98 protein-coding genes and 1 tRNA gene (2 of these 99 only partly in view) are annotated in these 112,807 nt (G+C 68.9%); 40 read left to right on the top strand and 59 right to left on the bottom strand.

The window, feature by feature from the left end; all coding sequences use genetic code 11:
* From ACIGHN_RS06385 to ACIGHN_RS06405, 5 genes are all read right to left on the bottom strand, one after another.
* On the bottom strand, positions 1-294 hold the 5' portion of the coding sequence (locus tag ACIGHN_RS06385; RefSeq protein ID WP_056416178.1) for a BMP family ABC transporter substrate-binding protein. Its footprint begins 873 nt before the window's first position; the window shows 294 of its 1,167 coding nt (coding positions 1-294); the start codon lies at positions 292-294; its stop codon lies off the left edge, out of view.
* 200 nt (positions 295-494) lie between these two features.
* Positions 495-1,415 (bottom strand): ABC transporter permease, encoded by a 921-nt coding sequence (locus tag ACIGHN_RS06390; RefSeq protein WP_056416175.1) that lies wholly within the window; start codon positions 1,413-1,415, stop codon positions 495-497.
* Positions 1,415-2,488, bottom strand: coding sequence for an ABC transporter permease (locus ACIGHN_RS06395; RefSeq protein WP_056167796.1), 1,074 nt, complete (start codon positions 2,486-2,488; stop codon positions 1,415-1,417). Before ACIGHN_RS06395 ends, ACIGHN_RS06390 begins: the two co-directional genes overlap by 1 nt.
* Entirely contained in the window at positions 2,481-4,094 is a 1,614-nt protein-coding gene (locus ACIGHN_RS06400) for an ABC transporter ATP-binding protein (RefSeq protein ID WP_056167794.1), read from the bottom strand. The genes ACIGHN_RS06395 and ACIGHN_RS06400 overlap by 8 nt, the downstream gene beginning before the upstream one ends.
* A gap of 79 nt (positions 4,095-4,173) precedes the next feature.
* Complete coding sequence (locus tag ACIGHN_RS06405; protein ID WP_396503687.1) at positions 4,174-5,106, bottom strand: LysR family transcriptional regulator; 933 nt, start codon at positions 5,104-5,106, stop codon at positions 4,174-4,176.
* Between the two features lie 441 nt (positions 5,107-5,547).
* Between ACIGHN_RS06405 and cobG the strand changes: the two genes are divergently transcribed.
* Genes cobG through cobJ form a run of 4 tightly spaced genes read left to right on the top strand, consistent with a single transcriptional unit; the run spans position 5,548 to position 9,119 of the window.
* Positions 5,548-6,984: a precorrin-3B synthase gene (cobG, locus tag ACIGHN_RS06410; RefSeq protein WP_396503689.1), complete on the top strand. Its 1,437-nt coding sequence runs from the start codon at positions 5,548-5,550 to the stop codon at positions 6,982-6,984.
* Positions 6,906-7,535, top strand: a complete 630-nt coding sequence (locus ACIGHN_RS06415; RefSeq protein WP_056167792.1) for a precorrin-8X methylmutase — start codon at positions 6,906-6,908, stop codon at positions 7,533-7,535. The genes cobG and ACIGHN_RS06415 overlap by 79 nt, the downstream gene beginning before the upstream one ends.
* Before the next feature lie 4 nt (positions 7,536-7,539).
* On the top strand, positions 7,540-8,295 hold the full coding sequence (gene cobI / locus ACIGHN_RS06420; protein WP_396503691.1) for a precorrin-2 C(20)-methyltransferase: 756 nt from the start codon (positions 7,540-7,542) through the stop codon (positions 8,293-8,295).
* Positions 8,289-9,119 carry a precorrin-3B C(17)-methyltransferase gene (gene cobJ, locus ACIGHN_RS06425; RefSeq protein WP_396503692.1) on the top strand — a complete coding sequence of 277 codons (831 nt, stop codon included), beginning with the start codon at positions 8,289-8,291 and terminating at the stop codon, positions 9,117-9,119. Before cobI ends, cobJ begins: the two co-directional genes overlap by 7 nt.
* Here the strand turns inward: cobJ and ACIGHN_RS06430 are convergent.
* On the bottom strand, positions 9,074-9,853 hold the full coding sequence (locus ACIGHN_RS06430; protein ID WP_396503694.1) for a cobalt-precorrin-6A reductase: 780 nt from the start codon (positions 9,851-9,853) through the stop codon (positions 9,074-9,076). The two genes, cobJ and ACIGHN_RS06430, sit on opposite strands and share 46 nt — an antisense overlap.
* On the opposite strand from ACIGHN_RS06430, the gene cbiE reads away from it, so the two are divergent.
* The 6 genes from cbiE (at position 9,852) to xdhB (ending at position 17,551) form a co-directional block, all read left to right on the top strand.
* Positions 9,852-11,045, top strand: a complete 1,194-nt coding sequence (cbiE, locus tag ACIGHN_RS06435) for a precorrin-6y C5,15-methyltransferase (decarboxylating) subunit CbiE (RefSeq protein WP_396503696.1) — start codon at positions 9,852-9,854, stop codon at positions 11,043-11,045. The genes ACIGHN_RS06430 and cbiE overlap by 2 nt on opposite strands.
* Positions 11,046-11,062: 17 nt before the next feature.
* A complete protein-coding gene (locus ACIGHN_RS06440) occupies positions 11,063-11,599 on the top strand; it encodes a cobalamin biosynthesis protein (protein WP_396503698.1) in 537 nt (178 codons plus the stop codon).
* Positions 11,596-12,438: a precorrin-4 C(11)-methyltransferase gene (gene cobM / locus ACIGHN_RS06445; RefSeq protein ID WP_396503700.1), complete on the top strand. Its 843-nt coding sequence runs from the start codon at positions 11,596-11,598 to the stop codon at positions 12,436-12,438. The genes ACIGHN_RS06440 and cobM overlap by 4 nt, the downstream gene beginning before the upstream one ends.
* Positions 12,435-13,280, top strand: a complete 846-nt coding sequence (gene cobF, locus ACIGHN_RS06450; RefSeq protein ID WP_396503702.1) for a precorrin-6A synthase (deacetylating) — start codon at positions 12,435-12,437, stop codon at positions 13,278-13,280. The genes cobM and cobF overlap by 4 nt, the downstream gene beginning before the upstream one ends.
* Before the next feature lie 279 nt (positions 13,281-13,559).
* Positions 13,560-15,101 (top strand): xanthine dehydrogenase small subunit, encoded by a 1,542-nt coding sequence (gene xdhA / locus ACIGHN_RS06455; RefSeq protein ID WP_396503704.1) that lies wholly within the window; start codon positions 13,560-13,562, stop codon positions 15,099-15,101.
* Entirely contained in the window at positions 15,098-17,551 is a 2,454-nt protein-coding gene (gene xdhB / locus ACIGHN_RS06460; RefSeq protein ID WP_396503706.1) for a xanthine dehydrogenase molybdopterin binding subunit, read from the top strand. Before xdhA ends, xdhB begins: the two co-directional genes overlap by 4 nt.
* Before the next feature lie 77 nt (positions 17,552-17,628).
* Here xdhB and lolD read toward each other — a convergent pair whose 3' ends face one another.
* Positions 17,629-18,357, bottom strand: a complete 729-nt coding sequence (gene lolD, locus ACIGHN_RS06465; RefSeq protein WP_396503707.1) for a lipoprotein-releasing ABC transporter ATP-binding protein LolD — start codon at positions 18,355-18,357, stop codon at positions 17,629-17,631.
* Complete coding sequence (locus tag ACIGHN_RS06470; protein ID WP_056420665.1) at positions 18,350-19,603, bottom strand: lipoprotein-releasing ABC transporter permease subunit; 1,254 nt, start codon at positions 19,601-19,603, stop codon at positions 18,350-18,352. The genes lolD and ACIGHN_RS06470 overlap by 8 nt, the downstream gene beginning before the upstream one ends.
* An 80-nt stretch (positions 19,604-19,683) precedes the next feature.
* Between ACIGHN_RS06470 and ACIGHN_RS06475 the strand changes: the two genes are divergently transcribed.
* Both ACIGHN_RS06475 and recJ read left to right on the top strand, forming a co-directional pair.
* Positions 19,684-20,658: a phosphoglycerate mutase gene (locus ACIGHN_RS06475; protein ID WP_396503709.1), complete on the top strand. Its 975-nt coding sequence runs from the start codon at positions 19,684-19,686 to the stop codon at positions 20,656-20,658.
* Entirely contained in the window at positions 20,655-22,382 is a 1,728-nt protein-coding gene (gene recJ, locus ACIGHN_RS06480) for a single-stranded-DNA-specific exonuclease RecJ (RefSeq protein ID WP_396503711.1), read from the top strand. The genes ACIGHN_RS06475 and recJ overlap by 4 nt, the downstream gene beginning before the upstream one ends.
* Before the next feature lie 197 nt (positions 22,383-22,579).
* Here the strand turns inward: recJ and ACIGHN_RS06485 are convergent, their stop codons facing one another.
* From ACIGHN_RS06485 to ACIGHN_RS06495, 3 genes are all read right to left on the bottom strand, one after another.
* The gene (locus ACIGHN_RS06485) at positions 22,580-22,804 is read right to left on the bottom strand and encodes a 4-oxalocrotonate tautomerase family protein (RefSeq protein WP_396503713.1); all 225 of its coding nucleotides are present in this window, start codon (positions 22,802-22,804) and stop codon (positions 22,580-22,582) included.
* Positions 22,805-22,915: 111 nt separating this feature from the next.
* Entirely contained in the window at positions 22,916-24,724 is a 1,809-nt protein-coding gene (locus ACIGHN_RS06490) for a methyl-accepting chemotaxis protein (protein ID WP_396503715.1), read from the bottom strand.
* 327 nt (positions 24,725-25,051) lie between these two features.
* Positions 25,052-26,887 (bottom strand): methyl-accepting chemotaxis protein, encoded by a 1,836-nt coding sequence (locus tag ACIGHN_RS06495; RefSeq protein ID WP_396503716.1) that lies wholly within the window; start codon positions 26,885-26,887, stop codon positions 25,052-25,054.
* A 146-nt stretch (positions 26,888-27,033) separates the two neighbouring features.
* On the opposite strand from ACIGHN_RS06495, the gene ACIGHN_RS06500 reads away from it, so the two are divergent.
* Both ACIGHN_RS06500 and ACIGHN_RS06505 read left to right on the top strand, forming a co-directional pair.
* Entirely contained in the window at positions 27,034-27,891 is an 858-nt protein-coding gene (locus ACIGHN_RS06500; protein ID WP_056161763.1) for a 3',5'-nucleoside bisphosphate phosphatase, read from the top strand.
* Positions 27,892-28,084: 193 nt separating this feature from the next.
* Positions 28,085-28,720: an L-threonylcarbamoyladenylate synthase gene (locus ACIGHN_RS06505; RefSeq protein WP_056416419.1), complete on the top strand. Its 636-nt coding sequence runs from the start codon at positions 28,085-28,087 to the stop codon at positions 28,718-28,720.
* 178 nt (positions 28,721-28,898) lie between these two features.
* On the opposite strand, the gene ACIGHN_RS06510 is transcribed toward ACIGHN_RS06505, so the two are convergent.
* Positions 28,899-30,077, bottom strand: a complete 1,179-nt coding sequence (locus tag ACIGHN_RS06510; RefSeq protein WP_396503719.1) for a methyl-accepting chemotaxis protein — start codon at positions 30,075-30,077, stop codon at positions 28,899-28,901.
* A gap of 220 nt (positions 30,078-30,297) precedes the next feature.
* Between ACIGHN_RS06510 and ACIGHN_RS06515 the strand changes: the two genes are divergently transcribed.
* Both ACIGHN_RS06515 and ACIGHN_RS06520 read left to right on the top strand, forming a co-directional pair.
* Positions 30,298-30,966, top strand: a complete 669-nt coding sequence (locus ACIGHN_RS06515) for a site-2 protease family protein (RefSeq protein WP_056416426.1) — start codon at positions 30,298-30,300, stop codon at positions 30,964-30,966.
* A 31-nt stretch (positions 30,967-30,997) separates the two neighbouring features.
* Entirely contained in the window at positions 30,998-32,290 is a 1,293-nt protein-coding gene (locus ACIGHN_RS06520; protein WP_396503721.1) for a tryptophan--tRNA ligase, read from the top strand.
* Positions 32,291-32,379: 89 nt separating this feature from the next.
* Here ACIGHN_RS06520 and ACIGHN_RS06525 read toward each other — a convergent pair whose 3' ends face one another.
* Both ACIGHN_RS06525 and ACIGHN_RS06530 read right to left on the bottom strand, forming a co-directional pair.
* Positions 32,380-35,778, bottom strand: coding sequence for a FecR domain-containing protein (locus tag ACIGHN_RS06525; RefSeq protein ID WP_396503723.1), 3,399 nt, complete (start codon positions 35,776-35,778; stop codon positions 32,380-32,382).
* A gap of 34 nt (positions 35,779-35,812) precedes the next feature.
* Positions 35,813-37,855, bottom strand: coding sequence for a CHASE2 domain-containing protein (locus ACIGHN_RS06530; RefSeq protein WP_396503724.1), 2,043 nt, complete (start codon positions 37,853-37,855; stop codon positions 35,813-35,815).
* A 194-nt stretch (positions 37,856-38,049) separates the two neighbouring features.
* On the opposite strand from ACIGHN_RS06530, the gene ACIGHN_RS06535 reads away from it, so the two are divergent.
* The 5 genes from ACIGHN_RS06535 to ACIGHN_RS06555 all read left to right on the top strand — a co-directional run bounded on the left by ACIGHN_RS06535 (position 38,050) and on the right by ACIGHN_RS06555 (position 44,594).
* Complete coding sequence (locus tag ACIGHN_RS06535) at positions 38,050-38,310, top strand: hypothetical protein (protein ID WP_396503726.1); 261 nt, start codon at positions 38,050-38,052, stop codon at positions 38,308-38,310.
* Entirely contained in the window at positions 38,307-39,368 is a 1,062-nt protein-coding gene (locus ACIGHN_RS06540; protein WP_396503728.1) for a formylglycine-generating enzyme family protein, read from the top strand. The genes ACIGHN_RS06535 and ACIGHN_RS06540 overlap by 4 nt, the downstream gene beginning before the upstream one ends.
* Positions 39,369-39,585: 217 nt before the next feature.
* Complete coding sequence (locus tag ACIGHN_RS06545; RefSeq protein WP_056416444.1) at positions 39,586-40,284, top strand: response regulator transcription factor; 699 nt, start codon at positions 39,586-39,588, stop codon at positions 40,282-40,284.
* A gap of 108 nt (positions 40,285-40,392) precedes the next feature.
* Positions 40,393-42,180: a FecR domain-containing protein gene (locus ACIGHN_RS06550; protein WP_396503731.1), complete on the top strand. Its 1,788-nt coding sequence runs from the start codon at positions 40,393-40,395 to the stop codon at positions 42,178-42,180.
* An 83-nt stretch (positions 42,181-42,263) separates the two neighbouring features.
* Positions 42,264-44,594, top strand: a complete 2,331-nt coding sequence (locus tag ACIGHN_RS06555; RefSeq protein ID WP_396503733.1) for a CHASE2 domain-containing protein — start codon at positions 42,264-42,266, stop codon at positions 44,592-44,594.
* A 148-nt stretch (positions 44,595-44,742) separates the two neighbouring features.
* On the opposite strand, the gene ACIGHN_RS06560 is transcribed toward ACIGHN_RS06555, so the two are convergent.
* From ACIGHN_RS06560 to ACIGHN_RS06585, 6 genes are all read right to left on the bottom strand, one after another.
* On the bottom strand, positions 44,743-45,318 hold the full coding sequence (locus tag ACIGHN_RS06560) for a VOC family protein (protein WP_396503735.1): 576 nt from the start codon (positions 45,316-45,318) through the stop codon (positions 44,743-44,745).
* A gap of 20 nt (positions 45,319-45,338) precedes the next feature.
* The gene (locus ACIGHN_RS06565) at positions 45,339-46,343 is read right to left on the bottom strand and encodes a zinc-dependent alcohol dehydrogenase family protein (RefSeq protein WP_396503737.1); all 1,005 of its coding nucleotides are present in this window, start codon (positions 46,341-46,343) and stop codon (positions 45,339-45,341) included.
* Positions 46,344-46,360: 17 nt separating this feature from the next.
* On the bottom strand, positions 46,361-46,939 hold the full coding sequence (locus tag ACIGHN_RS06570; protein WP_396503739.1) for an amino acid synthesis family protein: 579 nt from the start codon (positions 46,937-46,939) through the stop codon (positions 46,361-46,363).
* 30 nt (positions 46,940-46,969) lie between these two features.
* Positions 46,970-47,941: a Bug family tripartite tricarboxylate transporter substrate binding protein gene (locus tag ACIGHN_RS06575; protein WP_396503741.1), complete on the bottom strand. Its 972-nt coding sequence runs from the start codon at positions 47,939-47,941 to the stop codon at positions 46,970-46,972.
* An 89-nt stretch (positions 47,942-48,030) separates the two neighbouring features.
* Complete coding sequence (locus ACIGHN_RS06580) at positions 48,031-48,891, bottom strand: fumarylacetoacetate hydrolase family protein (RefSeq protein ID WP_056416459.1); 861 nt, start codon at positions 48,889-48,891, stop codon at positions 48,031-48,033.
* A gap of 365 nt (positions 48,892-49,256) precedes the next feature.
* Positions 49,257-49,979 carry a GntR family transcriptional regulator gene (locus tag ACIGHN_RS06585; RefSeq protein ID WP_056416462.1) on the bottom strand — a complete coding sequence of 241 codons (723 nt, stop codon included), beginning with the start codon at positions 49,977-49,979 and terminating at the stop codon, positions 49,257-49,259.
* A 34-nt stretch (positions 49,980-50,013) separates the two neighbouring features.
* Here ACIGHN_RS06585 and ACIGHN_RS06590 point away from each other — a divergent pair, with 34 nt between their 5' ends.
* Positions 50,014-50,601: an NADPH-dependent FMN reductase gene (locus ACIGHN_RS06590; RefSeq protein ID WP_396503743.1), complete on the top strand. Its 588-nt coding sequence runs from the start codon at positions 50,014-50,016 to the stop codon at positions 50,599-50,601.
* Between the two features lie 82 nt (positions 50,602-50,683).
* On the opposite strand, the gene ACIGHN_RS06595 is transcribed toward ACIGHN_RS06590, so the two are convergent.
* The gene (locus ACIGHN_RS06595) at positions 50,684-51,451 is read right to left on the bottom strand and encodes a coniferyl-alcohol dehydrogenase (protein ID WP_396503744.1); all 768 of its coding nucleotides are present in this window, start codon (positions 51,449-51,451) and stop codon (positions 50,684-50,686) included.
* A gap of 78 nt (positions 51,452-51,529) precedes the next feature.
* Positions 51,530-53,005 (bottom strand): benzaldehyde dehydrogenase, encoded by a 1,476-nt coding sequence (locus ACIGHN_RS06600; RefSeq protein ID WP_396503746.1) that lies wholly within the window; start codon positions 53,003-53,005, stop codon positions 51,530-51,532.
* A 255-nt stretch (positions 53,006-53,260) separates the two neighbouring features.
* Between ACIGHN_RS06600 and ACIGHN_RS06605 the strand changes: the two genes are divergently transcribed.
* Positions 53,261-55,186: a sigma 54-interacting transcriptional regulator gene (locus ACIGHN_RS06605; protein WP_396503748.1), complete on the top strand. Its 1,926-nt coding sequence runs from the start codon at positions 53,261-53,263 to the stop codon at positions 55,184-55,186.
* Between the two features lie 44 nt (positions 55,187-55,230).
* Here the strand turns inward: ACIGHN_RS06605 and ACIGHN_RS06610 are convergent, their stop codons facing one another.
* The 3 genes from ACIGHN_RS06610 to ACIGHN_RS06620 form a co-directional block, all read right to left on the bottom strand.
* Positions 55,231-55,914, bottom strand: a complete 684-nt coding sequence (locus ACIGHN_RS06610) for a response regulator transcription factor (protein WP_056416473.1) — start codon at positions 55,912-55,914, stop codon at positions 55,231-55,233.
* A 4-nt stretch (positions 55,915-55,918) separates the two neighbouring features.
* Positions 55,919-57,547, bottom strand: coding sequence for an ATP-binding protein (locus tag ACIGHN_RS06615; protein ID WP_396503915.1), 1,629 nt, complete (start codon positions 57,545-57,547; stop codon positions 55,919-55,921).
* Between the two features lie 102 nt (positions 57,548-57,649).
* Positions 57,650-58,930: an HD-GYP domain-containing protein gene (locus tag ACIGHN_RS06620; RefSeq protein ID WP_056416476.1), complete on the bottom strand. Its 1,281-nt coding sequence runs from the start codon at positions 58,928-58,930 to the stop codon at positions 57,650-57,652.
* A 377-nt stretch (positions 58,931-59,307) separates the two neighbouring features.
* Here ACIGHN_RS06620 and ACIGHN_RS06625 point away from each other — a divergent pair, with 377 nt between their 5' ends.
* The 4 genes from ACIGHN_RS06625 to ACIGHN_RS06640 all read left to right on the top strand — a co-directional run bounded on the left by ACIGHN_RS06625 (position 59,308) and on the right by ACIGHN_RS06640 (position 63,378).
* Complete coding sequence (locus ACIGHN_RS06625) at positions 59,308-59,688, top strand: RidA family protein (RefSeq protein ID WP_056416479.1); 381 nt, start codon at positions 59,308-59,310, stop codon at positions 59,686-59,688.
* Between the two features lie 3 nt (positions 59,689-59,691).
* A complete protein-coding gene (locus ACIGHN_RS06630; protein WP_396503749.1) occupies positions 59,692-60,156 on the top strand; it encodes a (2Fe-2S)-binding protein in 465 nt (154 codons plus the stop codon).
* Positions 60,157-60,239: 83 nt separating this feature from the next.
* Positions 60,240-62,402, top strand: coding sequence for a molybdopterin cofactor-binding domain-containing protein (locus ACIGHN_RS06635; protein ID WP_396503750.1), 2,163 nt, complete (start codon positions 60,240-60,242; stop codon positions 62,400-62,402).
* Positions 62,403-62,457: 55 nt separating this feature from the next.
* Complete coding sequence (locus tag ACIGHN_RS06640) at positions 62,458-63,378, top strand: LysR substrate-binding domain-containing protein (protein ID WP_056416491.1); 921 nt, start codon at positions 62,458-62,460, stop codon at positions 63,376-63,378.
* A gap of 119 nt (positions 63,379-63,497) precedes the next feature.
* Here the strand turns inward: ACIGHN_RS06640 and ACIGHN_RS06645 are convergent, their stop codons facing one another.
* Complete coding sequence (locus ACIGHN_RS06645; protein WP_396503751.1) at positions 63,498-63,899, bottom strand: hypothetical protein; 402 nt, start codon at positions 63,897-63,899, stop codon at positions 63,498-63,500.
* Positions 63,900-64,197: 298 nt separating this feature from the next.
* Here ACIGHN_RS06645 and ACIGHN_RS06650 point away from each other — a divergent pair, with 298 nt between their 5' ends.
* The 7 genes from ACIGHN_RS06650 to ACIGHN_RS06680 all read left to right on the top strand — a co-directional run bounded on the left by ACIGHN_RS06650 (position 64,198) and on the right by ACIGHN_RS06680 (position 73,817).
* Complete coding sequence (locus tag ACIGHN_RS06650; RefSeq protein ID WP_056416498.1) at positions 64,198-64,818, top strand: hypothetical protein; 621 nt, start codon at positions 64,198-64,200, stop codon at positions 64,816-64,818.
* A gap of 112 nt (positions 64,819-64,930) precedes the next feature.
* Positions 64,931-65,548, top strand: coding sequence for a hypothetical protein (locus ACIGHN_RS06655; RefSeq protein ID WP_056416501.1), 618 nt, complete (start codon positions 64,931-64,933; stop codon positions 65,546-65,548).
* 89 nt (positions 65,549-65,637) lie between these two features.
* Complete coding sequence (locus tag ACIGHN_RS06660; protein WP_396503916.1) at positions 65,638-68,610, top strand: hypothetical protein; 2,973 nt, start codon at positions 65,638-65,640, stop codon at positions 68,608-68,610.
* Complete coding sequence (locus ACIGHN_RS06665; RefSeq protein ID WP_396503752.1) at positions 68,607-69,239, top strand: tail fiber protein; 633 nt, start codon at positions 68,607-68,609, stop codon at positions 69,237-69,239. Before ACIGHN_RS06660 ends, ACIGHN_RS06665 begins: the two co-directional genes overlap by 4 nt.
* Before the next feature lie 47 nt (positions 69,240-69,286).
* The gene (locus ACIGHN_RS06670; RefSeq protein WP_396503753.1) at positions 69,287-70,663 is read left to right on the top strand and encodes a hypothetical protein; all 1,377 of its coding nucleotides are present in this window, start codon (positions 69,287-69,289) and stop codon (positions 70,661-70,663) included.
* Positions 70,664-70,691: 28 nt separating this feature from the next.
* Positions 70,692-71,528, top strand: coding sequence for an FkbM family methyltransferase (locus ACIGHN_RS06675; protein ID WP_396503754.1), 837 nt, complete (start codon positions 70,692-70,694; stop codon positions 71,526-71,528).
* Positions 71,529-73,817: a glycosyltransferase family 2 protein gene (locus ACIGHN_RS06680; protein WP_396503756.1), complete on the top strand. Its 2,289-nt coding sequence runs from the start codon at positions 71,529-71,531 to the stop codon at positions 73,815-73,817.
* A gap of 91 nt (positions 73,818-73,908) precedes the next feature.
* Here ACIGHN_RS06680 and ACIGHN_RS06685 read toward each other — a convergent pair whose 3' ends face one another.
* On the bottom strand, positions 73,909-75,414 hold the full coding sequence (locus tag ACIGHN_RS06685; RefSeq protein ID WP_396503757.1) for a protein kinase: 1,506 nt from the start codon (positions 75,412-75,414) through the stop codon (positions 73,909-73,911).
* A gap of 18 nt (positions 75,415-75,432) precedes the next feature.
* Positions 75,433-76,431, bottom strand: coding sequence for an FHA domain-containing protein (locus tag ACIGHN_RS06690; RefSeq protein WP_396503758.1), 999 nt, complete (start codon positions 76,429-76,431; stop codon positions 75,433-75,435).
* A gap of 447 nt (positions 76,432-76,878) precedes the next feature.
* On the opposite strand from ACIGHN_RS06690, the gene ACIGHN_RS06695 reads away from it, so the two are divergent.
* Positions 76,879-77,517: a glycoside hydrolase family 25 protein gene (locus tag ACIGHN_RS06695; protein ID WP_396503759.1), complete on the top strand. Its 639-nt coding sequence runs from the start codon at positions 76,879-76,881 to the stop codon at positions 77,515-77,517.
* Between the two features lie 135 nt (positions 77,518-77,652).
* Here the strand turns inward: ACIGHN_RS06695 and ACIGHN_RS06700 are convergent, their stop codons facing one another.
* Positions 77,653-78,153, bottom strand: coding sequence for a hypothetical protein (locus ACIGHN_RS06700; protein ID WP_396503760.1), 501 nt, complete (start codon positions 78,151-78,153; stop codon positions 77,653-77,655).
* Positions 78,154-78,296: 143 nt separating this feature from the next.
* Positions 78,297-78,386, bottom strand: a tRNA-Ser gene (locus ACIGHN_RS06705).
* Positions 78,387-78,636: 250 nt separating this feature from the next.
* Here ACIGHN_RS06705 and azu point away from each other — a divergent pair.
* Positions 78,637-79,086: an azurin gene (azu, locus tag ACIGHN_RS06710; RefSeq protein WP_396503761.1), complete on the top strand. Its 450-nt coding sequence runs from the start codon at positions 78,637-78,639 to the stop codon at positions 79,084-79,086.
* Between the two features lie 188 nt (positions 79,087-79,274).
* Here azu and serS read toward each other — a convergent pair whose 3' ends face one another.
* Positions 79,275-80,597, bottom strand: a complete 1,323-nt coding sequence (gene serS / locus ACIGHN_RS06715; RefSeq protein WP_396503762.1) for a serine--tRNA ligase — start codon at positions 80,595-80,597, stop codon at positions 79,275-79,277.
* Positions 80,598-80,743: 146 nt separating this feature from the next.
* Complete coding sequence (locus tag ACIGHN_RS06720; RefSeq protein ID WP_396503763.1) at positions 80,744-81,688, bottom strand: threonine/serine dehydratase; 945 nt, start codon at positions 81,686-81,688, stop codon at positions 80,744-80,746.
* A 207-nt stretch (positions 81,689-81,895) separates the two neighbouring features.
* On the opposite strand from ACIGHN_RS06720, the gene ACIGHN_RS06725 reads away from it, so the two are divergent.
* A complete protein-coding gene (locus tag ACIGHN_RS06725; protein ID WP_396503764.1) occupies positions 81,896-82,591 on the top strand; it encodes an HPP family protein in 696 nt (231 codons plus the stop codon).
* A gap of 283 nt (positions 82,592-82,874) precedes the next feature.
* Here ACIGHN_RS06725 and ispH read toward each other — a convergent pair whose 3' ends face one another.
* Complete coding sequence (gene ispH, locus ACIGHN_RS06730; RefSeq protein ID WP_056161721.1) at positions 82,875-83,870, bottom strand: 4-hydroxy-3-methylbut-2-enyl diphosphate reductase; 996 nt, start codon at positions 83,868-83,870, stop codon at positions 82,875-82,877.
* Positions 83,870-84,334, bottom strand: a complete 465-nt coding sequence (locus ACIGHN_RS06735) for a peptidylprolyl isomerase (protein ID WP_056418195.1) — start codon at positions 84,332-84,334, stop codon at positions 83,870-83,872. The genes ispH and ACIGHN_RS06735 overlap by 1 nt, the downstream gene beginning before the upstream one ends.
* 89 nt (positions 84,335-84,423) lie before the next feature.
* Here ACIGHN_RS06735 and radC point away from each other — a divergent pair, with 89 nt between their 5' ends.
* Positions 84,424-85,137, top strand: a complete 714-nt coding sequence (gene radC / locus ACIGHN_RS06740; protein WP_396503765.1) for a DNA repair protein RadC — start codon at positions 84,424-84,426, stop codon at positions 85,135-85,137.
* Positions 85,138-85,475: 338 nt separating this feature from the next.
* Positions 85,476-86,120 (top strand): Smr/MutS family protein, encoded by a 645-nt coding sequence (locus ACIGHN_RS06745; RefSeq protein WP_056423096.1) that lies wholly within the window; start codon positions 85,476-85,478, stop codon positions 86,118-86,120.
* Between the two features lie 53 nt (positions 86,121-86,173).
* Here ACIGHN_RS06745 and ACIGHN_RS06750 read toward each other — a convergent pair whose 3' ends face one another.
* The 3 genes from ACIGHN_RS06750 to ACIGHN_RS06760 are packed head-to-tail and all read right to left on the bottom strand — an operon-like array spanning position 86,174 to position 89,120.
* On the bottom strand, positions 86,174-87,712 hold the full coding sequence (locus ACIGHN_RS06750; protein WP_396503766.1) for a sensor histidine kinase: 1,539 nt from the start codon (positions 87,710-87,712) through the stop codon (positions 86,174-86,176).
* Entirely contained in the window at positions 87,712-88,386 is a 675-nt protein-coding gene (locus ACIGHN_RS06755) for a response regulator transcription factor (RefSeq protein WP_056161715.1), read from the bottom strand. The genes ACIGHN_RS06750 and ACIGHN_RS06755 overlap by 1 nt, the downstream gene beginning before the upstream one ends.
* Positions 88,386-89,120, bottom strand: a complete 735-nt coding sequence (locus tag ACIGHN_RS06760; protein ID WP_396503767.1) for a PepSY domain-containing protein — start codon at positions 89,118-89,120, stop codon at positions 88,386-88,388. The genes ACIGHN_RS06755 and ACIGHN_RS06760 overlap by 1 nt, the downstream gene beginning before the upstream one ends.
* 123 nt (positions 89,121-89,243) lie before the next feature.
* Between ACIGHN_RS06760 and ACIGHN_RS06765 the strand changes: the two genes are divergently transcribed.
* Positions 89,244-89,891, top strand: coding sequence for a PepSY domain-containing protein (locus ACIGHN_RS06765; protein WP_056161712.1), 648 nt, complete (start codon positions 89,244-89,246; stop codon positions 89,889-89,891).
* Between the two features lie 183 nt (positions 89,892-90,074).
* On the opposite strand, the gene ACIGHN_RS06770 is transcribed toward ACIGHN_RS06765, so the two are convergent.
* The 22 genes from ACIGHN_RS06770 to ACIGHN_RS06875 all read right to left on the bottom strand — a co-directional run.
* Positions 90,075-92,150, bottom strand: coding sequence for a bifunctional 2',3'-cyclic-nucleotide 2'-phosphodiesterase/3'-nucleotidase (locus tag ACIGHN_RS06770; protein WP_396503768.1), 2,076 nt, complete (start codon positions 92,148-92,150; stop codon positions 90,075-90,077).
* Positions 92,151-92,245: 95 nt separating this feature from the next.
* Entirely contained in the window at positions 92,246-92,473 is a 228-nt protein-coding gene (locus ACIGHN_RS06775) for a hypothetical protein (RefSeq protein ID WP_056418182.1), read from the bottom strand.
* A 13-nt stretch (positions 92,474-92,486) separates the two neighbouring features.
* Entirely contained in the window at positions 92,487-92,975 is a 489-nt protein-coding gene (locus tag ACIGHN_RS06780; protein WP_396503769.1) for a RidA family protein, read from the bottom strand.
* 175 nt (positions 92,976-93,150) lie between these two features.
* Entirely contained in the window at positions 93,151-94,242 is a 1,092-nt protein-coding gene (locus tag ACIGHN_RS06785; protein WP_396503770.1) for a M48 family metalloprotease, read from the bottom strand.
* A 166-nt stretch (positions 94,243-94,408) separates the two neighbouring features.
* Positions 94,409-95,005 carry a LemA family protein gene (locus tag ACIGHN_RS06790; RefSeq protein ID WP_396503771.1) on the bottom strand — a complete coding sequence of 199 codons (597 nt, stop codon included), beginning with the start codon at positions 95,003-95,005 and terminating at the stop codon, positions 94,409-94,411.
* Positions 95,006-95,342: 337 nt separating this feature from the next.
* Positions 95,343-95,792: a group II truncated hemoglobin gene (locus ACIGHN_RS06795; RefSeq protein ID WP_396503772.1), complete on the bottom strand. Its 450-nt coding sequence runs from the start codon at positions 95,790-95,792 to the stop codon at positions 95,343-95,345.
* A gap of 109 nt (positions 95,793-95,901) precedes the next feature.
* Positions 95,902-98,421 carry an ABC transporter permease gene (locus ACIGHN_RS06800; RefSeq protein WP_396503773.1) on the bottom strand — a complete coding sequence of 840 codons (2,520 nt, stop codon included), beginning with the start codon at positions 98,419-98,421 and terminating at the stop codon, positions 95,902-95,904.
* 97 nt (positions 98,422-98,518) lie between these two features.
* On the bottom strand, positions 98,519-100,123 hold the full coding sequence (locus tag ACIGHN_RS06805; protein ID WP_396503775.1) for a C13 family peptidase: 1,605 nt from the start codon (positions 100,121-100,123) through the stop codon (positions 98,519-98,521).
* Between the two features lie 132 nt (positions 100,124-100,255).
* Positions 100,256-101,212, bottom strand: coding sequence for a formate dehydrogenase accessory sulfurtransferase FdhD (locus tag ACIGHN_RS06810; protein ID WP_396503776.1), 957 nt, complete (start codon positions 101,210-101,212; stop codon positions 100,256-100,258).
* A gap of 168 nt (positions 101,213-101,380) precedes the next feature.
* Positions 101,381-101,773: a hypothetical protein gene (locus ACIGHN_RS06815; protein WP_156371833.1), complete on the bottom strand. Its 393-nt coding sequence runs from the start codon at positions 101,771-101,773 to the stop codon at positions 101,381-101,383.
* Between the two features lie 20 nt (positions 101,774-101,793).
* The gene (locus ACIGHN_RS06820) at positions 101,794-103,011 is read right to left on the bottom strand and encodes a formate dehydrogenase subunit gamma (protein WP_396503777.1); all 1,218 of its coding nucleotides are present in this window, start codon (positions 103,009-103,011) and stop codon (positions 101,794-101,796) included.
* Between the two features lie 8 nt (positions 103,012-103,019).
* Positions 103,020-103,265: a hypothetical protein gene (locus tag ACIGHN_RS06825; protein ID WP_396503778.1), complete on the bottom strand. Its 246-nt coding sequence runs from the start codon at positions 103,263-103,265 to the stop codon at positions 103,020-103,022.
* Complete coding sequence (gene fdh3B / locus ACIGHN_RS06830; protein ID WP_056161698.1) at positions 103,262-103,879, bottom strand: formate dehydrogenase FDH3 subunit beta; 618 nt, start codon at positions 103,877-103,879, stop codon at positions 103,262-103,264. The genes ACIGHN_RS06825 and fdh3B overlap by 4 nt, the downstream gene beginning before the upstream one ends.
* Positions 103,880-103,904: 25 nt before the next feature.
* Positions 103,905-106,871 carry a formate dehydrogenase subunit alpha gene (locus ACIGHN_RS06835; protein WP_396503779.1) on the bottom strand — a complete coding sequence of 989 codons (2,967 nt, stop codon included), beginning with the start codon at positions 106,869-106,871 and terminating at the stop codon, positions 103,905-103,907.
* A gap of 12 nt (positions 106,872-106,883) precedes the next feature.
* Positions 106,884-107,096: a formate dehydrogenase gene (locus ACIGHN_RS06840; RefSeq protein ID WP_396503781.1), complete on the bottom strand. Its 213-nt coding sequence runs from the start codon at positions 107,094-107,096 to the stop codon at positions 106,884-106,886.
* A 148-nt stretch (positions 107,097-107,244) separates the two neighbouring features.
* Entirely contained in the window at positions 107,245-107,859 is a 615-nt protein-coding gene (locus tag ACIGHN_RS06845; protein WP_396503782.1) for a molecular chaperone, read from the bottom strand.
* Positions 107,860-107,873: 14 nt separating this feature from the next.
* Positions 107,874-109,949: a 4Fe-4S binding protein gene (locus tag ACIGHN_RS06850; protein WP_396503917.1), complete on the bottom strand. Its 2,076-nt coding sequence runs from the start codon at positions 109,947-109,949 to the stop codon at positions 107,874-107,876.
* A complete protein-coding gene (locus ACIGHN_RS06855) occupies positions 109,909-110,613 on the bottom strand; it encodes a DUF3306 domain-containing protein (protein WP_396503783.1) in 705 nt (234 codons plus the stop codon). Before ACIGHN_RS06855 ends, ACIGHN_RS06850 begins: the two co-directional genes overlap by 41 nt.
* On the bottom strand, positions 110,606-111,154 hold the full coding sequence (locus tag ACIGHN_RS06860; protein ID WP_396503784.1) for a DUF3305 domain-containing protein: 549 nt from the start codon (positions 111,152-111,154) through the stop codon (positions 110,606-110,608). Before ACIGHN_RS06860 ends, ACIGHN_RS06855 begins: the two co-directional genes overlap by 8 nt.
* A 51-nt stretch (positions 111,155-111,205) precedes the next feature.
* A complete protein-coding gene (gene fdhD / locus ACIGHN_RS06865) occupies positions 111,206-112,135 on the bottom strand; it encodes a formate dehydrogenase accessory sulfurtransferase FdhD (RefSeq protein ID WP_396503918.1) in 930 nt (309 codons plus the stop codon).
* A gap of 11 nt (positions 112,136-112,146) precedes the next feature.
* On the bottom strand, positions 112,147-112,443 hold the full coding sequence (locus ACIGHN_RS06870) for a hypothetical protein (RefSeq protein WP_396503785.1): 297 nt from the start codon (positions 112,441-112,443) through the stop codon (positions 112,147-112,149).
* Between the two features lie 16 nt (positions 112,444-112,459).
* A protein-coding gene (locus tag ACIGHN_RS06875) for an FdhF/YdeP family oxidoreductase (protein WP_396503786.1) crosses the window boundary here: on the bottom strand, positions 112,460-112,807 show its 3' end. 1,989 nt of this gene lie beyond the right edge of the window; 348 of the gene's 2,337 nt are visible here — the last part of the coding sequence; its start codon lies off the right edge, out of view; it ends in the stop codon at positions 112,460-112,462.

Genomic DNA, 112,807 nt, shown 5'->3' on the forward strand with positions numbered 1-112,807 from the left:
CTCGGGCACGCTTTCGACGAAGCTCGTCACGACCTTGTCGCCGAATTCCTTCTCGATGGCCTTGCGGCCGTTGTCGTGGGCGAACGACCAGCCGCCGTCACCGACAGGGCCGACGTACGCGAACGCGATCTTCAGAGGCTCGGCCTTGGGCGCAGGGGCCTCTGCCGCAGGAGCCGGTGCGGGCGCGGGGGCCGGTGCCGGTTCTTCCTTCTTGCCACAGCCCACGAGCGCGGCGGCGGCCACGGCGGAGAGCGCTGCCACCTTGAGCAGGGAGCGTTTCTGCAGATCAGTCATGTCGGTTCCTTATGGATAGATGAAGATGAAGAAGAGAAGGGAAGAAGAGAGTTTTACAAGGCAGACGCACGAAAACGGTGATTATGGTCCGATCTACCGGGCAGTAACCAAAGGTTTTTCACCTCCCGCGGTCCCGATGCAAGACACGGGCCATGGAGCCACCCGCAGGCCCCGCGCCGGGGCGGGGCCGCGGACGTGGGTCAGGAGCCCGGGTAGAACGGCTTGCCCAGTGATGCCGGCATGTTGATGCGGATCCACGTCGGGTTGCGCGATATCAGCGCCAGCACCACGATGGTCGCCACGTACGGCAGCATCGACAGCAACTGGCTGGCCACCTGCACGCCCGTGGCCTGCAGGTGGAACTGCAGCATCGTCACGCCGCCGAACAGGTAGGCCCCGAGCAGCACCCGCGCAGGCCGCCAGGTGGCAAAGGTGGTCAGCGCCAGCGCGATCCAGCCGCGGCCAGCCACCATGCCCTCGACCCACAGCGGCGTGTAGACGGTGGAGATGTACGCGCCCGACAGCCCGCACAGCGCGCCGCCGGCCACCACCGCGGCCAGCCGGATGCGGCGCACCGGGTAGCCCAGCGCATGGGCGGACTCGGGCGACTCGCCCACCGAGCGCAGCACCAGGCCCGCGCGCGAGCGGTACAAAAACCAGATGAGCGCCGCCACCAACACCATGGTCAGGTACACCAGCGGGTGCTGCTGGAACAGCGCGGGCCCGAGCAGCGGCACGTCGGACAGCACCGGGATGGCGTACTTGGGCAGCTCGGGCAGCTTGGCCTGCACGAAGCTGATGCCCGCAAAGGCCGAGAACCCCACCCCGAACAGCGACAGCGCGAGCCCGGTGGCGTACTGGTTGGTGTTGAGCCAGATCACCAGCACACCGAAGATGGCCGCCAGCAGCGCCCCGGCAGCCATGCCCGCGGCAAAGCCCAGCCAGGTGTTGCCCGTGTGCACCACGGTGGCAAACCCGGCGATGGCGGCGCAGAGCATCATGCCCTCGGCCCCCAGGTTCACGATGCCGGCCTTCTCGTTGATGAGCAGGCCCAGGGCCGCGATGGCCAGGACAGTGCCGGCGCTCAAGGTGGCGCCGATGAGGAGTGCGTAGGATTCCATCAGGCCACCACTTTCTTGGCGCCCACCCAGCGAACGCGGTAGGCAATGAGTGTGTCGCAGGCCAGCAGCGTAAACAGCAGCAAGCCCTGGAACACGCCGGTGAGCGACTTGGGCAGCCCCAGGCGCGACTGCGCCAGCTCGCCGCCGATGTAGAACATGCTCATCAGGATGGCCGACAGGATCATGCCCACCGGGTGCAGCCGCCCCACGAAGGCCACGATGATGGCCGCAAAGCCGTAGCCCGCCGGCACGTACGGCGTGAGCTGGCCGATGGGGCCGGCCACCTCCAGCGCGCCCGCCAGGCCCGCTGCGCCGCCCGAAATGAGCAGCGCCGTCCAGAGCGCCCGGCGCGACGAGAAGCCCGCGTACCGCGCAGCCGCTGGCGCCAGCCCGCCCACCTGCTGGGCAAAGCCCGCGCGCGTGCGGAACAAAAACACCCACAGCGCGGCCGCCCCGGCCAGCGCCAGCAGCAGCCCGATGGACATGCGCGAGCCCTGCATCAGCCGCGGGATCTGCGTGACCTTTTCGAACGTCTTGGTCTGCGGGAAGTTGTAGCCCATGGGGTCCTTCCACGGACCGTAGACCAGGTAGCCCAGCACCAGCGTGGCCACGTACACCAGCATCAGGCTGACGAGGATTTCGTTGGCGTTGAACTTGTCGCGCAGCAGGGCCGTGAGCCCCGCCCACGCCATGCCGCCCAGCACGCCCGCCACCAGGATGGCGGGCACGATCCACGGCCCGGTGGTCTTGTCGGCCAGCAGCGCCACGCCGCCGGCCACCACGGCACCGATGACGAATTGGCCCTCGGCACCGATGTTCCACACGTTGGAGCGAAAGCACACCGCCAGACCGAGCGCGATGAGCAACAGCGGCGTGGCCTTGACCATGAGTTCGCCGATGGCGTACTGCGTCTTGATGGGCTCCCAGAAGAACACCTGCAGCCCGCGCACCGGGTCCTTGCCCAGCGCGGCGAACAGCGCGATGCCGATCAGCACCGTGAAGGCCAGCGCCAGCAGCGGCGAGCCGTAGGTCCAGAGTTTGGACGCCTGGGGGCGCGGTTCGAGCTTAAGCATGCTGCACCTCCCCCACCTTGGCGCTGTGGGCGCTGTGAACGTTCTGGGCCAGATGGGCCTGCACGTCGGCATGCCACAGGCCACTCATCCATTCGCCGATCTGCTCCACCGTGGCATCGGCGCGCGGTACCGAGGGCGACAGGTGCCCCTTGGCCACCACATGCAGCCGGTCGCAGATTTCGAACAGTTCATCCAGCTCTTCACTGACCACCAGCACCGCGCAGCCGGCATCGCGCAGCGCCAGGATGGAGCCGCGGATCTGCGCCGCCGCACCCACGTCCACGCCCCAGGTGGGCTGCGAGACGATGAGCAGCTTGGGGTTGGCGTCGATCTCACGCCCCACGATGAACTTTTGCAGATTGCCGCCCGACAGCGATTTGGCCGCCGCGTGCGGGCCGCCCGCCTTCACGTTGAAGCGCTCGATCAGCGCCTTGGCATGCGCCTCCAGCGCACCCACCTTGATCCAGCCGCTGCCCGCCACCGAGTTGGTGCGCGTGAGCAGCAGGTTGTGCGCCAGGCCCATGGTGGGCACGGCGCCCCGGCCCAGGCGCTCCTCGGGCACGAAGTGCAGGCCCAGCGCACGGCGCTGCCCGGGGCGCATGCGGCCCGCGTTCTGCCCGGCCACCTGGATGGCGGCGGGCTCCGCCCGCGTGTCCTCGCCCGACAATGCGTACAGCAGCTCCTTCTGGCCGTTGCCGGACACTCCGGCAATGCCCACCACCTCGCCCGCCTTGACCTCGAACTGCAGGTCGACCAGGTCCACGCCGAACTGGTCCGCGCGCGGCAGCGACAGGCCCTGCACACGCAGCACCGTGGCGCCGGTCTGCACCGCGCGGTGCTCCAGCGCCGGCGGCTCGGCGCCGATCATCAGGCGCGAGAGCGACGCGTTCGATTCCTCGGCCGGGTTGCACACGCCCGTGACCTTGCCACCGCGCAGCACGGTGCAGGCGGTGCACAGCGCACGGATCTCGTGCAGCTTGTGGCTGATGTAGAGGATGCTGCAGCCCTCGCTGGCCAGCTGGCGCAGCACGACGAAGAGTTTTTCGACCGCCTGGGGCGTGAGCACCGAGGTGGGCTCGTCCAGGATCAGCACCTTGGGGTTGGTGAGCAGCGCACGGATGATCTCCACCCGCTGCATCTCACCCACGCTCAGGGTGTGCACCGGGCGCAGGGGGTCGATGTCGAGGCCGTACTCGGCCGCCTTGGCAGTGATGCGCTGCGTGACCTCGGGCAGCGACAGGCTCTTGTCCAGGCCCAGCCAGACGTTCTCGGCCACCGTGAGCGTGTCGAACAAACTGAAGTGCTGGAACACCATGGCGATGCCCAGCGCGCGCGCCTCCTGCGGGTTGCGCACCTGCACGGCCTGGCCGTTGAAGTGCACGCTGCCCTCGTCGGGCTTGACCGAGCCGTAGATGATCTTCATCAGCGTGGACTTGCCCGCGCCGTTCTCGCCCAGCACGGCGTGGATCTCGCCGGGCAGCACCGTCAGCGACACGCCGCTGTTGGCCACCACGGCCGGGTAGCGCTTGGTGATGCCCGCGAGCTGCAGCCGGGGCGGCGGTGCGCCCGGACCACCCGGGGCGCTGGAGGTAGGAGGTGAACTCATGCGGGGATTGTCTCTCAGTTTTATGACTTGTTTTTGGAATGAAAATACCGCCTTGCGCTTGCTCCGTATGCGCTAGCAGCTATTCTTTTCGTAGCGACGCAGCCACGGTCTTCACGCAGTCGCGCAGCCAGATGGCCGCCGCCGAATGGTGGGTGCGCGCATGCCACAGCTGGTAATACATCAGGCGCGGGAAGGGCACGGGGCTGGGCAGTATGGCCAGCGGCAGCTGGTCAACGTAGCGTTCGCAGTACTGGCGGCCGGTGGTCAGCACCAGCAGGCTCGACGCCACGATGGGCGGTATGGCGCTGAAGTGCGCGCAGCGTGCGGTGATGTTGCGGGCCATGCCCAGGCTGTCCAGGTGCGCGTCGATCACGCCGCGCGCGCCCGGGTGGGTGGGGGTGGGCGCGATGTGCTCGGCGGCCAGCCAGCTCTCGGCGTCCCAGCCCCGGCGCACGGCCGGGTGCTCGCGGCTGACCAGGCACACCACCTCGTCGCCGAACAGGCGGCCCATGTGCAGGTCTTCGGGCGGCTGCGGCCAGTTGCCGATGACCACGTCGACCTCGCCCTGCGCCAGGTGCGCGTGGTAGTGGGCGTCGGCCGACAGCGGCAGAATTTCGATGGGGCACAGCGGTGCCTCGACCTTCAGGCGCGCGACCAGTTGGGGCAGGAACAGCGGGTCCAGGTAGTCGCTGGCCGCCACGCGGAAGGTACGGGTGGACGTGCGCGGATCGAACCCCCGCGCATCGGAGAACAAGGCCTCGGCCGATCGCAGGATGGCGCCCGCGGGCTCCACCATGCGCAGCGCGGCGTCGGTGGGCATCATGCTGGCGCCCGAGCGCACCAGCAGCGGGTCGCCCGCCAGGTCCCGCAGGCGCTTGAGCGCGGCAGACACGGCCGGCTGGTGCATGCCCAGCCGGACGGCGGCCCTCGATACGCTGCGTTCTGTGAGCACGGTGTGCAAGACCCTTATGAGATGGAGGTCTATCTTGTCGAAAAGGGCGTGGTCTCTCATACGGGGGCCTGCATTCCTGTCATACGGCATCGTGTATGCCGTGCGGCGCGGGGCTGCGCAACGCACCGCAAGGGGTCGAGGAGGCTGCGCGGCAGAAGGAGCAACGGCTGCAACGCTCGACAAACCGGTCTCGCCAAGCACTGCTTCCTGCGCCCAGGGGCCCGCCCTGGGCTTGTCAGTAGCACTTAGCGATCCTCGGTTTTCGAACTTTTCGCTTCGATGCCTTATGCCGCGCAGCCTCCTGGCCATCTTCACATAGAAGTCCGCGCCGGTGCCAGCGCGCAGGGCAAAAGTCCTGCGACCTGGCTGCAGGCGCCGTGCGGTTACCTGCCTCGACGTGGCGCAGTGGCAGCGCGGCAGGCCCCAAGTACATTTGGCGATCCAGGTGCCGCCAGATTCCACCACGGGCTTGGCACGTCGACGTCATATTCCTCACCCTGCATGAACCCCACCCCGCAGATCCAAGGCTGGTGCCCCGGCGCCTGGCAGCCCATGGCCTCGGGCGACGGGCTGGTGGTGCGCGTGCGCCCGCCGCTGGGCCGGCTGACCCTGCACCAGGCGCTGCGGCTGTCGCGCCTGGCGCAGGTGCACGGTGCGGGCACGCTGGAGCTGTCGAGCCGCGCCAACGTGCAGCTGCGCGGCGTGCCGCCCGAGCGCCATGCCGCGTTGCTGCGATCCCTGGCGGCCTGCGGGCTGCTGGATGCGGATGCGCGCAGCGAGCGCCTGCGCAATGTGGTGGTCGACCCGCTGCACCGGCCCGGCGACGGCGTGCAGGCGCTGGCCCTGGCACTGCACCAGGCGCTGGCCCGGTCGCCGGACCTGGACGCCCTGCCCGCCAAATTCGGCTGGGCCATCGACGGCGGATATTCGACTTGGCTGCATGGCGTATCAGCAGACATCCGCCTGCTGCGCGCACCGGGCCCGGGCACCACCGCATGGCGCGTGCAGCCCGATGGACTGCGCTGGGCGCTGACGGCAAACAACCAGCAAGACGCTGTGGCTGCAGGCCTGGCACTGGCACGCTGGTTTGCACAACGTTGCGTGCACCAGAAAACCCTGGGGCAACGGCCTGGGCGGATGGCCGCCGGTGTAAAAGAACTGGAAAGCGCGCTTCACCACCCTACCGACGAAAATTCCACGGCCACATCCACGTCCGTGGCATGGCTGGCGGACCTGCCTGCGGGCGTGGCATGGGTGCCCGCCGATGCGGTGGTCTCTGCACAGGCGCCAGAGCACATCCGCGGGGACGATGCCCTGCCCAGCTGGGTGCCCGGCGTCGGCACGCTGGTGGCGGCCCCGCTGGGCCGCGTGCCTGCCCGAGCGTGGGCCGACATGGTTCGCGCAGCGCGCCGTAGCGGCGCCACGGGCCTGCGCATCACGCCGTGGCGCATGGTGTTGCTGGAATGCGTTGCCGACTCTGCTGGCGGCACCCCGGATGCACCCGACCAGGCTTCCAGCCTGGCACCCGGCCCGCACTGGATCACACACCCCGACGACCCGCGCCTGCGCGTGTCCGCGTGCACCGGTGCCCCGGGCTGCCCGCAGGCCCACGCGCCCACCCTGGCCCTGGCGCTGGCCTGCGCGCCCCACGTGCCGCCGGGCGCGCACCTGCATGTGTCGGGCTGCGCCAAAGGCTGCGCGCGCCAGGCGCCGGCCACCGTCACTCTGCGGGCGGAAGCGACCGAACGCGGACCGATTTGGGCGGTGATTCGCCAAGGGACTGCCAGCCAGGTCAACGGCGAGCGCATGGAGGAGGCCATCCTGCAAGACAATCCCGGGTTGTTGTTTGCAAAGAATTCATGCTCCACCGCTACGAAACCCAGGGCGCCGAGATCTACCGGCAGTCCTTTGCCACCATCCGGCGCGAAGCCGAGCTGAGCCGCTTCACCCCCGTCGAAGAGCGCGTCGTGGTGCGCATGATCCACGCCGCCGGCATGGTCGAGCTGGCCCCACTCGTGATGTTCTCCCCCGGCATGGCCGAGGCCGCGCGCCAGGCGCTGCAGGACGGCGCCCCCGTGCTGTGCGATGTGCGCATGGTGAGCGAGGGCATCACCCGCACCCGCCTGCCCGCCACCAACCCCATCATCTGCACGCTGCAGGACGAGCGGATACCCGCTCTCGCCCAGCAACTGGGCACCACGCGCAGCGCCGCGGCGGTGGAGCTGTGGCGCCCGCAACTGCAGGGCGCCGTAGTGGCCATCGGCAACGCGCCGACCGCGCTGTTCCACCTGCTCAACATGCTGCAGGAGCCCGGCTGCCCGCGCCCTGCGGCCATCATCGGCTGCCCGGTGGGCTTCATCGGCGCGGCCGAGTCCAAGGACGCCCTGATGCACGACCTGCCCGTGCCCGCGATGATCGTGCGCGGCCGCCTGGGCGGCTCTGCGATGACGGTGGCCGCCATCAACGCACTGGCCAGCGATGTCGAGTAGCGCCATGGCATCCGCGCAGGCCCGGCCCGGCATCGTCTGCGTGGGCCTGGGCCCCGGCGACCCCGACCTGATGAGCGTGAAGGCCGACCGCCTGGTGCGTGGCGCGCTCCACGTGGCCTTCTTCCGCAAGAAGGGCCGCCCCGGCAAGGCGCGCCAGCTGGTGCAGGGCCTGCTCGCACCCGGCGTGACGGAATACCCCATGGAATACCCCGTGACCACCGAACTGCCGGTGGACAGCGCGGACTACGTGGCCCAGCTCTCGGCCTTCTACGACGACTGGTGCACGCGCCTGGCCCTGCTAGCGCAGACCCAGCAGGTGGTGGTGCTGTGCGAGGGCGACCCGTTTCTGTACGGCTCGTTCATGCACCTGTACACCCGCCTGCGCGAGCGCACCGGCACCGCGCCCGACGTGGTGCCCGGCATCCCCGGCATGGTGGGCTGCTGGCACGCCACGGGCAAACCCATCACCTGGGGCGACGACGTGCTGAGCGTGATGACCGGCACCCTGCCCGAGGACGAACTGGTGCGCCGCATGCAGACCGCCGACGCGCTGGTGGTGATGAAGGTGGGGCGCAACCTGCCCCGCATCCGCCGCGCGCTCACCCGCACCGGGCGGCTCGACGCCGCGTGGCTGGTGCAAAACGGCACCACGGCCACGCAGCAGGTCGCCCTCCTGGCCGATGTGGCGGACGACGCCTGCCCGTACTTCGCCATCGTGCTGGTGCACGGCCAGGGGCGGCGGCCGGAGGCGGCATGGTGAACGGCTCTGCCAACCCCGCCGCAGGCCGCCTGACCATCGCGGGCCTGGGCCCCGGCGCCCTGGCGCAGGTCACGCCCGAAGTGGCCGCGGCCCTGCAGCACGCCACCGATGTGGTCGGCTACTTGCCGTACGTCGCGCGGGCGCAGGCCCTGTGGCAGCAAGCCGCCGCACCGCATCCTGTGGCCTGGCACGCGTCCGACAACCGCGTGGAGCTGGACCGCGCGCAGCAGGCGCTGGCCCTGGCCGCACAGGGCCGGCAGGTCGTGGTGGTGTCGTCGGGCGACCCGGGCGTGTTTGCCATGGCGTCCGCGGTGTTCGAGGCCATGGAGCACGCGGCGCCCGCCACATCGGCAGCCTGGCAGGCCCTGGACGTGCAGGTGCTGCCCGGCATCACCGCCATGCTGGCGGCAGCGGCGCGCGCCGGGGCCCCGCTGGGCCACGACTTTTGCTGCATCAACCTCTCGGACAACCTCAAGCCCTGGCCGGTGATCTCCCAGCGTGTGCGGCTGGCGGCCGAGGCCGACTTCGCGATGGCCTTCTACAACCCCCGCTCGCGCAGCCGGCCCGAGGGCTTCGTGCGGCTGCTCGAATTGCTGCGCGCCCACTGCGAGCCCGGGCGCCTGCTGGTGTTTGCGCGGGCCGTGTCCACGCCCGACGAGCAGCTCACCGTCTGCACCCTGGCCGAGGCAGCGCCCGAGATGGCCGACATGCGCACCGTGGTGCTGGTGGGCAACAGCACCACGCGGCGCGTGGGCCGGTTCACCTACACGCCGCGCTTTTATGGCATGCCAGCCGACGCGTCTTCACCAGGCAATGCGCCATGACGCAGCCAGTGCATCACCGCGCCCACGTCTTCGGTGCGCGCACGCTGCGGCAGGGCTGGCCGCTGCACCATCACCACGGGCAGGCCCAGCGCGCGCGCCGCGTCGAGCTTGCCGCGCGTGGCCTCGCCGCCCGCGTTCTTGGCCACCAGCCACTGCACGCGGTGCGCCTGCAGCAGGGCCAGGTCGTGCTCCGCGCTGAAGGGGCCACGCCCGATCTCCACGTCCACCGCGGCATCGGGCCAGGGCAGGCTGCCGGGCGCGGGGGCATCCACCAGCCGCAGCAGGTAGCGGTGCTGCCCCAGGCCTGCAAAGGCATGCAACTGCTTGCGCCCCACGGCCAGGAACACCCGCGCCGGTGTCTCTGGCAAAGCCAAGGCAGCGGTCGCCATGTCGGGCACGTCGATCCACCGGTCGCCCGGCCCGGGTTGCCACGGGGCACGCTCCAGCGCCAGCAGCGGCACACCGGCCATGGCACAGGCCTCGCAAACATGGCGGCTCATCTGCGCGGCAAAGGGGTGCGTGGCATCCACGACGTGCGTGATGCCATGGTCCACGAGGTACTGCACCAGCCCCGGCACCCCGCCAAAGCCGCCGACGCGCACAGGCAAGGGCTGCGCCAGCGGGGCCTGCGTGACGCCCGCATACGAAAAAACGGCTGGCACGCCCGCCTGGTGCAGGGCCTGGGCCAACTGGCTGGCGCCGGTGGTACCGCCCAGCAGGAGAACATGCGTCATGACTGATCCGTGGTTGACATTGGTCGGCTTGAATGAAGATGGGCTGGAAGGACTGGCCCCCGCCGCCCGCCGCGCACTCGATGCCGCCCAGGTGGTGTTCGGCGGCCCGCGCCATCTGGCGCTGGCCGAGGTGGGAGACCGCGGCCGGCCCTGGCCTGTGCCCTTCAACGTCGCCCCCGTGCTGGCCCTGCGCGGGCAGCGCGTGGTGGTGCTGGCATCGGGCGACCCGTTCTGGTTCGGCGCGGGCGGCAGCCTGGCGGCGCACCTGGCGACCCACGAGTGGCGCTGCCACGCGCAACCCTCGACATTCTCGCTGGTCGCGGCGCGCCTGGGCTGGCGGCTGGAGGCAGTCGATTGCCTGGGCCTGCACGCCAGCCCGCTGCAGCAACTGCTGCCCCGCCTGGCACCAGGGCGCCAGTTCATCGTGCTGCTGCGTGATGGCGCGGCCGTGGCGCAGCTGGCGCAGTGGCTGGTGCATGAAGGCTGGGGCGACAGCAGCCTGTGGGTGATGGAGGCCGTGGGCGGCCCGCGCGAGCGCTGCCGCAGGCTGGCGGCGCACGAGGCGATCACCGCGCTGCCGGCAGACCCCGCACTGGCCCCCGTGGCCGTGGCCCTGCAGGCCCAGGGCGGCGTGGGCATGCCCCAGGTGCCGGGCCTTGCCGACGATTTTTATGCGCACGACGGGCAGATCACCAAGGCCCCGGCCCGCGCACTCACGCTGGCCGCCCTGGCCCCACGCCGCGGCGAGCGGCTGTGGGACATCGGCAGCGGCTCCGGCTCCATCGCGGTGGAGTGGTGCTTGGCCGGGGGCACGGCGCACTGCGTGGAGCAGCATGCGGCCCGCGCAGACAACATCCGCCGCAACGCCGAGCGCGTGGGCCTGCAGGCCGCGCTGCAGGTGGTGCACGGCCTCGCGCCCGCAGCCTTGCACGGGTTGCCACCGCCCGAGGCGGTGTTTGTCGGCGGCGGTTTCGATGCCACGCTGTTCGCCGAACTGCAGGCGTTGATGCCCGCCGGTTGCCGCCTGGTGGTCAACGCCGTCACGCTGGAGACGCAGGCGCTGCTGGTGCAGCTGCATGGCGTGCACGGCGGGCAACTGCTGCGGCTGGAGCTGTCCAGCGCCCAGCCACTCGGGCGCATGCACAGCTGGCAGGCGGCCCGCCCGCTGGTGCAGTGGAGCTGGCAGCGATGAAGGGTGATGCCCGCCTGATGCCCCCTGACTCCGCCGCGGGCCAGGGCCACGTCTGCACGGTGGTGGGCGTGGGCCTGCGCGCCCATGCACAGCCCGCCGCGTTGCACGCGCTGTGGGCCCAGGCGCAGGCCTTGTTGCAGGGCCATGTGGTGTGGGCTGCGGACGACCTGCGCCCTTGCGCCGTGGCCGTGCTCGACACCAAGGCGGCGCATCCCGCGCTCGCAGCCTGGCTGTCGGGCATCGCCGGCAGCGCACCGCCCGTACCGGTACGGGCAATCCCCACCGCAGACCTGGCCGGCCAACCGGTGGCCACCCAATCGCCGCGCCTGCAGGCGCGCTACGGCACCGGCAGCGTGGTCGAAGCCGCGGCCCTGTCGGCCGCCGGACCGGGCGCCGCCTTGGCCGTGCCGCGCCTCGTGGCCGCCGATGGCAGCGCCACACTGGCCGTGGCCGTGGCAATCCGGCGCACTGGCGACCCGGCCTGTGACATCGCAGCGGTCGCCCTGGCGCATGCCACGGGCCCATCCCAAGAACGACAAGGAGCATCGGCATGACCGTGCATTTCATCGGCGCCGGCCCTGGCGCCGCCGACCTGATCACCGTGCGCGGCCGCGACCTGATGGCCGCGTGCCCGGTCTGCCTGTACGCCGGCTCGCTGATCCCGCGCGACCTGCTGGCGCACTGCCCGCCGGGCGCCCGCATCGTCAACACGGCCGCGATGAGCCTGGACGACATCGTGGCCGAGATCGAGGCCGCCCATGCGCAGGGCCAGGACGTGGCGCGCCTGCATTCGGGCGACCTGTCGGTGTGGTCCGCCATGGGCGAGCAACTGCGCCGGCTGCGCGTGCTGGGCATTCCGTACACCGTGACGCCCGGCGTCCCCTCATTCGCTGCCGCTGCGGCCACGCTGGGCGCGGAGCTCACGCTGCCCGGGCTGTGCCAGTCGGTGGTGCTCACGCGCACGTCGGGCCGCGCCACGTCCATGCCCGAGGCCGAGAACCTGGCGGCGTTTGCCGCCACCGGCGCGGTGCTGGCGATCCACCTGTCGATCCACGTGGCCGACAAGGTGCAGGCCGAGCTGCTGCCGCACTACGGCGCCGACTGCCCCGCCGCCATCGTGTGGCGCGCCAGCTGGCCCGACGAGACCGTGGTGCGCACCACCGTGGGCGCGCTGGCGCAGGCCGTGGCCACCAGCATGGAGCGCACCGCCCTGATCCTGGTGGGCCGCAGCCTGCAGGCCGAGGACTTTGCCGAAAGCCGCCTCTACGCCGCCGACTACGACCGCCGCTACCGTCCCCTGGGCAACGCGCCGCGCTTTCCGGCCACCGATGTGAACGGCGGCACGGCGCTGGACACCGCCCGCGACGAGCCGCTGGACGCGCCCTCCGCATGAGCGACGAACAGGCCCTTCCCCCCATCGCGCTGACCCTCATCGGCATCGGCACCGGCAACCCCGACCACCTCACGCGCCAGGCCATCGCGGCGATGAACGCGGCCGACCTGATCCTGCTGCCGCACAAGGGCGAGGACAAGGCCGAGCTGGCGGCACTGCGGCAGTCGCTGTGCGATGCGGTGCTGACGGGCCCTGCGGTGCCGTGCATCGCCGGCTTCGACATGCCGGGGCGCCGCAGCGACGGCGACGACTACCTGGCCCAGGTGGACGAGTGGCATGCCGCGATCACGCAGCGGTGGCAGGCGGCCATCGCCGATGCATTGGCGCAGGCCCGCCTGCCTGTGCCCGCCGATGGCGCAGCGCTGCGCGTGGCGCTGCTGGTGTGGGGCGACCCGTCGCTGTACGACAGCACGCTGCGCATCGCGGCCCGCCTGCAGCCTGCGCCGGCACAGGTGCAGGTGGTGGCGGGCATCACCTCGGTGCAGGCGCTGGCGGCGGCGCACGCCATCGCACTCAACGACATCGGCCAGCCCTTCGTGGTGACCACCGGCCGCCAGCTGCGCGACCACGGGTGGCCCGCCGGGGTGGACACGGCCGTGGTCATGCTCGACGGGCAGTGCAGCTTCACCACCCTGCCGCCTCAGGACTTGCACATCTGGTGGGGCGCCTACCTGGGCATGCCGCAGCAACTGCTGGACGGCGGCCCGCTGTCCGAGGCCGGCCCGCGCATCGAAACGGCCCGTGCCCGGGCCCGCGAGCGCCATGGCTGGATCATGGACATCTACCTGCTGCGCCGGCAGAGTGCCGCCGGGGCCGAAAGGGCGGTTCCCGAGGCCGTCTGAAAAGACCGCTCCTATTCGGTTCGACATCCATCAACTTCAACCGTTCACGCTGGGCTTGCCGAAGCGCCGCGCAGGGCGTCGACAAGCCTGCCCTGAGCCTGTCGAAGGGCTCAAGCGGAACGGTTTGGTTCAATGTCAAAGATGCCGACGCCATAAAAACCCATAGCGCGCCGGGCATCCTCGTTATACGCTCGCGCTTATGTGGGCGCTGCGCGGTGCGCATACGCTCTGGAACTATCCTTCTGACGATTACCTGCCCGGACCCCGGGCCGCCCACGCATGACGACGCCCCACCGCCCCCTTCGCTTCATCCGCCGCGGCCAGCCCGTGGTGCTGAACCACATACCGCCCGACCGCACCTTGCTGGAGGTGCTGCGCGAAGACCTGGGCTGCACGGGCACCAAGGAAGGCTGCGGCGAGGGCGACTGCGGCGCCTGCACGGTGGTACTGGGCGAGCCGCGCGACGGCCAGGTGCACTACAGCGCGGTGAACAGCTGCATACGCCTGGCGCATTCGGTGGACGGCATGGCGCTGTGGACGGTGGAAGACCTGGCGGAAGACCCGCTGATTCAGCCGGCGGATGAACCGGCACCCCGCGTCACATCGACAACCAGCCTGCATCCCGCGCAAGAGGCCATGGTGCAGTGCCATGGTTCTCAGTGCGGCTTCTGCACCCCCGGCTTTGTGATGAGCCTGTTCGGCATGTACCAGCGGCACGTGGTGCCCATCCAGGCGGCAGGCTGCGCCACCCACCAGCCGATTACCCGCGAGATGGCGCAGGAAGACCTCTCGGGCAACCTGTGCCGCTGCACCGGCTACCGCCCCATCCTCGATGCGGCGCAACAGATGGCGACCCTGCCCGCCGTCGCAGTCAACGAACCGCTATTGCTACAAAAATTGCAGCAAATGAATGAATCAGGGCCAGCGGCAGCGCCTGATTCTTCTTACATCGCCCCCACGACACTGCCTGAACTGCTGGCAGCCCGCGCAGCCCACCCCGGCGCGCAGGTGGTGGCCGGCTGCACCGATGTCGGCCTGTGGGTGACCAAGCAGCACAAGCAGTACGAAAGCATCCTCGATGTGACCCGCGCGGCCGAGCTGCGCCAGGTGCAACGGGATGCGCACCACATCGCCATCGGCGCCGCCGTATCGCTGACCGAGGCGTTCGCGGTGCTCAAGGCCCAGTGGCCCCAGCTGCACAGCTTTGCCGCGCGTTTTGCGGGCCTGCCGGTGCGCAACTCGGGCACGCTGGGTGGCAATGTGGCCAACGGCTCGCCGATTGGCGACTCCATGCCGCTGCTGATCGCGCTGCGCGCCCAGGTGGTACTGGCCAGCACTGCGCGCGGCGAGCGCATGCTGCCGCTGGAAGACCTGTACACCGGCTACCGCCAGAACGTGATGGCGGCCGATGAGCTGCTGGTGCGCATCGTCGTGCCGCGCCCCGGCGTGACCGAGGCGCTGCGCGCGTACAAAATTTCCAAACGGTTCGACGACGATATCTCGGCCGTTTGCCTGGTCATCAACCTCGACATCGACGCCGGCATGGTGCGCCATGCCAGCATCGGCGCCGGCGGCGTGGCGGCCACACCCGCACGTGCGCGCCAGACCGAAGCCGCCCTCACAGGCCAGCCTTGGAATGCCGACACTGTGCACAACGCGGTGCAGGCGCTGCAGGCAGAGTTCAACCCCATCTCCGACATGCGCGCGAGCGGCGCCTACCGCCGCACTGTGCTCGCCAGCCTGCTGCAGCGCTTTTGGCTGGAGAGCCAAGGCGAAGACGCGGTGAGCGTGGAGAACTTCCGCCTGGAGGCCACCGTATGAACCAGCGCGACAACGGCCCCACCAGCCTGCCCGTGAGCCGCGACGCCGGCGACGACCCCATGGTGGCAGCGGCCGACGCCCACGCCGCCGACCCGCAGCCCCCGACGGCTGCCGGCGCACCCTCCGCCCCGGTTCCCGCCCCCAGCCTGCGCGCCATGGGCCAATCCCACATCCATGAAAGCGCGCGCGCCCAGGTGGCCGGGGCCGCCCACTACATCGACGACCTGCCCGAGGTGAAGGGCACGCTGTACGCCGCGCCCATCCTCTCCACCGTGGCCCACGGCACGCTGAACGGCGTGGATGCCGCCGCCGCCCTCGCCCTGCCCGGCGTGCGCGGCGTGGTGCTGTCGGCCGACGTGCCGGGTGACAAGCTGCTCGCAGCCTTCGCGCACGACGAGCCCGTGTTTGCCATCGACACCGTGCAGCACATCGGCCAGGTCATCGGCCTCGTCGTGGCAGATTCGGTGATGCAGGCGCGCCGCGCGGTGCGGGCCGTGAAGCTCGACATCACCCCCCTGCCCGCAGTGCTCACCGTGCAGGACGCACTGGCGGCCCAAAGCTATGTGCTGCCGCCGGTGTTCGTGCGCCGGGGCGACGCGGCCGCAGGCCTGGCCTCGTCCGAACACCGCCTGAGCGGCCAGTTCGAAGTCGGCGGGCAAGAGCACTTCTACCTCGAAGGCCAGATCGCCTACGCCCTGCCGCTGGAGCAAAGGCAGTGGTGGATCTACTCCAGCACCCAGCACCCGGGCGAAGTGCAGCACTGGGTGGCGCACGCGCTGGGCATCGACAACCACGCGGTCAAGGTCGAATGCCGCCGCATGGGTGGCGGCTTCGGCGGCAAAGAGACGCAGGCCGGCCACCTGGCCGTGTGGGCGGCCGTGGCCGCGAACAAATTCGGCCGCCCCATCAAGCTGCGCCTGGACCGCGACGAAGATTTCATGGTCACCGGCAAGCGCCACCCGTTCGCGTACGACTACGACGTGGGCTTTGACGCCACCGGCCGCATCACGGGCCTGAAGCTGCAGATGGCGGCCAACTGCGGCTTTTCCGCCGACCTGTCGGGCCCCGTGGCCGACCGCGCCGTGTTCCACAGCGACAACGCGTACTACCTGAGCGATGTGGAGATCGCCTCGTACCGCTGCAAGACGAACACCCAAAGCCACACGGCGTTTCGCGGCTTCGGCGGCCCGCAGGGCGTGATCGTGATCGAGGCCATCCTGGGCGACATCGCGCGGGCGCTGGGCCGGGATGCGCAGGACGTGCGCATGGTCAACCTGTACGGCAAGGACGCATCCGAAGGCCGCAACGTCACCCACTACCAGATGACGGTGGAGGACAACATCCTGCACGCGCTTTTGCCCCAGCTCGAGCGCGACGCCGACTACCGCCAGCGCCAGGCGTCGATCGCGGCGTGGAACGCCACCAGCCCTGTGCTCAAGCGCGGCCTCGCGATCACGCCGGTCAAGTTCGGCATCAGCTTCACCGCCACCCTGTTCAACCAGGCCGGCGCGCTGGTGCACGTCTACACCGACGGCAGCGTGCAGGTGAACCACGGCGGCACCGAAATGGGCCAGGGCCTGCACACCAAGGTTGCGCAGATCGCGGCCGACGAGCTGGGCGTGCCGCTGGCCCGCGTGCTGGTCACCGCCAGCGACACCAGCAAGGTGCCCAACGCCAGCGCCACCGCCGCCAGCAGCGGCACCGACCTGAACGGCCGCGCCGCCCAGTTCGCAGCACGCAACGTGCGCGACAACCTCGCAGCCTTCGTGTCGGGGCTGGACACCTGCGGCGCGGGTGCGATCCGCTTCGAAGGCGGGCAGGTGATCTCGCCGAAAAATGTGCGCCAGTTCGACGACGTGGTCAAAGAAGCGTACGCCAACCGCATCCAGCTGTGGAGCGACGGCTTCTACCGCACGCCCAAGATCCACTACGACAAGGCCACGCTCACGGGCCGGCCGTTCTACTACTTCGCCTACGGCGCGGCATGCTCCGAAGTCGTCATCGACACCCTCACCGGCGAGAGCCGTGTGACGCGCGTGGACATCCTGCACGACGTGGGCCACAGCATCAACCCGGCCATCGACATCGGCCAGATCGAAGGCGGCTTCGTGCAGGGCATGGGCTGGCTCACCACCGAGCAGCTGGTGTGGAACGACAAGGGGTATCTCGCCACCCACGCCCCCAGCACGTACAAGATCCCGGCCACGGGCGACATCCCTGCCCACTTCCGCGTGAACCTGTGGCCCGAGGCCAACCGCGAAGACAACGTGGGCGGCAGCAAGGCCGTGGGCGAGCCGCCGTTCATGCTGGCGATCAGCGTGTACGAGGCGCTGCGCAACGCGGTGGCTGCCGGGCGCGCTGGCGATGCAGCAGCGCAAGAAGCGCCGGTGGTGTTGACGGCACCTGCGACGGCGGAGAATGTGCTCAAGGCGTTGGGGCGGTTGTTGTGATGACTTTTGCCTAGCGCTTTGTTCCCGCGGTGCCTGAATTAAAGCGCTGGAGTCTCACAGTCTCCGCCGAGCCAGGGTCACCCCAAAACCCCCGACACCAGCCGCACCACCCGCCCGCACCTCGCGGCCAGCGACTCGTCGTGGGTGACCATGACGAACGCGGTGCCATGGTCGCGCGCCAGCTGCAGCATCAGCTCGAACACGCCATCGGCGGTCGACCTGTCGAGGTTGCCCGTGGGCTCGTCGGCCAGCACGCAGGCGGGCCGGGTGACCAGGGCCCGAGCGATGGCGACCCGCTGGCGCTCGCCGCCGGAGAGTTCGGCGGGGCGGTGGTGCACGCGCTCCCTGAGGCCCACCGACGCGAGCACCTGGGCGGCCTGCTCGTGGGCCTGGGCGTCGGGCATGCGGCGGATGCGCAGGGGCATGGCCACGTTGTCCAGCGCGCTGAACTCGGGCAAGAGGTGGTGGAACTGGTAGATGAAGCCCAGGTGCTGGTTGCGCAGCTGGCCCTGGCGCTCGGCCGACAGTGACGACATCGCCTCGCCTTTCAGGCGCACGCTGCCCGCGGTGGGCGCGTCCAGGCCGCCCAGAAGGTGCAGCATGGTGCTCTTGCCCGAGCCCGATGCGCCGACGATGGCCACGGTCTCGCCCGCGCGGATCTGCAGATCCACGCCCTTGAGCACGGTCACGTCGAGCCGGCCTTCGGTGAAGCGCTTGGTCAGGCCCTTGGCTTCCAGGACCACGGCGCCCGCAGCAGGGGCGGCGTGGCCGGTGTCGTTGTTGTAGTTGTTGTTCTTGTCACTCATAGCGCAGCGCCTCGGCAGGGTTCACACGGCTGGCGCGCCAGCTGGGGTACAGGGTGGCCACGAAGGCCAGCACCAGGGAGATGAGCCCGATGGGCACGATGTCGCTGCTTTGCGGCTCGCTGGGCATCTTGCTGATGAGGTAGATGTCCTTGGGCAGGAAGCTCGCGTTCAGGGCCTTTTCGATGGCCGGGACGATCACGTCGATGTTGAAGGCGATACCCAGGCCGAGCAGCAGGCCCACCGCGGTGCCGATCACGCCGACCATGGCGCCTTGCACCACGAAGATGCCCATGATGCTTTTGGGGCTGGCGCCCAGGGTGCGCAGGATGGCGATGTCGGCGCGCTTGTCGGTCACTGTCATCACCAGGGTAGAGACCAGGTTGAACGCAGCCACCGCCACGATGAGCGTGAGGATGATGAACATCATGCGCTTTTCAAGCTGCACGGCGGCGAACCAGGTGCGGTTTTGCTGTGTCCAGTCGCGCACCAGCAGCATGCCGCTCAGGCTGTTGGCCAGTTGCTGCGCCACTTCGCGGGCCTGGTGCAGGTCCTTGAGCTTCAGGCGCACGCCGGTGGGGCCTTCCAGCCGGAAGATGCGTTGTGCGTCCTCATGGTGCAGCAGCACCAGGGCCGAGTCGTATTCGTAGTGGCCGGAGTCGAAGGTGCCCGCCACCGTCATCTGCTTGAGGCGCGGCACCACGCCCGCCGGGGTGACCTGCCCTGCGGGGGCGATCAGCGTGACCACATCGCCAGCGCGCACACCCAGGGCACGGGCCAGCTCGCCGCCCAGCACCACCCGGAATTCTCCGGGCACGAGCAGGTTGAGCGTCTTTTCATTGGTGGCCGCCAGGTCGGTCACCGCGCCTTCCAGCGCCGGGTCGATGCCCCGCACCAGCGCGCCCTTCATGTCCTCGCCGCGCGCCAGCAGCGCCTGGGCCGAGACGAACGGCGCGGCGCCCACCACATTGGGGTTCTTCTTGGCCTCGGCCAGCGTGAGCGCCGGGTCGGGCAGCGCGGCACCCTGGGGCGCAAAGATCTCGATGTGCGAGACCACGCTGAGCATGCGGTCGCGCACTTCCTTCTGAAAGCCGTTCATCACCGACAGCACGATGATGAGGGCGGCCACCCCGAGCGCGATGCCCAGCATGGACACGCCCGAGATGAACGAGATGAAGCCGTTGCGCCGGGTGGCGCGGCCGGCGCGGGTGTAGCGCCAGCCCAGGGCCAGTTCGTAGGGGATTTTCATGGATCAAAAAGAAGAGGCCCCGGCAGCGCGGAATGTCTGGTCGGGGCGGGGCAGATTGTGGCATCCCGGACAATAGGGGGATGTCGGACACCACCCATTTGCTCATTCCCTATGCCGCAAGCGCTTCCGAGGGATGCCAGCAAGCCCTGCAGGACCTGGCCCTGCCCCACCTGGACAGGCTCCTGGCCCGGCTCAGCCCCCTGCCCGCATTGAGCGACAACGGCGAAGACACCAGCTTCTCCACGCCCCATGAACGCGCCCTGGCGCGCAACCTGGGCCTGCCCGCGCAGGACGGGCGCATCCCCTGGGCCGCCTGGTACCGCCACCAGCAGGGCCTGGCCGCCGTCGGACAGGCATGGGCGTTCTTCACGCCCTGCCAGTGGCAAGTCACCACCGACCACGTCACCCTGCGCGACCCTGAAACGCTGGGCCTGGACGAGGCGGCGTCGCGCGCGCTGCTGGCCATCGTCTCGCCCTGGTTTGCCGAAGACGGCATCACGCTGCATTACGACCAGCCCACACGCTGGCTGGCCAGCGGCGCGCTGTTTGCGCAGCTCGCCACCGCATCGCTTGAGCGTGTGCTGCTGCGCGATGTGCGCGCCTGGATGCCCGACGCCCGTGCCGAGCCCGCTGCCCGCACCCTGCACCGACTGCACAGCGAGATGCAGATGCTGCTCTACACCCATGCCTTCAACGACGAGCGATCGGCGCGCGGGCTGCCGGTGGTCAACTCGTTCTGGGTCCATGGCGCGGGTGTGCTGCCAGAGGCTTTGCCTCCAGCCGCATCCAAGGCCGTGAACCCCATCCTGCCCACCACCTTGCGTGACGCCGCACTGCGCGACGATTGGCGCGCCTGGCGCACGGCGTGGGCCGCGCTCGACGCAGGCCCCGTAGCCGACCTGTTGCGCCAGGCCGAGGCCGGCACCCCCGTGCAACTCACGCTGTGCGGCGAGCGCAGCGCCCTGGCCTTTCATTCCGCCCCGCGCACGCTCACCCAGCGCATTCAAGGCTTTTTCAAGCCCTCCCGCTTTATGGACCTGCGCCACCAGCTATGAAAATAATAGCAAGAGACATTCCCCCCCGTGCCGCCTGGGCGCTGGAGCAGGCCGGCGTGCACCCGCTGCTGGCACGCTTGTACGCAGCGCGTGGCGTGCGGGCCAAGGACGAGCTGGACGACGGCCTGGCCCGGCTGCTGCCGCCCAGCGGCGACCAGGGCCTCAAGGGCATTGGCGACGCCGCCCGCTTGCTGGCCGACGCCATGGCGCAGAACCAGCGCCTGGTGATCGTGGCCGACTACGACTGCGACGGCGCCACCGCCTGCGCCGTGGGCGTGCGCGGCCTGCGCATGCTGGGCGCGCAGCAGGTGGACTACCTGGTGCCTGACCGCGTGACGGACGGCTATGGCCTCACGCCCAGCATTGCGCGCCGCGTGAAGGAGCGCGGGGCCGATGTGCTGATCACCGTGGACAACGGCATCGCCAGCGTGGACGGCGTGGCCGAAGCCAAGGCGCTGGGCCTGACCGTGGTCGTCACCGACCACCACCTGCCGGGCCCCGCGCTGCCGGCGGCCGACGCCATCGTCAACCCCAACCAGCCCGGCTGCACGTTCGAGAGCAAGTCCATGGCCGGCGTGGGCGTGATGTTCTACGTGCTGCTGGCGCTGCGGGCCGAGTTGCGGGCGCGGGGTGTTTTTGATGCGGCCACCCAACCCAAGCTGGACCCGTTGTTGACTCTCGTGGCGCTGGGCACCGTGGCCGATGTGGTCCGGCTCGACGCCAACAACCGCCGCCTGGTCGCCCAGGGCCTCAAGCGCATCCGCGCGGGCCAGATGCCCGCCGGCGTGGCGGCGCTGTTCCACGCCGCGGGCCGCAAGGCGCCCGTGGCCACCACGTTCGACTTCGGCTTTGCGTTGGGCCCGCGCATCAACGCCGCAGGCCGCCTGGCCGACATGACACTGGGCATCGAATGCCTGCTGACCGATGATGCGGGCCGCGCCGCCGAGCTGGCCGCCACACTCGACGGCATCAACCGCGAGCGCCGCGAGATCGAGGGCGGCATGCGCGAGCAGGCGATGCTGATGGCCGAGAGCCTGTTCGACGACAGCGAGGAGCCGCCACCCGCGATCAGCGTGTTCGACCCCGATTTTCACGAAGGCGTGGTGGGCATCGTGGCCAGCCGCATCAAGGACAAACTGCACCGCCCCACGTTCGTGTTTGCCGCCAGCAGCGCGCCGGGCAAATCGCACGAGCTCAAGGGCTCGGGCCGCTCCATCCCCGGCTTTCATCTGCGGGATGCGCTGGACCTGGTGGCCAAGCGCCACCCGGGCGTGCTGCTGAAGTTCGGGGGGCACGCCATGGCGGCGGGCTGCACGGTGGATGCGGACTCGTTCGACACCTTCGAGCAGGCACTGGCCCAGGTGGCGCAGGAGTGGCTCGATGCCTCCACCCTCACCCGCCGCATCGAGACGGACGGCCCGCTGTCGGCGGAGTACTGCCGCGCCGACATCGTGGACACCCTGCACCGCGAGGTCTGGGGCCAGGGCTTCTTGCCCCCAACGTTCAGCGAGGAAGTGCAGATCGTGAGCCAGCGCCTCGTGGGCGAGGCGAAGAACCATTTGTCGATCAAGCTCATGCACCAGGGCCACCCCGTGGACGCGATCTGGTTCGGCCACACCGAGCAGTTGCCGGCGCGGGTGCTGCTGGCGTTTCGGCTGGATGTGAACGAGTGGAAGGGTGAGCGCAAGGTGCAGTTTTTGGTGGAGGGCGCTGAGGTTCAGTGACAACCCCCTGAGGCGCTTCGCGCCATCCCCCTTCTCTCGAATCGCTGCGCGATTCGGGAAGTGGGACGCAGCCAGCGCGGCGGGGCGGCCCTTGCGCGGCTGCCGCTGGCTTGCGCTGCGACAGTTGCGGAGTTCTATCGGCCACGCCGGCATCCGCAGGGGCCGAACGTCGGTCGAAAAGGTCGATAAGTGCAAGTTCAGGCCTGCAACGGACCTCGGCTTCGCTGGCGCACTACGGTGACCTGCTCGCCGCCCACGCCCCAGTTGTCAGGGTCGATCTCGTCGATGATGACAGTCACGGTCTCGGGTTTTTTGTCCAGCACTTCCTGCAGAAGGCGGGTGACGCCCGCGATCAGGGCGGCCTTCTGGGCGGACGTGGTGGGGATGTCGCGTCGGGCGAGGCGGATGTTGACCAGGGGCATGCGCAGATCCTTTTTTTCAGTGACACACCAAAGCAAAAGGCAGCCGAGGCTGCCTTTTTTTTCGTTTTTTTGTTCTTGAAGCTCGCGTAAACATTCGGAGCTTCGGACGTCTTAGAAGCTTTCCCAGTCGTCATCGCCGCCCTGGGCCGTAGCACGGGGTGCGGGCGACGGGGCTGGCGCGTGCGGGGCTGTGGGGCGGGCTGCCGGGGCGGCAGATGATGCGATCCGGGGCGCGGCTGGCGCCTTGGCGTTTGCGCTGGCAGGCTTGGACGGTGCGGCGACGCGTGCGGCAGGCGCGGCGGCCTTGACCGCGGCGGCAGGCCTGGGCGCGGCGGGTGCGGGGCGTGGTGCCGGGGCTGGTGCGCTCACAGCCATAGCGCCGACGTTGAATACCGACACCACTTCGGCCAGGCGTTGCGCCTGGTCGCGCATTGAGGTGGCTGCGGCTGTCGATTCCTCCACCAGCGCCGCGTTCTGCTGGGTCATCTGATCGAGGTGCGTGACCGCCTGGTTCACCTGCGCAATGCCGTCGCGTTGCTCCGTCGACGATGCCGTGATCTCGCCGATCAGGTCGCTCACGCGCTGCACGCTCGCCACGATCTCCTGCATGGTCTGCCCGGCCTGAGCGACCTGGGCCGAGCCCGATTCGACGTTCTGCACCGAGGCACCGATCAGCGCCTTGATCTCCTTGGCGGCCTCTGCACTGCGCCCGGCCAGGCTGCGCACTTCGCTGGCCACCACCGCAAAGCCCCGGCCTTGCTCGCCGGCGCGGGCTGCTTCCACCGCGGCGTTCAGTGCCAGGATGTTGGTCTGGAAAGCGATGCCGTCGATCACGCCGATGATGTCGTTGATCTTTTTGCTGCTGTCGGTGATCTGCTGCATGCTGGTCACCACTTGGCCCACCACTTCGCCGCCGCGCGCTGCTGCCTGGGCTGCAGTGCTGGCCAGTTGGTTGGCCTGGCGGGCGGTGTCGGCCGACTGGCTCACGGTGGCCGTCAACTGCTCCATGCTGGCCGCGGTCTCTTCCAGGTTGGAGGCCGTCTGCTCGGTGCGGGCCGACAGGTCGTGGTTGCCGTTGGCGATCTCCACCGATGCGGATGACACGGAATTGACGCCCGTGCGCACCTCGCCCACCACGCCGCGCAAGCGCTCGGACATGGACGACAGCGCGCGCAGCATGTGGCCGAACTCGTCCTTGCGGGTGGACTGGATCTCGCGCGTGAGGTCGCCTGCGGCGATGGCGTCGATGTTCTCGACCGCCTGGTTCAGCGGCACGGTGATGGAGTGCACCAGCTTCCACGCCAGGAACAAGCCCACCGCCATCAGCACGAGCGAGGTGACGATGCCCCAGATGGCGTACTCCACGCGGCGCGCGGTGGCGTCGGCGCGGATGGCATCGCGGCGCTTTTCCAGCGTGGCCACGAAGTCGTCCTGGGCCTTGAGGTACTTGGTGACCAGGGGCGCGAACTCGTCGTCCGCAAACCGCTGGGTGGCCACAGCATCGCCTGCGCCCTTGAGCTCCCAGGTCTTGGCGGTGGCGGCCAGCACGGCCTTGCGCGCGTCCAGCACCTTGTCGAGCGACGCCTTTTCTTCCGGCGCGGTGGCCGTGGCGACGATGCTTTCCTGCACCTTGTTGATGGAGCCGATGATTTCCTTGACCTTGGCGCCGTACTGCTCGGCCAGCACCGCGTCGGTGGTGACCGCGCCGCCCATGACCATGGTGACCGCGGTTTCAGTGGAGCCCCGCCAGCGCACGGCCGACGAGATGCGTGCCTCGATCTCCACCACCGCATCAATGGCGGCAGACATGGACGTGTTGGCCCGGTTCTGCGCAAAGCCCGAGAGCAGCAGCATGCCGATCATCAGGCCCAGAAATGCGCCCCACAGCTTGCGGGAGACGCGGATATTGTCGAATTGCATGGTTTTTCCCTGGTGGATCTGTTGTGTGTTCATGCAAGGCGCGGCTCGCCCGGAAACATTCGATTACATCAGCAACAACCCATAGCCTACGCCAGCCAGGCACCCTCTTGCGCCAGCCATTCACCGGGAGAAACCCGCATTCAGAAACCCCGGGAACGGCAGACAGACGCTGGCCGCGCGCCCGAGTCGCAGGCGGCCTACCGAGCCTGCCGATGACAGCGCACGGGCTGGGTTTCGCTAAAAATTGCCGCTACCGCACGGCTGATCCGCGCCAGCAGCTATCAATTCGGTAGCGGCCAGGGCCGCCATCCGGGATCGGGCGCCCTGTCAGAAGCTTTCCCAGTCATCGTCGTTGCCTCCTGCTGTCGCACGGGGTGCCGGTGCGTTGGATGGGGCCGTTGCGGTCCCTGCGGCCTTGGATGCCGCGGCGGGCTTGGAAGACGCCAGCCGCGGGGCTGCCGGGGCTTTGGTGGCGGGGGGCCGGGCGGTAGAGGCGGACGCGGCAGGTTTGGCTCCTGTGCCGCCTATGCGGGGCGTGGCTGAAGATGCCGGCCGGGGTGCTGCCGCAGGGGCGGGCCGGGAGGCCTGGCGTGACGGGGCGGGTGCATGCACCGCCATCGCACCCACGTTGAACACCGCCACCACTTCGGCCAGGCGCTGTGCCTGGTCGCGCATCGAGGTCGCTGCGGCTGTGGACTCCTCCACCAACGCTGCGTTCTGCTGCGTCATCTGATCGAGGTGCGTCACGGCCTGGTTGACTTGCGCAATGCCGTCGCGTTGCTCGGTCGACGATGCGGTGATCTCGCCGATCAGGTCGCTCACGCGCTGCACGCTCGCCACGATCTCCTGCATGGTCTGCCCGGCCTGTGCCACCTGGGCCGAGCCGGATTCCACGTTCTGCACCGAGGCACCGATGAGCGCCTTGATCTCCTTGGCGGCTTCGGCGCTGCGCCCGGCCAGGCTTCGCACTTCGCTGGCCACCACGGCAAAGCCGCGGCCTTGCTCGCCGGCGCGGGCTGCTTCCACCGCCGCGTTCAGCGCCAGGATGTTGGTCTGGAAAGCGATGCCGTCGATCACGCCGATGATGTCGTTGATCTTTTTGCTGCTGTCGGTGATCTGCTGCATGCTGGTCACCACCTGGCCCACCACTTCGCCGCCGCGCGCTGCGGCCTGGGCTGCGGTGCTGGCCAGCTGGTTGGCCTGGCGGGCGGTGTCGGCCGACTGGCTCACGGTGGCCGTCAGTTGCTCCATGCTGGCCGCGGTCTCTTCCAGGTTGGAGGCCGTCTGCTCGGTGCGGGCCGACAGGTCGTGGTTGCCGTTGGCGATCTCCACCGATGCGGATGACACGGAATTGACGCCCGTGCGCACCTCGCCCACCACGCCGCGCAGGCGCTCGGACATGGACGACAGCGCGCGGGTGAGCGTGCCGAGCTCGTCCTTGCGGTCGTCGTGGATGTTCTGGGTCAGATCGCCCGCCGAGATCGCCTCGGCCAGCAGCACGGCACGGTCCAGCGGCCGCGTGACGGAGCGCACCAGGAGCGATGCCATCAGCATGCCCAGCAGCACCACGCCCACCGCCGCCGTGAGGCCGATCACCACCAGATTGCCCCGTGTGTCGCGGGCGGCCTTCACGGCCTCGTCGCGCTGCAGTTGCTGCGCGGCCACGAATTTGTCGATGGACGCCAGGTACGCCACGGCCTTGGGCCGGTAGGTACTGGCCAGGTACGCCTGTTTGACGGCGGCATCGCCCGCGTCGGTCAGCTCCTTGAGCTTGTCGGTTTGGCCCCGGATGTCCGCGCGCGCGGCGGCCACGTTGGCCAGTGCGGCCTTGTCCGCTGCGGACACCGAGGTCTTGCCAATCTGCTCCTGCACTGGCGTGATGCGCGCCGTCAGCGCCGCCACGCGGGCATCGAAATCGGCTTTGAGGGCCTGGTCGGTGGTGACGAAGCTGGCCATCGACATGGTCACCGCCACCTCGGCCAGGCCCCGCCAGGTCACGGCGGTGGTGATCGCTTCCTCGTATTTGTCGACCGACTGCTCGGTGGCGGCGGAGACCTGTCGGCCGTACCACTGGGTCCACAGGGTGGTCACCAGCATCAGTGCCAGCAGACCGAGAACAACGCTCCACATCTTGTGGGCCACGCGCAGGTCGTTGAATTTCATGCTCACTCCTTGGCGCAGCGCGGATCACCGCGCTGCCGCTGCGGCGACGCCGAAGGCACCGGTGCGCAGCATGGGCCCATGCCCCTACTGGCAGTGTTGCTGGGTTCGGCAGCGCGCGTTATCGGTACAAGCCCTAAAATGAACCGGTGACAACCATTCTCAACGCCGACCTGCATTGCCATTCCGTCGTATCCGATGGCACCCTCACGCCCGAAGACCTGGCCGCGCGCGCCAAGGCCAACGGGGTCGAGCTGTGGGCGTTGACCGACCATGACGAGATCGGCGGCCAGCACCGCGCCCTGGCCGCAGCGCGCGCCCAGGGCATGCCCTACCTCACGGGCGTCGAGATTTCCGTCACCTTTGCCGACACCACGGTGCACATCGTGGGCCTGGGGTTCGACCCCGACAACGCCCAGCTCGTCGACGGCCTGGCCGCTACGCGCGGCGGGCGCGGCGAACGCGCCAAGGACATGGCGGCCCAGCTGGCGCAGGTGGGCATCCACAACGCCTACGAGGGCGCCCTGCAGTTCGTGGGCAACCCCGCGCTGATCTCGCGCACGCACTTTGCCCGCTTTCTCGTGGAAACCGGCGTCTGCCGCGACACGCCCGAGGTCTTTCGCAAGTACCTGACCGAAGGCAAGCCCGGCTATGTGCCGCACCGCTGGGCAGCGCTGGGCGACGCCGTGCGCTGGATCACCGAGGCCGGCGGCATGGCGGTGATCGCCCACCCGGCCCGCTACAAGTTCAGCGCCAATGAAGAGTTCGCGCTGTTTTCCGAATTCAAGCAGCACGGCGGGCGCGGCGTGGAGGTGGTCACCGGCAGCCACAGCGCGCCCGAATACGTGACCTACGCCGCGATGGCCGAGGAGTTCGGCCTGGCCGCCTCGCGCGGCAGCGACTTCCACAGCCCCGACGAATCGCACACCGACCTGGGCACGCTGCCGATGTTGCCGGGCCAGCTGACACCCGTGTGGGAGTTGCTGGCCGACAAAATCCAGCGATAGAACCCGCCCTGGCGCAGCCAGCCGCTGCGCGGCGCAGCGTGCACCACCGGCCGTCTGCAGCGTGGGGTGCGCCCCGGTCGGCGGACCGAAGGGCCGAGACCGCACTGTGCGGTGCACGGGCCTCGACTGCAGCGGGTCGGCCGTTACGCGCCGTGCACTTCGTATTTTTGTGAACCCTTGAGACCGCCCCACCATGGCCCAGTATTTTGAAGCCCACCCCGACAATCCCCAGCCCCGCCTGCTCAAGCAGGCCGCCTTGCTGCTGCAAAAGGGCGGCATCGTGGCCGTGCCCACGGACTCGAGCTACGCACTCGTCTGCCACCTGGACGACAAGGACGCGGTGGACCGCCTGCGCCGCATCCGCCAGGTGGACGACAAGCACCACCTCACGCTGCTGTGCCGCGACCTGTCCGAGCTGGCCAACTACGCCCGCGTGGACAACCGGCAGTACCGCCTGCTCAAGCTGGGCACGCCCGGCCCCTACACCTTCATCCTGGAAGCCACCAAGGAAGTGCCCCGCCGCGTGAGCCACCCCTCGCGCAAGACCATCGGCCTGCGCGTGCCCGACCGCAAGGGCCTGCAACTGCTGCTGGAGCTGCACGGCGCCCCGCTGCTGGCCACCACGCTGATCCCCGCGGGCGAAACCGAGCCCCTGAACGACCCCCAGGACATCCGCGCGCGCTACGAAAAACTGCTCGATGCCATCGTGGACGCCGGCGCCTGCCCCCTGGAGCCCACCACCGTGATCGACCTGACCCCGATGGGCACCGGCGGAGACCCCGAAGTCATCCGCGAAGGCCGCGGAAGTTTGCAGGCGCTGGGGTTGTAGAACCAAAGTCTCGGCCCCTCCTCTGCGCCTGTGCAGAAAGTGCTGAGCCTCAGAGTCCTTTTTTGGATTGCAGCGCCCAAAACTGGCGCGGCCCAAGGCCAGTGCCACCGTGGATCTGGCTCCGCCAGTCCAGGGGTAGCGTCCCCCTGAGGGGGAAGCCGCGCAGCGGCTCAGGGGGCTACAACTTAAACGCGCCGACCGCCTGCTCCAGATCGCTGGCCTGTGCCGACAGCGCCGAGGCCGTGGCCACCGCGTTCTGCACCAGGGCCGCCGTCTCCTGCGTGGCGCCGTCCATGTGCGATACGGCGGCGTTCACATGGCTGATGGCCTCGCTCTGCTCGCGCAGGGCCACCGAAATCTCGCCCAGCAGGGTGCTGACCTGGCCGACGGCAACCACGATCTCCTCCATGGTCTTGCCGGCCTTGCCCACCTGGCCCGCACCGCTTTCCACCTGCTCGACCGATGCGCTGATCAGCGCCTTGATCTCGCGCGCGGCCACCGCGCTGCGCTGCGCCAGGCTCCGCACTTCGCTGGCCACCACCGCAAAGCCGCGGCCCTGCTCGCCGGCGCGGGCGGCTTCCACCGCGGCATTCAGCGCCAGGATGTTGGTCTGGAAGGCGATGCCTTCGATCACCTGGATGATGTCCACGATCTTGCGCGAGCTGCCGCTGATGGCCTGCATGGTCTGCACCACCTCGCCCACCACGGAGCCGCCCTGCTCGGCGATGGCCGATGCCTTGACGGCCAAGCCGCTGGCCGAATGTGCGCGCTCGGCGTTCTGGCGCACGGTGGCGGTCAGCTCTTCCATGCTGGCGGCGGTTTCGGTCAGGGACGAGACCTGGTCTTCGGCGCGGCGCGACAAATTGCTGTTGCCACGGTCGATGTCGGCGGCCGATGCGGTGATGGAGTCGGTGCTTTGCTTGATGCGCGAGACCAGCTCGGTCAGGGTGTCCTCCATCGTGCCCATGCCGTCGAGCAGCCGCCCGAAGTCACCTTCGAGGTCGGAGCTGAACTCCTGGCTCAGGTCGCCCGACGCCACGGTCTCGGCGATCAGGATGGCCTGGTTGAGCGGGCTCACGATGCCGCTGCGCAGGGTCAGGAAGGCCACGAGCGACAGTGCGAACACCGCGATGCCGCCGCCCACGATCCACGAGCGTGCACCGGACAGGTGCTCGCGCGCCTGCGTGGACTTGGCGGCGCGCTCGCCGTCCGCGGCGGTGGACACCGCACTGCGGTAAGCGTCTTCAGCGCGGCTGATGCGCGACAAACCCATGCCCATGATCAACGCCATCAGCAGCGCTATGCCGCCAAAGGCCAGTACGAGGCGGGTTCCGATTTTGAGGTGATCCAGGGGCACGGGATGTCTCCGAAAGGGTGTTTTGTATGAGTATGGTCCGCAGCGCAACGAGAAACAGCACCCCAAACCTGCGATGCATTTTGTTACTCCGTGCCACATGCTATCAACGAATGGGCGCGGAGGGTGTAACGCTGTCGCACAACCGCATCACCCTTCCTGCACGGCCTGGGCTTTCCCCTGGCCGCGTGGGCGTGTTGCGTGCGTCTGAGACAATCGACGGGTGGACATCTCCAATCTCATCCAAACCGTTCTGATCTACGCCCTGCCGGTGCTGTTTGCCATCACGGTGCACGAGGCAGCCCATGGCTACGCCGCGCGCCACTTCGGCGACAACACCGCGTACATGATGGGGCGCATCACGCTCAACCCGCTCAAGCACATCGATCCGGTCGGCACCATCCTGATGCCGCTGCTCCTGTACTTCGCGACCTCGGGCGCGTTCCTGTTCGGGTACGCCAAGCCGGTGCCGGTCAACTTCGGCAACCTGCGCAACCCCAAGCGGCACATGATCTGGGTGGCGCTGGCCGGGCCGGCGTCCAATTTCATCCAGGCCATCGGCTGGGCCGTGCTGCTGGTGGCGCTGGTGGGCTCGGGTGTGGACGAACGCTTCTTCATCGAGATGGCGCGCGCCGGCGTGCTGGTCAACCTGGTGATGTGGGCCTTCAACCTGTTTCCGCTGCCGCCGCTCGACGGCGGGCGCATCCTGGTGGGCCTGTTGCCCTGGAAGCAGGCGCACATGGTCTCGCGCATCGAGCCCTACGGCTTCTTCATCGTGCTGGCCCTGGTGGTGGCGGGTGTGGTGGGCGCGCTGTGGCTGCGCCCGCTGATGTCGGTGGGCTATACCGTCATCCAGTTTCTGCTCACCCCGCTGACAGCCCTGTTGCGTTGATTCTTCTCTCCTTTTTGCTGACACCGTCCCCATGAGCACCACGCGTTTTCTCACCGGCATCACCACCACGGGCACGCCCCACCTGGGCAACTTCGTGGGCTCGATCCGCCCCTCGGTGGCGGCCAGCCTGTCGCCCAACGTGCAGAGCTTTTACTTCCTGGCCGACTACCATGCGCTGATCAAGTGCGAGGACCCGGTGCGCATCCAGCGTTCCACGCTGGAGATCGCGGCCAGCTGGCTGGCGGCGGGCCTCAACCCCGACCACGTCACCTTCTACCGCCAGTCCGACATCCCCGAGATTCCCGAACTGAACTGGCTGCTGTCGTGCGTGACCGGCAAGGGGGTGCTCAACCGCGCCCATGCCTACAAGGCATCGCAGGACAAGAACCTCGCTGCCGGGCGCGAGGCCGACGACGGCGTGACGGCGGGCCTGTTCATGTACCCGGTGCTCATGGGCGCCGACATCCTGATGTTCAAGGCGCACAAGGTGCCCGTGGGCCGCGACCAGATCCAGCACATCGAGATGGCGCGCGACATGGCCGCGAGCTTCAACCACCTGTACGGCGAGCACTTCGTGCTGCCCGAAGCCGCCATCGACGACCATGTGGCCACGCTCCCCGGCCTGGACGGGCGCAAGATGAGCAAGAGCTACGACAACACCATCCCGCTGTTCAGCTCGCGCGACCAGCTCAAGAAGCTGATCGGCGGCATCCTGACCGACTCGCGCGCGCCCGGCGAGCCCAAGGAGGTGGACGGCTCGGCCCTGTTCCAGATCTACCAGGCCTTTGCCACGCCCGAAGAGACCGAGGCGCTGCGCAAGGCCTATGCCGACGGCATTGCCTGGGGCGACGCGAAGAGCACGCTGCTCGAACGCGTGGACCAGGTGATCGCACCCATGCGCGCGCAGTACGAGGAGCTGATCCACAACCCCGCCCGCATCGAAGCCACGCTGCTGGCCGGCGCCGAGCGGGCCCGCGCCCTGGCCACGCCGTTCATCCGCGAGTTGCGCTCGGCCGTGGGCCTGCGCAGCCTGGCGCAGGCCACCACCGCAGCCAAGCCCGCCAAGGCAGCGAAGGCCGCCCTGCCCTCGTTCAAGCAGTACCGCGAATCCGACGGCAGGTTCTACTTCAAGCTGGTGGATGCCGATGGCCGCCTGCTGCTGCAGAGCACCGGTTTCGATGCGCCCAAGGAGGCTGGCCAGGCCATCGCGCGGCTGCAGCGCGAAGGCCTGGGCGCGCTCGCGGGCCACATCGCGCCCGTGGAGGGCGTGGCCGATGCGCAGGTGTCCGCGGCGCTGGCCGCGCTGGCCGAAGCGGCGGCGTGAAGCCTCCGGCCTGCGCGGCCGGAACGCTCACTTTTTGATAGCTGCTGGCGCTCGATGGACAAGCGCCAGCGGCCAAAAACATCCGACATCTAGTCCCGATACCGCACGCGCATCCACAGCGTAGGCTTGTCCCGCCCGTCGAGCGGCGCCTGCACCGAGCCGATCAGCGACCACCGCCGGTCCGAAAGGTCCATGGAATGGGCCAGCGCCAGGCTCCAGCCCGGCGCCTCGCTGCGACCATTGAGCACGGTGGTGAAGCGGGTGCTGCGGTACACCAGCGAGCCATAGGTGTAGTCGCGCCCGCCGTGCCGCCACACGTTGACCAGCACCAGCGTGTGCCGCGGGAACCCCGGCAGCGCGTTGCCCGGCACCCAGTCGCCCGTGTTGCGCGCCTGCGCCCAGGTGTAGCCCGCCAGCAGGCTCCAGCGCGGGGTCAAGATGCGATTGAGCGCCGCGCCCGCCTGCCGCAGCCGGCCCTTGTCGAACAGGGGGGTGCCGTTGTAGGCGTCCACGGCGGTCTCGGCGGTCTGGATCAGCGGGCCCAGCGACTCCACCCGCTCGCCCACCAGCACGTTGGGCATGTACAGCAGGCTGCCGTCCGTGTACATGGCGTTGGCGATGGTCTGCTGCGACAGGCTGGCATAGCCGAAGGTGCGCGCGTCGATCTCCCAGTCCAGTTGCACGGCGCTCTTGCGCACCAGGCTTCCCGGCATCTGGTACTGGTGGTCGATGGGAATGGCGCCTACCGACACGGGTGCCAGCGTGTTGGCCGCCGGGGCATGCATGCTCTCGATGTAGGCCGCGTGCAGCGCGCGTCCGGGGCCGAAGCGGTACGACACGCCCAGGCGCGGCAACCAACGCCGGGGGTGGCCGCCCTGGTCCAGCACGGGCGCGCGCAGGTCTTCGCCGGAGGCTCCCGCCAACACGCGGGCGCGGTAGTGCATGTCAAAGCGCGGCCACGACGCCTGCGCATGCCAGGTCCACGGGCCGTGGGTGGTCTCGAGCGCGAGCCAAGGCATGTCGAAGCGCAGGTCGGAGTCCTCGCTGCGCGTGACCAGCGAGTACGCACGGTGGAAACCCAGGCGCACACGGCTGCGCTCCCAGCCCCCGCTCCAGCGCTGGGCGCCATGCTGCACCGTGTGGCGCAGCATGAGGCTGTCGGCCGTGTCGGCACTGCGCTCGTCGTATGCACCGACCAGGGATTGCTGCAGCGCCTTGCTGTCGCCGTAGCTGGCGCGCCCGGCCTTGAGCCAGGTCTGCTCGTCGGCCGACCAGCGCCACGCGCCGCCCACGTCCGAGCGCCGCGTGGGGCTGCGCGCCTGGGTGTTGAAGACGACGCCGTCGCTGTCGACCAGCCCGCCCGGCACGGAGTAGCGCGTGCGGTCCTCGAAGTGCAGCAGCAGCAGGCTGAGCCGGTCCGTGGGCTTGATGCCCACACCGATGCGCACGCCCGAGGACAGCAGCCGGTAGCTGCCAGTGCCGTCGCGCGGGTCCTGCTGCTGGCCTTCGACACCGACGCGCCAGGCCACCGGCACGGGCGCTGCGGCCAGGCCCCGGTGGCCCAGGTCGGCCACGCCCGCATCGTGCACCGGGCCGCGCTGTGCGCTGGCGCCGGCCAGCCATTCGCTGCCCGTGGTGCGCAGCAAAGGGGGCTGCTTTTCGCTCGCGCCAAAGGCCAATGGGTCGGCCAGGTAGCCCTGGTAGAGCTCGGAGCTGCGGCTGAAGCTGCTCTCGTACCGGTTGGCCATGAAGAAGTGGCTGCCCGCCCAGAGCGGGTAGTACGACTGCTGCGCATAGGCCCGTGCCCAGTGCTCCAGCCCGAAATCACCCAGCGCCTTGCCCAGGTTGGCCGAGCCCTGGCTGTCCGATGCCAGCGGGTTCAGCGACTTGAGGTACGGCAGCAGCACCAGCGCCTGGCGCGCGGCGGCAATCGCGGCCTCGGGCTGGCCGCTGTCGTTGCGCAGGATGGATTCGATCTGCCAGGGCAGCGGGTCGTGGGGGTCGGCCCGCCGCGCCCGGTCCAGCGAGTCGAAGGCCGCGGCCAGCTCGCCCAGCCGGTACTCGGCCACGGCCAGCCACACCTGGGCGCGGGCATAGCGGGGCTCGATCACCAGCGCCTTGAGCAGTTGCGTGCGCGCGGCGTCGGCATCGCCCTGCTGCAGCGCCAGCAGGCCGGCACCGGCCAGGCTGGTGTAGTCGTCGCCCGCCAAGGCCAGGGCGGCATCAAAGCCGGTGCGCGCGTCGGCCAGCCGCATCGCCTCGGTGTCCGCCGTGGCCTGCTCCGCGCGGTAGACCGGGTGGTCGGGTGCCAGCGCCACGGCCCGCGCCAGGGTGGTGCGGGCGACATGTAGGTCGCCCCGCTCCTGCTGTGCACGACCCAGGCCCCACAGCGCCGCCGCTTGCTGCGCGTCGCCCTGCGCGCGGTCTGCCGCCTGCCGGTACAGGGCCAGGGCGGCATCACCCTGGCCGTCCAGGCGGTGCCAGTCGGCATCGGCCAGCAGCAGCTCCACCGCGTCGGGTGCGGTGGCCCGGGTCTCGGCGATCCAGGCGCGGGCCACCTCGCCCCGGTCCAGCGCCATGAGCAACTCGGCCCGGCGTGCCGCGGTGCGCGGGTCGCGCAGGCGCTGCCACGCGGCGGCGAGCCGCGCCTGGGCGGCATGCAGTTCGCCGTCAAACACCTCCAGGTCGGCCAGGACCAGTTCGACCACCGCGCCCCCTTCGCCGCGCGCCGACAGCGCCAGCAACCGGTCGCGGGCACGCGACCACTGGCCGCCGCGCAGGTCGGTGCGCACGGCCTGCAGGGGCCCAGCGAGGCCGGGTGCCGCGAACTCGGCCCAGCGCGTGGCATCGCCCGGGTACGCCGCCACCCACTGCACCCGTTCACGCGGCTGTACCAGCAGCCGCTTGACGGGGGCCTGGCCAGGCTCCACGTAGCCCTGCTCGGCGGGGCCCAGCTGCACGCTGCCCTGCGCGTTGCTCAGCTCCACCAGGCCCGAGAGCACGGTGAGCGTGGTACGGCCCTGGGCATCCACCTGCACATCCCAGTCGGTGCCGCGCACCACGGCCAGGGCTGCAGGGGTCTGCAGCTGCAGCGATGCCGGGGTCTTCTTGGTGCGGGCCCACAGGCGGCCCGCGGCCAGCTCCAGCACCGTGCGCGCGGGCTGCGATTCGCACAGGCGCACCTGCGCCTGGGCCGCCATGCGGATCTGCGTGCGGTCGGCCAGCAGCAGCGCGGCCGATGACAGCGCCAGCGTGCGCACGTCGGCCCCGCTGCCCAGTTGCTGCGCCAGCACGGCGGGCGACCAGGGCTCCACGCCCGGGGCACGCGTCTGCCCCTGCCCGGCCAGGGCGACGATCTGCGCGGCGGCAACACCGGGCACCGCGGCCACGCCAGCGCACTGGGCCCAGGCAGAGGGGCCTGCGAGGCATGCCAGTGCGGCGACGGCCAGGCCCAAAGGGGTCATCGAGACGCGGCGGTTTGTTCGCATGGGACGGGCCTTTCTTGACACGGAGCTTCAGGACTCAGGACTTGTCGAGCGCGCGGGCCCCCGCCCCCCATGTCGGAGACGGGGGCGGGGGCAGGCCGGCGTCGCCCGCCTGAACGCCGCCGCCCTGGGCCCGCGCCGGCGGCGGGTCCTGCACCCCCATCGCGATCCGCTCGCGCCACTGCGCGGCGTGCGCAACCCACTGCGGCGCGTGCTGCTTGGCCTGCGCCTGCCACTGCGCGCAGCACTCCAGCGCACCGGCCCCATCGCCGGCCAGCACCTGGCGGTGCAGCGACAGGCTGATCTGCGCCAGCGCGGCGTCGTCGCACGGGGTGTAGACATCGATGCCCGCGCTGCGCCCGGCCAGCACCACGGTGTCCAGCCACAGCAGGTGCCGCAGCGCGGCGCTGTCCGGGGGAAGTGCCGCGCGCGTGGCAGCCGACAGCAGGATGCCGGTGCCAAAGGCCTTGTTCGCGCCTTCCAGCCGCGCGGCGGTGTTCACCGCGTCGCCCACCGCGGTGTAGGTGAAACGTTGGTGCGAGCCCAGGTGCCCCACTGCCGCCTCGCCCGTGTGCAGGCCGATGCGCAACCGCACCTCGCCGAACGGCGTGCCCTGCCACGCGGCACGCAGCGCCAGCATCTCGGCCTGCATGGCCTGCGCGCACGCCAGCGCGCGCTCGGCGTGGTCGGGCTCGGGCAAGGGTGCATTCCAGAACGCCATGACGGCATCGCCGATGAACTTGTCGAGCGTGCCGCCATGCTGGTGCACGCAGTGCGTCATGCGCGAGAAATAGGCATTGAGCGCATGCGCCACGGACTCGGGCGGCAGGTGCTCGCTGGCAGCGGTGAAGCCCGCCAAATCCGAGAACAGCAGCGTGAGCACGCGGCGCTCGCCCTGCACGGCCACGCTGGCCGCGCCCGCAGCGGCCAGCGCGTCCACCACCGCAGGCGGCACATAGCGTGCAAAGTCGCCGCGCAACTGCTCGCGGCGGCGGTGCTCGCGCCAGTAGCTGCCGGCCGCCCCCACGTTCAGGTGCAGCAGCAGGCCGGCCAGCGTGGGCAGCGCGCTCCACCACACACCCACCAGGTACGCCCAGAAGGTGCCGATCAACGCCAGCAGCGACAGCGCCACGGTGAGCCAGCTTGCGCGCCAGCCGCTCCAGCGGCGTGTGCCCCACGCGGCGAATGCCACGGCCAGCAGCGCCTGCAGCGCAGGCCCCCCCGGGTGCGCGGGCACGATCCAGTCGCCCGTGAGGCCGTTGATGAGGGCCGTGGCATGCACGAACACACCGGACTGCGTGCCCCCGCCCAGCACCCGCTGCGGTGTCGTGAACTGGTCCACCCCGCCCACCGGCGTGTTCTGGCCGAGCAGCACCAGCCGGCCCTGCAGCGCGCCGGCCGGCAAGCGGCTGCCAGGCGCCAGGGCCTGGCTGTAGTGGGCGTAGGGCAGCGCCACTTCGGGCGCGTAGTGGCGCATCAGCGCACCCGGCGGCGGCGCAATGACAGGGCGCCCGGCAGCGTGCGCCAGCACGCGCCAGAACGCATCGCTGCCCAGGGGGGCGCGGCGCAGCACGCCATCGTCGTCCACCGCCACCCCCACGCTGCCGTGCGGCGCCTGGGTGAAGATGGGTTGCAGGGTCTGCCGGTACTGCGCCACCTGCGAGCTTTGTACCGCCACCTCGGCGCTGGCCAGCACCACGGGCATCCGGCCCTGCAGCGCGCGGGCCAGGGCGGCGTCGTCCGCGGGGGACTGCGGCTCTGCCAGCAGCAGGTCCACCCCGACCGCGGCCACGCCTGCGGCGGCCAGCGCGTCCAGCAACTGGGCGTGCAGGCGGCGCGGCAACGGCGGCGACTGCTGCAATTCGGCCAGGCTGGGCTCGTCGATCCCCACCACCAGCACGCCAGCGTCCGGGCGCACCGGCGCGGTCAGGCTGTTGAGCAGGTCGTACTCGAGCCGCTCCAGGGGCGTCCACACGGGCAGCAGGTGCAGCAGTGCCAGCAACACCAGCGCAGCCAGCACCCGCAGCGCCCAGGACTGCCACGCATCCTTCGACCCGTCCGGTATCCGACTGGTTGCCATCCCCTGCCCCTCTTCACGCGATGGAATGCGATGCTTTTGTGCCCGATTGCGTGTAACACACTGTATCTCCCATCACCCGTTCTGCACACGGTAGACACCCTGAGAGGCGCACCGCATGCGGCGCGCTTGCCATGGCGTGGGGCCCCGTGTTGTGCTTAAACTGGCTCCATCTGTCCGCTGGACCTGGAGATGCCATGAAGCTTTTGACCGCCTCGCTCTGCGTAGTCGCCCTGCTGGCGGGTTGCAACGCCGCCACCACCCGCCCCTCCTCGGCCATGGCCTCGGGCCGGGACCGCACCTTCAGCGTGCCGGTGTACGGCACGGACACTGCGCCCGCCTACGGTGCCGCCACGCGCGAGTGCCAAAAGCTCATGCTGTTTCCCAAGCTGCTGCGCAACGACGGCTCGCGCCTGGTCTTTGAATGCGTGAGCGAATCCCCCAACGGCCAGCCATGAGACGGTCCGTCCGGGCTGCCGGGTCCGTGGCGCTGGCCGCGGCACTGGCGGGCTGCGCTGCATATCCGGGTCCGAAGGCCAGCGCGGGCAACACCACCACCGCTGCAGCACCCGCCAACACATGGACCAACAGCCTGGGCATGGTGTTCGTGCAGGTGCCCGCAGGCAGCTTCACGATGGGGGGCGTCGAACCGCCCGAAACCCTGGCCCGCGCCTACCCCACGCTGGAGGCGAAGCGCTTCACCGACCTGGCCGACGAGCAACCCGCGCACACGGTGCGCATCCGCCGCGCGTTCTACATGGGGCAGCACGAGGTCACGGTGGGCCAGTTCCGGCGCTTCCTCGAGGCCTCGGGCTACGTGCCTGAGTCGGTGGCGGACGGCACCGGCGGGTACGGCTACAACGCGCAGTACGACCCGGCCACCACGCGCCGGGGCGACGCCTTCGAGGGACGCGACCCGCGCTATTCCTGGCGCAACCCCGGCTTTGCGCAGGGCGACGACCACCCGGTCGTCAACGTCACCTGGAACGACGCCCAGGCCCTGGCCGCCTGGCTGAGCCGCACCGAGGGCCACCGCTACCGCCTGCCCACCGAGGCCGAGTGGGAATACGCCTGCCGTGCGGGCACCCGCACCCGCTACCCGCACGGCGACGACCCCGAGGGCCTGGTGCGGTCGGCCAACGTCTTCGACCAGGCCGCCGCGCCCCTGTGGCCCCGCTGGCAGCAGCACGCCCTGGCAGGCAACGACGGCCACGCATTCACCGCACCGGTGGGCAGCTACCAGCCCAACGCCTTCGGCCTGCACGACATGCTGGGCAATGCCTGGGAATGGGTGTCGGACTGGCATGGCGATGACTACTACGCGCAGTCGCCGGCCGACGACCCGCAGGGCCCGGCGGAAGGCTCGGTGCGCGTGCGTCGGGGGGGCTCGTGGCACACATGGTCGTTCTATGCGCGCTGCGGCTACCGCAACTGGAACAGTCCGGAGACACGCTACACCCTGGTGGGCATGCGGCTGGTGCGCGAGATCGGTGCGCCCGCTGCGGCCGGCCGCTGACCGGCCCCGCATCCTGGCCGCTGCGGCAGGCCTTGGCGGACCGCACGCAGGGCACTCCCCGTGCTGCGTGGTGCAGGCGCGATCGTGCCGGTCCGGCGGTGCCTCCATCACAAGGTCAACAAATGTCAACCGGCGCAAGCCCCGTCGGGCACGGTCCGCGTGCATTCCCCGTTCTCGCAAATAATCCGAGGTTGGATATTTTGGACAGGGGGACACCATGCGAATTGCCGCACTGGACGACGACGCGCTGCAACTGGACCTGATCAAGCAGGCCACCGAAGCGATGGGGCACGTGTGCCACACGCACCTCAATGGCGCGGAATTCCTGCGCGAACTGCGCCGAGAAACCTTCGACCTGCTGATCGTGGACTGGCATCTGCCCGACACCACCGGGCCCGAAGTCGTGCGCTGGGTGCGCAAGAACGTGGGGACCCAGCTGCCCATCCTGTTCGTGACCCACCGCCAGGAAGAACGCGACATCGTCGAAGGCCTGGGCAGCGGGGCGGACGATTTCATGGTCAAGCCGGTGCGCATCGGCGAGCTCACGGCACGCGTGGCCGCACTGCTGCGGCGCGCCTACCCCGACAATGCGGGCGGCGTCATGGAGTTCGGCCGCTACCGCTTTCTGCCCGAAACCCGCTCCATCGAGGTCGATGGCGTGGCCGTCGAGCTCAAGAACCGCGAGTACGACCTGGCGCTGTTCCTGTTTCAGAACATGGGCCGGCTGCTGTCGCGCGATCACCTCAAGGACATCATCTGGGGCCAGGTGGCCGACGTCATGTCCCGCTCGCTGGACACCCACATCTCGCGCCTGCGCACCCTGCTGGACCTGCGCCCCGCCAACGGCTTCATCGTCTCGGCGGTGTACGGCGTGGGCTACCGCTTCGAAGCCGTCGAGGCCCAGAAAAGAGCCTGAAGCGGGCCCGCAAGACGCCTGACATGGGCATGACCATTGCCGTTGGCGTCCCGATACCCCCAGGCCGCCAGCGCACCGCCGACCCGGCGCACAACAGGAGATTCTCAATTGGCCAGCATTCACCGCCCGACCCGGCGAGCCTTCCATCCGCTGTCGGCCCTGGGCCTTGCCGTGTGCATCGCAGGCGTGGCCGCACCTGGTGCGCGCGCCGACACCCCCAGCCCGCAGGACGACGAGATCGCCCACACCGTGCAGGACGGCGACACGCTGGAGGGCCTGGCCCGCGCCTACCTGGATGCTCCCCGGCAATGGCCGCTGCTGCAGGCCCGCAACAAGGTCGCCAACCCACGGCGGCTGCAACCCGGCTCGGTGGTGTGGATCCCCGTGCGCCTGCAGCCCGCGGAGTCGGCCACGGTGGAGTTCGTCCACGGCACGGTCACCGCGCAGGGCCGCGCGGGTGGGCTGCGCGCGCCGGTGGCCCAGGGCGGCAAGCTCGAGGAAGGCACCGCGCTGCAGGTGGGCCCCGACGCCTTCGTGGCCGTCAGGCTCGCTGACGGCACCGTGGTGCGCGTGCAGGCCCACTCCGAGCTGCAGTTGCGGCAGCTGCGCCGGCGCGGCCGCGCAGGCAGCGTGCAGTCGGTGCTGGAGATGCGCAGCGGCGCGGTGGAATCGTCGGTGCCGCCCAGTGCTGAGCCGTTTCGCCGCTTCGAGCTGCGCACGCCACTGGCCGTCACCAGCGTGCGCGGCACCCACTTCAGTGTGGCGATGACGGACACCGGTACGACCACGGCTTCGGTGCTGAATGGATCGGTGGCGGTGCAGGCGCGCCAGGGCGACAGCACCACGGCGCAACCGGCGTCTTCCGCACCCACCGCCCTGCTCGCACCCGGGCACGGCCTGGCCGTGGCCGCCGATGGCACGGTGGGAGCGCCCCGCCCTTTGCTGCCGGCACCCGACACTTCCGCCATACCCGCCACGCTGGGTGACGCGGGTTTGCTGGCCATCGATGTGCCGGCCCTGGCCGGTGCCGCCAGGTATGAGGCCCAGATTGCGCAGGACGCAGACTTCACGCAGGTGCTGCGCCACGGCCGCTTTGCCGACGGACAGCTGCGGTGGAAGGCGCTGGAGGATGGGCGCTACTACCTCTCGGTGCGGGGGCTGGATGACGCAGGCATCCCCGGCGTGCCCGCGGTGCTGCCCATCGCCGTGAAGACACGGCCCGTGCCCCCGCTGTACCAGGCGCCCTCGCCCGGCGCGGTGGTGGCGCGGGGCGCCGGGGAACTGCGGTGCACGCAGGTGCCGGGCGTGCGGTGGTACCGCGTGCAGGTGGCCGCCAGCGAGGCCGGCAAGACCGGCGAGGCGCTATGGGCCCAGCCCGTGCTGGACGAGCAGCGCCTGACCGACTGCCGCCTGGCCATCCCCAGCCTGCCGCCGGGCGAGTACGTCTGGCGCGCTGCCAGCCTGCGCGAGCTGCCCCGCGTCCAGGGCGCCCAGGCCGATCAGGCTGACCAGGGGCCGTTTGCGCCACCGCAGCCCTTCACGGTGGCCGACCGGCCCGCCGCGCTGTCTGCGCAGTCCCTGCAAGCCCAGGACGGCGATACCTCCGTGCACCTCCACTGGCCCGCCCGGCCCGGCCAGAGGTTTCGCCTGCAACTGGCGGCCGCCTCCGACCCTGGTTTCGAGAACGTGACCCTGGACACCGTGCTCGACACACCGCAGTGGACCGGCAGCGCGCTCACGCCCGGCGAGTACCTGGTGCGCATCCAGGTGCTGGACCCCACGGGCCTGGACAGCGATTTTTCTCCTGCGCGCCAGATCCGCGTGGGCTCAGGCATCCGCACCGGCGCGGGCCTGCCCGTGTCCACATCCAGCGGCCAGCCGCTGGGGCGTCCTTGAGCCCGGCGCGGCCAGGCGGCATCGCGCCGCGCGGCGGCCCGGGTCAGTGCCTCTACCTGTACGCAGTACGGCGCTTCTGACCCATGTGGACCCTCGCACGCAGCCGCGGCCGACAGCGGCGCCTTGAATGGAGCCTGCTGGCCATCGTTCTGCTGACGCTGGTGGCGTGGCTCAGCCCGCCCGCCAGCCTGGGCCGGATGAACCACCTGGTCCAGGACGCGGGCCTGCGCCTGCTGTCGCGCCCCGCGCACCCCGACATCGTGATCGTCGCCATCGACGACCGCAGCATCGCCACCATCGGCCGGTGGCCCTGGCGCCGCGCGCTGCATGCGGAACTGGTCTCGCGCATCTCGGCGCAGGCCCCGCGCGCCATTGGCATGGACGTACTCTTCAGCGAGCAAGACCAGGACTATCCCGAAGACGATGCGCTGCTGGCCGACGCCGTGGCGCGCAGCGGCCGCGTGGTGCTGCCCATGCTGCGGCGCGGCCATGGCCCCGCGGCCAGCCAGGCCGAACTGCCGTGGCCGCCCCTGGCCGAGGCGGCGGCCCGGCTGGGGCATGTGCATGTGGATCCCGACACCGACGGCGTGGTGCGCAGCTTCTATCTGGCCGAAGGCCCCGGCGCAGCGTCCTGGCCCCACTTCAGCACGGCTCTGTACTGCGTGGGCCAGCCCGAGGCCCCCGGCTGCGCCCTGCCTGCGACGCCCCCGGCCGCAGCCAGCACCGGCGCGTGGCAGCGGCAGGACCGCACGCTGATCGCCTATGCCGGCGGGCCGGGGCATTTCGCCACCTATTCCTACATCGACGTTCTGCGCGGCCAGGTGCCGGCAGACGCATTTCGCGGCAAGTACGTGCTGGTCGGCGCTGCGGCATCGGGGCTTGGCGACATGTTTGCCACGCCCGTGAGCCAGCAATCGCGGCTGATGCCGGGCGTGGAGGTGGTGGCCCATGTGCTCGACAGCCGGCTTTCGGGCGTCGGCATACGGCCCGCCGGGCCTGTGGCCAACACCCTCTTCAACCTGGTGCCCGTGGCATGCGCCCTGCTCGCACTGCTGCTGGCCGGCCCGTTCGTCGCGCTGCTCACCAGCGCCCTGCTGGCTGTGGGCACCCTGCTGCTGGGCGTGGCCCTGCCCTGGTGGCTGGGCGTGCACGTGGCCCCTGCAGCGGCCCTGGTGGGCCTGGTGCTCGCCTACCCGCTGTGGAGCTGGCGGCGCCTGAGCGCCGCCGCACAGTTTCTGCGGCAGGAGATGGAGCGGTTGCAGCGCGACGGGCTGTCACTGCGGCTGGCAGGCAGCGCCGGGGATGGCGGCGACTTCCTGGAAAAGCGCATCAACGCCGTGGAGCGGGCGTCGCGCCAGCTGCGCGACCTGCACCACTTCGTGAGCGAGAGCCTGCAGCAACTGCCCTCGCCCACCATCGTTTGCGACCCCGAAGGCCGCATCCTGCTCACCAACATGGCCGCCCGCAGGCACGTGGGCGGAGATGCCGCTCTGCCGCTGCAAGGGCAGTCAGTGGCGGACCTGCTGCACGACCTGGTGCACACGCGCACCGGCCAGACCCTGGTCACCGCCGAGAGCCTGCGCCGAGGGGATATGCCCGAGCAAAGCGAAGGCCACGACGCACGCGGGCGCAGCCTGCTGGTGCAGTGCAAGCGCTTCACCGACCTGGCCAAGGCGGGCTGGCTGATCACGCTGGTGGACCTGACCGAAATGCGGCACGCGCAGCAGCAGCGCGACCAGGCGATGAACTTCATCTCGCACGACATCCGTGCACCCAACGCGTCGATCCTCACCCTGCTGGAGATGCAACGCGCCTACCCCGGCCGCATGGCGGACGAAGAGATGTTGCGGCGCATCGAGCGCTATGCGCGCACCTCGCTGGGCATGGCGGAGAACTTCGTGCACCTGGCCAGCGCGCAGTCGCAGGAGTACCGCATGGCGCCGCTGGACCTGGTGGCGATGCTGGCAGAGACGGTGGACGACACCTGGGCCCTGGCGCGCGACGGCGGTGTGGACGTGCTCGTCACGACCACACCCGACACAGCGCCCACGCTCGGGGACCGGTCGCTGCTGGGCCGCGCCCTCACCAACGTGCTGCACAACGCCATCAAGTTCAGCCCTGCGGGCAGCGCCGTGCAATGCGCCATCACGCCGCGGGGCACCCGGTGGGTGGTATCGGTACGGGACCAGGGGCCGGGCATCGCGCCGCAGATGCAAGGCCAGCTGTTCGCCCCTTTCCAACGCCTGCACGACCGCAGCCATCCTGCGGTGAGCGGCGTGGGCCTGGGCCTGGCGCTGGTGCACACCGTGGTGCAGCGCCACGGCGGTACGCTGGAGGTGGACAGCGACGTGGGTCGCGGCGCCGAGTTTCGGCTGGTGCTGGCGGGCCTTGCGGAGTCTCCCGCCACCGATTGACGCGCGGAACCCAAAATGCTATTTAATTTATAGCAAATAAACCTTCACTGGAAAGCGGTAGCGGCATATTTGACGCCATCCTGCGTGCCGCCACCCCACCCGTTGCGCACCGTGTCCATGCTGGCCCCGGAGGACGGCCACCCGACACTCAGGGCCCCGGGGCTGTCTGTGGCGATGTCTTGAGTGCCTGGCTGCGCAGTGCGAACCGCGCGGCCCATTCAGACACCGGCATGAAGCTCGGATCGGTGCGCACCACGCGCTCGGTCTGCGCCCAGATGGCCTCGTCGTCCTGGTCCAGGTCCAGCGGGTCGCCATGGGGCTGGCTCACGTACCACGGGGTATCGAGGTACACCTCCACCGTGTTGTCTTCGGGGTCCATGCAGTAGATGGAGATGGCGTTGCCGTGGTTGAGCCCCCGCATCCTGGTCGCGCCCAGCGCCAGGGCCCGGCGGCGCGCCTCGCGCAGGTGGTCCAGGGTCTGGACCTTGAAGGACAGCTGCATCACCGTGCTGGGCGCATCGGCGCCGCGCCCGCCGGCCAGCACCAGCTGGTGGTGCTGGTCGTCGCGGCCGCTCAGGAACACGATCTCGAAGCGGAAGGTCACGCCCTCGCCCCGGTCGGTCTCCTGCATGTCGAACACGCCGGTGTAGAAGCGTTTCATGACCTCCAGGTCGCGGCAGAAGATGCCACAGTGCGAGAGGTTCGCGGTGTAGGGGGTGCTCATGGTGACGGGCTCCACACAGTTCAGGGAACGAGGACCAGCTTGCCCAGCGTGCCACCGCTGTCCAGCAGCTCATGGGCCTGGCGGGCCTGCGCCAGCGGCAGGCGCATGGCGCGCGGTGCGCGCACCTGGCCGCTGGCCATGAGCGCAATGGCCTGCTCCATGAGCCCGCGGCGCTGCGCGACGTCGGCATCCACCGCGTGAATGGAGAAAGTCCGGATGGCCAGGCTCCTGGCCAGCAGCTTGCGCAGTTCGTCGAACACGTCGGCAGACGGCGGACCCGCAAGGATGTTGTACGACACCGCCATGCCCGACGGGGCAAGCGATCGCAGGCAGGCGATGAACAGCGCCGCGCCCACATGGTCGAACGCCAGGTCCACGCCCCGGCCGCCGGTGAGCTCCATCACGCGCTGCGGCAAGGCCTGTACATCGCCGTCGACCAGGTCGGTGACGCCGTTCTCCAGGGCAAAGGCCTGCTTTTGCGGCGTGGACGCGGTACCGATCACCCGCAGCCCGCGCGACCGCGCCACCTGCGACAGCGCGGTGGCCACACCGCCGGCCGCGCCCGGCACGAGGATGGCCTGCGCCGGCAGGTTGCCGTTGCTGGCCAGCAGCGCCAGAGCCAGCTGGAAGTTGCCCAGGCTCACTGCGTCGTCGAACGCAATGCTCTGCGGCAGCACGAAAGGCACGGCCTCGGCCACGCAGATCGCCTGCACGTAGCAGCCGCCGCGCTGGGGCAGCTCGCGCGCGCTCACCAGCACGCGGTCGCCCACGGCCAGGCGCGCCACGCCCGGGCCCACGGCGTCCACCACGCCTGCCAGCTCATTGCCGGGCACGGCTGGCAGCGGCGGCATCCACTTGTAGGTGCCGTTGCGGATCAGCACGTCCGGGCCGCCCGCGCCGATGGCGTGCGCCCGCACGCGCACTTCGCCCGGGCCCGGCCGGGGCTCGGGCAGGTCGACCAGCGACAGGACCTCGGGCCCGCCGGTGACCTGCAACTGCACGGCCTTCATCGTCGTGTTCGCCATGGTGGTGTCTGCCATGTTCAGCGCTGCCCGTCGTGCACGGAGACTTGCTCGCGCGTGAGGCCGCCCAGGCGGGAGTGGATCCGGCCACCGTCGGCCATCACCAGCGCGAACAGGATTTCATCGGGGCGCGGCGCGTCCTGGATGCCGACCTCCGCGCTGTTGTAGTGGCTGCGCACATAGGCGGCGTGGATGTAGTGCAGCGGCACCATCAGCCGGTACCCGGTGGCAGCCACCGCCTTGGCCGAGGGCACGATGGCCTTGGGCTCGCCCAGCACCTGGCGCATGGCCCAGCCGCCGGCTTCGTGCCACACCGCCCCGTGTTCCAGCTCGCCATTGACGCCGACGATGGCGGCCTTGCTGTAGGCCTGCACGTTCTCCTTGCCCAGGGTGTCCACCAGCTCCTGCGCGAGCACGGTGCCCAGGCCGCGCAGCTCGGCCATGAAGGGGAGCAGGTCGGGCTCGTAGCGGCCGGCGTAGGGGTTGCGGATCACCGCGCAGGCCGACGCCACGCGCAGCGGCGTGTCCGCTGGCGGGCCGCCCTCGTGGTGGATGGTCTCGATGGTGAGGCTGCGTTTGCGGATGGCGATCAGTGTCATGCGGACGGTCTTTCAGTGAATGCGTTCAGTTCATTGTTTCGGAATCTTGGCATCGGCCACCACCTGCTGCCATTTCTCGAGCTCGTGGCTGACCATGGCCTTCATTTCCTCGGGGGTGCTGCCGCGCGCCTCGCCGCCCATGTCCTCCAGGCGCTGGCGCACGGCAGGTGCCTGCAGGGCGCGCAGGGTTTCGGCATGGAGCCGGTCCACCACGGGCCGGGGCGTGCCGGCGGGCGCCATCAGGCCCGCCCACGAGCGGACGTCGTAGCCCGCCACGCCCTGCTCCATCACGGTGGGGACATGGGCCAGGCCCGGCCAACGCTGGGGCCCGGTGGTCGCAATGGCGCGCAGCTTGCCCGCCTGGATGTTGGACAGCACCGCCGTGGGCGGCGCGATGATGAAGGGCACGTCCCCCGCCAGCAAAGCGGTGAGGGCCGCTGCGTCGCCCCGGTAGGGCACATGCAGCAGCTGGACCCGCGCCAGCCTGGCCAGCAGCTCGCCCGCCAGGTGGTGGGTGGAGCCCACCCCCGCCGTGCCGTAGGCCACCGTGCCCGGTGCCGCCTGGGCGGCGGCCAGCACCTCGCGCAGGCCCTGCACCTTGGAGCTGGCGTTGACGACGATCAGGAACGGGAAGTAGGTGACGGTGGAGACCATCTCGAAGTCGGCCACCGACTTGTAGGGCAGCGTGTTGTACAGCGCCCCCGCCACCGCATGGCCGCCGGTGGCCAGCAGCAGGGTGTAGCCGTCCGGCCTGGCGCGTGCGACGGTGGTGGCGGCGATGGTGCCGCCCGCCCCCGACTGGGCCTCCACCACCACGGGCTGGCCCAGTGCCTTGGACATCTCCATGCCCACGGCGCGCGCAATCGCATCGGCATTGCCGCCGGGCGCAAAGCCCTGGTAGAGCTTGATGGCGCGTTCGGGATACGCCTGCGCCAGGACCGGCCGTACCGGCCAGGACAGGGCCGCCGCGCCACAGGCGGCCAGGATGTGTCTTCTGTGCATGTTGCTTGTCTCCGATGGGCGGCGGCCGCGTGGGACCTGGCTCTGCCCGGGTGGTGGTATGGATGGACGGGATCGGGTGGCGAGGCGACTCAGGCCTGTGCAACCACCGGGTTGCGCAGCAGGCCGACGGCCTCGATCTCCACCTCCACCACGTCGCCGGGCTTCATGAACAGCGGTGGCTTCTTGCTCCAGCCCACGCCCGCAGGCGTGCCGGTGATGATCACGTCGCCAGGCACCAGGGTGAAGATGGTTGAGGCGTAGGCGATGAGGCGCGGGATGGAGAAGATCATGTGGCCCGTGTGGCTGGACTGCACCACAGCCCCGTTCAGCCGAGTCTCCAGCTTGAGCTCGCGGCCCGGCGCGATCTCATCGGCCGTCACCATCCAGGGGCCGAAGGCGCCGGTGGACTCGAAGTTCTTGCCCGACGCGATCTGCTTGGCGTGGAACTGCCACTCGCGCACGCTCGCATCGTTGTAGCAGCTGTAGCCCGCGACGTGGTTCCACGCATCGGCTTCGGCGATGTCCCGCCCCTGCTTGCCGATGACCACGGCCAGCTCGCCTTCCCAGTCCAGCGATTCCGACACGTGCGGACGCACGATGGGCCCCTGGTGCGGCGTCTGCGAGCGCCACACGCGCAGAAAGATCGGCGGCTGCTCGGACAGCTCGCGCTGCATGCCCGCGGCCAGCACCTCCTGGTGGTGGTCCATGTAGTTGCGCACTGCGCAAACGATTTTTTCCGGGCGGGGAATCACGGGCAGGAAGGCCACGTCGGCCAGCCTGGCGTCGGGCTTGAGACCCGCCACCAGCGCATCGCGCCGCGCGAAGTCGGGGCTGGCGATGAAGTCGGCCAGCGTCGCATGGCCGGTGCGCGTGGCCAGTTCGGCCACGCCATCGGCGATGACGACACCCCAGGTGTCACGGCCGGCCAGCGAGTAGGACATCAGTTTCATGGTTTTCCTTGAGCGTTTGTGAGAGACAGAAAGAGAAGGCGGCCAACGCGGCGTGCCAGACCCATCACCTTGTCCGCGTTTGGTGCGTGAAGTAATTTTTATGCACAAAACAAAATTAATGCATAGTGGTTTACACCAAGCACAAAATGGAACGCAAGGTCAGAAGTGGTTTTCAACGCTGTGGTGGCGAGGTGCGGCGGATCGTCTCCGCCAGCTTGGGGGTGCGGCTCGCGCAAGCCAACGCACCATCGGCGGACGGCCAGAAACGACAAAGCCCCGCAGGGCGGGGCTTTGTCGTCGCGAGGGCGCTGCACCGGCAGCGCACCCCGCAGGGCGTGGGGAGGGCAGGAAGCCGAGGCTCGGTCTCAGGCCCCCTGCTGGTGCTGGACCACCTGGTCGAGCACCGCCAGAACGTTGCGCTCGGTGCTCAGGATGTGCTCTTCGAGCAGCGCGCAGGCGGTATCCGCATCGCGCCGCAGGGTGGCGTCCATGAGCTTGCGGTGCTCGTTGGACTTGCGCCGCGAGGTCTTGCGAAAGCGCGCGGAATAGCGGCGGTAGCGCTCGGCCTGGTCGAACAGGCTGGCGCTCCAGTTGCGCAGGCGCTCCGACGGGCAGGCGCTGATCAAGGCCCTGTGGTAGGCCGTGTGCAGATCGGTCCAGCCGTCGTCGAGCACCACGGGGCCGTCGCCCAGCCGGGATTCCACCTTCTCGAGCCGATGGTAGGCGCCGACTACCGCAGCCTCCCAGGCGTCGTCGCCGTGGTCGATGGATTCGCGCAGGGCCTGCACGTCCAGCATCACGCGCATGCGGGTGATGTCGGCCAGGTCGGCCGCCGAGATTGCCGCCACCCGAAAGCCGCGCCGCTCGTCCGCACGGATCAGCCCCTCCTGGGCCAGACGGCTCAGCGCCTCGCGCAGCGGGCTGCTGGAAAAACCGTAGGCCGTCTGCAGCTCGTCGAGCTTGAGCTTGGCGCCCGCACCGTAGGTGCCGCTCAGCACATCGCGGCGCAGTTGCAGGAAAGCCTGGTCGACCAAAGGCGGCGTGCGCGTGGGTTGTTCTTTTTCATACATGATTTGAATTTTATGCATAAACTCGCGCCTTTCGAACAAGGAGCAAACCCTAGTGACTGCCGCCATCGACACCCCCATTCGCCTGGTCGCCATCTCCGGCAGCATCCGCCGCGCATCGCACTGCACGGCCGTGCTGCGCAGCCTATCGCCACTGCTGCCGGCCACGGCCACACTGGATCTGGCTGCGCTGGATGACATCCCTCTGTACAACGCCGACCTGGACGGCGACTCGCCGCCGGCCTCCGTCGCGCAGCTCAAAGCCGCCATCGCGGGTGCCGACGGGCTCGTGATCTGTTCCCCCGAATACAACTACGGCATCCCCGGCGTGCTCAAGAACGCCATCGATTGGGCCTCGCGCCCGGGCTTCGCCTCGCCGCTCAAGGGCAAGCCGGCGCTGATCATGACGGCATCGCCCGGCACGGCCGGTGGCGTGCGCGCCCAGGCCCAGATCCGCGACGCCCTGGCTGCCACGCTGGCCCGGCCGCTGGTGCGCCAGCACATCGCCATCGCCGGCGTGGCCTCGCGCATCCAGGACGGGCGCCTGAACGATGCCCCCACGCTGGATTTCATCCGTGCCGGACTGGCGGACCTGATCGAGGAGATCCGCTGGCTCAGGACTGCCAGGCCGCAGCAGGCCTGAACTGAACGTTCGCCGGCGCCGCAGGGGCCGAAGCAACGGGCAAGAGGGCCTGCCGTTGCCGTGCACACAGGGGCGCCCTGGCTCAGAGGTAGGTGGAGGCCAGTCCCCCATCCACCGGGATGTTGGCGCCGCTCACCCAGCGCGCCGCGTCGCTGCACAGGAAGGCGATCACCGGCGCCACCTCGTCGCTGAAAGCGGGGCGCTTCATGCGGTGCGCGTCCTTCTCCACGCGGTCATGCCCCAGCATCTGCACGAAGTCGCCCGGGATGGGCGTGAACACGGGCCCGGGGGCCACGCAGTTCATGCGCACGCCGCGCTCCATGAAGATCTTTTGCGACTGGGTGACGGTCCATACGATCAGCGCCTCCTTGAAGTACTGGTAGCAGGTCTCCTGGGGCACGGGGTGCGCGGCCAGCCATGCCGCGCCCTCGTCGAAACTGGCCGTGGCACCCAGCGTGCGGTGCTGCTCCAGCCGCTGCGGCCACTCGGCGCCCAGGATGGAGGCGATGTTGACGATAGAGCCGCCCTCGCCCATGCGCTCCAGCACGCGGTGCGTGAGATGGCGCAGGCCCAGGTAGTTCACGCGGCCCACCAGTTCGGCGGGTGATGTGCCGGGCACGCCAGCGATGTTGGCCAGCGCATCCACCCGTGCGGGGAGCTGCGCCACGGCGGCATCGATGGCGGCCGCATCGCCCAGGTCCACCTGAACGAAGCCGTCCAGCGTGAGCGTGGGTGCATTGCGGTCCACGCCGATCACGCGGGCGCCCTGCTGGCGGGCGAGCTTGGCGAAGTCTGCGCCAATGCCCGAGCAGCAGCCGGTGACGACGATGGTTTTGTTGTGAAGGGTCATGAGGGTTGTCTCCGGTTTTTTGGTGTGGGGGCAAGCACAGGCCTCGGTGCGGCCACGCTGCACCAAGGGCTTGCGAGGTCAGAACGGGAACGCAGGCGGCGCGTCTTTCACCGTGATCCACTGCCACTGCGTGTATTCGTCGATGTCCGCCGGCCCGCCCACGCTGCCGCCGTTGCCACCCACGCCCGGGCCGCCAAACGGGTTGGTGCACTCGTCGTTCACCGTCTGGTCGTTGATGTGGACCATGCCGGCGCGCAGCCGCTGTCCGATGGCCATCGCGCGGCCCACGCTGGGGCTGATGACGGCCGCGGCCAGGCCGCCCTGGCTGGTGTTGGCCAGTTGCACCGCTTCGTCGTCGGTGCGAAAGGTGACAAGGTTGGCGACCGGACCGAACGGTTCTTCGTCGAACGCGCGGATGCCAGGCTCGACGCCCGAAAGCACCGTGGGCTGGTAGTACAGACCGTGGAAGACTCCACCGGCTTCTAGCTTTGCGCCTTGCGCGATGCTGTCCTGGATCACGCGGTCGAAACGTTCCAGTTGCTTCGCGTCGATCATCGGCCCCAGGGCCACCTGGCCGCTCGCGCCGTCGCCCACGGGCAGGTGCGTGGCCTTGCCCACCAGGCGCTGCAGGATGGCGCCCGCGATCGACTCGTGCACCAGGATGCGGTTGGCCGCCATGCAGATCTGCCCTTGGTGGAACCATGCGCCGAAAGCAGCGGCGCTGGCGGCGGCGTCCGGGTCGGCATCTTCCAGGATGATGAGGTTGTTGGCCCCGCCCAGCTCCAGCGACACCTTCTTGAGGTGCTGCCCCGCCAGCGCACCGATGCGCCGGCCCACGGCGGGCGAGCCGGTGAAGGCGATCATGGGCACGCGTTCGTCCACCACCAGCGCCTCGCCGGCCTCGGCATCGCCGGGCAGCACCTGCAGCAGCCCCTGGGGCAAGCCGGCCTCTTCGAACACGCGGGCCATGATGAAGCCACCGCTGGCCGGCGTGCGCGTGTCGGGCTTGAGCACCACCGCATTGCCCAGCGCCAGCGCCGGAGCCACCGAACGCAGGCCCAGGATGAGCGGAAAGTTGAAGGGCGAGATCACGCCCACCACGCCGTGCGGCACGCGCCGGGCGATGGACAGGCGCCCCGGCGCGCTGGGCAGTACCTGGCCCTGGGCCTGCAGGGGCAAGCCGGCGGCCAGGTGGCACAGGGTGATGGCCTCGCGCACCTCGTGCTGGCCCTTGGCCAGGATGCCGCCGGTCTCGCGGGCGATGGCCAGCGCCAGCTCGCCGAAGTGCTGCTCGAAGACCTGGGCCGCACGGTGGAACACCGCGGCGCGCTCACGCGGGCCGAGGGCCGCCCATGCGGGCTGCGCCTGCTGCGCGCGCCCGATGGACGCCTGCATGTCCTGCGCGCTGGCAATGCCCACGCTGCTGAGCACCTGTCCTGTGGCGGGCTCGGCCACATCGCGCGACGCATTCAGCGCCGTGGCCCATCCCCCATCGAAGGCCTTGCCCGCCCACAGGCGGTTGTCCAGCAGGCCCGGTTTTTCTGAAACACCCATTGCATTGCTCCTTGGTACATGGCATTGGCCGCAACGGCGCGGCACTGGCCTTGCGGTTTGCAACGGGCGTACCCGACATGTCCGCCAAGGCGGCCGCCAGGGCCTGCCGCCCGGGTTCTGTGAGAGGGGCGGCTACGGACTTTCCCTAGGGCTGAAATACGGCGGCAGTGGTGCCCTGAGGCCCTTAAATAGTTACCATCAATAATCAAAAGAGCCAGTGCAGATTGCTCAAATGATCAATTTTTGGTGAACTCCATGATCCAACGCCGCGTGTCCCTGGCCGACCTGAAGCGGGCCCCCGCTCCCCAAGCTGATCCCGCCGCCACGCGGCGGACGCCGACGGCCGCGGACGACGCTCACGCGCTGGCGGGCTTCGACACGGCCGGGCTGGTCGCGCAGGTGCACCCCACGGTGGCGGACATCAGCGAGTGCCTGTTCTTTTCCCCGGGCGACGGCCGCATCTGGCTGCAGGACCAGCGCATGATCCTGCTGCACTCCGAGGCTCTTGGTTCGCTGCGCCGCGAGATGATCGACAGCATCGGCCTGGACAAGGCCCGCGGCCTGCTGACGCGCGCAGGCTACGTGAGCGGCGCACGCGATGCCCGCCTGGTGCGCCAGCAGTGGCCCGATGCCGACCCGCCCGCAGCCGCCATCGCCGGCACCCGGCTGCACGCGCTGGAGGGCGTGGTGCAGGTCGAGGTGGTGCATGTGCGCTACGACGCCGACACCGGCGACTACGAGGGCGAATTCCTGTGGCACAACTCCAGCGAGGACGACGAGCACATCGCCGCCTACGGCGTGGGCGGCTCGCCGGCCTGCTGGATGCAGGTGGGCTACGCCACCGGCTACGTGAGCACCCTGTTCGGGCGCCTGATCGTCTTCAGGGAGGTGGAATGCCGCTCGTCCGGATCAGCGCAGTGCCGCGTGGTCGGCAAATCCGCCGAACGCTGGGACGATGTGCAGCAAGACCTCGCGTACCTGAACGCACAGGAATTTGTCGGCAGCCTGCCCGCCGCTACCGCCAACGCCCCGCGCAAGGCATTTCTGGGCACGCCCGCGGGCCGTCCGATCGCGGCCGGTCCGCACGCCGCGCCCGGTGCGCAGCAGGGGGCGTCTTCCGCGATGGTGGGGGCGTCGTCGGCCTTCAACGCAGCCTGCCACATGCTGCAGCGCGTGGCGCCGACCGCGGCCACCGTGCTGTTCACCGGCGAGTCCGGCGTGGGCAAGGAGATGTTCGCCAGCATGCTGCACCGCATCAGCCCGCGCCAGGGCAATGCCTTCGTGGCGCTCAACTGCGCGGCGATTCCGGACACGCTGGTCGAGTCGGAGCTTTTCGGCGTGGAGCGCGGCGCCTACACCGGGGCCGGGGCCTCGCGCCCGGGCCGCTTCGAGCGCGCACATGGCGGCACGCTGTTCCTCGACGAGATCGGCACGCTCAGCCTCGTCGCGCAGGGCAAGCTGCTGCGCGCGCTGCAGGAGGGGGAGGTCGAACGCGTGGGCGGCACCAGGACACTCAGCGTCGATGTGCGCGTGGTGGCCGCCACCAATGTGGACCTGCGCCAGGCCGTGCGCGCCGGGGCCTTCCGGGAGGATCTCTACTACCGCCTGAATGTGTTTCCCATCCACCTGCCGCCGCTGCGCGACCGGCGCGACGACATTCCGCTGCTGATGAGCCACTTCCTCGCCCACTACCGCCAAAAGCACCAGCGCCAGGTGCCCGGGTTCAGCCAGGCGGCCGTGAAGGCGATGTTCCACTACGCCTTTCCGGGCAACATCCGCGAGCTGCAGAACCTCATCGAGCGCAGCGTGATCCTGGCCGCCGATGGGGAGCCCATCGAGCCCCACCACCTGTTCAGCGGCGGCGAAAGGCTGGCGGACGACGTGCTGTCATTGAGGGTGGCGGCAGACCATACGGCCAGGCTGCAGGGCGGTGCAGCAGCGGCAGCGCCCGCCGCACCGTTCACGCCCGCCCCCCTGCAGATGACCGCGCGCCCGCCGCTGCCGCAACCCGCAGCAGCGATGCCCCCGCTGCACGAGGCCGAGGCGCAGCTGTTGCGCCAGGCATTCCACACGGCCGGCGGCAACGTGGCCTCTGCGGCCCGGCTGCTGGGCATCAGCCGTGCCACGCTCGCCTATCGGCTGCGCAAGCTGGGCATCGCCGGGCGCCCGCGCAAGCCCTGAGGCCAGGGCGCCGGGGCGGGCAAGCCCGCCCGCCCTGCCACGCATCACTCGCGCACGTCGTCCAGCCGGTAGCCGAAGCCGCGCACCGTCTTGATGAGGGCGAGCGGATGCCCGTCATCGATCTTGGCGCGCAGGCGGCGCACGTAGACATCCACCACATTGGTCAGGGGGTCCTGGCTGGTGCCCCACACGTTCGACAGGATGCGCTCGCGGCTGTACACGCGGCCGGGCGAGTTCATGAGCAGCTCCAGCAGCGCCAGTTCCTTGGCGGTGAGCGCAATGGTCTGGCCGGCCCGGCTGGCGCTCATCCGCTCCAGGTCCAGGGTGAGGTCCGCCACATGCAGCAGGGTGGAGCGGGGCTTTTGCTCGCGGCCCCTGCGCATCAGCGCTTCGATGCGCGCCAGCAGTTCTTCAAAAGCGAAAGGCTTGGTCAGGTAATCGTCTGCGCCCAGGCGCAGGCCCTGCACCTTGTCCGCGGTGTTGCCCAGGGCGCTCAGGATCAGCACGGGCACGTGGTGCCCCTCGGCGCGCAGCGTCTGGCACAGCTCCAGGCCGCTCAGGCCCGGCAGCATCAGGTCCAGGATCAGGATGGCGGGCTCAGTGGTGCGGGCCATGGCAAGGCCGTCGGCTCCGTTGCGCGCCAGCTCGACCCGGTAGCCCTCCGCGCGCAGGCCCCGCAACAAGAAGTCAGCGACACGGGCATCGTCTTCCACGACAAGGATATTCATACGGTCACAAGGCCCATTCAGGCGCGTCGGCGGCAATGACCGGCAAGGAGATGCAAACGGTCGTGCCGCGCAAGGCGACGCTTTGCACATCGATCTGCCCGGCATGCGCATGCACGATGGACTGTGCAATCGACAAGCCGATGCCGGTGCCGTCCGCGCGGTGCGCACGCGCCCGCTGGCCGCGCACGAAGCGTTCGAACACATGGGGCAGCTCGTCCGCGTCGATGCCGATCCCGGTGTCGCTGACGACGATGGTCGCCACCGAAGGATCGGTGCGCAGCGAGACGGCCACCGACGCCCCTTCCGGCGAGTAGCGCACGGCGTTGTCCAGAACGATCATGACCGCCTGGCCCAGCCTGTCCGCATCGGCATGCACGCGCACCGGCGCTGCCGCCGCGTCGCCCAGGTCCAGCTGAACGTCGACCCGGTGGGCCGCGCCCAGTGTGCGGGCCTGGTCGACGGCCTCGGCCAGCAGCGCAGGCAGGTCGGTGGAGGTGGGCTTCATGACGAGCTGATCCGCTTCGGCCTTGGCGATCAGCATCAGGTCATGGATCAGGCCCGTCATCTGGTCGATGCCGCTGATGACGCGGCCCAGCGCCTGGCGGTACTCGGCGGTGGGCTTGTCCTTGCCGCGCAGGGCGATCTCGGCCTCGCCGCGGATCGCGGTGGCGGGGGTGCGCAGTTCGTGCCCGAGGTCTGCAAACAGCTGGCGGCGCCGCTCGTCCAGCTGCTTGAGGGTGTCGTGCGCAGCGCTGAGCTCCCGCGTCCGGTCGTGCACCGCCACCTCCAGGTCGTGCCGGGCGGCATCGGCGGCTGCGCGGTGGCTTTGCAGCTCCCGCGCCATCGCATTGAAGCTTTGCGCCACATGGTCGAACTCGTCCCGGGAGCCGGTGGCGATGCGGTGGTCCAGTGCACCCGCCTGCAGCGCCTGCGTGCCGGCGAGCAGGCGGTCCAGCGGCTGCTGCAGGCGCCGGCTCAGGCTCAGGGCCATGACGACCGCCGCTGCCAGGGTGATGAGAGCCATGGCGATGGCCTTTTCGCGCAGGGCCGCGAGCGCACGCTCCGTGGCGGCCCGCGCCATGGGCACGGTCAGCCGCTGGCGCTCGATCGCCCCGTTGAGCACCTCGCGCAGATCTCGGCCCTTGGCCATGTCGAACACCTGGTTGATCTCTTCCCACAGCACCGCAAACTCGGCCCCAGGCTCCAGGGGGGTCAGGGGCTTGAGGCGCGCATCCACGGCCTGGATGTTGTCCTTGAGCAGCTCGGAGACGCCCACCAGCTGGTGCACCTCCTGCGGCACTGCAATGCCGTCGCGCTCGGCCAGCTCGCGCCAGAGCGTGACGTCCTGCACCGCCAGCGACTCCAGCGCAGCGGCGCTGCGCTGCATGCTGCTGATGAGCCGTTCGCGCACCTCGGGGCTGGCATCGGCGTTCATCAGGCGCTGCATGGCCCACACGCGCAGCCGCTGCTTGTTGGCCGACAGGTCCAGCAGTTCCGACAGGATGTCGCTCGCCAGGCGGCTGTGGCGCGCGTAGTCGTTCACACGGTAAGCCCCTGCGTAGACAAAGGCAGCCTGCACGCACACCAGCGCCAAAAGCGCCGCAAAGGCCAGGGACAGCCGCGTGCGAAACATCGGATGCAGCAAACGCTTCATGGGGACAGCACACTCCAGAATGCGAACGGACAGACGGGAAGGCCTGCGTCCGCTACCGCAGGCCTGTGCATTCTGCAGGCTTCACCAGGCCTTGACCGAGAACCCCGACCACAGTTCGTTCAAATCCGGGAACCGCCACTTGTCCGGGTCCTCGCGCGCCACGATCTTCTCGGTGCACCCCGGCGCCGCCAGGTCCACCAGTTCGGGCGGAATGCGCAGGTCCGACTTCGTGCTGAAGAACACCTTCACGATCGGCGTGGTAAGCGCCGCCGGCGCCTGCTCCGTCACCACACCGATGCGCCCGGAGGTCAGCCGCACCAGCGAGCCCACCGGATAGATGCCGATGCTCTTGACGAAGGCCTGGAACAGCCGCGCATCGAAGTGGTCGTTCGTCCACTCCGCCATGCGCCGCAGCGATTCGGCCGGGTCCCAGCCGCGCTTGTAGGGCCGGTCGGACGTCACGGCGTCGTACACGTCGCAGATCGCCGTCATGCGCGCGATGATGCTGATGCCTTCTCCCTTGAGCTTGTCCGGGTAGCCCGTGCCGTCCACCTTTTCGTGGTGGTGCAGGCAGGCGTCCATCACCGCCTCGGGCACGCCAGAGCCTTCCTTGAGCATGTGGTAGCCCTCCACCGGGTGGCTGCGCACCACGGTGAACTCCTGGTCGGTGAGCTTGCCGGGCTTGTTGAGGACGGCCAGCGGGATCGCCGCCTTGCCCAGGTCGTGCAAGAGCCCCGCCATGCCCGCCAGGCGCTGCTGGTCGTCCTTGAGCTTGAGCTGCTTGGCCAGCGCCACCATGAGCGCACACACCGCCACCGAGTGCATGTAGGTGTAGTCGTCCGCGGTTTTCAGGCGCGCCAGGCTGATGAGGGCGCCGGGGTTGCGCGTGACGGAGTCGGTGATCTCCTCGACCAGGCTTTGCGCGCCCGCGGCGTCCACTGCACGGCCCATGCGCGCCTCGTTGAACATGGAGACCATCGCCTCCTTGGATTGCGTGCAGATGGCGGCGGCCCGCTTGAGCTCGCTTTTCATGTCCGTGGCGGTCCGGTCGCGCTGGGGCGGCGGCGGTGGGGGCGGCAGCGTGACCTTGAGCGTGGGCAGGTCTTCCAGTCGGCTGAAGTCGGTCTCGATCTTGGCGTCGGCCTCCTCGCGCGAGACGGAAGCAGTGCCTGGCGCCACATCCAGGCCCTTGTCGGTGTCGATCCAGCACTCGTGGATGGCGGTGGACTGGATGCGGGCGAGGTCCTTGGGGTCCTTGAGCAGGAACTTGGCGCGCCAGAAGGGGTGCTCCATCCACGAGCCGCAGAACTCGTGCAAGTACATGCCCAGGGTGAGATGTTCGATTTGGATGCGCTTGAGCATGGCCGGGACCTGGGAGAAAAGATGCGCGCCTTCAGGCGGTGGCAACGGTAACCAATGGTAGCGTTTTTGGCCTGGTTGTTCGTTCGTAGAACCCTCTATTTGCGGGCATCACAATCCACAAAAATTGCACCATAACAGTGCAAAACAGCACAAGCAACTGATGTTCGCGCGGCACGCCTGCATCCGCCACCCAGTTTGGCCATGTCTCAGCCACACCATCCGGGTGAACCTGCTGACCATTCTGCGGGGTCCTGGACACGCCACGACGCCGTCATCCATGCAAAAGACAGATGGCATGAGATCAGGATTCGGCATCGGGCCACCAGGGATTCGCTCCTTTAATGGACGTTCATCCAACCCGTCAGCCAAGGACGCCCATGTTGAGAACGCATACCCCACCCGACATATTTGCCCCCATCGGCCCCTACGCCCAGGCCGTGGAAGCCATCTCCGTGAACCGCCTGCTTTTCATCAGCGGCACCATGGGCCTGGAGCCGGACGGCAGACTGGCGAAAGGCTTCGAAGCGCAAGCCCACCGCGTCTGGTCCAACATCGAGGCCACACTCGCGGCGGCCGGCATGGGCCGCGAGAATCTGGCGAAACTGACCATCTGGCTGGCCAACTACGATGACTGGCGCCTGGGCGCCGACATCCGCCAGCGCTACCTGGGCGACCACAAGGTGGCGATGTCGGTGGTGCAGGTGGGGCTGGTCCACCCGGACTGGCTGATCGAAGTCGAAGCCATTGCGGTGGGGTGAGCGATGGTGGAATTCGAATTGAACGGCCGCAATGTGGCGCTGGACCTGCCGGCCGACATGCCCCTGCTGTGGGCACTGCGTGATGTGCAAGGACTGACAGGCACCAAGTTCGGCTGCGGCCTGGCGCTTTGCGGTGCGTGCACTGTCCACCTCAACGGCACGGCGATCCGCTCTTGCCAGACACCGATTTCCGCCGTGGCCGGCCAGCGCATCACCACCATCGAGGGCATTGGCGACAATGACGTGGGGCGCGCCGTGCAAAAAGCCTGGCTGGATGAATCCGTGGTGCAGTGCGGCTACTGCCAGTCGGGGCAGATCATGTCGGCATGCTCGCTGCTCATCCAGAACGCCAAACCCACGGACGGCGACATCGACGCAGCCATGTCCGGCAACATCTGCCGCTGCGGCACCTACTCGCGCATCCGGGTGGCCATCCACCGCGCGGCCCGCGGCGGAGGCCAGGCATGAGCATCCAGAAAACAACACCACCAGACGCCGGCCGCTCTGGCCCCTGCGAACGGTGGCGGCAGCCAGAAGACGCGGCAACACCCGTGCTGACCCGCCGCGTACTGCTGATGGCCGGCGGATCGCTGGCCCTGGGCGTGGCGCTGCCCGGGCGACCTGCAGGCCGGCACTCCGAGGCGCTGGCAGCCATGCAGGCCCCTGCGCCCTTCGAGCCCAACGCGTTCATCCGCATCGGCACCGACGACAGCGTGACGCTGACGATGGCGCGCGTCGAGATGGGCCAAGGGATCTACACCGCGCTGTCGATGCTGATCGCCGAGGAACTGGAAGTGCCGCTCTCGCGCGTCACGCTGGCCCATGCCCCGCCGGACGCAGCCCGCTATGGCAACCCGCGTGCGGGCGGCGGACAGATCACCGGCGGGTCCAACTCCATCATGGGTGCGTGGGAGCCGATGCGCGTGGCCGGCGCCACCGCGAGGGCCATGCTGGTGAGCGCCGCGGCCCAGGAATGGGGCGTGCCTGCGGCCGAATGCCAGGCGCACGAGGGCCAGGTCAGCCATCCGCCCAGCGGGCGCCGGCTTCGCTACGGCCAGCTGACCCGCAGCGCCGCACGTCTGCCCGTGCCGCAGCCGGTGGCGCTCAAGCCCCGGCACTTGTTCCGGTTGATTGGCAAACCCATCCCGCGCCTGGACGTGGCGGGCAAGGTCGACGGGTCGGCCACCTACGGCATCGATGTGCGCCTGCCCGGCATGCTCTACGCGGCGGTGGCGGCGTGCCCGGTATTCGGCGGCACGCTCGCCAGCGTGGGCGAAGCCCCAGCCCTGGCGGTGTCTGGCGTGCGCCAGGTGGTGCGAATCTCCAATGCCGTGGCCGTCATCGCCGTCCACTCCTGGGCGGCCAAGCAAGGGCTCGCGGCGCTGAAGATCGAGTGGGATCACGGCGCCGGGGCGGGCGTCTCCACCGCGCAGCTGCGCCAGGACCTGGAGCGACAGCTGGACCGCCAGGATGCCGCATCGGCGCTGTCGAAAGGCGACGTGCAAGCCGCCCTGGCAGGCGCCGCGTCGCGCCATTCGGCGGTCTACCACTCGCCGTTTCTGGCCCACGCGGCGATGGAGCCCGTCAACTGCACCGTGCACCTCACGCCGGACGGCTGCGACGTGTGGGTGGGAACGCAGGCGCCCATCCGCGCGCGCGATGCCGCAGTGAAGGCATCGGCGCTGCCGGCCGACAAGATCCGCATCCACAACCACCTGCTGGGCGGCGGCTTTGGACGCCGGCTGGAGGCGGACTATGTGGAGCAGTCCGTGGCGCTCGCGCGCACGGTGCAGGGCCCCGTGCAGTTCATCTGGTCACGCGAAGAGGACATCCAGCACGACATCCTGCGGCCCATGTACGCCGACAGGTTGAGTGCGGCGCTGGACGCGCAGGGCCGGCCCACGGCCATCACCCATCGGGTGGTGGGATCGTCCATCCTCGCGCGGGTCGCTCCGGGCGCTGTTCGCAATGGCCTGGATGGCGATGCGGTGGAAGCAGGTCTTGGGCCCTACACATGGCCTGCTGCCCAGCTCGACTATGTGCGCCATGAGCCCATGCCGGGGTTGGCCACGGGCTGGTGGCGCGGGGTGGGGCCCACGCACAACTGCTTCGTGATCGAGAGCTTTGTGGATGAACTGGCCGCCCTGTCGCGCCAGGACCCCGTGGCCTACCGCCTGGCACTGCTGCCCCCAAAGTCCCGCGCGCGGGCCGTGCTGGAACTGGTGGCGCTGAAGTCCGGGTGGGCCATACCGCTGCCAGCAGCAAACGCCGAGGGCTCCCGCAGGGGCCGGGGCGTTGCAGTGCTGTCGGCATTTGGCAGCTTCACGGCCCAGGTGGCCGAAGTCACCGTGGACGCCGCAGGCGAGATTCGCGTGGACCGCGTGGTATGTGCCGTCGACTGCGGGATGGTCGTCAACCCGGACACCGTCCATGCGCAAGTGGACGGCAGCATCCAGTTTGGCGTGACGGCAGCGCTGTGGGGCGAGATCACGCTGCAGGGCGGCCGTGTGGAGCAGAGCAATTTCCACGACTACCGCGTGCTTCGGCTATCCGAGGCGCCGCAGGTGGATGTACACGTGCTGCAGAGCGACGAGCCGCCCGGAGGCATCGGGGAACCGGGCACGTCCGCGGTGATCGCGGCGGTGGCCAATGCGGTGCACGCTGCCGTAGGGCACCGTGCGCGCAGTCTGCCCCTGCGGCCGGGCTCCGCTTGAGGTACCGTACCGCCCATCGATCCCGATTGCCTGCCCAGCCCCGGCAGCAGAGCCTATGAGCGACATCACCCTTGCAGCCTTGCAGGCCTTTCGGGCCGTGGCCCGATGCGGCAGCTTTACCGCTGCGGCCAGTGACTTGGCATGTTCACAATCCGCCATCAGCAGGCACATCGCGTCGCTGGAACGCAGTACGCAGCAGACGCTCGTCTTGCGGGGGCACCGGCGCGCAGAGCTGACGCCCGCAGGCGAGATCTACCTCGAGACGGTGCACCGTGCGCTGCAAGAGTTGGCGCGCGGCGCAGCGCAGCTGGCAAGCACCTCGGCCCTGAGATCGCGCACCGTCAAGATCCTGGCCATGCCGTCGTTTGCCTCCCGCTGGCTGATCCCGCGCCTGGCCCGGCTGCATGTGGCGGGGATCGATGCAGAGATCGACCTGGCCACTTCGATTTGGGATGCAGACTTTCGCAAGGAACGTTTCGATATCGGAATCCACTACGGCGATGGATCGCTGCCGGGATCCCACCTGCTCATGCACGACAGCCTGGTGCCGGTGATATCGGCACAGCTCGCGGCCGAACGGCCGATTCGCACCTTGGGCGACCTGCAGCGCTTTCCATGGCTGCACGACTCGCTGCGGGCCGGCAAGTGGCAGCAGTGGCTGTCTGCCTGCAACGCGACGCATCTGTCAGGCGCCAGGAACATGCGGTTGCAGGGCACGGAGACCACCCTGACGGCCGCTGTGGCCGCAGTAGGCATCGCCATAGGCCATGACACACTCATCGCGCACGACGTGATGCAGGGCAGACTGGTGGAGGCATGGCCCTTCTACCTGCCCATGGCGGCCGGATACCACCTCGTTGTGCCCCAACGCAGCAAAACCAGCCCCCACGTGAAAGCTGTGGTGGACTGGATGCTCAGCGAGGCCGGGTCCTTTCGCGACGCTGCGGGATCCTGGCGCCGGCTTGCGGGCCTCTGAAGCGCAGGGATTCAGCGCAGTGGCGCGGCGCGTGGCACTGTGAACCAGCCGGGGCAACTGGCTCACGCATGCCGGTGTGGTGCGGGGGCGCCAGATCGGCGGCCCACCCGCACAATCGTTCAGAACTTGGTGGCCTTGATGTCTGCCTTGGCCTTGTCGTAGTCGGCCTTGGCCTGCTTTTCACACGCGTTCTTGGCGTCGCCGGTCTGGTCGTCGCACTTTTCCTTGGCCACGTCATGCGCGCCCTCCGCCTTGGCCTCTGCCACCTTGCGGGCATGGGCGGGGCTGGGCTTGTACTGTTGCTCCAGCTCGGCCTTGGCAATCTTCTCCTTGGCTTCGGCCTCTTCCTCGCACACATCCTTGGCGTTGGCCTTCAGAGTGTCGCATTGCACCTTCTGCGATTTGTAGTCCGCTTCGATCTTGTTCTTTTCTGCCTTGTACTGGTCGCTTGTCAAAGCGTGTGCGCCCGTGGAGGCAAGAAACCCGGCAGCGATGGCCACGGCGATGAGGTTGGTTTTCATGGAATCTCCTTGAATGAAAGACAAAGCAATGTCGCCGCCTGGGGCACTGGCCCGCCGTAGGCCATGGTTGACGAAAAAGGTCGGCGGTGACCTGACAGCAGTCTCAGCTCGGTTGCCTCAATCCGTCCCCACTGCCGTCCCAACCCTTTTGCCTGACCCACGCGACGCGCGACCCAGCATCCCTTCGTTGTAATTGGCTGTAATCGCTTTGATCGCGGCCTCTGCCTACAGTCGCTTCACTGCCTGAGCAATGGCAGCAAGAAGCCCCCAGCGACAGGACATCAGGCAGGAGTTCCTCATGGATATCAAGCTGCGATTCATCAATCGATCTCTCGACGGCAACAGGTCGGAGGTGGTGATCTATCAGAAGAACCAGGCGCCCAACATGGCTTCGCTGGCCATGGCATGGAAGGTCATCCGCTTCTGCGGCCGTGATTGTTTTCATCCGTTTGCCTATCCGGTGGGCTTCGAGGTGTGTGTGGTCGACGGATACGGCAACTTCTCGCCCCGCGTTCGCGCTGACAACGGTCAGCTGCTCAAGCTGCAGTCGACCCCGTCAGGCTCTCGGCGCCTGGTGCGATCCGGCGCCGCCAGCGCCTCCAATGAAGTCGACGTGCTCAATGACCTGGACCAAGGCGCCATGAACGTCTGCGTCTTCAAGGACGGCCGCATGGTGGGTGCGAAGAACGCCGTGGTGCCCGGCCAGAAGGCGGTCTTCCAGTATCCGCCCGTGCTGTGGATCGGCGTGGCGTCCCAGATCGCACAGGGAGACGCGATCAGCTCCGCCGTGATGAGCAGTGCCGACACGGAGCTATCGCTGCTGGGTGTCGCCAGCGCAGACATCGTGATGTCCGGCGGCGGCCCGGGCGAGGGCTCGACCCCCTACGAATTCAACCTCGACAGCATCGTCCGGATCTGAACGCTGCGGCAGATCCGGGCACACAAGGTTCGCCTTGCCGGCCGAGAGGCCGTCGGGGCCAACAGGCAACGCGCGGTGTGTTGCCACCACTTCCACCAACAGGAGAAAACTCATGGGCGTACAACTGAATTTCATCAACAACTCCAACGACACCAACAACTCGGAGATCGTCGTCTTCCAAAAGAACGTGGCCACCGACTTCGACGAACTGGCGGTGGCCTGGCAGGTCATCAAATACTGCGGTCAGGGCGACAACCACCCGTTCACCTTCCCCATGACCATGCAGGTCGGGGCCAGCGACAGCTACGGCAACTACACGCCGCAGCTGGACGCGCAAAACGGCCAGCTGTTCCAGATGTCGCTGACCACTTCCGGCGACCGCCTGGTGGCCGCCGGCAGCGGCACCAGCTCCCGCGAGGTGCAGGTGCTCAATTCGCTGCCCAAGGGCGCGATCAATGCGAGCTGCTACAAGGACGGCAAGCTGCTGGCCACCAAGACCTCCATCGCCCCGCAGCAAAAGGCGGTGTTCGAGTTCAAGCCCACCATCTGGATCGGCGTGGCGTCGCAGGTGGTGCAGGGCCAGGTCATGAACTCGGCCATCATCTCCAACATCAACACCGAGCTGTCGCTGCTGGGCATCGCCAGCGCCGACATCGTGATGACCGGTGGTGGCCCTGGCGCCAACTCCACGCCGTTCGCGTTCAACCTCGAAAACATCGTGATGTGCTGAAGCCACGCGTCGGCGTGGGGCACCCGGGTGCCCTGCGCCGATGCAGGCGACGCAGGCGCGGCCCACCCAGGAGGCATCCCGTGAACGAAATGGTCAAAAGAAGATGGAGCGCCATGGATGGTTGCCTGGTCTTCGACATCACCATCAACCGCGCACCGCACGACGATGTTCCCTCCAGCGTCATCGTGTCCTGCAGTCCGGGCGAGTCGCCCGGCCAGCAGGTCACCGTCACCAGTCAGTGGCCGTCCCAGCCTTTCGAGTTCAGGTTTCCCTCGGGCTGCTACGTGTCCGGCTACCTGCAGCAAAAGACCCCCGTGCACATCGACGGAGTCACCCACACGGCCATCTTTGCCGATATCCACTACGGCATGCGGGGGCGGTCGGACGACCACCACTTCGAGGGCATCATGGCCACGTGTCCCATGCGCGGCCCGATCCCGCCGCCAAGGCCCCAGCCCCCGGCGCCATCGCCATCGCCGGTCGAGCCCGACGGGCCGGACGATCCTGTCGAGCCCCTGCCGTTCATCGACGAGCACGCCGATGAACTCTTCCCATACGTGTATGTGCGCCGCTGGCCCCAGGTGACGGCGACCGACCTGCTGTACGGGTTCGTGCAGTACACCAGCGCCAGCCCTCCGTCCAGCAGCTTTGCCGACGATCTGGTGGCTGCGCGCAGCCAGGGCCGGATGGCCGCGCGGTCCCTGGCGCTGCAGTTCATCGACGGGGATGCGCCCTACCAGGGCGACTTCATCGCGGACCTGCATCCGCTGCCCGGGCCGGTGGGCGAGTTCGCCGCACTGCTGGCGCGGTTGCCGCCCCCCACAGGCGACACGCCGCGCGAATGGCTGGCCGCCGCACACGCACAGGTGACAGAACTGCTGCAGCGCCACGGGCTGAGCTGGGCCTACCTGGAATCGGCCAGCTACGCGCAGACCCTGGACCGTGTCTGGCAGAGCTACTTCGCGCTGGTGATCGTGCTGGGCTACGAGACGGCGCTGCTCGCCGCATTGACCCGCACGCTGCAGATGGCCCATCTGCTGGCCGTGGCCTGGCCCTCGGGCGCGACCGAGGCGGTCGCGGCCAGCGGCACCCCGGCAACGCCGGCACTCCTGCAGCCCGCGCCTATCAACGCGGCCCAGCTGGTGGCGCTCTACAAGGCGACGGTGGTCCTGCCTGCCAACATCTTTCCGCTGCCTGCGTGCCACGATGCCGCCAGCCCGCCACCTGGTGCATCTGGCGGGTGGATCGAGCCCTACGCGATCGGTGACCTGCAGATGGTGCGCCAGCGCCTGCTGCACTACCAGAGCGGCGAGATTGCACGCATTGAAAACGTGATGCGCGGTGAGCGGCGCGAGGTAACGCACAAACGCACCCACCGGCAGCACAGCGAGCAAAAGCAGACCCTGGCCGAGATGCAGACCCTGCAGAACGATGCCGCGGACGAACGCAGCAACCTGCAGGAAGAGTCTCGCAAGACCGTGGCCGAGGTCGCCGAGACCCAGCAGTACAACAAGTTCACGAGCAGCTACGGCCCTCCCACGCAGGCCACGCTGGATGGCTCGTGGACCCGCGCGCTGCAGCAAGGGGCCCAGCCCGGGCTGGATGACACCACACGCTTTGCGCGCGACATCCTGAACAAGACCGTCAACCGCATCAGCCGCAGTGTCAGCCACACGCGCTCGAGCAGCACCATGAGCCAGACCGAAGACGCGGTGGTGAGCGTCGTCGACAACACCGCAGGCCCCCAGAGCATGCGGGCCGTGTTCCGCTGGGTGAACAAGGTGTACGAGGCCTGCGTGGTCAACTACGGCCAGCGGCTGATGATGGAATTCATGGTGTGCCAGCCTGGGTCCAGCCTCATCGCACAGGAACAGGCCCTCGCAGGCCAGGACTTCGCCAGGCCGCCGTCCCCGCAACAGCTGGGCGTGGCCACCTTCGAAGACATCCGGGTGGACGGGCCGCGCAGCTATGCGCAACTGGGCGCGTGCTACGGCGTACTGGATCTGGAGCCGCCACCGCCGGCGAAGCGCTGCGTGTGCGCCACGGTGCGCAGCGGGGAGGACAAGCAGCTGGCCGTTCCGGCGGGCTACTGCGCCACGGTGGCCTTTGTCGCCTGCATCGGTGCCTATCCGGGCCAGCCAGCGCCGATGGTGCTCGTGGGGCGGCACACCGTGAGCGCTGGCTCGGCGGCAGCTGCCGTTACGCTCGACGGCGAGGACGAGACCGTACCCGTGTCCGTGATGGACAGCCAACCACTGTTCTCGCCGCCGAGCGACAGCCTGGCGCAGGTCCATGTCGAGGTCACCTGCATTCCCTCCCCCCGGTGCATGGACCAGTGGCGCATTCGCACGTACGCCAGCATCGTCAAAGGGTACGAGGAGCGGCTGGCCGCGTACCGCGCCCGCTTCGGCCACGGGGGACCGGACGGCACGCCCCTGCGGTCGCCGCTGGCGCTGCGGCAACTCGAGCAGCGCGAACTGAAGAACGCGTGCCAGCGGCTGCTGCTCGATCGCATGCAGCGGCTGACCGGGCTGCCCACGCTGCCCGGGGCGGCGGAATACTGCGCGTATTCGTCGCCGCCCGGGTCGCCCTCCCCGTTCACCGTGGGCGAGCCGCGCTACCTGCAGTTCTTCGACGAAGTGCTCGAGTGGAAAGAGATGGCCTACAGCTTCCACGGCGTGTCCGATGCGGTGGGGTCCCCGCCCGCCGCGCCAGAGCCGGGTAGCCCCACAGCGGGTGGTGATGCGCTGTTCATAAATTTCTTGCAGGCCGGCCAGGCGCGTGTGATGCTGCCCGTGCAGCCGGCACATGCCATGGCATTCCTGTATTTCTTCTCGAGCGGAATGCTCTGGAGCGGGCCCGACCCGCTGGCCCCTGCCAACGCCGGCGACCTGGCACTGGTCAATGACCTCAAGCACGCCGTGGGCCCCGCGCCAACACCGCCGCCGCACCGCGTTGGCCCGGCATGGCGGGTGGTGGTGCCCACGGCAATGCAGGTGCTGGATGAGCCGGATTCAACCCACGGAACGCGCTTGCCAGCGCTAGGAAGGAACACGCCATGATGGTGATGCCGGGGGCAGGCAGCCCCTTTTTTCAACGCCCAGGTTTTGGAGAACTGCCCGTGGGGGCGGTGTCCGCGTTTGCCGGCGCACTGGGAGCGCCCGACAGCAGCGGCACTCCCACCGCGGCTTCGCCAACGGCATTCACCACCCAGCCGCTGGAGGCGTGGGGGTGGATGTACTGCGATGGCCGGTCTCTGGCCTGCGCTGAATACCCCGAGCTGTTTGCCGTGCTGGGCTATGTGTACGGCGGCGCCGGCGCGCAGTTCAACATTCCGGACTACCGCGGTTACTTCCTGCGGGGCGTGGGCACCGGCACCCAGAACGACCCCGACATCGCCAATCGCACAGCCCCGCCAGGTGGACAGGGCTCGAACGACGGCGTCGGCTCGATCCAGTCCAGCGCGCTGCAGGCCCATGAGCACACCTACAGCAGTGCGCCAGCCCCATCGGCTCCATCACCCGACGGCACCGCCGCAGGTGCTCCCAGCGTGAAGAACACGCTGACCACCGGCGGCCCAGTCGCAGGCACGGGGCAGAGCACCGCAGTGCCAGTGAGCCTGAAGGAGACGCGCCCTCTCAACGTGTCCGTGAACTACATCATCAAGTTCACCTACGGACTGCGCCGCTGAGGGGCACCACCCGCCAAAGCTTTCAGACAACCACCAAGGAAAATCGCATGGCCTACACCAATGTCCAGTTCATCGGCTACGTGCTCGACACCGCGCCCCAGGTCCACCCCGATGGGTCACCGCAACATCGGGGATTGGGCGACGCTCGGCTCGATATCCAGGCGCGCTGCCAACTGATGGAGCGGGCGATGCAGACCGCCCGTGCCGCCCTGCCGCAGGCGTCGCCACCCGTGCCCGAGGGCGACACGCTGAAGGTCTTCATGGCCCCCGGGCTCTTTTTTTGCGGAGCGACCGGGGCCTACCCGATGGAGGAGGTGCAGCTGGCCATCACCTCGCTGCAGCGCATGGCGGCGGACGAGCAATGGGTCGACTGGGTTTTCGTGTTCGGCAGCATCCTGGGAAGCTCTTCCGCCATGCTGCCAACGACACCCTACGACATCGACCCGCTGGCCCCCCAAAGCACCTACAGCTTTTCGCTGGTGCAGCAAGGCGGCGTGGCCCCGCAGGGCGACGCCAGTGCACGCGCGCTGGCGAAGGCATTGGCCTCGGACGTTGAATGCATGGCCACGGCAGCGACCCCCAGCAGCCTGTTGGCGGGCACTGTGGCGCAGCGGCCTGCCGCCAGCAGCGGCAGCTGGGGGCGTGAGCAGCAGCGGGTCAACTACGACGGTGCTGGAGTGTTCGACCTGGCCGGCATCACCTGGGCGCTGGATGTGTGCCAGGGCCCCGGCGGCACCGCGCAGTGCCAGCCAAAGCCCCCGCAACTGCCAGGGCAGGCGCTGGTCCAGCTGCAGTTGGTGCCGTCGTGCGGCACGGGCATCGAGGCGCCCGGCGTCATCACGCAGATGGGCGGCCTGGTGTTCCACTGCGACGGCTCGGGCCCGGCAGGCCATTCGGCACTCGCACGGCAGGTTCCAGCACCGGCCGACATACCGCTGTCCGCCAGCGCGCCGGTCAGCAACGCAGACATCGTGCTGCAGGGCACATCGCCGGTGCAGGACGTCGCCATCAGCGCGCTGTATGCCGGTGGCGCTGGCGTGGTCAACGTCTACCCCTCCACGGAGCTGCCGGAGCAGCAGGTGGTGGCGGGCAACACCATCCGGATGATCTGGCCGGCCAGTGCGGACTACCAGTTCATTTTTCAGCTGATCTACAGCAGCAGCGGACAGTTCGTGACGCTGGTCTGCGAGATCCGCAGCAGGAAGGCCAACTTCTACGGCAACGACTACTTTCTGCCGCTGTCCTTGCAGACGCAGGACTCTTCGAAGCAGTCCGTCCGCATCCAGATGAAGCTGACGCCAGCCAGCAGCCCCTATGCTGGCGCAGTGTGGTGCCAGATCAACGTGCCGGGATTCATCTTCGAAGGCCATGCCTTTGAATTCAGCGCCACCTACGATGGCCCGCCACCCTACACGGTCTGGTAACCGACGGTCAATGCGGAGCACGCCGACCATGAGCCCTGCACAGAACACGCGCCGCATCTCAGTGGGCGGGCGGATCTTCAATGTGCGTGCGGACGACGCACGCCAGCCATTCTGGGACCGGGTGCAAGCCCGCGCCTGGGAGCCGCACACCTTCGAGGTGCTGCGGCGGTTCCTGCAACCCGATGCCTGCTGCGTGGACCTGGGAGCCTGGATCGGTCCCACGGCACTGTACGCTGCGACGCTGTCGCGCTGCGTGCACGCGGTGGAACCCGATCCGGTCGCGTTCGCGGAGTTGAGCGGAAACGCCGACGCCAACCCCGCACTGCGCGGCAAGCTGCATCTGCACGCAGTCGGCATCGGTGCGCAAAGCGGTCCGATGCCACTGTACGCGGGCGGCTTGTACTACGGCGCGCAAAGCCAGTTCGGCGATAGCATGTCGGGGATGCTGGCCGCGCCAGGCGCCAGCGGTCAGCCCTGCCACGAAGCGCAGGGGGTGGACATGGAGCGCTTCCTGCACGGGCACGCGGACGGCGATTGCAACTTCATCAAGATGGACATCGAAGGCGGTGAGTACACCGTGATTCCGGGCCTGTGGCGGCGCTTGGGCAGGTTCGGCACGCCCACTCTGTATGCGTCCTTCCACGCTCCGGAGCCGGCCCGCAGGGAGTCCCTGATCCGCGCCTGCACCGAAGAGTTGCTCCTGTGCTATCCCCGCTTCTATGCCGCCGCCGATGCCAAGGCCATCGCACTGGAACGGCTGCTGGACTCGGTCACCGACTGGGCGGACGAAGGCCCTGCAAGCCCCTGGCGAAAGCTGGAGGCGGTGCTGGGCACGGGCCTGGTGGCCACCAGCGAGGAGTGGTGAATGCCAGCACCGCAAGAGCGCCAGATTCTCATCGGCGTGCATGTCACCGGCGAGGCCGACGGCCTGTGCGCCACGCTCTCGAGCATCTTCGAGAACACACCGCTGACCTTTGGGCTGCGGCTGCTGCCCGATGACGACCACGTCTTGCAGGCGAAGGCAATGCAGGCCCTGCAGCCGGCACCGCCATCGCTGGTACAACTGCCCGCGCCCCCCCAGCCCGGGGCCGCAGCCTGCTTCAACCAGCTGGTCAGCGAGCCCGCAGACATCTATGTCTTTCTGGAAAACGGCCTGCAGGTCTGCCCCGGCTGGCTGGAGCTGATGCTGGCTGCACTGGACGCCAACCCCAGCCGCGGGCTGGCGGGCCCGTCCACCAACCGGGGCTGGAACGAACAGGCCATCGCGCCCGGCTGCGCGGGCCACCCGCAAGCCCTGTGGGACCAGGCCGATGCCTTGCTGGCCCGCTTCGGCGACGCGTGCGTGCCGCTGGCCCCCTTGCACAGCCTGGGCGATTTTTGCTACGTGGTGAAGAACGAGGTGGTCGCAGCGATCGGCGCTGCCGATACCGCATACACCCAGGGGCCGTGCTGGGAGATGGACTACAACATCCGCGCGGCCCGCGCCGGCTTCGAGGGGGTGTGGGTCAAGGCGGCATTCGTGCACCGGGGGGCCCGGTGCGCCCAGGTGGCCGGCACGCACGATGGCTTGCTCGAGACCAACAAGCGGCTGTACCAGGACCGGTTCTGCGCGCTGCGCACCGAAAGAAGCCGCGAAGCGGCGGCCTACCACGGCCACTGCGCGGGAGAGGCATGCCGCCACTTCGCGGTGCCCGAGCAGACGCGCCTGTTCATCGCCCTGCCCGCCCCCGGCCAGCGGGCTCATGCACACCCCGTGACCCCGGCACCGCCCGTGGCCGCCGGCTCGCCGTTGATGAGTTGCATCATGCCCACGCGGGGGCGCGCCGCCTTTGTCGCGCAGTCCATCCGGTACTTCCAGCGGCAGGACTATCCGGCACTGGAGCTCATCATCGTGTACGAGACCGATGCCGATCTGCCCGCTGGTATCGACGACCCCCGCATCCGGTGCATCCGCACGCCCACGCACACCAGCATCGGTGCCAAGCGCAATGAAGCGGTGCGGGTGGCCAGGGGCGAACTCATCGCGCACTGGGACGACGACGACTGGTATGGCGCGCAGCGCCTGAGCCGCCAGGCGGCCCCCATCCTGCACAACGTGGCGGACATCACGGGGCTCAACGACATGCTGTTCATGGCCCGGCCACAGGCCGAATTCTGGGCCTGCAGCCGCGCACTGTTTCGGCAGATGTTCCTCGAGAACGTCAGCGGCGGCACCCTGGTCTTCAGGCGCAGCCTGTGGGAGCGGCACGGCCAGTACCCCCACACCTCGCTCAGGGAGGACGCGGATTTTCTGCAGAAAACCTTGCGCGGCGGGGCGCGGCTGTGCCGCATTGCGGGCCGGTCGCTGTGCGTCTACGTGCGCCACGATGGCAACACCTGGAAGTTCAAGGAAGGCCATTACCTGCAGCAGGCGGCGTGGCGCAGAGTTCCCCAGCCGGAGTGCCTGACCGATGATGGCGACTTCTATTTCCCCCCCCAAACCTCAGACCCACAGGCCGTCTCCATGCCAATGGTTTCCTGCATCATGCCCACCGCGGACCGGCGCGATTTTGTGCCACAGGCGATCGGCCAGTTCCTCGCGCAGGACTACGGGCCTCGCGAGCTGATCGTGCTCGACGACGGGCGCGACAGCGTGGCAGACCTCATCCCTGCGCACGAGAACATCCGCTATCTGCGGCTGGACCGCAAATCCACGCTCGGCACCAAGCGCAATCTCGCTTGCGAGCTGGCGCGTGGGGATCTGATTGCGCATTGGGATGACGACGACTGGAGAGCCCCCGGCTGGCTCAGCTCGCAGGTCCGCAGCCTGCAGTCCCAACAGGCCGATATCTGCGGGCTGGACAAGGTCTTCTTCTATGCCCCCGAAGCGCGCAGCGCCTGGCAGTACGTGTACGACGGCCGCACGCCCTGGGTGTGTGGCGGCACGCTGTGCTACCGCCGGGATTTCTGGCGCAGCGCCCCCTTTGCGGACATCGACGTGGGCGAAGACAACGCGTTCGTCTGGTCGGTGCGTGCCAAACGCATTGCCACCAACCCTGAACAGCAGCTGTACGTGGCCTGGGTGCACGCACGCAACACCAGCCCCAAGGACACCACCAACCGACGCTGGCACCGCTATCCGGTGGAACAGATCGAACAGCTGATGCGGACCTGATCCATCGATCCATCGATCCACACGGTGCGCCGCTCCTTGCATTGCGCCATCCGCTGATGCGTTGGGGATGACGCGGCAAGCCGCGTGCCGTTCACGGATGCGCGGCTTGCGGGGCGAGCCGGTACACCGGCTCGGGCTCCGGGGGCCGCACTGGCCCCATGCCGGTATAGGCCTCCGAGTGCACGCTGCCCGCCAGTTCGCTGTGGGCCCGGTGGCTCAGCACGACTGTGCCCGGGCCTGCCAGGCTGTTCAGGTACAGCGTCACATTGGCCGCCTGGCGGCCATCCGGCGAGGCTCCGGACGGCTTGGGTGCGGCCGTGTGCATGCCCCCGGATATCTCCAGCCGCACGCCGTGCTGCACCTCCAGCAGGCGGCTTCGTCGCTGCACACGAATGCAAAGGTCCTGGGCGAGCGCTGCGGCCCGCTGCAGGTTCTCTGCACTGCTGGGCCCCTGGTCGAAGTGGAACAGCATGCAGTCGCCCAGCGTTCCCGCATCATGGCCCTGGCCGGACTGCACGGCGCTGGCACACCAGCGCAGCTGCTGCTCGCGGATCTCCTGCAGGTCGGACAACGCCAGCGACGCATCCCGGGCCGGATACAGCCGCAGCGTAAGGCTCAGGATGGCGCGCGATGGCGTGCCCCTGGCCTGCTCTTGCGCCAGCAGCAGGGGGTCGATCGTGGAGTTCCTGCGCGCACCCGGCAACGCCATCGCGGGCAAAAGCGCTGGCGGGCCCGGCGGGGCCGCGCGCATCTGCGCCAGGCATTGAGCAAGCTCTGCGTACAGCCGGGCGGCGTCGGCCGCGCGCAGGTGGACGTTCTTGTGCAAAGCCCGCAGCAGCAGCGGGGCCAGCGGGCTGCGCAACACGTCGTCGGGCAATGCGATGGGCGATGGGCTCAGCTGCTGCCGCAGCACTTCGGTCACGCCGGCCCCCTGGACGCAGGGCCTGGCACACAGGCATTCCACAAAGATCAAGGCCCAGGCGTAGAGGTCGGTGGCGGGCACGCAGGCGTCGCCCCGCAACTGCTCCGGCGCGCAGTAGGCCGGCGTCCCTTCCGCACCCGCTGCGAACTGCGGCGCTCCGTGGTGGCTGGCCAGACCGAAGTCCAGCACCTTGGCATGCAACGTGACCCCGGTGGCCACGACCATCACGTTCTCGGGTTTCAGGTCGCGGTGCACGATGTGGCGCACATGCAGGAAGCTCAGGGCATCCAGCAGTTGCGCCATGAGCGCCGCGGCATCCGGCAAGGGGAACCTGCCGTGGCGCTGCAGGAGGTCGCGCAGCGTCTCTCCCGGAACGTACTCCAGGACCGCGAACGGAAACCCTCCATCGGCCATGCCCTTGTCCAGCAGCCGCACCACGTGGGCGTGCTGCAGCAGAGCCAGCACCCGGGTTTCCTGGTGCAGCCGCTGGTGCACACGGCGCCGCGCAGCCGGGTCGCGCGCGGCACCGGCACCTGGAACCTTGATTGCCACGAGTTGCCCGGTGCTGCGTTGCCGGGCCTTGAAGACCTGGCCCGATGCGCCCTGTCCCAGCAAACCCAGCACCTGATAGCCAGGCATGCCCACGGGAAAACCGTGCGCGGGCACGGGCGTCATATCGATCGGGAGGCAGGGTCAGGCAGCGAGCTTTTCTTCAGCGTGGATCTGGCCGCTCAGCGACAGCGGATCGAAGTCGGCTTCGAGCTGGCTCCCGCGCATGATGCAAAACCGCAGGCTGCCGAAACGCAGCGATCCCCGGCGGCGTTCGACCAGTTCGGGCACATGGGAGTCCGCCGGCATCGCCAGGGCCAATTGCTTGCGCATGCGGAACACCTGAATGTTCAGATGCCCGGGCTCCACCCCCAGCATCTTGGCCAGGCGATCCAGTTCGACCCATCCGTGGGCCTGACTGTCCGGATGCCGCTGCGCATCCGCCCAGCGCAGGCGTGCCAGTGTCAGCAGCGCATAGTGGTGCGTGCGTTCTCCGAGATCGAATGTCCGGTCCCGCTCCTGCACCTCCAATCGCACGTGCTCTTCATCCAGGCTGACATGGAAACGCAAGGCCGTGCGCGGACGCACGAAGGGGATGGCAGTCGCCATCGACTCCATCGTGGAGGAGACTTCGGCGGCCGCTGCAATGAAGCACCAGGCCCGGTTGGAGAAGCGGACTTCATCACCGTCCTCCAGCGTCCAGCTGCCATGCGGGTTGGTGCAGATCCACTGGCCCTGTTCAGTGCAGTGGATGGACACTTCGGCGCCCTGCCCTTGCGGCAGCAGGTTGGACCGCTGCAGCGGTATGGGGGCGCCGTCGTGCCCCAGGGGCCACAGCAGGTTTCCGGGCGGTGACAAGTCTTCCACCACCCAGGCAGCGCCCGGACTGCGGCCAAAGCACACGGTGCTTCCTACGCGCAGCACCTGGGTGTCGGCGTGCGACATGGAGGTGCAGTCGATCAAGGTGCCGTTGCGGCTGTGGTCGCGCAGCTCCCACACCGTGCCCGTCCAGCGAATGGAGGCATGCAGTTGCGACGCGTCCGGGCTGTCCAGCAATGTGTCGGACGAACGGCCCCGCCCGAACACATGGAGCGTCCGCAAATGGATCTTGCGCTGCGTAGCGCTATTTTTCAGGATTGCCATCAGTTCGCCCCTCATTGGTTCTGCTTCACATCGGCACAACGGCTCCTCGTCTGCGCAGGCGCATGTGGAGCAATGTGGCATGCCGCCGATACCGTTCCGCAGGGCTCTCCACCAGCGGGAAAGGGGGGCCTGGAGCCCCCGGTCGCGCGCGCGGGTGAATGAACAGCCATGGCAGGTACCGCCGATGCGTGTGAAGTGTGGAAGTCCGCGCCACGCCTCGCAACTCACAAACTTGGTAGGTCGTTTTTCGGAACCTGTGCAGCTATCGTCGAAGCAAAAGGCGCGCGTGCTCGCTGGCAATGCCCCGAAATCGCCAAGCTGGCACGCATCCCAGACACTGGGGGCAGCGCGCGGCGCGTGCCACCCGCACTGACAGTCCCGCAAGGAAAAAAACCATGCACAAAAAGACCCGTCCACCAAGCAACTTTTGCCTCGGGGCATGACGTGATGACCTTACAAACCCGTGGCATCGACGTCAGCCACTACCAAGGCATGGTCCAGTGGGGCAGCGTGGCCGGCAGCGGTATGGCCTTTTGCTTCATCAAGGCTACCCAGGGCATCGCCTTTGTAGACCCGCACTTCCAGACCAACTGGTCGGGTAGCCAGGCCGCAGGGCTGCTCAGGGGCGCCTACCATTTCGGCCAAGCGAGCACCGACGCCACTGCACAGGCGCAGTTCTTCTATGACACCGTGAGAGCAGATGCGACGCTGGGACCACAGGACCTGCCGCCCGTTCTGGACCTGGAAACGCTGGATGGACAAAGCCCGGAAGACACCCTGCAATGGACCCTGCAGTTCCTGGCACGGACCGACGCCCTCTTCGGACGTCAGACGGTGCTCTACACCGACGCTGGCTTCTGGCAACAACTTTGTGCGTTGCCCGGCTGCGAGGTGCTGGCGTCCCGCCCGCTGTGGCTGGCCGCCTATTCGGCCACGCCCCGCATACCGCTGCCATGGAACGCGTGGACCTTCTGGCAGTACAGCGACGGCACTTCCAACGGAGGCACCCCGGTCCCCGGTGTCACCGGACCTGTCGACCAGGACTGGTTCGCAGGGTCGGTCACGCAGCTGGCGGCCCTGGCATGAAATCTTGAGGAGGAGTGCCTGCGCATCGGCCCCTGCGTTGCGACAAGATGGCCCCGCGAAGGGCACGCCCTTTTGCCGCAGGGGGGGCTGCTCGCGCAGGGCCCAGGCTGATCGACGTCTGGATCGGCCTCGCCGCTACTGCGCTTTTTCCAGTGTCAGCACCACAGAGCCGAACCCCGAGCCCAGCGTTGCAGTGAAGCTGGTTTGCGCCTTGTCGCTCATCCGCATGAAGTAGCCATCCTTGCCTTTCAACCCGCACACGGTGGTGCCACTTTTCTTGGCTTCGGCTATCGCGTCGTTGTCGTTGCCCGTCAACATCTTCCACAAAGCATCGGGATCGATGGGTGCCAGTGACTCCACGTTCGGCTTGCCGGTGTCGTCCGGAAAAGCCTTGCCGTCCGGCCCGACGAATGAGAAGGCATAGCGCTTGCCGTCGCGCGAGATCCGGATGCGATCCTCGTCATCGGACTTGCTGCTCCCCCGCGCGGTGCGCTTTTCCACGATCTTGAAATCGCCCAGCATGGCGGCCTCACAGGCCGCGGCGTTTTTGTCCAGGGCGTGCACCGAAGCGAATGGCAGCCAACACGCAGCCATCACCGCAGCGCAGCAGGTGAAACGGATGGTCGAAAAAGTCATGGAGTCCTGACGGAGGCCCCACGTGGTGGGGCGATGAAGGCAGCGGGGCCGTTGGCGCTGGGCCCTGGCCTGAAGGCACGCACTGACCGAAGGCAGCAAGCAAAGAAAAAAGCCTAAGTGAATCAATCACTTAGGCTTTCATTTGGCGGAGAGGGTGGGATTCGAACCCACGGTAGTGTTGCCACTACGCCTGATTTCGAGTCAGGTACATTCGACCACTCTGCCACCTCTCCTGTGTGTCGAAGCCTGCGATTATAGCAGCAGTTTTTGAAGAACCGTGCTGACGGCGTGCAGCTTCTGCCGCCCAACCCCATCCCTCCGGCAGGCTGCAGAAAGCGCATCGCATCTGCCGCTGGCTTGATGCAGGTCATGGCCCCGCCAAAGGCCCGGTGGCACGATCCTGTGCAGCCAACATGCCCTGCGCGCACGGGCCCTGCGGCTCAGTTCAGCCTTCTTCAATTTCTCCCCAAGGACACTTTCACCATGCGATTCGCACACATCGTCGTTGCCGCCTCTTTGTTCGCCGCAGGCTCTGCCATGGCAGGCCCCTGCGATCTCGAGATCGAAAGCACGGACGCCATGAAGTTCAGCAAGGACAGCCTGAGCGTGCCAGCCAGCTGCAAGAAGGTCACCCTGAAGCTGGTACACACGGGCAAGTTGCCCAAGGCTTCCATGGGCCACAACTGGGTGCTGACCAAAGCCGCTGACATGCAGGCCGTTGCCACCGACGGCATTCCTGCAGGCGCGGACAAAAACTACCTCAAGCCCGGTGACACCCGCGTGCTGGCTGCCACCAAGTTGATCGGCGGCGGCGAGAGCGACACCGTCAGCTTCGATGCCACCAAGCTCAAGGTGGGCGAGGCGTACAACTTCTTTTGTTCGTTCCCCGGCCACATCGGGCTGATGAAGGGCACCTTTGCGGTGACGAAATAAAGGACGCGTAGTACCTGCCGGCCACTGCTGACGCTGCTGCGCCAGCATTGCGGCGCAGCAGGTATCTCGGCTAGGGGCATTTCGGTGCAGAGCCTCGCGCTACGGCCTGCGACCATCAGCATTCCCCCGCCGCCCGGGGCCGCCGCCGCGAAATCTACAGCGCACAGCCCGCCGTGCGCCCAGCCCTATCAGGCTGCGGGCGACAGCAAAGCCACGCCGCCCATGTAGGGTCGCAGCACTTCCGGCACGGTCACGGTGCCGTCGGCGTTCTGGTAGTTCTCCAGCACGGCGACCAGCGTGCGACCCACGGCCAGGCCGGAGCCGTTCAGGGTGTGCACCAGTTCGTTCTTGCCCTGGGCGTTCTTGAAGCGGGCCTGCAGGCGGCGGGCCTGGAAGGCTTCGCAGTTGCTCACCGAGCTGATCTCGCGGTAGGTGTTCTGCGCGGGCAGCCACACTTCCAGGTCGTAGGTCTTGGCAGCGCCAAAGCCCATGTCGCCGGTGCACAGGCTCATCACGCGGTACGGCAGGCCCAGCTTTTGCAGCACGGCCTCGGCGTGGCGGGTCATGTCTTCCAGCGCTTCGTAGCTTTTGTCGGGGTGCGCGATCTGTACCATCTCGACCTTGTCGAACTGGTGCTGGCGGATCATGCCGCGCGTGTCGCGGCCGTAGCTGCCAGCCTCGGAGCGAAAACACGGCGTATGGGCCGTGAGCTTGATGGGCAGCTCGGACTCGGCCACCACCACGTCGCGCACAAAGTTGGTCAGCGGCACTTCGCTGGTGGGGATGAGGTACAGCGCTGCGTTGTCCGGCACAGGCTCGCCGTCCTGGCCGCCCTTCTTGGCCGCGAACAAATCGCCTTCGAACTTGGGCAGCTGGCCCGTGCCCTTGAGCGAATCGGCATTCACGGCGTAGGGCACATAGCACTCGGTGTAGCCGTGCTCCTGGGTCTGCACGTCCAGCATGAACTGGGCAAGCGCGCGATGCAGGCGGGCGATGGTGCCCTTCATCACGGTGAAGCGCGAGCCCGAGAGCTTGACGCCCATGTCGAAGTCCAGCCCCAGTGGCGTGCCGACGTCCACATGGTCTTTCACCTCGAAGGCAAACGTGCCGGGCGTGCCCCAGCGGCGCACTTCCACGTTGCCAGCTTCGTCGCTGCCCACGGGCACGGATTCGTGCGGCAGGTTGGGCACCGCGACCAGCATGGCCAGCAGGTCAGTCTGCACTTGTTCCAGGCGGGCGGCGGATTGCTCCAGCTCCACCTTGCCTGCGGCCACCTGGGCCTTGATGGCTTCGGCTCCATCCTTGTCGCCGCGGCTCATCAGCATGCCGACCTGCTTGGACAACTGGGTGCGCTGGGCCTGCAGCTCTTCGGTGCGGGTCTGCAGCGTCTTGCGCTCGGACTCCAGGGCCTGGAACGCCGAGACGTCCAGGAAGGCCTGGGGCTTTTTGCGGGTTTCCAGCCGCGCGATGGCGGTGTCGAGGTCTTTGCGAAGGAGAAGGATATCTAGCATGACTGGATTTTAGTTCCCCCCGCAATCCAATCCCCCTGAGTCGCTTCGCGCCTTCCCCCCAGGGGGACGCACCCGGTGGCCCGGCAAAGCCGGTTCCACGGGTGCGCTGGCGTGGGCCGCGCCAGTGGCGTCCGCTGCTTTATGGCTCAACTGAGGCTGGCAGGGTCGAAGTTGGCGCCGCAAAGAATCAGGGCCACGGTCTCTTGCGGCTGGGGTTTGTACACGCCGGTCTGCAGCGCGGCCAGGCCCAGTGCGGCGGCGGGCTCCACGGCCAGCTTGAACTCCTTCCACAGCCACAGTTGCGCAGCGCGGATGGCGTCGTCGGGCAGCAGTAGGGCGTCGTGCACATGGCGCTGGCTGACGGCCCAGCCGATGGCGCCGATGCGGCGTGCGCCCAGTGAATCCGCGGCCACACCGCTGACGTCCACGTCCACCGGCTCTCCAGCGGCGCGGGCCGCATGCAGCGTGGGGGCGCGCTCGGGCTCCAGGGCCACGACATGGGCGCGGCTTTCCACCCAGGCGGCCACGCCGCCGATGAGGCCGCCGCCGCCCACGCTGACCAGCACGGTGTCGGGCAGGCGGCCGCCCTGCTCTTCGATCTCTGCGGCCAGGGTGCCGGCGCCGGCCACCACCTCAGGCTGGTCATAGGCGTGGGCCTGCAGCGCGCCGGTGACTTTCTGGCGGTCCACGCAGGCTTCGTACGCCTGCGAATAGGCCGCGCCGGTGACGACCACCTCTGCCCCCAGCGATCGCAGGCGGGCGCGTTTGGCCTCGGGCGAGACCTCGGGCACGAAGACCTCGCAGCGCACGCCCAGCGCCTGGGCGGCGGCCGCCACGGCGATGCCGGCGTTGCCGCCGGACGCGATGATCACGCCGCTGTCGGGCACCGGGTTGGCCAGCAGCCGGTACAGCATGCCCCGCGCCTTGAAGCTGCCGCCCACCTGCAGGTGCTCCAACTTGAGCCAGACCTCCGCACAGTCCACCCCGAGGGACCGGCCGGGCACGCGCATCAGCGGCGTGGTGCGCAGAAAGCCGCTCTGGCGGTCTTGGATGTGGCGGCGGGCGTCGGCAATGGCGGCGCGATCGATCATGCGGGGGCTCCCAGGGACAAAAGGCAAGGCAGGCAGTGTAGGGGCTCTACAGCGCCCTCCACAGCGCCACGGCAGCGTACAGACAGCCCGCAGCGCTACACACCGATACACGCCGGCCCTGCGGTGGGCCATGGCAAGTGCCGATAACATGGCCAGCACCGTCGCCGGGACCTTGCTGGGTCTCGGGCGGTGCCACCAGGAGGCAGCATGTTCTTTGTATTCGGCCCATCGGGCCAGATGTACCGGGGTGGCCCGGAAAACCTGGCGCAGATCTCGGCAGTGCGGCGCGTGCAGCGGCCGCAGGCGCTGCGCACGCGCGAAATGGACGTGCCCACCGAACCCTTTGACCCCCCTGCCCCCCTGCACCCCACGCCCACGCCGCCCCAGAACCTGCGCATGCAGGACGCGGTGAGCGCCTATGCCCAGACGGAGCAAGGCCCGCAGCAGGCGCGCCAGCCGCTGAGCAAGGTGAGCGATGTGATGACCACCGGCGCCCTGAGCGTGCAGCCCGGCCAGCGCGTCAACGACGCCTGGCAGACCCTGGCCGAGCACAAGGTGGCCCAGGCCCCGGTGGTGGATGCGCTGGGCCGCGTCATCGGCTTGCTGGTGCGCGCCGACATGGCGCCGCTCGACCTGCTGCCCGAACCAGGCGCCGTGAAGCAGGCCATCGACCTCGCCCGCCGCCCCGTGTCGGACGTGATGGTGAGCCCGGTTCCTACGGTGGCTGCCGACACGGAACTGCGCCGCGTGGCGGCCGTGCTGCTGGACACGGGCCTGCCCGGCCTGCCGGTGACGGACGAGGCGGGTGTGCTGTCGGGCTTCATCTCGCGCACCGACATCCTGCGCGCGGTGGCGGCAGACCCGCCGCTGGACCTGTGGAGCGGACCGGCCGTGGCGCTGTGATGCCTAAAAGAGGCTGAAAATCAAGCAAAAATGGCCGCTACCGCTTGATGGCAAAGCGCTGGGAGCTATCTAATTTGTAGCACTCTGCCGTGGCGACAATCCTGCCCTTGCGCCGGTGAAGCACGCCTGCCGTGCCCCCGCCAAGGCAAAGCAGCCCAGAATTCAGACTAAAAATGCCTCTACCGCTTGCTGAATAAGCGCAAGCAGCTATCAAATAGGTAGCACCCAAAGAAAAGGGCCCTCAGGCCCTCGTCTTGGTTCGCATGGCACTGCAAGCGGTCACTCAATGCCCTGCAGGCCCTGTCTCCGGCGTGCGCTGGCTGATCTCCAGCCCCGTGGCTGCATCGATGCGCAGGCCCTTGGGCAGCGGAAACTTGATCGTCTCCTCGATACCGTCCATGGTCCGCACCGACACCGCACCCAGCGCCTTGACGCGGTCGATCACGTCGCGCACCAGAATCTCGGGCGCCGATGCACCGGCGGTCAGCCCGACGCGCGTCACGCCCTCGAACCACTCGGTGCGCAGCTCGTCGGCGCTGTCGACCATGTAGGCCCGCGTGCCCAGCCGGTCGGCCAGCTCGCGCAGGCGGTTGCTGTTGGAGCTGGTGGGGCTGCCTACCACGATGACCAGGTCCACCTGCGGCGACAAGATCTTGACGGCGTCCTGCCGGTTCTGCGTGGCGTAGCAGATGTCCTGCTGCTTGGGCTCGCGCACCTGCGGAAAGCGCGCGCGCACGGCGGCGGTGATCTCGGCCGCGTCGTCCACCGACAGGGTCGTCTGCGTCACCACCGCGAGCTTGGCGGTCTGCAGCGGCTGCACGTGGGCCACATCCTCCACGTCTTCCACCAAGTGGATGCCGTGGTCGAGCTGGCCCATGGTGCCCTCCACCTCGGGGTGGCCCTTGTGGCCGATCATGATGAACTCGTAGCCCTCCTTGGCGAGCTTGGCGACTTCGACGTGCACCTTGGTCACCAGCGGGCAGGTGGCGTCGAAGATGGAAAAGCCACGCGCCTCGGCTTCGAGCTGCACCGCACGGCTCACGCCGTGGGCGCTGAACACCAGCGTGGAGCCGGGCGGCACGTCGGACAGCTCTTCGATGAAGATCGCGCCCTTGGCCTTGAGGTCGTTGACCACGTAGGTGTTGTGCACGATCTCGTGGCGCACGTAGATGGGCGCGCCGAACTTCTGCAGCGCACGCTCCACGATCTCGATGGCGCGGTCCACGCCGGCGCAAAAGCCGCGCGGCTCGGCCAGCAGGATTTCTTGCGGGGCGGACATCACAGGATCCCGATCACTTGCACTTCGAACGTGACGGGCTGCCCGGCCAGCGGGTGGTTGAAGTCGAACAGCACCGCGCCGTCCTCCCGCACCTGCAGCACCGCACCCGCGTAGCTGCTTTGCCCGTCGGGCGTGGGGAACTGCACCACATCGCCCACGCTGTAGCGCTCGTCGGGGTCGCCCAGCTGGTTGAGCAGCTTCTTGGCCACCCACTGCTGCATTTCGGTGTTGCGCTCGCCAAAGGCCTCGCCGGCGGCCAGCTCGAACGTGGCGCGGGTGCCCTCGGGCAGGCCCAGCAGGCGCTGCTCCATGGCGGGGGACAACTCGCCCGCGCCCAGGGACAGCGTGGCAGGCTTGTCGGCAAACGTGTTGATCACATCCCCCGCCGGGCCGGCCAGGCGGTAGTGCAGCGTGAGGAAGGAGCCTGGCTGCACCGTGGGAAGGGAAGCATCGATAGAGGTCATGAAAGTCCCGATAAACTGGCCCGTATTGTAGAAAACCGGGCAAAGCCCTACGCCCGTTGATTCCTGACGGGTGTCGATAACCCTGCGCCATGTCCCTCAAAGACCTCCCTCCCGACGCGCAGCCCCGCGAAAAACTGCTGGCCCGCGGCCCCGCCGCACTGGCCGATGCCGAACTGCTGGCCATCCTGCTGCGCACGGGCATCGTGGGCAAGGGCGTGCTGCAGATGGCGCAGGAGTTGCTGGAGCCGCCCTGCATCGACCCCGCCACCGGCAAGGTCGCCGGGGGCTTTGGCGGGATTGCCGGACTGCTGCACACCAGCCCTGCCGACCTCGAACGCATCAAGGGCCTGGGCCCCGCCAAACGCGCCGAGCTGGTGGCCGTGCTCGAACTCGCCCGCCGGGCCCTGGCGCAGCAGCTGCGCGAGCGCGAGGTCTTCGACTCGCCCGATGCCGTCAAGCACTACCTGCAGCTGCATTTGGCCGCCAAGGGCCATGAGGTGTTTGCCGTGCTGTTCCTCGACGCGCAAAACCGCCTCCTGGCCATGGACGAGCTGTTTCGCGGCACGCTCACCCAGGCCAGCGTGTACCCGCGCGAGGTGGTGCTGCGCGCCCTGCACCACCACGCCGCCGCCGTGGTGCTGGCCCACAACCACCCCAGCGGCAGCGTGCAGCCCAGCCGCGCCGACGAGGTGCTGACCCAGACCCTGAAAACCACGCTGGCCCTGGTGGACGTGCGGGTGCTCGACCACGTCATCGTGGCGCCCGGGCAGGCCCTGTCGATGGCGGAGAAAGGGCTGCTGTGAAAGCTGGCGCTCCGCCACCCGCTCCCGTACCCATGCCTGCGCCCTTCACGGCACTGCAGGCTGCACTGGCGCGGGCCGGGCGCGCAGCCAGCGGTGCGCCCGAGCCCACTGCCGACATCGGTCCCACTGAACGGCCTGCCTCAGCCCCCACGCCCACGACCCGCGCCACCCGGCGTGCCGCACTGGCAGGCCAGCGCGCTGCCGCCAAGGCGGCCCAGCGCCCGCTGCAGCCGCCCCGGCCCCACGGCACCGCCGCCAGCGAATCGGCGCCTCCGGCCCACCCCCCTGCCGCGCCCCGCCGCCGGGCACCACCTGCCCCGCGCAGGGCCAGCGAGCGCATCACGCAGCTGCAGGACCTGGCCAGCGTGGCCCGCCGCCTGCGCGAGGCCCAGGAGCGCGCAGACGCCGAGGAAAAAGCCCGGCGCGAGGCGGCCGCGCGGCAAGAAGCCGAGCGCCACCTCTTCAGCCGCAGCGTGGGCGCGGTGACGCCGCTGCGCAACCCCAACCTCGCACGGCTGCGCCGCCACCAGCCACCGCCGTTGCCGGTGCAGCACTGGCTGGACGAAGAACGTGTGCTGCTCGAATCCATCAGCGACGACTTCGACGTGAGCACCCTGCTCGACACCGACGACCAGCTGAGCTTTCGGCGCCCCGGCGTGGGGGTGGAAGTGACGCAGCGCCTGCGCTCCGGCCACTGGAGCATTCAGCGCCAGCTGGACCTGCACGGCCTGCGCGTGGACGAAGCGCGCGAGGCACTGGGCGATTTCATCCGCCACGCCCACAAGACGGGCCTGCGCTGCGTGCGCGTGGTGCACGGCAAGGGCCTGGGCTCGCCGGGCAAGAGCCCGGTGCTCAAGAGCCGCGTGCAGCGCTGGCTGGTGCAAAAAAGCGAGGTCCTGGCCTTTGTGCAGGCCCGGCCGATCGACGGGGGCGCAGGCGCGCTGGTGGTGCTGCTGCAGCCCGTGCATGCACGCAGGCGCTAGGGGGTGGTGCACCGGGCGCCGTGCAACTGGCGTGTGGCTGCACCGTCACCCCCCTATCCCGGCTTGCCGCGCGCCACAGTCACCAGCCCCTGCAGCTCCAGCCGCACGCCCAGGCCCTTGAGCGCCTCGCTCTTGCGCAGTTGCAACTGACCGCCATAGGCCTGCACGATCTGGCTGGCAATCGCCAGGCCGAGCCCGCTGCCCTGCACGGACTCGTCAAAGCGCACGCCGCGCTCGCCCGCGGCCTGCAGTTGCTCCGGTGTCATGCCCGGGCCATCGTCCTCGATGTCCAGGCACAGGCAGGTGTGCGAGGCACCGCCCTGCGCCGACAAGGGCGCAGAGGCCGCCATCGATGCCGATACCGACACGGTCAGCCGCACCTGCGACGCAGCCCACTTGCCCGCGTTGTCCAGCACGTTGCCCAGCACCTCTTCCAGGTCGGCGCGTTCTCCGCGCCAGTGCAGCGGGCCGTGCGTGGCGTCTGCCAACACCCAGTCCAGCTCCTGCGCGGCGTGCAGGCGCTCCATCATGCGCAGCAGCTGGGCCACGCAGTCGCGCACGTCCACGGCCTGGCCGGTGCTTCCGGGGTGGGCGTGCAGTGCGTCGCTCAGGGTGCGGGCCTGGTAGCGGTCCACCAGCTGGGCCATGGCCTCGACCTGATGCCGCACCTCGCTGCTGGGCACCTGCGGCTGCGCACTGGCCTGCGCGCTCAGCAAGGCCAGGGGCTTCTTGAGCGCATGGTTCAGGTCCACCGCATGGGCCCGCGCGCGGGCCACCACGTGCGCGTTGTGCGCCAGCAGGCCTGCCAGCTCGTTTTGCAGGGGCTGCAGGTCGCGCCCCGTGGGGGCGGCCAGGTGCCGCGCCACATCGGGCCCCGCGCCCTGCGGCGCGCGCAGGGCGGCCAGCATGGCCTCCAGCCGGCGCAGCGGGGCCAGCCCCACCCGCACCTGCAGCCACGCCAAACCGCCGGTGAGCAGCATCAGCACCAGCCCGGCCACCACCAGCGTGCGGTCGATCTGCCGCATGCTGCTGTGCAACTGTGCGGCCGGGCCGTAGACCGTCAGCGTGACCTGCACCGGGGGCTGGCCCAGGCTGACCGGCTGGGCCAGCGATAGCAGGGGTTCCTGCAGCGGCCCCGTGGCCCGGTGCAGCGTGGCAGAGCCGGTGGTGGGCGCAGGCTCGGCCGGCAGGCTGTCCATGTCCCACAGCGAACGCGACCGCAGCACATCGCTGCCCGCCTGGGCGCGCCAGTACCAGCCGGCGTAGATGGCGCTGAACTCATCGGCGCCGCCGGTGGACTCCCGCAAGCCGCCCTGGGGACCCAGGTGCAGCCGTGCGCCCACGCGCTGCGCCTTGTCGCGCAGCACCTGTTCGAAGCTGGCCAGCAGGCTCTGGTGCATCTGCACGCGCAGCCACAGCCCCCCGGCGCCCACCAGCAGCAGCATGGGCACCAGCGCCAGCAGCGCGATGCGCGTGGCCATGGGCCACTGGGCCAGCGCCAGGGCCCACGCGGCGGCGCCATGGACCCTGGCCGGCGCAGGCGGTGCGGGCTGCGCGGGCCTTGAAGATGGCGCGGAGGGTTCGATGCGCATCAGCCCGCCACGTCGCACGCCACCAGGCGAAAGCCCTGGCCGCGCTCGGTCACAAGCTGCGGCGCACCGTTCAACTTGCGGCGGATGCGGCCGATCAGCACGTCCAGCGTGTTGGAGTCCGGGTCGAGGTCGCGCGCATACACATGCTCGCTGATGTCAGTGCGCGTGAGCAGCTTGCCCGGGTGGTGCATGAAGTACGCCAGGATCTTGTGCTCCTGCGCGGTGAGCTGCAGGCTCTGGCCCTGCAGCGAAAAGCGGCCCTGCACCACGTCGTACTCCAGCGGGCCGGCCGTCAGCACGGCGGCGGCCGACCCGGCCGTGCGGCGCAGCATGGCCCGCAGGCGCAGCACCACCTCGTCCATGAGGAAGGGCTTGGTCAGATAGTCGTCGGCCCCGGCATTGAAGCCCGCGACCTTGTCGCTCCAGCGGTTGCGGGCCGTGAGCACCAGCACCGGCCAGCTGCGGCCCGCGTCGCGCCAGTCGCGCAGCACGCTCAGCCCGTCCTTGAGCGGCAGGCCCAGGTCCAGCACGGCGGCGCTGTAGGCTTCGGCACTGCCGGCAAAGGACGCGGCCTCGCCGTCGTGTTCCACATCCACCGCAAAACCCGCGGCCTCCAGCGCCACGCGCAGTTGCTGGGCCAGCGCCACATCGTCTTCCACCACCAGGATGCGCATCAGTCGTCCACCTTCTGCCGCGTGACTTGCAGGCTCACGGCGTCCACTTCGAGCTCCAGCTTGAAGCCGTTGGGTTGCTGCAGCTCCACGCTGTAGTAGGGGCGGCGGCGGTGGTCCGTCTCCAGCTCCACCTCCAGCACCAGGCCCGAAAAGCGCGGCCGCAAGGATTCGAGCATCACGGCCATGGACTTGGGCGCCGCGGGCGTGCCCGCCGTTTGCGGCGGGGTCAGCACCTCGCCCGTGTTCACGTCCACCAGCAGCTTCATCTCCCCGGCGGGCCGGTCCGAGAGCTTGACCTCGTACACCGCCTTGCCCTGCGCGTCGCGCTCGAACTCGGCGTTCACCACGCGCGAGCCGTAGCGCTGCTCCAGCTGCTTGATGTAGCGCGCCATTTGCGCGAGGCCCACAGGCTGCGTGGGCCAGTCGCTCTCCTGCGCGACGACGGTGCCCGTGGCCGCATCCACCAGCACCTCGTGCTTGGTGCCGCGGGCGTCGATGATCTTGATCTCGTAGCGCAGCTCGCCCTTGCGGCCGTGCTTGGTCTCCACGTCGATGACGCGCCCGCCGTACTGGCGGCTCATGTCCGCAATGATGCTGTTGAGCGGCCTAAGCTGCCCGCTCTGCACGCCGCGCCGCGCCACATCCTGCTCGGCGGCAGGGGCCTGCGCACAGGCCAGCGCTACCGCGGCAAAAGCGGCGGCCTGCACGATGGTTCGCAAGCTGATATTTGTCATCGCGCGATTATTGCGGAGGCCATTAAACGGTCCATGAACGGACGCTTCACGGTGGGTTTAGGAACGGTTGCGCACACTGCCTCCCAGTTCTTCACAACCACTGCCACACCGAAAGGAAGCACCATGAAAAAGACCGTTCTGACCCTGGCCTTCGCAGCCGCCGCCGCGGCCTCCGCCCTGCCCTCCATGGCCTGGGCCATGGGCGCCCAGGAGGCCGTCAACGTGATGGCCAAGAACCACTACGTGGCGCCGCACGACCTGCAAAAGCAATACGGCTACTGGACCGCCGAGGCCGTCTCCAACGACGGGGTGCGTGCCACCGTGCTGGTCAACGATGCCAACGGCAGCTTCACCGCCGTGCGCAAGGGCGATGTCGGCACCGCCCTGCCCAGCGTGGAGCGGGTGGCGCAGCAGGTGCGCGCCGCCGGCTACAGCTTCGTGTACGACGTGGAGTTGGACGACGGCTTCTGGCAGGCCAAGGCCCGCCAGTCCGTGACCAACCGCGAGAAGGTCGAATTCGTGCTGCACCCGGTGACGCTGGAGGTGTTGAGCCAGGTGGGCCGCAGCGGCGGCACCGTGAACGGCCAGCCCGTGCTCAGCGCCGACCAGATCGTGGCGGCCCTGCAGCAGGCGGGCTACACCCGCGTGCGCGGTGTCGAGTATGAAGACGGCTACTGGGAAGCCGAGGCCACCAACACGGCCAACCTGGCGGTGGAGCTGCGGGTGGACGCCGTGACCGGGGCCGTGCTGCGCGAACAGCTGGACGATTGAGCGGCCCGCGCCTGCGGTGGAGGCAGGTGCGGCAACCAGCGCACGAAAAAAGTAGCACCTGGCCCGGCATGCCAACGCAGCCGGGCCAGGTGTTGGAGTGACTGTTGTAGCGGGTCGGGGCAGGCACGCCGAACGTGCCCGTCGCCCGCGCTACACGCCTGCATGCCTACATGCCCTACATACCTACTTGGACAGATCGACCGCGTACTTCGACGTGCCCTTGCCCGAGCCGTCGTCCGCCGCCAGCAGCGACACGTTGGCCAGGCCCGCGGCCTGCGCCACGGCCAGCGCATTGGCGCCCGAGCTGAAAACCACCGGCCCCGCCACGGTGGCCTTGGCAAAGCGCCAGCTCTTGGCCGCACCGTTGGTACTGCGCGTCACCGCCGGGTTCTTGCGGATGTAGTCGATGACCACGTCGCGATTGGCATCGGGCGACGCCCAGATGGTGCCCGAGCCGTCGAGCTTGTCGATGAAGCTCTTGCCACTGGTGGCGCGGTAGTTGTTGGTGGCGATCACGAACTCCTGCGCCACGTCGATGGGCTTGCCCAGGTAGGTCAGGCTCTTGATGCGGCTGCCCACGGGCTGGGTCACGTCGATCTGGTACTGCACGTCGGCGGTGGTGAACATGTCGAAGTTGTAGCCCGGGAAGGTGCTGATGAGCTGCTGCTCGCCGGTCTTGGCAGGGTCGATCTGGTTGAAGCGCTTGGCCGCGGCCTCCAGCCAGTTCTTGATGTCCCCGCCGTTGACCTTCACCGCATACACCGTGTTGGGGTATAGGTACAGGTCGGCCGCGTTGTTGATGGCCAGCGGGCCCACGGCGACGTCGGTGTAGTCGGCTCCACCCTGGAAGCCGCTCTTGAACGGCGCGCTCACCGACAGCACCGGCAGCTGCGCATACTGCGGCAGGCTGGCCTTGATGTAGGCGGCCACATAGGCCTGCTGCGCCTGGTTCACGATCTGGATCGCGCCGGGGTCGCCCACGTCGGCGAACAGCGTGCTCATGCGGAAGTCGGTCTGGCCGATGGGTGTCTTCACGTACTGGATGGCGGCCTGGTGCTGCGTCTCGACGAGCGGGGCCACGCTGGCGTCCGCATCCACGGTCACTGTGGCGCCCGCGGCGTTCTTGTTCTGGATGTTGCGCAACTCGGACTTGCTGGCCGTCTTGTTGACCACCCACTTGGCGCCGTCCCACTGCAGCGCCAGCTGCACCACGCCCAGGGCCTTGCCCCACGAGCTGGCCATCACGGCGGGCACGCCGTTCACGGTGCCGGCCTTGTGGTCGACACCGGCCATGGTGAAGCCGGGCGTGGCCGCGGTGTCGGGGAACACGCCGTGCTGGTGGCCCATCACCATCGCGTCGATGCCGGCCACCTTGGAGAGGTACAGGCCCGGGTTCTCCATGGTGGGCGAATACGCCGCGCTGTCCATGCCGCCGTGCAGCAGCGCGATCACGATGTCGGCGCCCTTGGCGCGCAGCTCGGGCACGTACTTCGTCGCAGCCTCGACCGCGCCTTGCGTGCTGACCTTGCCTTCGAGGTAGCGCTTGTCCCAGTTCATGATGCCCGGCGTGGTGAAGCCGATCACGCCCACCTTGATGGGCAGCTTCAACTCCTTGCCGTCCGCGCCCTTGGCCACCAGCGTGCGCTCGAGCACGGTGTAGGGCTGCACCAGCGGCTTCTGGGTCTTGTTGCTGGTGACGTTGGCCAGCACCATCGGAAAGCCCGCGCCCGCGCATTTCTTGGCGGCGTCCACGCCATCCACCTCCAGCCCGCCGCCCAGCACCTGGTTCAGGAACGGCAGGCCGTAGTTGAACTCGTGGTTGCCCAGCGTGCCGGCGTCAAAGCCTAACGCGCCCATGGCCCTGTACATGGACAGCTGCTGCGTGCAAGGGATGGGGTTGATGGTGGCTTCGTAGTCGGCCAGCGCCGTGCCCTGGATGGTGTCGCCGTTGTCCACCAGCAGGGTGTTGGCAAACTCCTTGCGCGCCGCACGCACCAGCGTGGCGGTGCGCTCGAAGCCGTAGCTCTTGTCTTCGGCCAGCTTGAAGTAGTCGTAGCTGCGCACATTGAAGTGCAGGTCGGTGGTCTCCAGCACGGCCAGCGTGGCGGTGGCACCAGCGTTGTTGTTGACGCTGCCGCCATCACCGCCGCCGCATGCGGACAGCGACGCGGCCAGCGCCAGCACGCTCAGCGTGGCGGTGCGGCGTGAGCCATGAAACGACGAAAGCGAAAGAAGTCGGCTGCGAGTGCGTTCAGACATGAACAAGGCCCTTGTTGGAACAAGGGTCCGAGTGTCTGGCCGGGGTTTGACAGCGGTGTGACGTGGTGCAAAAGCACACGCCTGTCCGCCCCCCATCAGGCGATGCGGTGCACGTCGCCGTTGTGCGGCGAAGCGCTTTCGTGGAACAGGTCCTCCAGGAACTGCGCCAGCTCGTGCTCTTGCACGAAGTCGGGAATCACGAAACCCGAGGGAGTCCGCTTGCCATCGGACCCCACGCGGTAGGCCTGCCACAGCGCGCCCTCGCGCCGCACCTCGACGATGCGGCCGAAGACGTTGAAACGGGGGTGCGTCGGCGCTGCCATACGAAGCTCTCCTTCAGGCGGATGCGTGCGGATCTGCGGTCGTGGCGATCAGATCCACCTCGACCGTCGCGTTCTTGGGCAACTGCAGCACGCCCACCGACGTGCGCGTGTGGGCGCCCGCGTCTCCCAGCACGGCGAACAAAAGGTCCGACGCCCCATCGGCCACCTCGCTTTGCTGCGTGAACGTAGGCGCCGACTGCACGTACACGGTGATCCGCAGGATGGCCTGCACTGCATCGAGTGAGCCGAGTGCACGCTGCAGCAGAGCCAGCGATCGCATCACGCACACCTTGGCGGCCTTCTGCGCATCGGCCAGCGACGCACCGGCACCGGCTGCGCCCGTGACCACCACGGTGTCGCCCACGCGCGGGATCTGGCCGCTCAGGTAGATGTGGTGACCGTCGCGCACCAGCGGCACGTAGTTGCCACCGATCTTGATCTCGCCATCGAAGCTGTAGCCCAGGGCCTGGGCCTGTTCCTGGAAACGCGTGTCACGGGACATAAGAAATCTCGGCATTTAAGAGGGCCACCACTATGCCATTGAGCGCGGCATGGAGCGCGCAGGCAGCCATTGGTTCGGCCCACGCCAGTGCACCCGCGGAACTGGCTCGGCCAGACCACCGGATGCGTCCCCCTGGGGCGGGAAGGCGGCGAAGACGAAACAAGGGGGGAGGGGTTCAAAGATACCGCGCGAACGGGTCCACCAGCGACGCCAGCGTCACGCCGGCGGGCTGCCCGGCATTCTCGGGGCGCCAGGCTGGCTCCGGCCCTGCGGCCACCGGCATGACCTTGATCGGCTGCATTTTGCGGCCATAGAGGCGCTGCACGCGCTCATCCAGCGTGGGGTGCGAGTCGAGCCAGCGCTCCATGCGGCCACCGCCGCCCAGGTCCACCAGGAGCATGTGCTGTACCGAGGGGTGGTTCAGTCCCTTGTGGCTGTGCTCTTCATAGCCGCGCGGCAGGTCGCGGCGCTGGGCCATGACCTTGCGCAGCACGCCGCCCAGGCCGTCGCGGCTGCGCGTCCATTGCACGGCGCGGGCGTCGGCCAGGTACTCGCGCTGGCGCGACACTGCGGCCTTGAGCATGCGTCCGGTCAACCAGCCTGCAAGGCCGGCCAGCATGATGGCCGAGCCGAACCACCACGACAGGCCCCGGCGCTCGCGCAGCGTGTTGCCGAAGTTGTAGACCAGCTCCAGCCCGAACACCATGCCCGCCAGCTGCATCTTCAGACGGGTGTCGCCTTCGTGCAGGTGCGAGAGCTCGTGGGCGACCATGCCCTGCATCTCCTCGCGGTTCAGGTAGTCGAGCGCGCCCTGCGTCACGGCGATCACGGCATCGCTCTGGTCCCAGCCGGCGGCAAAGGCATTGATCGCGTCGGTGCGCGGCATCACCATGATCTCGGGCCGGGGCATGTGGGCCGCGATGCACAGCTCGTCCACGATGTTGGAAAGCCGCTGCTCGGCATGCGAGAGCGACGGCCTCAGCTCGCGCGCACCCACCCGCCGGGCCAGCTTGACGCCGCCCGCGCGCAGGTTCGAGGTTTCCACCCACCAGCCGCCCAGCACCAGCATCAGCGACACGCCCACGTTGGCCGCCAGAAAGCCCTGCGGAAACGGCAACCGCCCCGGCAGCACCGCGGCCATCAATACCCAGGCCAGCGCCAGGGCCGCGTGCACCGCGACGACCAGCACGGCCACAGCGAGTGCAAAGCCCAGCAGCAGGCGCCGCGTCTCGCTGCGCGCGCTGTCCTGATGGTCCCAGAACTTCATGGCACCCTCTCCAGTCGGTGAGATATCCACTGCGGGCAGAACTGGCCGCAGCCTTGCCGGCGCATGCGTGGATGCGTACGGGCCGTGCCGCCACGTGCGTCCCGCGGAGGGAACAGCGCCGCCAGCGGCCCAGAGGCCCAGAGGCCCAGAGGCCCATCGATATGGCTTACGAGAACCGCACCTGCGGCGCGGTGCGCTCTTCTTCGCTGCGTGTGGATTCGAGCATCGGCACGGTGGGAAAGCCCAGCAGGCGCGCCACGACCAGGTCAGGAAACTGCGCTGCCGCGTCGTTGAATTCCAGCGCCTGGTCGTTGTACGCCTGGCGCGCAAAGCCCAGGCGGTTTTCGGTGCTGGTCAGCTCTTCGGACAGCGACTGCATGGTGGCGTCGGCCTTGAGTTCGGGATACGCCTCGGCCACCACCATCAGGCGGCCCAGGCTGCTGCCCAGCACGCCCTCGGCGGCTGCGAGCGCGCCCATGGCGTTGGCGCTGCCAGGCTCTGCCCGTACAGCGGCAGCAGCGCCCTGCGCCTGACCGCGCGCCTGGATGACGGCTTCGAGCGTGGCGGCCTCGTGGCTGAGGTAGCCCTTGGCGACTTCGACCAGGTTGGGCACCAGGTCGTGGCGGCGCTTGAGCTGCACGTCGATCTGGCCGAACGCGTTGGCAATGCGGTTGCGCAGCTGCACCAGCCGGTTGTAGACACTAACGGCCCACACCGCCAGCACGGCGACCAGGCCCAGAACGATCCAAGCAGTAGCTGACATGTCCCACCCTCCTTGTTGTGAATTGAATGAATGGATGCTGGGCGCATCTTAGTGGCGCTCCTTTCCCAAAGGGGCCATACATTTCAGCGGGTAGGGATTTAAGCACCAAAACAGCCTGCAGCGCCTCACCAATAAGCGCTAGCAGCTATCAAAAGCAGAGCAATCGATACTATGAGCACACACCGGGCCCATCCACAGGCTGCGAGGGCAGCGGCCCAGCCGCTCTGGGTTGACACCCCGCACCCGCCACCGACCGCAGCCCCGCCAGTGCACCCGTGGAACCGGCTTTGCCGGGCCACCGGGTGCGTCCCCCTTCAGGGGGAAGCGGCGCAGCCGCTCAGGGGGTGCCCTTATTCCGCATCCAGTCCGCCGTGCCCATGAAGCTTTCCTTCAAGCGGGCGCGCAAAGCGCCGGGCACGCCCGTCTCGCCCATGGCCTGGTCCATGCAGGCGACCCACTGGTCGCGCTCCTTGATGCCGATGGAAAAAGGCATGTGCCGCATGCGCAGGCGCGGGTGGCCGAAGCGGCTTTGGTAGTGGTCGGGCCCGCCCAGCCAACCGCACAAGAACCAGAAGAGTTTTTGCCGCGCCTGCACCAGGTCGCTGCCGTGGGCCGTACGCAACTCGGCATACGCGGGCTCCAGGTCCATCAGGTCGTAGAAACGCTCGGTGAGCGCCAGCACGCGCGCTTCGCCGCCGATCCATTCGAAGGGTGTGACAGCCGCCGCCGCAGCCTCCTGGCCGGGCTCGGTGTCTGCGTGGGGGTCTTTGGAAACGTCTGAATTCATGTCAAAAATGGCGCTACCGCTTGACCATCAAGCGGCAGCAGCTATCGAATATATAGCAACCGGCTGATGCAGCACTGGCGGTACCCCATAGAGGGCACACGCCAGCCGCTCACTCCGCCGCGCGGCGCAGCGTGTCCACCACCGGCCGCAGCAGCACCTCGCGCAGGCCCCACCAGCCAGCGGCCAAGGCCAGCACGGCGCCCGCCACGGCGCCCGCCAGCGGCACCCAGGGCGACGCGGTCCAGGCGAAGTCGAACACGAAGCGCGCCAGCGCCCAGCCCACGCCCACGGCCACGGTGCTGGCCAAAAAGCCCGCGAGCAGGCCCACGCCCACCAGCTCGGCGCGCTGCACCTGCCGCAGCAGGCTGGCGCGCGCCCCCACGGCGCGCATGATGGCGTATTCGCGCGCACGCTCTTCACGTGTGGCGGTGACGGCCGCGAACAGCACCACCAGGCCAGCGGCCAGCGTGAAAGCGAACAAGAACTCCACCGCGCGGATCACCTGGTCCAGCACGCGCTGCACCTGGTTGATGGTGGCGGCCATGTCCACGTTGGTGATGTTGGGGAATTGGCGCACCAGCGCGTTGTCAAAACCGTGCACCTCGGGCGCGCGGTAGGCGGCAAGGTACGTGACGGGCACGTCCTTCACGCTCGCCACCGGGTACATCACGAAGAAGTTGGCGCGCATCGAGCCCCAGTCCACCTTGCGCAGGCTGGTGATGCGGGCTTCGTTCAGCACGCCGCCCATGTCGAACTGCAGGCGGTCGCCCATCTTCAGGCCCAGGGTCTCGGCAATGCCTTCTTCGACGCTGATCGCGCCCTCCTCGCCCGCCGTCCACCGGCCGGCCACGATCTGGTTGTGGGCCGGTGCCTCGGTGGCGTTGGAGAGGTTGAACTCGCGGTCCACCAGGCGCTTGGCGCGGTCGTCGGTGTAGTCGGCCGGGCCCACGGCCTTGCCATTCACCGCCACCAGCCGCCCGCGGATCATGGGGTACCAGTCGTACTTGGCGACATTGTTGTCCTTGAGCGCCTGCTGAAAAGCATCGGCCTGGTCGGGCATGACGTTGATCACGAAGCGGTTGGGCGCATCCGGCGGCGTGGCCTTGCGCCAGCTGTCCACCAGGTCGGTGCGCAGCAGCACCAGCAACACCAGGGCCAGCAGGCCCACGGCCAGGCTGCTGACCTGCACCACGGCGTAGGCCGGGCGTGCCGATATCTGCCGCGTGGCCAGCACCAGCCAGCGCGGGGCGGTGGCCTCGTTCACGCTCCTGCGCAGCAGCTTGACCGCCACCCAGGCCAGGCCTGCGAACAGGAGCACCGCGCCCGCAAAGCCGCCCACGGCGATCAGGCCCAGCTTGATGTCGCTGCTCACCGTCAGCAGCAGCGCCGCAAAGCCCGCGATGCCGATGCCCAGCACCGCCATGGATGCCGGCTTGAGCCCGCCCACGTCGCGCCGGATGACCCGCAGCGGTGGCACCTGGGCCAGCTGCAGCACCGGCGGCAGGCCGAACGCGAACAGCAGCGTGAGCCCCATGCCCAGGCCGAAGGCCACGGGCCACAGGCTGGGTGCGGGCAAGGCGGATTCCACCAGCCCCGCCAGCAGCAGCACGAAGGCGTGGTGCACGGCATACCCCAGCAGCACGCCCAGGGCGCTGGCGAACAGGCCGACCAGCGCGAACTCGGTGGTGTACGCGCCCGCGATGGTGCGCTGGCTTTGCCCCAGCACGCGCAGCATGGCCGATGCGTCCAGATGCTCCGCGGCAAAGCCGCGTGCCGCCAGGGCCACGGCCACGGCCGACAGCAGCGCGGCCAGCAGGGCCACCAGGCTCAGAAATTTCTGGGCGCGGTCCAGCGTCTGGCGCATTTCGGGGCGGCCGCTCTCCAGCGACTCCACACGCACGCCGTGCACCTCGGGCTTTTTAAGCTCTGCGGCAGACCATTCGTTGAAGGCCTTGACCGCAGGCGCCGGGCCGGTGACGGCAAACCGGTAGGTCAGGCGGCTGGCGGGCTGCACTAGGCCGGTAGCGGCCAGGTCGGCTTCGTTGACCATCACGCGCGGCGCAAAGCTCATGAAGCCCGCGCCCCGGTCCGGCTCGATGACGATGATGCGGGCGATGCGCAGTTGCGTATCGCCCAGCAGCAGAAAGTCGCCCATGGCCAGGTTCAGCGATTCGAGCAAAGGAGCATCGACCCATACCTCGCCCTTGGCCGGGATGTCCCGCGTGGGCTGGTCGATGGCGCCGGGGGCGTCGGACACCCGCAGGCTGCCGCGCAGCGGATAGGCCGGCTGCACGCTCTTCAAGGCCACGAGCTTGCTGGCGCCTCCCTGGGCGTCGCTGGCGCGGCCCATGGTGGGAAAGCCGAGCGTGGTGACGGATTGGAGGCCCAGCGCCTTGGCCTGGTCCACAAAGGCCTGGGGGGTGGGGTTGTCGCTGGCCACCACCGCGTCGCCGCCCAGCAGCTGCAGGGCATCGCGCTGCAGGCCGCCCTGCAATCGGTCGGCAAAGAAGCCCACCGAAGTGAGCGCGGCCACCGCCAGGGTGACGGCAACGATCAACAGGCGCAGCTCGCCCGCGCGCAGGTCGCGGGCCAGGGTGCGCCAGCCCAGGCGCAGAAAAGACAGGTTCATGGCGCGGACCTTAGCGCAAAGCGAACGGGCCGTCAGCCCGTGGGGTGTTTTGGGGCGGTGCCGGGCGCTGCGCGGGCAGCGGGCCCGCCCCTCGCGGTCAGGGCCGCACCGTGGCGGTGGCCTCGCTGCCTTCGCCCGCGCCCAGCCGCTGCTCCAGCGCCTTGAGCACAGGTTCGATCTGCGCGCCCACCCGGATCTGCGGGTTGGAGAAGCCGTCGGCCTTGCCGGCCTCGACCTCGCGCTGCTGGATCAGCGGCACGGCCTTGGCGAAGGCGTCGGTGAACGAATGGGTCTGGCGCAGTTGCTCGTTGAACACCGCACGGCCGAAGAACGTGAGCTCGGACAGCCGGCCGCAGCCGTACGAGGTGTGCGTGGCATCGGCCGCCGTCATGATGAGCGTGCCGTCGGTGACCAGCGGGTCGATCCAGCCGCCCGAAAAGCAGGCCGACACGGCGATCACGCGGTGGCGGATGCCGGCGTCGTCCAGCGCGGCGCGCAGCATCTCGGGCGTGACGGGCGGCACCTCCAGAGGCCAGTGCGACGCGGCCAGCTCGTGGTTGCGCGCGCCGTGGGATGTCATGTAGACCATGAGCACGTCGTTGTCGCGGTCCATGCGGTCCGCCAGCGCCTCGATGGCGCGCTGCAGGTTCTGCGGCGTGGCCCACAGGTGGGTGCCTGCGGTTTCCGCATGGTTGAGCAGGTGCAGCACGCGGCCGTCGGCGTCGAAGCGCTCCTTCAGCAGCGTGCTGACCATGGTGCTTTCTCGGCGGAAGACTTCCTCGCTGGCATAGGGGGCGAACACCAGCCCGTAGACATCCACCACGCCCGGGCGCTCGGGCGCCAGCGCCTGTACCTGCTGCGGCCACAGTGCCTGCTGGGCTTCGAAGACCGTCTGCGACAGGTGCAGGCGTGCCGGCTCTGGAGCAGGCTCCTGGGCCGCGGCGACGGCTTCGGCATCCATCTCCCAGGGCCGGTCGGGAAACTGCCACGTGGCCAGGGCCGCCAGGCCCACCAACCCGGCGGCAAAGACCGCCGTGCGCACGCGCGAGCGGATGAAACGTGCACTGACCACGACCACCGCCGCCAGCAGCCACGCGAACAGCGGGATGTACAGTGCCCACATCACCCAGCCGGCGATCTGCCCCTGCCAGGTCTGCGGCCTTTGCGCCGCCCAGCCCAACAGCCCGTAGGTGAGCAGTGTGGGAACCATGGGCGCCCAGGTGGAGAGTGCGAACCACGCCGCCAGACCGCCCGAAGGTTCGGGGCTGGCGGCCCCTGGTGCCGCGGCCTGTTCCCGCAGCGCCGGGGCCATGCCCCACCACGCGAACCACAGCAGCGCCAACGTCGTCCAGTACGGAATCAGCCAGCCGCGCAGGTTGAACTGCGCGGGGCCCACGATCTCCAGGCGCGCGACGGCCGCCAGCAGCGCGCCACTGGCGAGCGCCAGCACCACCAGTTGCCAGGGCGTGGGCGCCGCCGCGCCGGTACGGGGCGCCAGGAAAAATCCGGCGCGCAAGCCTTCGCGGACCCAGTCCCAGAGCGACAGGCGGGCAGAGCCCGCAGGCCCGCCACCCGGGGTGTCAGCCAGCGCCCCGGGCGCGGTGGGCGCGCCGGCCAGCGGCACTTCAATCTCGCCGGGCACAGGGCCCGATTGGCTGGGCAGGGTGTTGTCCCAGGTGCCATGCACGTGACGGTCTTTCATGCGCGCATCATGCCATCTGCGCATGACGGGCATCCACGGCGGCCGGGCGCTCGACGGTGGCCGCTGCGTGCTCTTGAGGGCTACCGGTGGCCGCCGTAGCCGTAGCTGTGGCCCGGCATCCAAACGCTATCGCTATGTCTGCGGCGCAGCCCCTGTCGCAGGCAGCACTGCAGGCGGCTGCGCCAGCTCTGGCTGCAGCACAAGCCGGTCGGCCCCGCTGTAGCAGACAAAACGCCGGTTGGTCGCCCGTCCGATGGCGCACAGGCCCAGCTGCTGCGCCACCGCATGGCCCATCTGCGTCATGCCGCTGCGCGACACCACGATGGGCACGCCCATCTGGGCTGACTTGATGACCATCTCGCTGGTGAGGCGCCCGGTGGTGTAGAAGACCTTGTCGGCGCCCGACATGGGCTCGGGCCCGGGCTCGCCTGCAGCCCCCTCAGCCGCGAGTCTTGGCGGCTGCGCATTCATCCACATCCAGCCCGCAATCGTGTCGATGGCGTTGTGGCGCCCCACGTCTTCCACAAAAGTGAGCAGTTCCTCCCCCTGGAACAGCGCACAGCCGTGCACCGAGCCGGCAGACTTGTACGTGGACTCCTTCAGGCGGATCGCGTTGACGATGCCGTACAGCTGGGCTTGGGTGAGGCGCGCCTCGGGCAGCACGATGCGGTCCACCTCGTCCATCAAGCCACCGAACACGCTGCCCTGCCCGCAGCCGGTGGTCACCACCTTGCTGGCCGTCCGCTCTTCGATGCGCTCGATGCCGTGGCGGGTGCGCACGGCGGCGGCGTGCACGTCCCAGTCGACGGTGATGGACGCGATGTCGAACACCGACTCGACCAGGCGCTGGTTGCGCAGGTAACCGAGCACCAGCAGCTCGGGGTGCGCGCCCAGGGTCATCAGCGTGACCAGCTCGCGCTTGTCCACATACACGGTGAGCGGGCGCTCCGCGGGGATGGAGACCTGCTCGCGCTCGCCCAGTTCGTTGACCACATCGACACTGTGGGTGAGCGGGGCCGTGGCCTGCGTCAGGCGCGGCAAGGGGGGCAAGGGCTGGGCGGTGGAATCCGTTGCGGTGCGGGATGTCATGGAGGGACTATACGCAGGCGTGCTGAATGCAGACGCTGCCCAGCCTGGCCCTGCGCCGGGCGGGGCCAAGGGCGAAGAGGAGGTGCTCCGAGAGATTTGGAGGGGTGCCGGTCTCTGTGCGGCCCATCGCAGAAGTGGTACGCACCCCGCGCACCCGGCCGACGGCGATCAGGGCTTGGGTGCCGATGCCGCGGCGGCGGGGGTGGCCGTGTTGGGCGGGCTGCTGGCCGTGCCCGGTGGCGAGTGGGCGCCTGCGGCCTCCAGGGGCTTGGCCTCTGGCGGTGTGTAGGCGAACGGGCCGGGGTCAGCGCACGAGGCGCCGGTGGCCACCGCAGGCTTGGCATCCGGCGTGGTCTTGCGGTAGTGGGCCGCCACCTTGTCCTGCGACAGGCACAGCTTGTAGTTGTCGACCTTGCCGGCCCAGGCGGCCTTGGCAGCGGCTTCTGCAGCCTTGGCGGCGGCCTCGGGCGACGGCGGGGGCAGCTTGGCCACGGCCAGGCTGCACGCACCAGCGGCACACAAAGCCAGCGCCAGGGTACGGAGGGGGTGTGGAGTCTTCATGGTGGGGTGTGCCTCACATGTCATGCCTGGACGGGCTTGCCTGCGGCGGCGGCCGCCTCGACAGGTCCGTCCACGGCGCTGCGCTGGCGCGGAATCTTGCCGGCCTCGATGTCGTCGTACCAGAGCTCGTGGTGCTCCCTGGCCCAGGTGTCGTCCACATAGCCGGTCTTCATGGCCTTGTAGGCGCCCTGCATGCCGATGGTGCCCATGTAGATGTGGCCCATGAACATCATCATCATCACCACCGTGGCCACGGCATGCACCATGTGCGCGATCTGCATGGTGCCACGCTCGTAGATGAGCCCGGGGATCAGCTTGTCCAGCACCAGGCCCGAGGCCACCACGATCACGCCCAGGCCCAGCACGCCGGCCCAGAACACGATCTTCTCGCCCGCGTTGAAGCGGTGCGAAGGCACCTCTTGCCCCGAGAGCATGCCGCCGCCCTTGGCGATCCAGGTGATGTCCTCGCGGCGCGGCAGGTTGTCCTTGAGGAACGTGAAGAACACGATGACCAGCGACACCGCGAACAGCGGGCCGGCGAAGTTGTGGATGTTCTTCAATGCATACGCCAGCCAGCCGAACAGCGTAGCGCCCATGATGGGCAGCAGGAAGAACTTGCCGAACGCCATCACGATGCCCGACACCGCCAGGGCGACGAAGGCAATGGCGTTGGCCCAGTGGGCCGAGCGCTCGAAAGGGGTGAAGCGCTCGATCTTGCGGCCGGTCTCGGCGCCGTGCAGCTTGATCGCGCCCTTGCCCCAGTAGAACAGCGCAATCGCACCGGCCACGATGAGCAGCAGCGAGCCGCCGTACGGGATGATCCACTGGTTGCGCACCTGCCGCCAGGCCTCGCCGGCGTTGGTCACGCGCGAGCCGGGGTACTGCACGAAGGGCTGGATCAGGTTGCCGGCCTCGGGCGCCTGGCTCTTGGGCAGGCTGCTGGTGCCCGTCACGCCCTGCCCCACCTGGCGCCACATGGGCGCGTTGTTGCCGGGCTGCACCTTGGCGCGTTCGCCGTTGGTCTGCTCCAGGTATTTGGGGTCGGCGCTCGCGTCCGGCTTGACCTCGAAGATGTTCTGGCTCTGGATGCCGCCCGCGGCCGGGGCCGCGGTGGCAGGCGCAGGCGCTACTGCTGCCGCAGGCGCAGAGGCTGCATCGCCAGCGGCCGGGGCCTGCGCCAGCGCGGGGCCGCAGGCCACACCGACCACCAACGCCAATGACCACAGGATGTGTTGCATGACGGGCCTCACTTCGCGGTGATGCGCGTGTACTCGTTCTGGCCGTACTGCTGGCGCGTCTTCAGTTGCGCCTCCCAGCTCGCCTTGTCACCGGCCGTCCAGCCCGGCTGCGTGAAGGCGCTGCCGGTGCCGGCGTAGGGGGCCGCATCGCTGCGGATGCCGGCGCCGGTCTGCGGCTTTTCGCCGCAGGCGCTCAGGGCCGCCAGGGCCAGGGCTGCGGAGGCGACCAGCAAGGTGCGGTGCATCGTGGTCATGACTTGCCCCCTGCCGGCTGGCCGGCCTGCTGCGAGCCGTAGGCCGTGCCCCAGCCCCACACTTCGGCGCCCTTGCCGCGCTGCACCACGCGGTTGCGGAAGATGTCCGCCACCACGTCGCCATCGCCAGCCAGCAGGGCCTTGGTGGAGCACATTTCGGCGCAGGCGGGCAGCTTGCCCTCGGCCAGGCGGTTGCGGCCGTACTTGTCGAACTCGGCCTGGCTGCCATGCTCTTCAGGGCCGCCGGCGCAGAAGGTGCACTTGTCCATCTTGCCGCGCACGCCAAAGGTGCCGGTGGACGGGAACTGCGGTGCGCCAAAGGGGCAGGCATAGCTGCAGTAGCCGCAGCCGATGCACACGTCCTTGTCATGCAGCACCACGCCTTCGTCCGTGCGATAAAAGCAGTTGACGGGGCACACGGCCATGCAGGGCGCATCGCTGCAGTGCATGCAGGCCACCGAGATCGATTTCTCGCCGGGCACGCCGTCGTTGAGCGTGACCACGCGGCGGCGGTTCACGCCCCACGGCACCTCGTGCTCGTTCTTGCAGGCCGTGACGCAGCCGTTGCATTCGATGCAGCGCTCTGAGTCGCAGATGAATTTCATTCGTGCCATGGGTAGGTCTCCTTGCGCGGCGCGATCAGGCGCGTTCCACGTTGCAGATCGTGGTCTTGGTTTCTTGCATCATGGTCACGCTGTCGTAGCCATAGGTGGTGGCGGTGTTCACCGCTTCGCCGCGCACGATGGGCGCTGCGCCCTTGGGGTAGTACGCCAGCATGTCCGCGCCTTGCCAGCGCCCCGAGAAGTGGAACGGCATCCACACCGTGTCGGGTGCCACGCGCTCGGTGACCAGCGCCTGCACGTTCAGGCGTGCGCCGGTGGGCGAGCTCAGCCACACGCGCTCGCCGTTGCGGATGCCGCGGTCGGCCGCCGTCTTCGGGTTGATCTCGACGAACGACTCCTGCTGCAGCTCGGCCAGCCAGGGGTTGGAGCGGGTTTCCTCGCCGCCGCCTTCGTACTCGACCAGGCGGCCCGAGCTCAGGATGAGCGGGAACTTCTCGTGCACCTTGTCGGCGATGTTCTTGTCCTGCACGCTCTTGTACAGCGTGGGCATGCGCCAGAAGGCCTTCTTGTCGTCGTGCGTGGGGTACTTGGCCATCAGCTCCGGCTTGGTGCCGTACAGCGGCTCGCGGTGCTGCGGTATCGCATCCGGGAAGTTCCACACCACGGCACGCGCCTTGGCGTTGCCGAACGGGTGGCAGCCGTGCTTCATGGCCACGCGGATGATCGCGCCGGTGGGATCGGTCTTCCAGTTCTTGCCTTCGGCCTTGGCCTTTTCGGCGTCCGACAGGTCGTCCCACCAGCCGAGCTTCTTGAGCAGCACGTGGTCGAACTCGGGGTAGCCGGTGGTGATCTCGCTGCCCAGCGAGAACGATCCGTCCTCGGCCAGCAGGTTCACGCCGTCCTTTTCCACGCCGAAGTTGGCGCGGAAGTTGCCGCCGCCGTCCATCACATGCTTGGAGGTGTCGTACAGGTTGGACGAGCCCGGGTGCTTGAGCTCGGGCGTGCCGTAGCAGGGCCAGGGCAGGCCGAAGTAGTCGCCCGTGAAGTCGTAGCCCGTGTCCTTGTCCTTGCCGCCCTTGGCCTTGAGGGTCTTCACGTCGAACAGGTGCATGTTCTTCATGTGGGCCTTCAGCCGCTCGGGGCTCTGGCCGGTGTAGCCGATGGTCCACACGCTCTTGTTGATCTCGCGCAGGATGTCCTCGGGCACGGGCTCGTCCATGCCCTTGACCTTCTGCATCTTGTAGTTCTTGGACAGCTCGGCGGCAAAGCCCAGCTTCTCGGCGAACTGGTGCATGATCATGTGGTCCGAGCGGCTCTCCCACAGGGGCTCGATGACCTTCTCGCGCCACTGCAGCGACCGGTTGGACGCGGTGCACGAGCCGCTGGTCTCGAACTGCGTGGCCGCGGGCAGCAGGTACACCGCGCGGTTGGCGTTCAAATCTTCGGCCTTGCCGGGCATGGCGGCCATGGCGGCGGTGGCCGAGGGGTACGGGTCCACCACCACCAGCAAATCCAGCTTGTCCATCGCGCGTTTCATTTCCAGACCGCGCGTCTGCGAGTTGGGCGCATGGCCCCAGAAGAACACGCCGCGCAGGTTGGAGTCCTGGTCGATGAGCTCGTTCTTCTCCAGCACGCCGTCGATCCAGCGCGACACGGTGATGCCGCTCTTGGTCATCATCGCGGGCGATGCGTACTTGGCCTTGATCCACTCGTAGTCCACGCCCCACACGGCCGCGAAGTGCTTCCAGGAGCCTTCGGCCAGGCCGTAGTAGCCGGGCAGCGAATCGGGGTTGGGGCCCACGTCGGTGGCGCCTTGCACGTTGTCGTGGCCGCGGAAGATGTTGGTGCCGCCGCCCGTCTTGCCCACGTTGCCCAGCGCCAGCTGCAGGATGCACGATGCGCGAACGATGGCGTTGCCGATGGTGTGCTGCGTCTGGCCCATGCACCACACCACGGTGCCGGGGCGGTGGGCGTTGAGCATGCTCGCCACCTTGAAGACCTGCGCCTCCTTCACGCCGCAGGCCTCTTCCACCTTGTCGGGCGTCCACTTGGCGAGGATCTCCTCGCGCACCTTGTCCATGCCGTAGACGCGGTCGTTGATGTACTGCTTGTCTTCCCAGCCGTTCTTGAAGATGTGGTACAGCAGGCCGAAGAGGAAGGGAATGTCGGTGCCGGAGCGGATGCGCACGTATTCGTCGGCCTTGGCCGCCGTGCGGGTGAAGCGCGGGTCCACCACGATCATCTTGCAGCCGGTTTCCTTGGCGTGCAGCATGTGCAGCATGCTCACCGGGTGGGCCTCTGCCGCGTTGGAGCCGATGTACATCGCGACCTTGCTGTTTTGCATGTCGTTGTACGAATTGGTCATGGCCCCATAACCCCAGGTGTTGGCCACGCCGGCCACCGTGGTGGAGTGGCAGATGCGCGCCTGGTGGTCGCAGTTGTTGGTGCCCCAGAAGCTCACGAACTTGCGCAGCAGGTACGCCTGCTCGTTGTTGTGCTTGGACGAGCCGACGAAGTACACGCTGTCAGGGCCGCTGGCCTTGCGCAGCTCCTGCATCTTGGCGGTGATCTCGTTGAGCGCCGTGTCCCAGCTGATGCGCTCGTACTTGCCGTTCACGAGCTTCATGGGGTAGCGCAGGCGGTACTCGCCGTGGCCGTGCTCGCGCAGCGCAGCGCCCTTGGCACAGTGCGCGCCCAGGTTGATGGGCGAGTCGAACACCGGCTCCTGGCGCACCCACACGCCGTTCTCGACCACGGCATCCACCGCGCAGCCCACCGAGCAGTGGGTGCACACGGTGCGGCGCACTTCGATCTTGCTGTCGCCCAGGCCCACCTTGGCGCCTTCGGCGGCGTGGGACTTCTTGATCAGCGTGAGCTGCGACGCGGCAATGCCGACCCCGACGCCCAGGCCCGAGCGGCGCAAGAACGCGCGCCGGTCCATGGTGGGCAGGGCCTGCGACAAACCGCGGCGCAGGCTGTGAACAAAAGGAGAGGCAGGCGCGGCGCCCGGCGCGGCGTGCGGCGACTTCTTGGTGAGCAACATGGGGCGCCCCGGTCAGAGTTGGGTGGTCTTGTAGTACTGCTTCACATGGGCGGACAGGCGGTAACCGCCGCCCTTCTCCGGCGCCACGCGGGGGGGCTCGGACACGGCCGCTTCGGGAGACGTCGCCAGCTGCGGAAGGGCCACCACGGCAGCCGCTGCGGCGCCGACGGTGGCGGCGCCGGCAAAGAAGCTGCGGCGCGAAGGTGGGGTTTGGCTGTTCTGCATGCTTGTCTCCAGAATGGCTGCAGCTATGAAATGCTGTTCATACAGTCTATGTCACTGAGTGCAACACTGCAATTGAGGCGAATACCACCCACCAACTTACTCATCTTTTATATCGCCCCTCGCAGATGGTGTCAGCGGCGGCGCCAGTTCAATCGAGCATGTCGAAGCCCTGCGCCTCCACGCTGACGAAGGCGCGGGTGAAATGTGCTGTTGCAGCATAGAACCGTGCTTGCGGATGCGCCGCCAGCGCATCGCACAGCGCACCCACCCAGGGCTGCAGGTGCGTGGCAAAAAAGTCGCGCTGCGACGCCAGGTTGCACACCGCGACGTCGTCGCCGGCAATCAGGTAGCGCATGACCTCGCACAGGTAGGCGATGTGGTCTTCGGTCTCGGGCATGGCCGCCTCGTCACGCGCCAGGCCCAGGCGGGTCAGGTCGGTGCGCAGGCGGGCCAGGGGCTTCTCGTTCAAGAAGCCGCTCACGTAGTGCGATGCGTACAGGTAGACCTCGGGCTTGCCCACGCCGCCGAACAGGCGGTCGAACTCCAGCGCCACGGCCGCATCGTCCAGCGCACGCGCTGCGCCCACCAGCTGCTGCCAGGGCTCTTGCAAAAAACCACCCGCGGCCGGTGCCTCGGTCACCGCCACGCGCAGGGCGGACAGCAGCTCCGGGCCGGGCGCCGCGTAGTACAGCTGCGACAGCAGGCCATACAGCTCGGCGCGCGCGGTTTCCTCGTCCAGCGCCGAACTGCCGGCAGGGGTCATTGAAGGTTGGGCACTCACAGGTCCGTCACTTTCGCTTCGCTTTGGGAGGAATACAGGTCGATCACGCGGCAGTCGCTGCACATCTTCAGGCGCTCCAGCGCCTCGCCCTGGAACATGGGGTGGCCCGAGAGCTTGCCCAGCATGGCCTCGATGGCCTTGACCGTGCCAAACGGTTTGCTGCAGCGCACACAGGCCCAGGGCTTGGCTTCGTTGAGCACGCGCAGTTGCGCACGCTCGGGCGTGAGCAGCAGGCGCGGCTGCAGCGTGATCGCATCTTCGGGGCAGGTGGTGGCGCACAGGCCGCACTGCACGCAGTTCTTCTCGATGAAGCGCAGTTGCGGCATCTGCGGGTTGTCCTGCAGGGCGCTGGCGGGGCACGCGCTCACGCAGCTCAGGCACAGCGTGCAGCGGTCTTTGTTCACGTTGATGCTGCCCAGCGGCGAGCCCGCGGCCGGCAGCGCAATGGCGTCGGGCCGCACCGCGGCCGGGGCTGGCGCGTATTCGATGAGATGGTCCAGCGCCATCTCCAGCGTGCTGCGCTTTTCCTGCGCTACCGCAAACCGTGCGGGCACGGCGGGCGTGGCCTGGCGGGTCTGCCCCAGCGCCTGCAGCGCGGCATCGAGCGCCGTGGGGTGCGTGGCACGCACCAACTGCAGGTGGCTGCCCGTGTAGCCCAGCCCGCGCAGGATGGCCTGCGCCACGTCCATCTGCGCCTGCAGGCCTTCCAGGTACTGCGGGGCCTCTTCATCGGTCACCAGCACCGCCACCTGCGATGCGCCGTAAGCCACGGCGCTCAGCCACAGTTCCAAGCCCAGGCTGGCCGTGTGCCACACCGCCACGGGAATCACCCGCGCCGGCACGCCGTGCGCCACCTTGAGTTGCGCCGCGCGGCCCAATTCCTCCACCAGCGCCTGCCCGCGCTCCTGGCTGTGCAGCAGCAGCACGGCGTCCTTGCCACCGGCTGCGGCATAGGTGGACAGCAGCGTCTTGAGCTTCAGGCCCTGGTCCGTGGCGCTGGGGTAGGCATAGGTCAGCGCCCCCGTGGGGCACACCGTGGTGCAGGCACCGCAGCCCACGCACAGATGCGGGTTCACCTTGATTTGCTGGCGGCTCTTGTCGCTGGCAATGGCCTCGGCCGAGCAGATGTCCACGCAGGCATTGCAGCCCACGGTTTCATTGCGGCTGTGGGCGCACAGCTTTTGTTTGTAGGCAAAGAACTTGGGCTTTTCAAACTCGCCCACGAGCTCGCGCAGGCGCAGCAGCGTGGCGATGTCGCGGCCGTCCCAGCGAAAGTACCCCTGCGGCGGCGCGTGCTGCACAAAGGTGGGCGCGGCCGTAGCGGCGCGCAGGTCGAGCACCATGTCGAAGCGCTCGGTGTGCGGGGCCGCCTCGCGGCTGAAGTCGATGGCGCCCGCCACCTGGCAGACCTTCACGCAGGCGCGGTGCGACTGGCAGGCGGTCAGGTCGACTTGGTAGTCGAGGCCGATGGCATCTTCGGGGCACGCGGCCACGCAGGCATTGCAGCGGGTGCACAGGTCCAGGTCGATGGGGTTGTCGGCCGCCCATTGCAGATCGAACGCGCCCAGCCAGCCCGTGAGACCCGTGATGCGCCCGCCCAGCACCGGAAAGCGACGTGCCTGCGCGCCACCTGCGGTGCCCGGGCCCTGGGTGAACACCGTGACATCCATCACGTCGGACACCATGGCCGCAGCGCGTTCGGCCACATCGAGCGCGCCGATGATCAACAGCCGACCGGTGCTCTTGAAGGTGACCGTGGGCACCGGTGCGGGCTCAGGCAACTGCGCGGCGGCCAGCAGCGCCGCGATCTTGGGGGTGGCGCGGTCCGCATCGCGGCTCCAGCCGCCGGTCTCGCGGATGTTGACGAAGCGGATGGGGGAGATGGCGCCCTCGGTCTGCTGGCCCAGCTCGGCGAACAGGCGCTGCTCTTGCGTGCAGGCCACCACCACGTCCTGGCCGGTCTTGACGGCCTGCTGGAATGCCCCGGCTTCGCGCCGGCACAGCGTGGAGTGGAGGGTCAGGCCCTGGTCGTCATGCAGTGCCGCGCCCAACGCTTTCGCGTCGAGGGGCATCGTCTGGTTGCAGTCGCAGATGAGCGTCGTGGTCATGGTCGGGTTGGCTGGCTGGCGCGTCGGCTGCCCCGGTGGGGGACAGCGCGGGCGCGCCGGGCTCGCTGGTGGACTCGCTAGGAACAGCGGTGCATACCCCCGACTGTGCCACGTCTGACGGCATTTCCTGCTCCGCATCATCCCGAGGCTGAGTGTGCGCCGGGGGCTTTGCCGCCGCGCCCTCCCCGTCCGCGGCCTGTGTTTCATGGTCGAAGAAGCCCATGGCATGGGCGCTGGCCATCTGGCGCAACATGCCCTCGGGCAAAGGGTCGGGCTGGGTGTAGTCGCCGACGTAGATGTCGAGGCCGTCCATCACGTTGAAGTGCGGGTCGGCAAACAGCTTCTTCATCGCCAGGTTGCGCACCTCGGGCGAGACCGCGCGCTGCACGAAGGGCTTGAAGTCGGACTCGGGCGTGAGCGCCTGCGCATCGGCCAGCGTGGGCGCGGGGGGCTGCTGCGGGGTCGCAGGTTCGGTCGGTGCCTGGGGTACGCCAGCCGGTGCCTTCGCGCCAGGCTCGGCCTGCGCCGCAGCCGGCGGCGGCGCTTGCGGTGCGGGCTCCTCCACGGGCTTGCCCGCCGCCACATCCTGCTTGCGGCGCGACCAGCGCGTGAGGAAGCCGTCAGCCACCGTGACCCCCACCGCCCCGGCGCTTGTCGGTGGACACGGAGGCAGGGTTGCCGAAGCGGTCGGTCAGCGGCTGGAAGCTGTCGGGCCTGCGTCGGCGCTTGGGCTCGGGCACGTAGTGCTCGTCCACGAAGGCCTGCAGCGCCTGCAGCACGGCGGGCGGTGCGGGCACCTGCTCGACCGCCTCCTGCGCATCGAGCCAGCGGCCGGCGTCGTGGTAGCTCAGGCTCACCGCCACCGGGCGTGCCAACCGGCCTTCCTCGGCGCCGCTTTCGTCCATGCGCCACAGCACGAACCAGCACGGTGCCGGGCTGGTAAGGTTCAGGTGGTAGCCCTCGCCGTCGTCCTTGAAAAGTTCGACGGCAAAGCCCGGGAACAGCCAGCGGGTCTCGTCGGCATCCTCGCGCAGCAGGCGCGGCACATCGCCAAAGGCCGCTTCGCCGGGCACCACGTCGTCCAGCGTCCAGCGCCAGGGCTGCCAGCGGTTGTCCAGGCGCTCACGGCGCATGACGACGGCGACTTCGAGGGTGGGGCGCAAAGACATGGCCCGACTGTACTGCCAGCCCGCAGACACGGCGAGCAATGCCCCTGCGTTTCAGCCCCCGGGGGAGGCGTGCGCGGCCTGCGCTCCCGGTGCATACAGCACCGCGCGCGGCGCGCGGCACAGCCCCCACAGGCGCAGCCCGGCCAGCTCGGCCACCTGCACGCCGGTCGCGGTGGGGGCCGAGATGGTGGCCAGCGCCGCCAGTCCCACGCGCGCGCACTTGCGCACCAGTTCGTGGCTGCCCCGGCTGCTGAGCACCACGAAGCCCGGCTCCGCAAGCCGCCCGCTGCGCGCCATCCAGCCGATGAGCTTGTCCAGCGCGTTGTGCCGGCCCACGTCTTCGCAGACACGGGCCAGCTGCCCGTCCAGCGTGGCCCAGCCGGCGGCATGCAGCGAGCCCGAATGCGCGTTGTGCGGCTGCTGCGCCTTCAACCCGGCAAAGGCCGTGAGCACCGTGTGCAGATCCACGCGCTCCACCCAGTCGCGGGCGGGCAGCCGCGCGGGCTCCAGGTCCAGGGCGGCAAAGCTTTCCACGCCGCAGACGCCGCAGCCCGTGCGCCCTGCCATGCTGCGGCGCCGCTGCTTGAGGCGCTCGAAACTGCGCGCAGATATCTCCATGTGCACCTCGACCCCTGGCACGCCCGCCGGCAGGTGCGCGGCGCTCTGGTCGGCCAGGCGCAGCGCGGTGCTGCGGCCGTCGTGCGCGTGGTCGAGGATGCCTTCGCTGAGCGCAAAGCCCAGTGCGAAGTCGTCGAGCTGCTCGGGCGTGGCCATCATGACCGCGTGCGATACGCCGTTGAACACCAGCGCCACCGGAATCTCCTCGGCCAGCGTGTCCAGGCGCAGCGTGCCTTCGCCTGGCGCACCCGCCTCGCCATACACCCGCACCGGGCGCGAGGCCAGGGCATGCAGGCCCCGGGCCAGGGCCTCCTCGTCGGCGTCCTCTTCGTTGTTGTCGCCGTGCACCGCAAGCCCCTGCATCGCCTGTCCGTTCATGGCGCATCTCCAGCCGCCACCAGCTCACGGGCCACGGCCCGGCCCTCGTCGGTCAGGAAGGCCACCCAGCGCTCGCCGACCCGGTCCACACGCACCCACCCGGGGCCGCGCTGCCCGCCCACGGGCGCATCGCTCATGAGGCTCAGCTCGCGCAGCAGCACGCTCGCGCCCTGGCCCAGGCGCTTGCCCAGGCGGGGCAGCGACATGCCCGAGGGTGCGTCGGCACCGCCGTGCGAATCCTCCTGCAGCGCCCGCAGGATGGAGGCTGCCAGGGTATCGTGTGCGGCCGTCATGGCAGGGCCGGCGCGCTCATGGGGCAACGGCCTGCGCACCGGCATCGTCCACCGCCACGGCACCACCGGCGGGCTTGTGCGGCACCAGCAGCACGGGGATGGACTTGGAGGTGGGCGTGCCCGCCGCGTCCGCCACTGCGGACAGCGGGACCAGGGGGTTGGTCTCGGGGTAGTAGGCCGCGAGGTTGCCGCGCGGGATGTCGTAGGCCACCAACTTGAAGCGGTCGGCCCGGCGCTCCTGGCCGTCGCTCCACACGGTCTGGATGTCGACCCAGTCGCCGTCCTGCATGCCCAGCGCGCGGATGTCCTTGTCGTTGATGAACACCACGCGGCGCTGGCCGTAGACGCCGCGGTAGCGGTCGTC

The sequence above is a fragment of the Acidovorax sp. NPDC077693 genome (assembly GCF_044542805.1).
Lineage (GTDB): Bacteria > Pseudomonadota > Gammaproteobacteria > Burkholderiales > Burkholderiaceae_C > Acidovorax.

What these genes read in the sequence shown, in the direction of transcription:
- ACIGHN_RS06390 (WP_056416175.1), bottom strand. Translation starts at nt 1,415, where the DNA reads ATGGAATCCTACGCACTCCTCATCGGCGCCACCTTGAGCGCCGGCACT.
- ACIGHN_RS06395 (WP_056167796.1), bottom strand. Translation starts at nt 2,488, where the DNA reads ATGCTTAAGCTCGAACCGCGCCCCCAGGCGTCCAAACTCTGGACCTAC.
- ACIGHN_RS06400 (WP_056167794.1), bottom strand. Translation starts at nt 4,094, where the DNA reads ATGAGTTCACCTCCTACCTCCAGCGCCCCGGGTGGTCCGGGCGCACCG.
- ACIGHN_RS06405 (WP_396503687.1), bottom strand. Translation starts at nt 5,106, where the DNA reads ATGAGAGACCACGCCCTTTTCGACAAGATAGACCTCCATCTCATAAGG.
- cobG (WP_396503689.1), top strand. Translation starts at nt 5,548, where the DNA reads ATGAACCCCACCCCGCAGATCCAAGGCTGGTGCCCCGGCGCCTGGCAG.
- ACIGHN_RS06415 (WP_056167792.1), top strand. Translation starts at nt 6,906, where the DNA reads ATGCTCCACCGCTACGAAACCCAGGGCGCCGAGATCTACCGGCAGTCC.
- cobI (WP_396503691.1), top strand. Translation starts at nt 7,540, where the DNA reads ATGGCATCCGCGCAGGCCCGGCCCGGCATCGTCTGCGTGGGCCTGGGC.
- cobJ (WP_396503692.1), top strand. Translation starts at nt 8,289, where the DNA reads ATGGTGAACGGCTCTGCCAACCCCGCCGCAGGCCGCCTGACCATCGCG.
- cbiE (WP_396503696.1), top strand. Translation starts at nt 9,852, where the DNA reads ATGACTGATCCGTGGTTGACATTGGTCGGCTTGAATGAAGATGGGCTG.
- ACIGHN_RS06430 (WP_396503694.1), bottom strand. Translation starts at nt 9,853, where the DNA reads ATGACGCATGTTCTCCTGCTGGGCGGTACCACCGGCGCCAGCCAGTTG.
- ACIGHN_RS06440 (WP_396503698.1), top strand. Translation starts at nt 11,063, where the DNA reads ATGCCCCCTGACTCCGCCGCGGGCCAGGGCCACGTCTGCACGGTGGTG.
- cobM (WP_396503700.1), top strand. Translation starts at nt 11,596, where the DNA reads ATGACCGTGCATTTCATCGGCGCCGGCCCTGGCGCCGCCGACCTGATC.
- cobF (WP_396503702.1), top strand. Translation starts at nt 12,435, where the DNA reads ATGAGCGACGAACAGGCCCTTCCCCCCATCGCGCTGACCCTCATCGGC.
- xdhA (WP_396503704.1), top strand. Translation starts at nt 13,560, where the DNA reads ATGACGACGCCCCACCGCCCCCTTCGCTTCATCCGCCGCGGCCAGCCC.
- xdhB (WP_396503706.1), top strand. Translation starts at nt 15,098, where the DNA reads ATGAACCAGCGCGACAACGGCCCCACCAGCCTGCCCGTGAGCCGCGAC.
- lolD (WP_396503707.1), bottom strand. Translation starts at nt 18,357, where the DNA reads ATGAGTGACAAGAACAACAACTACAACAACGACACCGGCCACGCCGCC.
- ACIGHN_RS06470 (WP_056420665.1), bottom strand. Translation starts at nt 19,603, where the DNA reads ATGAAAATCCCCTACGAACTGGCCCTGGGCTGGCGCTACACCCGCGCC.
- ACIGHN_RS06475 (WP_396503709.1), top strand. Translation starts at nt 19,684, where the DNA reads ATGTCGGACACCACCCATTTGCTCATTCCCTATGCCGCAAGCGCTTCC.
- recJ (WP_396503711.1), top strand. Translation starts at nt 20,655, where the DNA reads ATGAAAATAATAGCAAGAGACATTCCCCCCCGTGCCGCCTGGGCGCTG.
- ACIGHN_RS06485 (WP_396503713.1), bottom strand. Translation starts at nt 22,804, where the DNA reads ATGCCCCTGGTCAACATCCGCCTCGCCCGACGCGACATCCCCACCACG.
- ACIGHN_RS06490 (WP_396503715.1), bottom strand. Translation starts at nt 24,724, where the DNA reads ATGCAATTCGACAATATCCGCGTCTCCCGCAAGCTGTGGGGCGCATTT.
- ACIGHN_RS06495 (WP_396503716.1), bottom strand. Translation starts at nt 26,887, where the DNA reads ATGAAATTCAACGACCTGCGCGTGGCCCACAAGATGTGGAGCGTTGTT.
- ACIGHN_RS06505 (WP_056416419.1), top strand. Translation starts at nt 28,085, where the DNA reads ATGGCCCAGTATTTTGAAGCCCACCCCGACAATCCCCAGCCCCGCCTG.
- ACIGHN_RS06520 (WP_396503721.1), top strand. Translation starts at nt 30,998, where the DNA reads ATGAGCACCACGCGTTTTCTCACCGGCATCACCACCACGGGCACGCCC.
- ACIGHN_RS06525 (WP_396503723.1), bottom strand. Translation starts at nt 35,778, where the DNA reads ATGCGAACAAACCGCCGCGTCTCGATGACCCCTTTGGGCCTGGCCGTC.
- ACIGHN_RS06530 (WP_396503724.1), bottom strand. Translation starts at nt 37,855, where the DNA reads ATGGCAACCAGTCGGATACCGGACGGGTCGAAGGATGCGTGGCAGTCC.
- ACIGHN_RS06535 (WP_396503726.1), top strand. Translation starts at nt 38,050, where the DNA reads ATGAAGCTTTTGACCGCCTCGCTCTGCGTAGTCGCCCTGCTGGCGGGT.
- ACIGHN_RS06540 (WP_396503728.1), top strand. Translation starts at nt 38,307, where the DNA reads ATGAGACGGTCCGTCCGGGCTGCCGGGTCCGTGGCGCTGGCCGCGGCA.
- ACIGHN_RS06545 (WP_056416444.1), top strand. Translation starts at nt 39,586, where the DNA reads ATGCGAATTGCCGCACTGGACGACGACGCGCTGCAACTGGACCTGATC.
- ACIGHN_RS06555 (WP_396503733.1), top strand. Translation starts at nt 42,264, where the DNA reads ATGTGGACCCTCGCACGCAGCCGCGGCCGACAGCGGCGCCTTGAATGG.
- ACIGHN_RS06560 (WP_396503735.1), bottom strand. Translation starts at nt 45,318, where the DNA reads ATGAGCACCCCCTACACCGCGAACCTCTCGCACTGTGGCATCTTCTGC.
- ACIGHN_RS06565 (WP_396503737.1), bottom strand. Translation starts at nt 46,343, where the DNA reads ATGGCGAACACGACGATGAAGGCCGTGCAGTTGCAGGTCACCGGCGGG.
- ACIGHN_RS06570 (WP_396503739.1), bottom strand. Translation starts at nt 46,939, where the DNA reads ATGACACTGATCGCCATCCGCAAACGCAGCCTCACCATCGAGACCATC.
- ACIGHN_RS06575 (WP_396503741.1), bottom strand. Translation starts at nt 47,941, where the DNA reads ATGCACAGAAGACACATCCTGGCCGCCTGTGGCGCGGCGGCCCTGTCC.
- ACIGHN_RS06580 (WP_056416459.1), bottom strand. Translation starts at nt 48,891, where the DNA reads ATGAAACTGATGTCCTACTCGCTGGCCGGCCGTGACACCTGGGGTGTC.
- ACIGHN_RS06585 (WP_056416462.1), bottom strand. Translation starts at nt 49,979, where the DNA reads ATGCATAAAATTCAAATCATGTATGAAAAAGAACAACCCACGCGCACG.
- ACIGHN_RS06595 (WP_396503744.1), bottom strand. Translation starts at nt 51,451, where the DNA reads ATGACCCTTCACAACAAAACCATCGTCGTCACCGGCTGCTGCTCGGGC.
- ACIGHN_RS06600 (WP_396503746.1), bottom strand. Translation starts at nt 53,005, where the DNA reads ATGGGTGTTTCAGAAAAACCGGGCCTGCTGGACAACCGCCTGTGGGCG.
- ACIGHN_RS06605 (WP_396503748.1), top strand. Translation starts at nt 53,261, where the DNA reads ATGATCCAACGCCGCGTGTCCCTGGCCGACCTGAAGCGGGCCCCCGCT.
- ACIGHN_RS06610 (WP_056416473.1), bottom strand. Translation starts at nt 55,914, where the DNA reads ATGAATATCCTTGTCGTGGAAGACGATGCCCGTGTCGCTGACTTCTTG.
- ACIGHN_RS06615 (WP_396503915.1), bottom strand. Translation starts at nt 57,547, where the DNA reads ATGTTTCGCACGCGGCTGTCCCTGGCCTTTGCGGCGCTTTTGGCGCTG.
- ACIGHN_RS06620 (WP_056416476.1), bottom strand. Translation starts at nt 58,930, where the DNA reads ATGCTCAAGCGCATCCAAATCGAACATCTCACCCTGGGCATGTACTTG.
- ACIGHN_RS06625 (WP_056416479.1), top strand. Translation starts at nt 59,308, where the DNA reads ATGTTGAGAACGCATACCCCACCCGACATATTTGCCCCCATCGGCCCC.
- ACIGHN_RS06630 (WP_396503749.1), top strand. Translation starts at nt 59,692, where the DNA reads ATGGTGGAATTCGAATTGAACGGCCGCAATGTGGCGCTGGACCTGCCG.
- ACIGHN_RS06640 (WP_056416491.1), top strand. Translation starts at nt 62,458, where the DNA reads ATGAGCGACATCACCCTTGCAGCCTTGCAGGCCTTTCGGGCCGTGGCC.
- ACIGHN_RS06645 (WP_396503751.1), bottom strand. Translation starts at nt 63,899, where the DNA reads ATGAAAACCAACCTCATCGCCGTGGCCATCGCTGCCGGGTTTCTTGCC.
- ACIGHN_RS06650 (WP_056416498.1), top strand. Translation starts at nt 64,198, where the DNA reads ATGGATATCAAGCTGCGATTCATCAATCGATCTCTCGACGGCAACAGG.
- ACIGHN_RS06655 (WP_056416501.1), top strand. Translation starts at nt 64,931, where the DNA reads ATGGGCGTACAACTGAATTTCATCAACAACTCCAACGACACCAACAAC.
- ACIGHN_RS06660 (WP_396503916.1), top strand. Translation starts at nt 65,638, where the DNA reads ATGGTCAAAAGAAGATGGAGCGCCATGGATGGTTGCCTGGTCTTCGAC.
- ACIGHN_RS06665 (WP_396503752.1), top strand. Translation starts at nt 68,607, where the DNA reads ATGATGGTGATGCCGGGGGCAGGCAGCCCCTTTTTTCAACGCCCAGGT.
- ACIGHN_RS06670 (WP_396503753.1), top strand. Translation starts at nt 69,287, where the DNA reads ATGGCCTACACCAATGTCCAGTTCATCGGCTACGTGCTCGACACCGCG.
- ACIGHN_RS06675 (WP_396503754.1), top strand. Translation starts at nt 70,692, where the DNA reads ATGAGCCCTGCACAGAACACGCGCCGCATCTCAGTGGGCGGGCGGATC.
- ACIGHN_RS06680 (WP_396503756.1), top strand. Translation starts at nt 71,529, where the DNA reads ATGCCAGCACCGCAAGAGCGCCAGATTCTCATCGGCGTGCATGTCACC.
- ACIGHN_RS06685 (WP_396503757.1), bottom strand. Translation starts at nt 75,414, where the DNA reads ATGACGCCCGTGCCCGCGCACGGTTTTCCCGTGGGCATGCCTGGCTAT.
- ACIGHN_RS06690 (WP_396503758.1), bottom strand. Translation starts at nt 76,431, where the DNA reads ATGGCAATCCTGAAAAATAGCGCTACGCAGCGCAAGATCCATTTGCGG.
- ACIGHN_RS06695 (WP_396503759.1), top strand. Translation starts at nt 76,879, where the DNA reads ATGACCTTACAAACCCGTGGCATCGACGTCAGCCACTACCAAGGCATG.
- ACIGHN_RS06700 (WP_396503760.1), bottom strand. Translation starts at nt 78,153, where the DNA reads ATGACTTTTTCGACCATCCGTTTCACCTGCTGCGCTGCGGTGATGGCT.
- azu (WP_396503761.1), top strand. Translation starts at nt 78,637, where the DNA reads ATGCGATTCGCACACATCGTCGTTGCCGCCTCTTTGTTCGCCGCAGGC.
- serS (WP_396503762.1), bottom strand. Translation starts at nt 80,597, where the DNA reads ATGCTAGATATCCTTCTCCTTCGCAAAGACCTCGACACCGCCATCGCG.
- ACIGHN_RS06720 (WP_396503763.1), bottom strand. Translation starts at nt 81,688, where the DNA reads ATGATCGATCGCGCCGCCATTGCCGACGCCCGCCGCCACATCCAAGAC.
- ACIGHN_RS06725 (WP_396503764.1), top strand. Translation starts at nt 81,896, where the DNA reads ATGTTCTTTGTATTCGGCCCATCGGGCCAGATGTACCGGGGTGGCCCG.
- ispH (WP_056161721.1), bottom strand. Translation starts at nt 83,870, where the DNA reads ATGTCCGCCCCGCAAGAAATCCTGCTGGCCGAGCCGCGCGGCTTTTGC.
- ACIGHN_RS06735 (WP_056418195.1), bottom strand. Translation starts at nt 84,334, where the DNA reads ATGACCTCTATCGATGCTTCCCTTCCCACGGTGCAGCCAGGCTCCTTC.
- radC (WP_396503765.1), top strand. Translation starts at nt 84,424, where the DNA reads ATGTCCCTCAAAGACCTCCCTCCCGACGCGCAGCCCCGCGAAAAACTG.
- ACIGHN_RS06750 (WP_396503766.1), bottom strand. Translation starts at nt 87,712, where the DNA reads ATGCGCATCGAACCCTCCGCGCCATCTTCAAGGCCCGCGCAGCCCGCA.
- ACIGHN_RS06755 (WP_056161715.1), bottom strand. Translation starts at nt 88,386, where the DNA reads ATGCGCATCCTGGTGGTGGAAGACGATGTGGCGCTGGCCCAGCAACTG.
- ACIGHN_RS06760 (WP_396503767.1), bottom strand. Translation starts at nt 89,120, where the DNA reads ATGACAAATATCAGCTTGCGAACCATCGTGCAGGCCGCCGCTTTTGCC.
- ACIGHN_RS06765 (WP_056161712.1), top strand. Translation starts at nt 89,244, where the DNA reads ATGAAAAAGACCGTTCTGACCCTGGCCTTCGCAGCCGCCGCCGCGGCC.
- ACIGHN_RS06770 (WP_396503768.1), bottom strand. Translation starts at nt 92,150, where the DNA reads ATGTCTGAACGCACTCGCAGCCGACTTCTTTCGCTTTCGTCGTTTCAT.
- ACIGHN_RS06775 (WP_056418182.1), bottom strand. Translation starts at nt 92,473, where the DNA reads ATGGCAGCGCCGACGCACCCCCGTTTCAACGTCTTCGGCCGCATCGTC.
- ACIGHN_RS06780 (WP_396503769.1), bottom strand. Translation starts at nt 92,975, where the DNA reads ATGTCCCGTGACACGCGTTTCCAGGAACAGGCCCAGGCCCTGGGCTAC.
- ACIGHN_RS06785 (WP_396503770.1), bottom strand. Translation starts at nt 94,242, where the DNA reads ATGAAGTTCTGGGACCATCAGGACAGCGCGCGCAGCGAGACGCGGCGC.
- ACIGHN_RS06790 (WP_396503771.1), bottom strand. Translation starts at nt 95,005, where the DNA reads ATGTCAGCTACTGCTTGGATCGTTCTGGGCCTGGTCGCCGTGCTGGCG.
- ACIGHN_RS06795 (WP_396503772.1), bottom strand. Translation starts at nt 95,792, where the DNA reads ATGAATTCAGACGTTTCCAAAGACCCCCACGCAGACACCGAGCCCGGC.
- ACIGHN_RS06800 (WP_396503773.1), bottom strand. Translation starts at nt 98,421, where the DNA reads ATGAACCTGTCTTTTCTGCGCCTGGGCTGGCGCACCCTGGCCCGCGAC.
- ACIGHN_RS06805 (WP_396503775.1), bottom strand. Translation starts at nt 100,123, where the DNA reads ATGAAAGACCGTCACGTGCATGGCACCTGGGACAACACCCTGCCCAGC.
- ACIGHN_RS06810 (WP_396503776.1), bottom strand. Translation starts at nt 101,212, where the DNA reads ATGACATCCCGCACCGCAACGGATTCCACCGCCCAGCCCTTGCCCCCC.
- ACIGHN_RS06815 (WP_156371833.1), bottom strand. Translation starts at nt 101,773, where the DNA reads ATGAAGACTCCACACCCCCTCCGTACCCTGGCGCTGGCTTTGTGTGCC.
- ACIGHN_RS06820 (WP_396503777.1), bottom strand. Translation starts at nt 103,011, where the DNA reads ATGCAACACATCCTGTGGTCATTGGCGTTGGTGGTCGGTGTGGCCTGC.
- ACIGHN_RS06825 (WP_396503778.1), bottom strand. Translation starts at nt 103,265, where the DNA reads ATGACCACGATGCACCGCACCTTGCTGGTCGCCTCCGCAGCCCTGGCC.
- fdh3B (WP_056161698.1), bottom strand. Translation starts at nt 103,879, where the DNA reads ATGGCACGAATGAAATTCATCTGCGACTCAGAGCGCTGCATCGAATGC.
- ACIGHN_RS06835 (WP_396503779.1), bottom strand. Translation starts at nt 106,871, where the DNA reads ATGTTGCTCACCAAGAAGTCGCCGCACGCCGCGCCGGGCGCCGCGCCT.
- ACIGHN_RS06840 (WP_396503781.1), bottom strand. Translation starts at nt 107,096, where the DNA reads ATGCAGAACAGCCAAACCCCACCTTCGCGCCGCAGCTTCTTTGCCGGC.
- ACIGHN_RS06845 (WP_396503782.1), bottom strand. Translation starts at nt 107,859, where the DNA reads ATGACCCCTGCCGGCAGTTCGGCGCTGGACGAGGAAACCGCGCGCGCC.
- ACIGHN_RS06850 (WP_396503917.1), bottom strand. Translation starts at nt 109,949, where the DNA reads ATGCCCCTCGACGCGAAAGCGTTGGGCGCGGCACTGCATGACGACCAG.
- ACIGHN_RS06860 (WP_396503784.1), bottom strand. Translation starts at nt 111,154, where the DNA reads ATGTCTTTGCGCCCCACCCTCGAAGTCGCCGTCGTCATGCGCCGTGAG.
- fdhD (WP_396503918.1), bottom strand. Translation starts at nt 112,135, where the DNA reads ATGCAGGGGCTTGCGGTGCACGGCGACAACAACGAAGAGGACGCCGAC.
- ACIGHN_RS06870 (WP_396503785.1), bottom strand. Translation starts at nt 112,443, where the DNA reads ATGACGGCCGCACACGATACCCTGGCAGCCTCCATCCTGCGGGCGCTG.